Genomic DNA, 115343 nt, shown 5'->3' with positions numbered 1-115343 from the left:
ACGGTTCGGAGATTTCCTCGAGCGCGGCACCGACGGAGGCCAGGCCCGCCGCGCGCGGCTCGGTGGCGACGTCGCCCAGCGACACGATGCCGACGAGCCTCCTGTCACGGTCGAGGATGGCCAGGCGCCGCACCTGCAGCACCTTCATGCGTTCCAGCACCGCCTCGGCATCCTCGTCCTCGAAGGCATAGGCGATGTCCTCGGTCATGCAGTCGCGCACGAAGCCGTCGACCGGCACGACCCCGGCCGCGACGCCGCGCACCACGATATCCCGATCGGTGATGGCGCCGACCAATCGCCCGCCCTCGCAGACCGGCAGCGAGCCGACGCCCATGGCCTCCATCGCAGCCGCCGCCTGCTGCAGCGAGGCGGCCGGCGCAATGGTCTCGACGCCGCGCGTCATGATCTCCGAAACCCGCATGCCCAATCCAATGCGCGAGGCGGCCGGCGGTTGCACCGGGGCGGCGGCGCCTCGACGCGATCCCCTTAAAGGTCCGCGGGCAATGGCCTATTAAGAGACGATGGACACTGCCCAAGTCGAGCGGATCGCCGACTGGCTCGTGCGACGCGGCCTGGAAGGGACGCCCGAGCCCGACCTGCTGCGCGCCTTCTGCGAGAAGTGCGCCGGCCACGGCTTGCCGCTCGGCCGGGCAATCGCCCTTCTCGACACGCTGCATCCGGTCCACGAGGGCCGGGTCTTCCGGTGGCGCGACGACGGCGCATCGGAGGACGCGGCGCAGAACTACGGCCGCAGCGACGAGGGCGAACGCGCCGAGACCTGGCAGCGCAGCCCCTTCTACCGCCTGCTGCAGACCGGCGAGGAGGAATTGCGCCACCGCATCCGCGCCGGCGAGCCGGCCGGGTTCGACGCCATAGAGGAGATGCGGGCGGAGGGCTACACGGACTACCTGGCGCTCGTGCATCGCTTCGCGCCGGCGGGGACGATCGGCGAGATGGACAGCTTCTATTCGTCCTGGTCGACGCGGCACGAGGGCGGCTTCGGCGACGCCGACATCGCCGCATTGCGGCGCCTGGTGCCGGCGCTGGGGCTCGCGCTCAAGGGCGCCGCCCTGGCGCGCGTCGCCGGCACCCTGGTCGAGGTCTATCTCGGACGCGACGCCGGCCGGCGCGTGCTCGACGGCCGCATCAGGCGCGGCGTCGCCGACCGCATCGAGGCGGTGCTCTGGTTCTCCGATCTGCGCGGCTTCACCGCGATCACCGACACGGCCCCGCCCGGCGAGGTCATTCCGCTGCTGAACGACTATGCCGAGGCGGTGATCTCCGCCGTCCACGAGGCGGGCGGCGACGTGCTGAAACTGATCGGCGACGGCACGCTGGCGATCTTCCGTGCCGACGATCCGGCCGAGGCATGCCGGCACGCGCTGAAGGCCGAGGCGAGCCTGCGCCGGCGGATCGCGGCGCTGAACGAGCGGCGGCGCGCCGAGGAACGGCCGACGACATCGGTCTATCTCGGCCTGCATGTCGGCGAGGTGTTCTACGGCAACATCGGCAGCACCGAGCGCCTCGACTTCACCGTCGTCGGCCCGGCGGTCAACGAAACCAGCCGCATCGCCTCGATGTGCCGCTCGGTCGATCGGCCGGTGCTGGTGTCCTCGGCGTTCGCCGCCGCCCTGCCGTCAAGCGAGCGCGGGGGGCTGGTCTCCGTCGGGCGCTTCGCGCTGCGCGGCATCGGGCGCGCGCAGGATCTCTATACGCTCGATCCGGAGACGCTATAACGCCCTGCGCTACTGCTTCGGCCCCGACCAGCCCTCCAGAACGTCCCACTTGGCCCGCCGCTGCTCGTCGCGCGACTTCTTGAAGTCGTAGCCGAACGGCGCGAGGTCGAACGAGCCGTAGGTCGGGTTGGCGATCACCAGCCATTCCCGGCCCCAGCGCTCCTTGTCGTCGTCGAAGGCCTTGAGCCGCTCGGCTTCGCTGCCGCGATAGCGGTCGTCGAAGTCGCCGAAATTGTCGCCGATGTTCAGCAGTACGCGATAGTCCCTGGCGACGACGGCACGGCGCGTACCCTTGGCGCTGCCCCACTCCGGCTTCTCGCGCTGCATCAGGAAGGTGTCGACGTTGCCGCCGAGCGGGAAGCCGAGCTTGGCCATGTTCTCGCGCGTGTCCTTCTCGGTCGCGGCATCGCGGTTGGTGATGTAGAAGACCTTCACGCCCCTGGATTCGGCGTACTTGATGAACTCGAGCGCGCCGGGAACGGCGGTCGAGATCTGGTCGGCGCAGAACTGGTTCCAGGTCCTGGTGCTGAAGGTCTGGTCGTTCTTCATCATCCAGACCTGGTACTTCGAGTTGTCGAGCACGGTCTCGTCGAGGTCGAGGATCACGGCGGGCGGCAGGTTGGCGAAGTCGCCCTTCTGCTCGGCCGGCGCCGCCGTCCATTTCCTGTCCTCGAGCGCGCGGTCGAGCTGGATGCGCGCCAGCGTGTAAATGCCGAGCGCGTTGCCCTTGAACTCGACGGAACGCTGCGTCCACAGCGTGGCCAGCAGCGAATCGCGCTGCGGCGTCGCTTCCTGGCCTTGCGCGGCGCCCGCCGACAATGCCGTCGCGACGACGCCCAGCAGAAGAATCCTTCGCATGCTCATGGCTGCATCCCCTCCAACAGTCGCCTCCTGGTCGCCTCGTCGGCGAACGACGCCTCGATCGACGTGCGGGTGATGCGCCGCAGGGCGCCCTCGCCCAGGCCCGCCAGATCGTATTCCGCCCCCAGCGTCGTATGGAAGAACGGCGGATCGTCGGAGTTGAGCGTGACCCGCACGCCCGCCGCGATCAAGCGATGCAGAGGATGTGCATCGCGATTCGGATAGAGCCCCAGGGCGACGTTGCTGCCGGGGCACACTTCGAGCACCGTTCCCCGGCGGGCCAGTTCGTCCAGCAGGGCGGGATCCTCGGCCGAGCGCACGCCATGGCCGATCCGCGTCACCGGCAGGTGCCGGATGGCATCCCACACGCTCTGCGGACCCCTCACCTCCCCGGCATGGACCGTGCAGCCATAGCCATTGTCGTGGGCCAGCCGGAACGCCGGCGCGAAATCGACCTTGTGGAACTTCGCCTCGTCGCCGCCCATGCCGAACCCCACGACATGGGGATGCGGCTCGGCCAGCATGCCGCGCACGACGGCCAGCGCGCGATCGGGGCCGAGGTGCCTGATGCAGACGACGATGATGCGGCCGACGACGCCGAACTCACGCTCCGCCCGGTCGATGCCGTCGACCAGCGCCGCGAGCCAGGCTGAGTAGGAGATGCCGAGTGCCGCCGGCCGCTCGGGCGAGCAGAACATCTCGACATAGACCGCGCCCTGCGCAGCCGCGCCAGCGAGGTAGGAGTGGATGACGTCGCCGAAATCCCGTGCCGTGCGCAGCACGCCGCAGACGCGGTCGTAGGCGTCGAGGAAGCTGAGGAAGTCCGTCCACTCGTAGGTGCCGTCGGTCCGCATCAGCCCCGGCGGCAGGGCAATCCCGTTGCGTCGCGCCAGCTCGCGCGCCAGGGCCGGAGGAATCGAGCCTTCGAGGTGACAATGGAGTTCGGCCTTCGGGATCACGCAAAACCTCGCAATGGCAGATCGGGGCGCTGCAGCCAGTTGTCGTCGGCATAGCGCGCCGTACCGTCGACCAGGTGCAGGGCATAGGCATGGCGCGGCCGCGCCGAGCGGTTGGGCGCGCTGGCATGCGGCAGCAGGCCGTGCAGCACGACCAGCGTGCCGCGTCGCGCCTCGAGCGCCACCGGCTCGATGTCGGGCCAGGGCGTCTCGTCCCGCACGACCGTCGAAAGCGCGTCGCCGCGGCGCACGAAGCGCCGGCGCAACGGTCCAAGATGACCGCCCGGCAGCGCCATCAGGCAGCCATTGTCGCGATCGGCATCGTCGAGGGCGATCCAGAATCCGGTCACCGTCGACGGCTCGGTGAAGAGGTAGGTGGCGTCCTGATGCCAGTCGACCTCGCCGCCGATCTGCGGCTGCTTGAAGAGATACATCGACTGCAGCAGCAGCGGCTGGCGGAAGCCCAGGCTGCGCGCCAGCCCCGCGAAGCGCGATTGACGCGACACGCGGTCGAACACCGGGTCGAGATCATGCAGCGCGTGGCCGATCTTGTTCAGGGCGAGCGCGACAGGCCGGTCGGCCGCCGCCGCCCCGAAGAAGAAGCGGATGGCGCCGCCCGATTCGCGGAAATAGCGGTCGCGCGCATGGCCCTGGTCGCGCGTGGAGAAGACCGTGCGGACCGGTCCCGGATCGAAGGCGGCGACCAATTGGTCGGCGCGGGCCTTGAGCGCCGCGCAGTCGGCCTGCGGGACGAAGTCCTCGAGGACGACGAAGCCGTCCCGCCGGTAGGCCGCGAGATCGATCGCGCTCATCCGGCCACGCGCTCCAGCACGATCGGCCTGTGGCGGACGGGCTCGTCGCCGATCCGGACGGCGGCGCGCACGAGGGCGATCGCCTCGTCGGCATCGGCCTCGCTCGCGGCATGGACGATGCAAAGCGGACTGCCCGCCCGCATCGGCGTGCCGACGCCGATCATTTCGGTCAGGCCGACCGACGGATCGATCGCATCGTCGGCATGGCTGCGGCCGCCGCCCAGCGCCACGACGGCGATGCCGACCTGGCGGGCGTTGATGGCCACGACGTGGCCCAACCGCTCCGCGGTGCAGGGCTTGACGATCGAGGCACGCGGTAGATAGCGCGCCGGCCGCTCGAGGAAATCGTCGGGACCGCCCAGCGCCGCGACCATCCGCGCAAACGTCTCGGCGGCGCGGCCGTCGTCGAGAGCGGCCTCGGCGAGGTCGCGACCCGCCGCGGCATCGGCGGCAAGCCTGCCGAGCGCCAGCATCTCGCCCGCCAGGGCCATCGTCACCTCGTGCAGCCGGGGGTCGCGGCCGCCTCGTCCTGTGAGGTACTCGACCGATTCCGCGACCTCCAGCGCATTGCCGACGGTGTATCCCAGCACGCTGTCCATGTCGGTGATCAGGGCGCGCGTCGGCAGGCCGGCGCGATTGGCGACCTCGACGATGCCGCGGGCGAGGTCGCGCGCCATCTCCTCGGTGTCGCAGAAGGCGCCCGAGCCGCATTTGACGTCCATGACCAGCCCGTCGAGTCCCTCGGCGACCTTCTTGCTCAGGATCGAGCTCACCAGCAGCGGGATCGATTCGACGCTGCCGGTGACATCGCGCACGGCATAAAGCCGCCGGTCGGCCGGCGCCAGGTCGTCGGTCTGGCCGATGATGGCGCAGCCGACGTCGCGGACGATGCGCCGGAAGGTCTCGATGTCGGGTTGCACGTCGTAGCCCGAGATCGACGAGAGCTTGTCGAGCGTGCCGCCGGTGTGGCCGAGGCCGCGACCCGAGATCATCGGCACGAAGCCGCCGCAGGCCGCCACGATCGGCGCCAGCATCAGGCTCACCTTGTCGCCGACGCCGCCGCTCGAGTGCTTATCTAGCACGGGCCCGGGCAGGTCGGGGCCGTGCCAGTCGAGGGTGACTCCCGACCGGGCAAGCCCGAGCGTCAACGCGACCCGCTCCTCCGTCGTCATGCCGCGCCAGAAGACGGTCATGGCAAAGGCGGCGACCTGGCCCTCGCTCAGGCTGCCGTCGTGGATGCCGCGCACGATGAAGGCGATCTCCTGCGCAGACAATTCGTGGCCGTCCCGCTTCCTGCGGATGAGTTCCTGCGGCAGCATTGCCGCGCGATCCTAGCCGTCACGCGCGGGGTCGCACAATCGGCCGGGCCAACGACGCGCTCGCTCGCGCCGGTGCCGACGGCTAAGCTGCGGCGCGACATGGACTCGGAAACTCCCCGCCTCGTCGCCCCGTGGCGCATCGGCGTCGACGTGGGCGGAACCTTCACCGACATGGTGCTGCGCGACGCCACGGGCGCCGTCCGCATCTACAAGGCGCCGTCGGTGCCGGCCGACCCGAGCGAGGGCGTGCTCGGCGTCCTGCGGCTCGCCGCCGGCGATCTCGACCTGCCGCTCAGCGCCCTGCTGCGCGATTGCGCGCTCTTCGTGCACGGCTCGACCGTGGCGACCAATACCATCCTGGAGAAGAAGGGCGCCCGGGTCGGCATGCTGGTGAGCGAGGGTTTTCGCGATTCGCTCGAGATTCGCCGCGGCATCCGCGAGAACCAGTGGGACCATCGCAGCCCCTTCCCGCCGGTGCTGGCGCCGCGCCATCTGCGCCGGCCGGTGCGCGGCCGCATCGCCGCCGACGGCAGCGAGCTCGTCCCGCTGGTCGCCGAGGATGTCGAAAGCGCCGCGCACGCGTTCGCGGAGGACGGCGTCGAATCGGTTGCCGTGTGTCTCTTCAACAGCTTCCTCGACGGACGTCACGAACGCGCCGCCGGCCGGCACCTGGCGCGGCACTGGCACGGCCGATGGATCTCGCTGTCGAGCGAGGTCATGCCGACCATGGGCGAGTACGAGCGCGGCTCGACGGCGGTGGTCAACGCCTACATCGCCCCCAAGGTCACGAGCTACCTGAGGTCGCTCGACGAGCAGTTGCGCCAGCTCGGCCTGCCGCGCTCGCTGCTGCTGCTGCAGAGCAACGGCGGCGCCGTCTCCGTCGACCAGGTCGCGGCGCGGCCGGTGATGCTGGTGCTGTCGGGACCGGCGGCGGGGGTCGGCGCCCTCAAGGGCTGCACGGCACCCGGCGAGCCGGCCAACCTGATCTCCATGGAGATCGGTGGCACGAGCTGCGACGTCATGGTGATGGCGCGCGGCGACGTGCCGGTGGCCGACCAGTTGGTGATCGACGGCTACCATCTCACGACGCCCTCGGTGGAGATCCATACCGTTGGCGCCGGCGGCGGCACCATCGCCTGGGTCGACGATGCCGGGCTGCTGCATGTCGGGCCGCAGGGCGCCGGCGCGCGTCCCGGCCCGGCCGCCTACGGCCTGGGCGGCGAGCATCCGACCGTGACCGACGCACAACTGGTGCTGGGCCGCCTGCGCGCCGGTCCGCTGGCCGGCGGGGCCGTCCATCTCGACCGCAACCTGGCGCACGCCGCCATCGAGACGAAGCTCGCCGGACCCCTCGGCCTCTCGGTCGAACAGGCCGCCGCCGGCATGATCCGGCTGCTCGAGCAGAACCTCCTTCACGCCGTCGAGCGGCTGAGCATCGAGCGCGGCCACAACCCGGCGCTCTTCACCCTGGTGGCGGCGGGCGGTGCCGGGCCGATGCACGGCGTCGCGGTCGCGCGCGCGCTCGGTTGCCGGCGCGCCCTGCTGCCGCGCGCCGCCGGCGCGTTCTGCGCGCTCGGCATGCTGCAGTCCGACATCCGCCAGGACTATCTCCAGGTTTTCCTGGCCGATCTCGACAAGGTCGATCGCCAGGCGCTCGACCGGGCCTTTGCCGGGCTCGAGACGCGTGCCGGCGAAGCCCGGATCAGGGAGCGCGAGGTCGATCTGCGCTACGACGGCCAGCAATGGCCGGTGCGGGTCGCGATCGGCACTGCATTCGACGCCGCCGCCGCGCGCCGCGCCTTCGAGGCCGAGCATCAGCGGTTGTTCGGCCACATCCAGCCGGGCGGCCGCATCGACATCACCGCACTGCGCGTGGTGGCGCGCACGCCGCTCGACTGGACGGCGCCCGGCGCGCGCGCGCCGCAAGCCGCCCCGCCGACCCCGCGCGAGACGCGGCGGGTCTGGATCGACGCCGGGCAGGGCTGGCGCGACGTGCCGATCTTCGACGGTGCCGATCTCCGGCCGGGCTGCCGCCAGCCGGGGCCGCTGCTGGTCGAGGAACGCACGACGACGGCGTTCGTCGGTCCCGGCGACCTGCTCGAAATCGACGAACGCGACGACTTCCTCGTCCACATCGGAGGGGCCGCATGAGCGCGCTCGACCCCGTCACGCTCGCGCTGGTGCAGAACCGGCTGGATCACATTTCCCACCAGATGGGCTGGGTCATGACGCGCACCGCGCGTTCGCCCATCTTCAGCCAGAGCCACGACTTCTCCTGCTTCATCGCCGATTCGCACGGCACGCTGATCAGCCAGGCCGACGGCATCCCGATCCATACCGGCGGCGGCGGCTTCGCGGTGCGCGCGATCCTGCGCGACTTCAGGGACGCGATCGCGCCGGAGGACGTGTTCCTGCTCAACGATCCCTACACCGCGGGCGGCAACCACCTGCCCGACTGGGTGATCGCGCGGCCGGTCTTCGTCGCCGGCCGGCTGATCGCCTTCGCCTGCAACCGCGCGCACCAGGCCGATATCGGCGGCGGCGCCGCCGGCACCTACAACTCGGCGGCGACGGAGATCTTCCATGAGGGCATCCGCCTGCCGGTGCTGAAGCTCGTCGAGGGCGACCGCACGCGCGACGACCTGTGGCGGCTTCTGCTGATCAATACTCGCCTGCCCGAGGCGCTCGACGGCGATCTGCGCGCCATGATCGGCTCGACCCGCATCGGCGCCGAACGGCTCGCGCTGCTGGTCGATGAGCTCGGGGTCGATCGCGCCGACGAGTTCTTCGAAGGCGTGCTGGCGCATGCCGACCGCCGGTTCCAGGGATGCATCGCGCGCCTGGCGAGAGGCGTCTGGCGCGCCGAGGAGGCGGTCGACAACGACTGCTTCGAGCCGATCGACGGGCGGATCGCCGTCACGCTGACGGTCGAGGAACGACGGCTGGTCGTCGACTTCGCCGGGACCTCGCCCCAAGTGCGGGGCTTCAAGAACAGCTCGGTGGCGAACTCCACCTCGGCGGTGTTCATGGCGCTCGCCTCGTTCTTCGAGCCCGACCTGCCCAAGAACGAGGGCGCCTTCCGCAGCGTCGAGATCCGGCTGCCGGAGGGCACGCTGGTGAACGCCAGGGCGCCCGCGCCGATGACCATGAACACGGTGTTCGTGGCGCACGAGATCGTGCATGTGCTGTGGAAGGCGCTGGGACAGGCGCTGCCCGAGCGCGCCTCGGCCGGATGGTCCAAGGCGGTCCATGCGGTCACCGCCGGCGTCAATCCCGACGGCAGCCGCTACGTCATGTACCAGTGGGCCGGCGCGCCGGCGGGCGGCGGCGTCGAGGGACGCGACGGCTTCCATCTGATCGGCCATCTCATTACCCTGGGCGGCCTCACCCTGCCCAACCTCGAGACCTACGAGCAGCTCTATCCCGTGCGCTTCCGCCGCCAGGAGCTGCGCTGCGATTCAGCGGGACCGGGCCGGTTCCGTGGCGGCGCGGGCTGCGACTACGAGGTCGAGGTGTTCACGCCGGCCGACTACGCCTTTCGCGGCGAGGGCGCCGGCGCGCCCTCGAGTTTCGGCGTCGCCGGCGGCACCGCGGGCGAAGGCGGCGAGGTCACGCTGACCCTGGCCGACGGCCGGCGGATCAAGGCCCCCAAGTACGGCGTCCAACGGCACGGGCCCGCGGTCTATCGCGCGCTGTCGCCGGGCGGCGGCGGCTACGGCGATCCGAGGAGCCGCGATCCGGCGCTGGTGCAGCGCGACGTGCGCGACGGCATCGTCAGCGCCGCCGCCGCCGCGCGCGTCTATGCGGTCGCCGTTTCGGCCGACGGCCGCCATCTCGACGGGGAGCGCACGGCCTCGCTGCGCCGATCGGCTCAGCCGTAACTCTCGAGGAACGCGCGCAGCACGCGCCGCACCTTGCCGGAGGCCTCGGTCGCGACCTGGATGGTCTGCTCGTGCCCGAGCGCGCCCGGCACCAGGCCCGCCGCATAGTTCGTCATCAGGGACACGGCGGCCACCTTGAGGCCGAGATGGCGGGCGACGATGGTCTCCGGCGCCGTCGACATGCCGACGGCGTCGGCGCCGAGCACACGGGCGGCGCGGATCTCGGCCGGGGTCTCGAAGCTCGGCCCGCTGAACCAGATGTAAACGCCCTCGTGGCACATCACGTCGACTGTCCTCGCCGCCGCGACCAGGCGTCTCACCAGCGCGGGGTCGTAGGCGTCGACCATGTCGACGAAGCGGTTCTCGCGCACGCCGAACAGCGGATTGACGCCGGTGAAGTTGATGTGATCGGAGATCGCCATCAGCGAGCCCGGCGGCATGTCGCGCCGCAGGCTGCCGGCGGCGTTGGTCTGCAGCAGCGTCTCGCAACCGAGCGCCGCCAGCGCGCGCAGCGCGCCCGCCATTCCGTCCGACCGGCCCTCCTCGTAGTAGTGCGCCCGGCCCTGCAGCACGGCGACCGGCGTCGGGCCGACATGGCCGAGCACCAGGCGACCGGCGTGGCTGTCGACCGTGGTCCGCGGGAAGCCCGGCAGGTCGGCGTAGGCGATCGTGGCGACCGCGCGCACCTCCTCGACGAACGGCCCGAGTCCCGAGCCGAGCAGCACGGCCACGCGCGGCCTGAATCCCGGCGTCTTCGACGCGATGAGATCGGCGGCGGTCACGGCAGGTGACGCGCGCCGAAGGACATCGGCAGCAGCTCGCCCAGGGTGACGGTGCGGTGCAAGCCGGCCGGCCCGCAGAGATGGACGGGCAGATCGTCGGACGCGAACTCGCGCAGCTTCTGGCGGCAGCCGCCGCAGGGCGCGATCGGCTCCGGCCCGGGGCCGACGACCAGGCATTCGACGATGCGCTTGCCGCCGGCGCCGACCAGGGCGGCGATGGCCGAGGCCTCGGCGCACCAGCCCTGCGGGTAGGCCGCGTTCTCGACGTTGCAGCCGCCATGGAGGCCGCCCGCCTCGTCGCGCAGGGCGGCGCCGACCCGGTACCTCGAATAGGGCGCATGGGCGCGCTCCATCATGGTGCGCGCGAGGCGGAGCAGGTCGTCCATCAATGCTCCTTTTCGTAGGGGATGCCGGCGGCCCTGGGCGCGACCGCCCGGCCGATGAATCCCGCCAGCAGGAAGACCGTCAGAAGATAGGGCAAGGCCTGGATGAGTTGCACCGGGACTTCGCCGATGCCGGGCAGCCGCACGCCCTGCAGGCGAATGGCGATCGCGTCGAGCAATCCGAACATCAGGCAGGCGGCGAAGGCGGGAAAGGGCCGCCACTTGCCGAAGATGACGGCGGCAAGCGCGATGAAGCCCTGCCCTGCCGTCATGTCGCGGCTGAAGCCGGCGTTCTGGGCGATCGACAGGTAGGCGCCCGCGAGGCCGGTGAACAGGCCACACAGCAGCACGGCGCGGTAGCGTAGCCACATCACGGAGATCCCCGCGGCATCGACGGCGAGCGGCATCTCGCCCACCGCGCGCAGCCGCAGCCCGAAGCGGGTGCGTTCGATCAGCCACCACGACAGCGGCACCGAGAGCAGCGCGAGATAGACCAGCACGTTGTCGCCGGCGCCGGGAAAGGCGAGCGGCATCAGCCGGGCATCGCCCGCCAGCGGAGGTGTCTGGCCGCCGCGCGCGAACCACGCCGTGCCCAGCACGACGGTCAACCCGGCGGCGAGGATGTTCAACGCCACGCCGCTCACCACCTGGTTGCCGCGATGGGTGATGCAGGCGAAGCCGTGGATCAGCGCCAGCACCTCGGCGGCGACGATGGCGGCGGCCACGCCGAGCCAGGCCGATCCTGTCAGCGCGGCAGTCGCGGCCGCGAGGAACGCCGCCATCAGCATCTTGCCCTCGAGGCCGACATCGATGATGCCGCTCTTCTCGGAGAACAGCCCGCCCATGGCGCAGAGTATCAACGGCGTCGCCACGCGCAGCGTCGCGGCGAGCACGAGGACGACGAAGGAGAGGATCTCTTCCATGGTCAGCCGCGGCGCGCCAACAGGGCCTGCAGCCACGGCCGCGGCAAGTGCGCGAGCGCGCCGGAGAACAGGATGATCAGGCCCTGGATCACCACCACCATCTCGCGCGTGATGCCGGGGATCTCGAAGGCAAGCTCGGCGCCGCCCTGCTGCAGGGCGCCGAACAGCAGGGCGGCCAGCACGATGCCGAAGGGATGGTTGCGGCCCATCAGCGCCACGGCGATGCCGGCGAACCCGTAGCCCGCCTGGAAATCGAGCACGATGCGATGATGGACGCCGAGCAGCTCGTTGACGCCGACGAATCCCGCCATCGCGCCGGACAGGCACATGGCCAGCATGGTCATGGCGCGCAGGTCGGTGCCGGCATAGATCGCGGCCTCGCGATTGTGCCCCATGGCGCGCAGCGCGTAGCCCCACGAGGTGCGCCACAGGAAGAACCAGACGCCGACACAGCAGAGCAGCGCCAGCACGACGCTGAGGTTGAGCGGCGAGCGGGCGGTGCCCAGCAGCTCGTGCACGAAGGGGATGCCGGCGGTGTCGGCGAAGTTGCGGCTCTGCGGCGTCATCGAGCCCGGCGCGATCAGCACGTTCACCATCAGGTAGACCATCAGCGCCGCGGCGATGAAGTTGAACATGATGGTGGTGATGACGATGTGGCTGCCGCGCCAGGCCTGCAGCCAGGCCGGTACGGCGGCCCACGCCGCGCCAAACAGGGCGGCCGCGGCGACGGCGAGCGGGATCAGCGCCCAGGCCGGCAGCGACGTGTCGAGCGCCAGCACGGCGAGCCCGCAGCCCAGACCGCCGACATAGGCCTGGCCCTCGCCGCCGATGTTGAACAGGCCGGCATGGAAGGCGATCGCCACGGCAAGGCCGGTGAAGGCGAAGTTGGTGGCGTAGTAGAGCGTGTAGCCGATCGCCTCGGACGAGCCGAGCGCGCCGACCACGAGCAGCCGCAGGGCCTGCAGCGGATCGACGCCGATCGCGGCGACGATCAATCCGACGGTGACGAAGGCGAGTGCGATGTTGACCAGCGGCAGCAGCGCGATGTCGGCCCAGGCCGGCAGCGGTCGACGGGGAGCGGTCAAGGTGCGTGGGCTCCCGCCATCATCAGGCCGAGCGCGCGCTCGTCCGCCTCGCGCGCCGCCACCTCACCGACGATCCGTCCGGCGAACATCACCAGGAGCCGGTCGGCCAGTGACAGGATCTCGTCGAGTTCGACCGACACCACCAGGATGGCGCAGCCCTCGTCGCGACGCTTCAGCAGCTCGCGATGGATGAATTCGATGGCGCCGATGTCGACGCCGCGGGTCGGCTGGCCGACCAGAAGCACGCGCGGCCGTCGCGCCATCTCGCGCGCCAGCACCAGCTTCTGCTGGTTGCCGCCCGAGAAGCTCGCCGAGCGGAGCGCGGGATCGCGCGGGCGGACATCGAAGCGCTCCATCAGCTCGGCGCAGTAGGCGCCGACCGCGGGCGCGCTCAGGACGTGGTGGCGGCAGTAGGGAAGCTGCCGGTGATAGCCGAGGATCGACGATTCGGCCGCGGCGAAGTCGCCGACCAGGCCCTGCCGCAGCCGGTCTTCCGGGACGTGCGCCAGGCCGAGCGCGCGCATCTCGGCGGGATCGGCGGGATGCCCCCGGTCGATGACGCGGCCGCAGACGGTGAGCCGTCCCGCCGTCGGCGCGCGAATGCCGGCCAGCACCTGCAGAAGCTCGGTCTGGCCGTTGCCCGAGACGCCGGCGATGCCGACGATCTCGCCGGCGCGCAGCTCGAGGCCGACATCGTCGAGCAGCCTGACGCCGCGCCCGTCGACCAGGCCGAGCGCCTCCGCCTTCAGCCGGATCTCGCCCGCGCCGCCGGGTGCCTTGTCGAGCGCCAGCCGGACCTTGCGGCCGACCATCAGCTCGGCCAGCTCCTCGGGCCCGGTGTCGGCGGTGCGCCGCTCGGCGACGACGCGGCCCTGCCGCATCACGAACACGCGGTCGGTCGCGGCCATGACCTCGCGCAGCTTGTGAGTGATCAGCACGACCGTGACGCCGCGCTCGCGCAGCGTCGCCAGGATGCGGAACAGCCGGTCGGTCTCCTGAGGCGTCAGCACCGCCGACGGCTCGTCGAGGATCAGGATGCGCGCGCCGCGGAACAGCACCTTGAGGATCTCGACCCGCTGCTGCTCGCCGACCGAGAGGTCGGCGATGCGCGCGTCGGGATCGACCGCAAGGCCGTACTCCCGTCCCAGCCGGGCGAGCTCGGCGCGCGCGGCGGCGAGGCCGCCGGCGAGCAGCGGTCCGCCCTCGGCGCCGAGCACGAGGTTCTCCAGCACGGTGAAGCCGTCGACCAGCATGAAGTGCTGGTGCACCATGCCGATGCCGCGGGCGATGGCGGCGCGCGGCCCGTCGATCGGCGCCGGCTCGCCGTCGATCCGTATCTCGCCCGAATCGGCCTGGTAGAGCCCGTAGAGGATGCTCATCAGCGTCGACTTGCCGGCCCCGTTCTCGCCGACGATGCCGGTGACGGTTCCCCTGCCGATGGCGAGCGACACGTCGCGCACCGCATGAACGGCGCCGAAGCGCTTGTCGATGCCGCGGAGCTCGATCGCCGGAGCGGCCGTCACCGACACGACGTCACTTGCAGGAATTGTTGCTCATGTAGTCGTGGACGACGATCTTGCCCGAGATGATGTCGGCCCGCGCGGCATCGACCCTGGCCTTCATGTCGGCGGTGATCAGCTTCTCGTTGTACTGGTCGAGCGCCCAGCCGACCCCGCCCTCGGCGAGGCCGAGCACCTGTACGCCGCCCTTCCACTGGCCCATCTGGGCGCTCTTGAAGCTCTGGTAGGCGGCGAGATCGACGCGCTTGATCATCGAGGTCAGCATCGTGCCGGGGTGCAGGTGGTTCTGGTTGGAATCGACGCCGATGCCGTACTTGCCGCGGTCCTTGGCGGCCTGCAGGACGCCGATGCCGGTGCTGCCTGCCGCGGCATAGACGACGTCGACGCCGCGATCGAACTGGCCCTTGGCGAGCTCGGCGCCGCGGCCGGGATCGTTCCAGGCGGCCGGAGTCGTTCCGGTCATGTTGGCGATCGGCTCGGCCCTGGGATTGGCGTGCTTGACGCCCTGCTCGTAGCCGCACTGGAAGCGACGGATCAGCGGGATGTCCATGCCGCCGACGAAGCCGACCTTGCCGGACCTCGAGGCGAGCGCGGCGAGCATGCCGACCAGGAACGAGCCCTCGTGCTCCTTGAAAACGACCGACTGCACGTTGGGCAGGTTGACGACGGCGTCGATGAGGGTGAAGCGGACCGCCGGAAATTCCTTGGCCACCTTCTCCAGCGCCACCGCCTGGGAGAAGCCGACGGCGACGATCGGATCCTGCCCGCGCTGGGCGAAGCGGCGCAGCGCCTGCTCGAACTGCGTCTCGTTGGTCGGCTCGAACTCGGCGATGGCGAGCGAGGTCTCCTTGCCGAACTTCTGCGCGCCGTCGCTCACCCCCTCGTTGAAGGATTTGTCGAACTTGCCGCCGGTGCTGTAGACCACGGCGGGCTTCACGGCGGTCTGCGCCCCGGCGGCGAAAGGCAGGGCGCCGGCGGGCAGCAACAGGAAAAGAAGTGCGTACAACCGGGTCATCTCGGCCCCTTTCTTGCCTCGCGAGTTTGGACCGGCCGGTCGTTCCGGTCTAGGGAGGAAGCCATGGCGGACTACGATCTGGTCATCCGCAACACCACCATCGCCACCGCTGCGGACGTGGTGAAGGGCGACATCGGCATCGCGTCCGGGCGGGTCGTGGCGCTCGGCGAGCGACTCGACAAAGGCCGCCGGGAGATCGACGCCACCGGCCTGATCGCCGTCCCCGGCGGCATCGACGCGCATGTCCATTTCGACCAGGACACGGCCGACGGCTCGGTGTTCTGCGACGATTTCGAGAGCGGCAGCCGGGCGGCGGCGGCCGGCGGCACCACCACCATCATCCCTTTCGCCTACCAGGGCCGCGGCCAGAACCTGCGCGACGTCGTCGAGCGCTACCACAAGCGGGCCGACGGCCGCTCGCTGATCGACTACGCCTTCCACGTCATCCTGTCGGATCCCAGCGCCAGGATCATGGGGCAGGACTTCGCCGCCCTCGTCGCCGACGGCTACACCTCGTTCAAGGTCTACATGACCTACGACGATCTCAAGCTCTCCGACCGCGAGATGCTCGACGCGCTGGCCGCGGCACGGCGCGAGCAGGCCATGCTGATGATCCATGCCGAGAATGCCGACTGCATCGCCTGGCTGACCGAACGGCTCGAGCTCAAGGGCATGACGGCGGCGAAGTTCCACGCCACCTCGCGGCCTTTCGTCGTCGAGCGCGAGGCGACGCACCGCGCCATCTCGCTCGCCGAGCTGCTCGACGTGCCGATGCTGCTGGTCCACGTCTCGGCCAAGGAGGCGATGCACGAGATCCAGCGCGCGCAGGCGCGCGGCCTCAGGGTCTACGGCGAAACCTGCCCGCAATACCTGTTCCTCAGCGAGGAGGATTTCGACAGGCCGGGCGAGGAGGGCGCCAAGTGCGTCTGCTCGCCGCCGCCGCGCGGCACCGACAACCAGGAGCACATCTGGACCGGGCTGGCGGCCGGCAGCTTCCAGGTCCTGTCGTCCGACCACGCCGCGTTCCGGTACGACGATCCGCGCGGCAAGAAGCTGCCGGGCGCGCGCGAGAGGTTCGCCCGGATCCCCAACGGCGTGCCGGGCGTGGAGACCCGCCTGCCGCTGCTTTTCTCGGAGGGCGTGAACAAGGGCCGCATCACGCTCCAGCAATTCGTGGCGCTGTCGGCGACCAACGCGGCCCGGATTTACGGCCTGCATCCGCGCAAGGGCACGATCGCGATCGGCGCCGACGCCGACATCGTGCTGTGGGACCCCGCGCGGCGCGTGTCGCTCACCAACTCGATCCTCCACCACAATTGCGACTACACGCCCTACGAGGGCCGCGAGCTCACCGGCTATCCCGTGATGACCCTGTCGCGCGGCGAGGTCGTGATGGAGGAAGGCCGCATGAGCGGCTCGGCCGGCCGCGGGCTGTTCCAGCGGTGCGACCGTCCCGAGGCCGCCCGCCCCCGGGGCAAGCCGCTGATCGATCCCGCGATATTCGCCTAGGCGATCTTCAGTTGGAGCTTTCGCCGACGCTCACCTGAAGCGCGGCATCACCCTGGTCCAGAAGGCCTCGATCGATTTCATCAGCACGGGGTGCGGGACCAGGCTGTTGTAGGTGTAGCAGAACACCCAGTCGACCGGCTGGCGCTTGTGCTGCGTCTCCATGGCGCGCAGCACGGTGTCGACCGTGCCGACATAGGCATAGCCCATGGCGATCACTTCCTCGGGGGTGGCGTACTTGCCGCTCGCCGGATCCTGCATGCCGCGGCGGAAGCCGAACGGCTCGAACCAGGCGCGGCCGGAGAACTGGCCCGAGTCCCGCCACAGCGCCATCGCCTCCTCGTCGGTGTCGGCGATGATGACGTCGCGCAGCACGCCGACGCCCTGCCCCTTCTTCTTGCCCGAGACCTCGGCATAGACGCCGTAGAGCTTGTCCTCGTAGACCGGCAGCATCGGCGGCAGGATCGGCGTCACCTCTTCCCTGGCACAGAAGCGCACGGTGTTCTCCGAGCTGGCGAAGGGCTGGAACAGCGGCGGGTGCGGCTTCTGCAGCGGCTTGGGCACGACGCCGACGGACTTGAGGATGCCGTCCTCGACGCCCTTGCCCCATTTCTGCGTGGTGTCGAGCGTCCACGGCGTCGGGCCGGGCGGGATCTTCCAGAACCTGCCCTCGAACGACAGCATCTCCTCAGTCCAGCATTTCTTGACGATGCGGAAGTTCTCCTCGAAGGCGAGCCGATTGGCCTCGTCGATCTCGTCGTGCTGGTTGGGCAGCGCGCCGTGGATGCCGTGCGTCTGCTGCGCCATGACGTCGACCCAGCGGCGCTGGTAGCCGCGCGCGAAGCCGGCATTCGCCCGCCCGCCGGTCATGTGGTCGAGCATGGCGATGTCCTCGGCGACGCGGATCGGATTGGATGCCGGCAGCACGATACCGAGCTGGCCGACGCGGATGCGCCTGGTCTGCATGGCGAAGTAGAGATCGAGCAGCACCGGGTTGTTGGAGAGCTCGAAGCCCTCGATGTGGAAGTGATGCTCGGTGAAGGACACCGAATCGTAGCCGAGCTCGTCGCCCAGCCTGATCTGCTCGGTCAGCTCCTTGAGCATGCGCTGGTAGAACTGCGGGTTCATGCCCGCCATGCCCTGCTCGATCTCGGCGCGGCTGGCGATGGTCGGCAGGTAGAAGAGCGAGGCTTTCATGGGTCGGGCTCCCTGTTGCCGGCGATTGAAGCGGCGCCGCGCTGGCCCTGACAAGGCGCGCGGCGCGCGCCTTCCGGATGGCGAACACGCGCGCCACGTCGACCCAAGATGTTGTGGGCGCGGCGTGTGGAGCGAAGGGCCTTTGAGCAACCCGAGTTCGCCTGACACGACTCTGACGGCACTCTGACAGCGACCGTGACCGCGGGCCACGCTCGCACATCTGGCGCCGCTCATACACAACAAGCATCGAATCAAACATGCCGGCACCAGCCGTCGAGCATCCGATGAGGAACCTCGCCGCGGAAACACCGAAAGCCCGGCGAGCCTCGCGCCCGCCGCAACGAACGAACCTTCGTCCCGTTTTTCGCTTTCGCGATGTTTCACGATAACGGCGGATAACGGCCGTGACTCCGGCCTTACGTAAACGGAAGTCAGGCTCGGGATCGAAGACAGGTGCGAACATGGGCGCCAGTCTAGGCGCGCGGCATGTACCGTTCCAATCTGGTCAACGATTTGCGAATCTCCCTTTGATTCTCCACGGCAATTCTCGAGCTGCTTGACCACGCGGATGACACGAATCAAATGGGCTTTTGATGGCTGGCCCTTCGGGAGAGCGGCTGACGTTGCCCCCGACGATTGATCCGGACCGAACTGAAGACAGGTCAGATTTGAACTTGCCCCCATCCTTGGACTCCCCGCGCGAAACGAAATTCCGCGTCGCTTGGCTTGCGGATTTGACCCCGGGATGATCCGCTCGCCCTCCAGGAAGGGAGCGCCCCATGACCGTCACCATCACGCCGCTCACGCCCGGGTTCGCCGGCGAAGTCGGCGCGATCGACCTGCGCCGGGTCGACGATCGCGCAACGCTGGAGGCGATCCGCGCCGGCATGGACCGCCACGCCGTGCTGGTGTTCCGCGACCAGGACTTCACCGACCAGGAGCAGCTCGACTTCGCCCGGCGCTTCGACGGCACGCTGCACGCCCGCACCTCCTCCGCGGCGATCGGCGGCAACCGGTTCGGCAACGAGGCGCTGGCCGACGTCTCCAACGTCGGCGCCGACGGCAGGATCCGCGACGCCGACGACCGCAAGCGCGCCTCCGCGGTCGCCAACCGGCTGTGGCACACCGACGCCTCGTTCGTCGATCCGCCGGGCCGCTACTCGATGCTGTCGGCGCGGGTGGTGCCGCCGGTGCCGGCCGACACCGAGTTCGCCGACATGCGCGCCGCCTACGACGCGCTCGACGCGGAGACCCGCGCCACGATCGAGGGGCTGCGCGTCTTCCACTCCATCGTCCATTCGCGCCACGTGCTGGGCTTCGACTTCAGCGAGGACGAAAAGCAGAAGCTCGAGGGTGCCGTCCATCCGCTGGTGCGCACCATCCCGGGCTCCGGCCGCCGCGCGCTCTATCTCGCCTCGCACGCCGCCCATGTCGTCGACTGGCCGGTGCCGGAGGGAAGGCTGCTGCTGCGCGACCTGATCGACCACGCCACGCAGAAGCCGTTCCTCTACCGCCACGTCTGGCGGCCGCATGACTTCGTGATCTGGGACAATCGCTGCACCATGCATCGCGCCCGGCCGTTCGACGACAAGACCCATCGCCGCGAGCTGCGGCGCACGACGTCGCTCGACCTGCCGCTGCCGGCGTCGGCGCAAGCCTAGGCCTCGCCGGCCGTTTCTGCTGAAAATTCAGGCAGCCTAAAATAGCGGCAGCGACGGAACAATCGGGCGCGTCCTGCCTTAATATGAGGTGCAGGTAGCCGGGGCGAGACTTTATCACCTGTGGGTGGGGCAAGCGGGGGCAGCCGAGAGATGGCCGGTCCACCTGCGCCGCGCCGCGCGGCTCGGCTTCAGCCATGTCTGCTCGGCGCCGATCTTCCTGCCGGGCGCCACCGACACTCCCTTCCTGGCGCGCGACCTCGAAAGACCCGATCCGGCGCTCGGGCTGGGCGGCACGGCCGACGAGGCGGCCGCCGCGCTCGCCTTCCTCGCCAGGGCGGCGGGGCTCGGCCTGGTGCTCGACGTGGTGCTCGACCGGATGGCCATCGAGGCGACGGCCTGCGATCCAATCGCCAGCCTGCCGACGATGCCGCCGCCGCAGGCGATCGATCCGCGACTCGGTGCGGCCGACCGCCGGGCCCTGCGCATCCGCCTGAACGACGCGACGTCGTGCGAGCGCTTCGTCGAGGCGTGGAGCGAGCGGCTGCTGCGCCTGGCCGGCGCCGGCGTCGCCGGCTTCCGCCTGCTCGGCGCGGCGCACCTGCCGGTCGGCGCGCTGGCGAGGCTGACGGCGCGCGTGCGCGAGCGAGCCGCCTGCGGCCTGCTGGTCTGGACGCCGGGCATGGAACGCGAGCGGCAACGGGCGCTGGCGGCCTCGCGGCCCGACGCGGTCTTCGCCTCGACCGGATGGTGGGACGGCCGGGCGAGCTGGTACGTCGAGGAGCACGCCGCGCTGCGTGCCGCGGGCACGGTCATCGGCGTCGTCGCGCCGCCGATCGGCGAAAGCGGGAGCGAACGAGGGGTCACCGCCGGGACGGAGGGCGCCGGCCTCCGGCAACGGGCCGCCCGCCATCGCCGTCTTCTCGAGACCGCGGCCGCGACCTCATCAGGCCTCTTCGTGCCGATGGGCTTCGAGTATCTGTGCCGGCGCGCCGACGACCCGTTCGATGCCGATGCCGAGCCGGCGCTCGCCGCCGAGATGCGCGCCGCCAACGAACGGGTCGGCACGCTGCGCGGCCTCGACCGCGGGGCGCTGCTGAGCCTCAGCGGACCCGCGGCCGCCGCGACGGCGCTGGTGCGCCTCGACGCGGCCGATCCCCGGCGCGCGCGCAAGGCGGTCGCCCTCCTGATCAACCCCGACGGCGAGCGATCGGTGCCGGCGCCCCCGCCGACCGGGCCGGCCGCCGGCATCGCCCTCGCCGCGCCGTCCGGCGACGGCCAGGCGACGAGGCTCGCGCCGGACGAGGTGCGCCTCGTGCCGCTCGATGTCGCGCCACCGATCGTGCCGCGCCGGCGCAGCGATCCGCGCGCCGTGCGCCGGGCGGCGAGCGAGCCGCGCGTCGTCATCGACCGCGTCATGCCGAGCGTCGACGGCGGCAGGTTCGCCGCCAAGCGCATCGTCGACCGGCCGGTGACGGTCGAGGCCGACATCTTCGCCGACGGCCACGAGCTGCTGCGCGCCGAATTGCTGTGGCGCCCCGTCGACGAGACCGGGTGGCGGCGGGCACCAATGGCGCCCGTCGCGAACGACCGCTGGCGCGCCGCCTTCACACCCGACCGCATCGGCCCGTGGCAGTTCACCGTCGAGGCCTGGATCGACGGCTACGGCAGCCTGTGCCACGCCATCGAGACCAAGCACCGCGCCGGGGTCGACCTCGCGTCCGATCTCGCCGAGGCGCGCGCCCTCATCGCGCATCTCGCCGCCCGGAATGTCGACGGCACACGCGCCGCGCTGGCCAGGGTCGAGGACGCCTTCGCCGGCGGCGACACGGCGCGGACGATCGCGGCGCTGACGGCGCCGCGCACGCTCGAGGCCGTGGACGCGGCGGCCGATCGCGCCTTCCTGCACCGGCACGAGCCGCTGCCGCTCGAGGTCGAGCGCCCCCAGGCCGGCTTCGCGAGCTGGTACGAGCTTTTCCCACGCTCGATCACCGACGATCCGGCGCGGCACGGCACCTTCGCCGACGTCGCCGGCGCCCTGCCGCGCATCGCCGCGATGGGCTTCGACGTGCTCTACTTCCCGCCCATCCATCCGATCGGGGAGACCAACCGCAAGGGCCGCAACAACGCGCTCAGGGCGGCGCCGGGCGACGTCGGCAGCCCCTACGCGACCGGCAGCGCCGACGGCGGCCACACGGCGATCCATCCGGCGCTCGGCACGCTCGACGATTTCCGCCGCCTGCGCGACGCCGCCTTCGAGCACGGCCTCGAGTTGGCGCTCGACTTCGCCATCCAGTGCTCGCCCGACCATCCGTGGCTGAAGCAGCATCCCGAGTGGTTCCGCCGCCGCGCCGACGGCACGATCAAGTTCGCCGAGAACCCGCCCAAGAAATACGAGGACATCGTCAACGTCGACTTCTACGGCGACGGCGCCGTCCCGGCGCTGTGGGAGGAACTGCGCGACACGGTGCTGTTCTGGGCGGGCGAGGGCATCAGGCTGTTCCGGGTCGACAACCCGCACACCAAGCCGCTGCCGTTCTGGCGATGGATGATCGCCGAGGTGCGGGCCCGCCATCCCGACGCGGTCTTCCTGTCCGAGGCCTTCACCCGGCCGAAGATGATGTACCGGCTGGCCAAGGTCGGCTTCAGCCAGTCCTACACCTACTTCACCTGGCGCAACGGCAAGCGGGAGCTCGCGGACTACCTGACCGAACTGACGCAGACCGAGGTGGCGGAATTCTTCCGCCCGCACTTCTTCGTCAACACGCCCGACATCAATCCCTTCTACCTGCAGACCTCGGGCCGCGCCGGCTTCCTGGTGCGGGCGGCGCTGGCCGCGACGCTGTCGGGCCTGTGGGGAATGTACTCTGGCTTCGAGATCTGCGAGGCGGCACCGCTGCCCGGCCGCGAGGAATACCTCGATTCGGAGAAGTACGAGATCCGCGTGCGCGACTTCGCGGCGCCGGGCAACATCGTCGCCGAGATCGCCGCCCTCAACCGCATCCGCCGGGCCAATCCCGCCCTGCACGGCCATCTCGGCCTCACCTTCTACGACGCCGATAACGAGCAGGTGCTGGTCTACGGCAAGGCCCTGCCGAGCCACGAGGACGTCATCCTGGTGGCGGTGAATCTCGATCCCCACCGCGCGCAGGAAGCGGTGTTCGAGATCCCGCTGTGGGAATGGCGGCTGCCCGACAGCGGCACGCTGCAGGTCGAGGATCTGATGGACGGCCGTCGCTTCGCCTGGACCGGCAAGCACCAGCGGGTCCGCCTCGATCCGGCGGGGCTGCCCTTCGCGATCTGGCGTCTCACCGCGCCGGCAGGTGCCGCATGAACGCTCCTGCCATGGACCTGAGGCGCGCGGCCGCCGGCGATGCCGCCTGGTACAAGGACGCGATCATCTACCAGCTCCACGTGAAGTCGTTCTTCGACTCCAACGGCGACGGGATCGGCGACTTCCCCGGGCTGATCTCCAAGCTCGACTACATCGCCGATCTCGGCGTCAACACGCTGTGGTTGCTGCCGTTCTATCCCTCGCCGCGGCGCGATGACGGCTACGACATCGCCGACTACCGCGCCATCCATCCCGAGTACGGCACGATGGCCGACTTCCGCCGCTTCGTGGCGGCGGCGCACCGGCGCGGCCTGCGCATCGTCACCGAGCTGGTCATCAACCACACGTCGGACCAGCACCCGTGGTTCCAGCGGGCGCGCAACGCCAAGCCGGGCTCGGCGGCGCGGAACTTCTACGTCTGGTCCGACACCGACAGGAGATACCAGGACACACGCATCATCTTCCTCGACACCGAGCGGTCGAACTGGACCTGGGATGCGACGGCGCAGGCCTACTACTGGCACCGCTTCTACTCGCACCAGCCGGATCTCAACTTCGACAACCCGCACGTCGTCAAGGCGGTGCTGAGCGTGATGCGCTTCTGGCTCGACCTCGGCGTCGACGGACTGCGGCTCGACGCGGTGCCCTACCTGGTCGAGCGCGAGGGCACCAACAACGAGAACCTGCCGGAGACGCACGCCGTCCTCAAGCGCATCCGCGCCGAGATCGACGCCTCCTATCCGGACCGCATGCTGCTGGCCGAGGCCAACCAGTGGCCCGAGGACACCAAGGACTATTTCGGCGACGGCGACGAGTGCCACATGGCGTTCCACTTCCCGCTGATGCCGCGCATGTACATGGCGCTGGCGCGCGAGGACCGCTTCCCCATCACCGACATCATGCGGCAGACGCCGCAGATCCCCGACAACTGCCAGTGGGCGATCTTCCTGCGCAATCACGACGAGCTGACGCTCGAGATGGTGACCGATTCGGAGCGCGACTACCTGTGGCAGACCTACGCCACCGACCGGCGGGCGCGCATCAATCTCGGAATCCGGCGGCGGCTGGCGCCGCTGCTCGAGCGCGACCGCCGGCGCATCGAGCTGCTCAACTGCCTGCTGCTCTCCATGCCCGGCACGCCGGTCATCTACTACGGCGACGAGATCGGCATGGGCGACAACATCCGGCTGGGCGACCGCGACGGCGTGCGCACGCCCATGCAATGGTCGCCCGACCGCAACGGCGGCTTCTCGCGCGCCGACCCCGCGGCGCTCGCCCTGCCGGCGATCATGGATTCGCTCTACGGCTACGAGATCGTCAACGTCGAGGCGCAGACGCGCGACCCCCACTCGCTGCTCAACTGGATGCGGCGCATGCTGTCGGTGCGGCGCACGCACCTGGCGTTCGGGCGCGGCACCCTGCGCTTCCTCTATCCCAAGAACCGCAAGATCTTCGCCTTCCTGCGCGAGCACCAGGGGGAGACCATCCTGTGCGTCGCCAACGTCTCGCGCACCCCGCAGGCGGTCGAGCTCGACCTGTCCGAATTCACCGGCCGGGTTCCGATCGAGCTGAACGGCGGCTCGCTGTTTCCGCCGATCGGCCAGCTCACCTACCTGCTCACCCTGCCGCCCTACGGCTTCTACTGGTTCGTGCTGGCGACCGAGAGCGACGCGCCGTCCTGGCACACCCCCGCGCCGGAGCCCATGCCCGACTACGTCACCCTCGTGCTGCGCGACCGGCTCGCCGACGCGCTGCGCGCATCCGACGTCTCCCTGCTCGAGCGGGAGGCGCTGCCGGCCTATCTCGCCAAGCGTCGCTGGTTCTCCGCCAAGGGCCAGGCCCTGCGCGGCGCGCACGTCGCCTGCACGGCCCGCCTGCCCGGCGGCAGCCGCGAGATGCTGCTCGCCGAGGTCGAAACGACGGTCGATTCCGGCACCAGCCGCTGGATGCTGCCGCTGTCGATCGCGTGGGAGGACGAGGCGATGCCCGTCCTGCCGAGCCAGCTCGCCGTCGCACGAGTGCGCCGCGGCCGGCGGGTCGGCCTGCTGACCGATGCCTTCTCGCTGCCCGAGTTCGGGCCGCGGATGCTGGCGGCGCTCGCCGAGGGCACGGAGATCGACACGCCCGAGGGCAGGATCGTGTTCGAGCCGACGCCCGAGCGGCGCGACGAGCTGCGGTGTCCGGCCGACGCGTCGGTGATGTGGCTCACCGCCGAGCAGTCGAACTCCTCGCTGATCGTGGCCGAGCAGGTGATGCTCAAGATCTTCCGGCGGGTCGCGGCCGGCCATCATCCCGAAGCGGAGATGAGCCGCCACCTGACGACGCACGGCTTCGCCAACACGCCGCCGCTGCTCGGCGAGGTGGTCCGCATCGACCGCGCGGGCGAACGGCACTCGCTGGCCGTCGCCCAGACCTTCGTGCGCAACCAGGGCGATGCCTGGACGTGGACGCTCGACCAGTTCAAGCGCGCCCTCGACGGGCTGGTGACGCGCGAAGCGACGACCGAGGCGCGCGCCGACGACATCGAGGACTACAACGCCTTCGCCGCCACCATCGGACGGCAGCTCGCGACGATGCATCGCGTGCTCTGCCAGGCGACCGGCAACGAGGATTTCGCGCCGCGTCCCGCCGGCACCGACGACACGGCGCAGTGGGCCCGCCGCGCCGGCGCGCAGCTCGCCGCCGCGCTCGAGGCGATCGACGGACGCCGGAGCGAGGACGAGGCCGAGACGACCGCCATCGACACGCTGCTCTCCCGCCGCGCCGAACTGTTCGAGACCCTGGACCGGCTGGCGAAGGACGGCGAGGGCTCGATGATGTGCCGCATCCACGGCGACTTCCATCTCGGCCAGGTCCTGGTGGTGAGCGGCGACGCCTTCATCATCGACTTCGAGGGCGAACCCGGCCGGACGCTCGCGGAGCGGCGCGCCAGGAACAGCCCCCTGCTCGACGTGGCGGGCCTGCTGCGCTCGCTCGACTATGCCGTCGCCACGACGCTCGATCCGAGAAAGCTCGCCTCGGCGCCGCTGTCGGAGGCGACGCGCACCAAGTTCGTGTCGCGCCTGCGCGACGGCGCGCAGAAGATGTTCCTGCAGGCCTACCACGACGTGGCGAGCGACCTGCCCGGCCTGCGCAGCACAGCGCTGCTCGACCTGTTCCTGATCGAAAAGGCCGCCTACGAGGTGGTCTACGAGGCGTCGAACCGCCCCAACTGGCTCTCCATCCCGCTGAACGGACTTTGCCGCCTCGCCAACCGGGTCCTCGACGGCAAGCCACGCGAGACGACATGAACGACGCCCGCGCCCCCGCAAGCCTCGCGCCCGGCGAGGCCGAGGCGCTGGCCTCGGCATGCCACGCCGATCCGTTCTCCCTTCTCGGCCCCCGCGACGGGCCGGAGGGCCGGATCGTGCGCGTGTTCCTGCCCGGCGCCCGCTCGGTCGAGGTCTTGCGGCGGCAGGACAGGAGCGCGATCGGCACGCTGGTCGCCGGCGCCCCGAACGGGCTGTTCGAAGGCCGGGTATCCGACGATGCCCCCTATCTCCTGCGCATCTTCTGGCCCGGCGCGGTGCAGGAAACCGAGGATCCCTATGCCTTCGGCCCCCTGCTCGGCGACGTCGACCTTCATCTCTTCAACGAGGGGCGCCATTTCGAGCTGGCGAGCGCGCTCGGCGCCAACGAAGCGGTGCACGACGGCGTGGCGGGCGTGGGCTTCGCCGTATGGGCGCCCAACGCCCGGCGGGTCGCCGTCGTCGGCGACTTCAATTCGTGGGATGCGCGCCGCCACCCGATGCGGCTCAGGTATCCCTCCGGCGTGTGGGAACTGTTCGTACCGCGCGTCTCCGCCGGGGCGCGCTACAAGTTCGACATCGTGGGTGCCGACGGCACGCGCCTGCCGCAGAAGGCCGATCCCGTGGCGCAACAGGCCGAGCCCGCGCCGGCGACCGCATCGCTCGTCGCGGCGCCGCATCGCTGGCCGTGGCGCGACACCGAGTGGATGGAGCATCGCGCCCGCCGACAGGCGCCCGATGCGCCGGTGTCGATCTACGAGGTCCATCTCGGCTCGTGGCTGCGCCGGGACGGCGAGATGTCGTGGGACGTCGCCGCGGAGACGCTCATCCCCTACCTGCAGGACATGGGTTTCACCCATCTCGAGCTGATGCCGGTCGCCGAGTATCCGTTCGGCGGGTCGTGGGGCTATCAGCCGCTCGGCCTGTTCGCCCCGACCGGCCGCTACGGCCCGCCCGAGGCCCTGGCACGCTTCGTCGACCGCCTGCACGCGGCGGGAATCGGGCTGATCGTCGACTGGGTACCGGCGCACTTCCCGAGCGATCCGCACGGTCTGGCGCGCTTCGACGGCACCGCGCTCTACGAGCATCTCGACCCCCGCGAGGGCTTCCACAGGGACTGGAACACCTTCATCTACAATTTCGGGCGGCGCGAGGTGCAAGGCTTCCTGATCGCGAGCGCGCTGCACTGGCTCGAGCGCTTCCACGTCGACGGGCTGCGCGTCGATGCCGTGGCCTCGATGCTCTATCGCGACTACAGCCGCGCGCCCGGCGAGTGGATTCCCAACGTCCATGGCGGACGCGAGCACATCGAGGCCATCGACTTCCTGCGCCACCTCAACGCCGTCGTCGCCGAGCGCTGTCCCGGCGCGGTCACGATCGCGGAGGAATCGACGGCATGGCCCGGCGTCACCCGGCCGGTCGACGAGCGCGGCCTCGGCTTCTCCTACAAGTGGAACATGGGCTGGATGCACGACACGCTGCGCTACATGGCGCGCGACCCGGTACACCGCGCCCATCACCACCACGATCTGACGTTCGGCCTGCTCTATGCCTTCTCCGAGCGCTTCGTGCTGCCGCTCAGCCACGACGAGGTGGTGCACGGCAAGGGCTCGCTGATCGGCCGCATGCCGGGCGACCGCTGGCAGCGCTTCGCCAACCTGCGGGCCTACTTCGGCTTCATGTGGACGCATCCCGGAAGGAAGCTGCTGTTCATGGGCGGCGAGATCGCCCAGGAGCGCGAATGGAACCACGATGGCGAGATCGACTGGTTCCTGCTGGACGACCCGAGCCACGCCGGCATCCAGCGCCTGGTGCGCGACCTCAATCGTCTCTATCGCAGCGAGCCCGCCCTGCACCGGCGCGACAGCGAGCCCGAGGGCTTCCGCTGGCTGGTCGGCGACGACCATGCCAATTCCGTCTTCGCCTTCCTGCGCCAGGGAGAGCCCGGCGACCGCCCGGTCCTGGTGGTCTGCAACATGACCCCCGTTCCGCGCCATGGATATCGCGTCGGCGTGCCGGTGCCCGGCACGTGGCGCGAGATCGCCAACACCGATTCGCGCCACTATGGCGGCAGCGACCTCGGCAACGACGGCGCCGTCCATACGCGCGACGAGCCCTCGCACGGCGAGCGCCAGTCGCTCGAGCTGACGCTGCCGCCGCTCGCCACCATCATCCTGCGCGGGGAGAGCTGACGATGGCGACGGCACCCGACCGGCTGCTCGCCGGATCACCCTACCCTCATGGCGCGACGTGGGACGGTCTCGGCACCAATTTCGCGGTATTCTCCGCCCACGCCACGCGCATCGACCTTTGTCTCTTCGACCCCGCCGGCCGGCGCGAAGTGGCGCGCTACACGCTGCCGGAATGCACCAACGAGGTGTGGCACGGCTACCTGCCGGGCGGCCGCCTGGGCACGATATACGGCTATCGCGCCTACGGCCCCTACGAGCCGCAGCGTGGCCATCGCTTCAACCCCAACAAGCTGCTGCTCGATCCCTACGCGCGCCGCATCGCCGGCGAGCTGCGCACCTCCGAGGCGCTGTTCGGCTATCGCGTCAATTCCCCGCGCGCCGATCTTTCCTTCGACCGCCGCGACAGTGCGCCGGGCATGCTGAAGGGAGTGGTCACCAGCGAGCTGTTCGACTGGCGCGACGATCGTCCGCCGCGCGTGCCGTGGGAAGACACCGTCATCTACGAGGCGCATGTCCGCGGCCTGTCGATGCTGCGCCAGGACCTGCGGCCGCCCGAGCGCGGCACCTTCGCCGCGCTGTGCGATCCGTTCGTCATCGAATACCTGCAGCGGCTCGGCGTCACCGCCGTCGAACTCATGCCGGTCCACGCCTTCCTGCAGGACCGCGTGCTGCTGCAGAAGGGCCTGCGCAACTACTGGGGTTACAACACGCTCGGCTTCTTCGCCATCGAGCCACGCTATCTCGCCAACGGTTCGGCGGACGAGGTGCGGCTCGCCGTGCGGCGCCTCCATGCCGCCGGCATCGAGGTCATCCTCGACGTCGTCTACAACCACACCGCCGAGGGCAGCGAGATGGGACCGACCCTCTCCTTCCGCGGCCTCGACAATGCGAGCTACTACCGGCTCGTTGCCGACAATCCACGCCATTGCGTCAACGACACGGGGACCGGCAACACCTTCAACCTGTCTCATCCCCGCGTGCTGCAGCTGGTCATGGACTCGCTGCGCCACTGGGTGACGTCGTTCCACGTCGACGGCTTCCGCTTCGACCTCGGCACCACGCTGGGGCGCGAACCGCACGGCTTCGATCCTGGCGCCGGCTTCTTCGACGCGCTCCGCCAGGATCCCGTGCTCACCCAGGTCAAGCTGATCTCCGAGCCGTGGGACATCGGACCGGGCGGCTACCAGCTCGGCGGCCATCCGCCGGGCTTTGCCGAGTGGAACGACCGCTTCCGCGACGGCGTGCGCCGCTTCTGGCGCGGCGACGAGGGCGAGCGTTCCGACTTCGCCGCGCGCCTCGCGGGGTCGAGCGATATCTTCGACCGGCTGGGCCGGCGGCCCTACGCCTCGATCAACTACGTCGCCTCGCACGACGGCTTCACCCTGCTCGACACGGTGAGCTACGCCGAGCGGCACAACCAAGCCAACGGCGAGAACAACCGGGACGGCCACGGCGAGAACTGGTCGGCCAACTGGGGCGTCGAGGGGCCGACCGACGATCCGACGATCGTCGAGACGCGCGACCGCGTACGCCGCGCGATGCTCGCCACGCTCTTCATGTCGCAGGGCACGCCCATGCTGCTGGCCGGCGACGAGTTCGGCCGCACGCAGCAGGGCAACAACAACGCCTACTGCCAGGACAACGAGATCTCCTGGGTCGACTGGAAGCTCGCCGAGACGCCCGCCGGCAGGGAGATGACCGAGTTCACGGCCCGGCTGGTCGGATTGCGCCATCGCCATCCGATCCTGCGCTGCGCGCAGTTCCTCCACGGCAAGGACGAGCCCGCGCCCGGCATCCTCGACATCGCCTGGTTCGACGAGACGGGCCGGCCGATGTCGACCGAGGCCTGGCACCAGGCGCAGGAACGCACGCTGATCCTGCGGCGCGCTTCGCGCGATCAGGATGGCTCGGTCTCGGTGCTGACCTGCCTCTTCAACCCGACGCCCGACGACAGGACCTTCACACTGCCGCCGCCGCACGTCGCGACCCGCATCCTGATCGACAGCGCGGCACCCGCCCAGGCCGAGCGCGATCTCGACGAGACGGCGCTGACGGTCAAGGCACGCAGCGTCGTGCTGACGGCGAGTACTCTCGCCCCACGGCCGCCATGACGGGCTTCGCGCGCGCCCTGCCGTTCGGCGCAACGCCGCTCGACGGCGAGCGTGCACGCTTTCGGCTGTGGGCACCGGCGCAGCCAGGCGTCACCCTCGAGGTCGAGGGCTGCGCGCCCCGGCCCATGACGCCGGTCGGCGACGGCTGGTTCGAGACCGTGGCGGAGGCCGCACCGGGCGCTTCCTATCTCTTTCGACTCGCATCGGGACAGCGCGTGCCCGATCCGGCGGCACGCGCGCAATCCGGCGACGTGCACGGCCCCAGTCTCGTGATCGACGCGAAGGCATACGTCTGGCGGCACGCCGGCTGGCGCGGCCGGCCGTGGCGCGAGACGGTGCTCTACGAACTGCACGTCGGCAGCCTCGGCGGCTTCGCCGGCGTGGAGGCGGATCTCGGGCGACTGGCGGATCTCGGCATTACCGCCATCGAGCTGATGCCGGTGGCGGACTTCCCGGGCGCGCGCAACTGGGGATACGACGGCGTGCTGCCCTTCGCGCCGGACCGCGCCTACGGCACGCCCGACGAGCTGAAGCGCCTGATCGACTCGGCGCACGGGCTCGGCCTCATGGTCTTCCTCGACGTCGTCTACAACCACTTCGGCCCGGATGGGAACCATCTCGCGAGCTATGCCCCGCAGTTCTTTCGCAGCGACATCGCCACGCCCTGGGGACCGGCGATCGACTTCCGGCAGCCGCAGGTGCGCCGCTTCTTCGTCGAGAATGCGCTCTACTGGCTGATGGAATACCGCTTCGACGGCCTGCGCTTCGATGCAGTGCACGCGATCCACGACCAGGCCTGGATCGACGAGCTGGGCGCCGAGATCCGCCGCACCGTCGAGCCGGGCCGCCACGTCCACCTGGTGCTCGAGCACGACGAGAACGACGCCTCGCACCTGCGCCGCGGCTTCGACGCGCAATGGAACGACGACGCGCACCATGTCGTGCACGTCCTGCTGACGGGCGAGACCGACGGCTACTACGCCGACTACGCGACCGACCCCGCCATCCGGCTCGCCCGCTGCCTGGCGGAGGGCTTCGCCTACCAGGGCGAGCCGTCACGCCATCGCCAGGGGCGACCGCGCGGCGCGCCCAGCACCGGCCTGCCCCCGACCGCCTTCGTCTTCTTCCTGCAGAACCACGATCAGATCGGCAACCGGCCGTTCGGCGACCGGCTGGCCGCGCTCGCCGATCCGCAGGCGCTGAGGGCGGCGATGGCGATGCAGCTCCTCTGCCCGCACATCCCGCTGTTGTTCATGGGCGAGGAATTCGCGGTGCGCACGCCCTTCCAGTTCTTCACCGACTTCCATGGCGAACTCGCCACGGCGGTGCGCGAGGGTCGGCGCCGCGAGTTCGCGAGCTTTGCGGGCTTCGCGCACGACGCGATCCCCGATCCGAACGCGCCCGAGACCTTCGAGCGCAGCCGGCCGCCACGCTCGGGCGACGATGCGTTCTGCCGGACGCTCCTGCAGCTGCGCCGCCAGGCCATCGTGCCGCGCCTCGACGGCGCGTGCGCCGTTTCAGCCGTCGCGATCGGCCGGGCCGCCGTGCTGGCGCAATGGCGCATGGGCGACGGTGCGATGCTGTCGATCGCGACCAACCTCGACGGAGCCGCCTGTCCTTTCGCCGACCCGCCCGGCGCACCGCTCTTCCAGACGCCCGACGACGCCGTGCGAGGCGGCATGCTGGCGGCGCGCGGCACCGCGGTCTTCCTCGAGACGCGATGAGCGACGAGGCGGTCCACGCGCTCGCCCGGGACGCCGGCGTCGCGGTCGACTGGATCGATGCCGCCGGCCGGCCGCAGCGCGTTTCGATCGGATCGCTGCGCCGTATCCTGGAGGCGCTCGGCCTGGCCTGCGGCAGCGACGCGCAATGCCACGAAAGCCGGGAGCGCCTGCACGCGGATCGTCGAGACCGTCCACTGCTGACGACGACCGTCGGCGCACCGACGCCGCTCGACCTGCCGCGCCGGCCGGCGACGGCCGAGCTGCTGCTGGAGGACGGCAGCCGCCGCGCCCTGAGGCTCGCCGACGGCATCGTGCCGGCGATCGATCGGGCCGGCTATCATCGCCTGCATGTCGGCGATCGCGAGATCGGCCTGGCAGTCGCGCCATCGCGCTGCATCACGATCGCCGACATCGCCGGCGGTCGGCGTCTGTGGGGCGTCGCGGTACAGCTGCACGGCCTGCGTCGCGCCGACGACGGCGGCATCGGCGACACGCGCGCGCTCGCCGCGCTGATCGACGCCATCGCCGCCGAGGGCGCCGACGCGGTCGCGCTCAGCCCGACGCACAGCCTCTTTCCTTCCGACCCGTCGCGCTGCAGCCCCTACGCGCCGTCGAGCCGGCTGTTCCTCAATCCGCTGCTGGCCGATCCGGGCGTCGCCTTGCCCGCCGCTCCGGACGCGCTGATCGACTGGCCCGTCTCGGGACGCGCGCGCTACGAGGCGCTGCGCCGCGCCTTCGAGGCGTTCGCCCGCGTGGGCGATGCCGACCACGACCGCTTCGTGCGCGACGGCGGCGACCTGCTGCAGCGCCACGCCCGCTTCGAGGCCAGCGCCGCCGGCGTGCCGCCGGCCTTCGCCCTCTACCTGCAATGGGTCGCCGACCGCGCCTTCGCCGCGGCGCAGAAGGCCGCGCGCGACGCCGGCATGCGCATCGGCCTGATCTCCGACCTCGCCGTCGGCGTGGATCCCGGCGGCAGCCAGGCGACGACGCAGCCCGAAGATTTCCTGCGCGGCGTCACCCTCGGCGCGCCACCCGACGCCTTCAATGCGCGCGGACAGAGCTGGGGGCTGACCTCCTTTTCTCCCAGCGGCCTGGTGGCACGGGGCTTCGCGCCGTTCATCGACATGGTGCGCGCCGCGCTGCGCCATGCCGGCGGCGTGCGCATCGACCACGCCATGGGGTTGATGCGGCTCTGGCTGGTGCCGGATGGCGCTCCACCTGTCGAGGGCGCCTACCTCGCCTACCCATTCGACGACCTGCTGCGCCTGCTGGCGCTCGAATCGCACCGCCACCGGGCCGTGGTGATCGGCGAGGATCTCGGCACCGTGCCGCCCGAGTTCCGCGCCCGCTGCCGCGGGGCCGGCATCGGCGGACTGGACGTGCTGTGGTTCACGCGCGACGGCCAAGGCTTCCTGCCGCCGCACGACTGGCGGCCCGATTCGGTGGCGATGACCTCGACCCACGACCTGCCGACCGTCGCCGGCTGGTGGCGCGGTGCCGATCTCGACGAGCGCGACCGGCTCGGCCTCACGGGCGGGGCCGAACGCCCGGAGCGAACGGTCGACCGCGCGCGGCTGTGGCGGGCCTTCGTCGGGGCCGGTGTCGCCGAGGGCGAGGCGCCACCGCCCGATCGGCACGGACACGCAGTCGACGCCGCCTGCGCGTTCGTCGCGCAGGCCGTCGACCCGCTCGCTCTGCTGCCGCTCGAGGATCTGCTGGGCCTCGTCGAGCAGCCGAACCTGCCGGGCACGATCGACGAGCATCCCAACTGGCGACGCCGTCTCGCGGCGCCGGCCGAGGACCTGCTGCGCGCGCCGGAGGTGCGGACGCGCCTGCGGCTGATCCGGGAGAGGCGCGAATGATCCCGCGCGCGACCTATCGCCTGCAGTTCCACGGCGACTTCACCTTCGCCGACGGCGAGGCGCTGGTGCCCTATCTCGCCCGTCTCGGCATCAGCCACCTCTACGCCTCGCCGGTGACGACGGCGCGTCCGGGATCCCGGCACGGCTACGACGTGATCGATCCCACGCGCGTCAATCCGGAGCTCGGCGGCGAGGACGGGCTCCGGAGCCTGGCGGACGCCCTGCACGGTCATGGCATGGGCCTGATCGTCGATATCGTGCCCAACCACATGGCGGCATCGCCCGACAACGCCTGGTGGATGGACGTGCTGCAGCACGGCCGCGACAGCCGCCATGCCCGCACCTTCGACATCGACTGGGACAACGGCGATCCCGAACTGGCGGGCAAGGTGTTCCTGCCCATCCTCGATCGCCCACGCGCCGAAGCGTTGGCCGCCGGGCAGCACACGGCGCGCTACGGCGACGCCGAACTGCCACTCGACGGCGGCGCCTGCCTACCGGCCTGGTGGCGCACCGCGGGCGATCGCATCAACTGGCGGCGCTTCTTCGACATCAACGAGCTGGTCTGCCTGCGCATCGAGGAGGACGACGTCTTCGAGCGCGTGCACGAACTGATCCTGCGGCTGGTCGACGAGGGTATCGTCGACGGCCTGAGGGTCGACCATGTGGACGGGCTCACCGATCCCGCCGGCTATTGCCGCAAGCTGCGGCGGCGCATCGGGCCCGAGCGCTACCTCGTGGTCGAGAAGATCCTGCTGCGCGACGAGAGTCTCGCCGACGACTGGGGCTGCCACGGCACGACGGGCTACGACTTCATGGATGCCGTGAGCGCCCTGCAGCACGACGCGACGGGCGAACGGCCGCTCGCCGGGCTATGGCACACTATCAGCGGCCGGCCGCGCGACTTCGATGCGGAAGAGACCGCTGCCCGGCGCGAGGTGATCGCGCGCGGCTTCGGTGCGTCGCTCGAGGCTTGCGCTGCTTCGTTCCGAGGGCTTTCCGCCGGCAACGAGCTCGGCCTGCCGGCACTGCGCCGCGTCTTGGTCGAATTGCTCGCCCACTTTCCCGTCTATCGCACCTACGGCACCAACTCCGACCGCCGCTTCGTCACGCAGGCGGCGGAAGCGGCGAAGCGCACCTGTCCGCCCGGCGACCGGTGGGCGATCGACTGGCTCGTCGCGCACATCGACGAGGAACCGGCGGCGACGCGCCTGCGCCAGCTCAGCGCGCCGGTCGCGGCGAAGGCGGTCGAGGACACGGCGTTCTACCGCTACGGCCGCCTGCTCTCGCGCAACGACGTCGGCTTCGACGCGCATCGCTTCTCGTTGCCGGCCGAGGCTTTTCATGCCCGCATGCTCCGACGGCGCGCCACCTTCCCGCACGCGCTGCTGGCGACGGCAACGCACGATCACAAGCGCGGCGAGGACGTGCGCGCGCGTCTCGCCGTGCTGAGCGCCGTGCCGGTCGAATGGGCGGCCCGTCAGCGCGACTGGCTCGACAGGCTGCTGCCGCTGCGCCGCGAGTCGCTGCCCGATGCCGGCGACATCGCGATGCTGCTTCAAACCATCGTCGGCGCCTGGCCCCTCGACGGCGATCGCACCGGCTTCGCCGAACGGATCGCCGCCTGGCAGGAGAAGGCGCTGCGCGAAGCCAAGCTGCGCTCCGACTGGAGTGAACCGGACGAGCGATACGAGGCCGCCGCGCGGGCGTTGTGCGAGGAGCTGCTCGCCGATGGAGAGGTTCCCGGCCTGTTGCGCGACATCGAGACCTTCGTGCAGTCGATTGCCGCCGCGGGCGCCGTCAACGGCCTGGCGCAAACGCTGGTCAAGCTGACCGCGCCCGGCGTGCCGGATTTCTACCAGGGTTGCGAGCTCTGGGATTTCAGCCTCGTCGATCCCGACAACCGCCGGCCGGTGGATTTCGAGCGGCGGCGCCGAAGCCTCGAGAGCGCCGACCTCGTCGCTGCGCTCGCCCGCTGGCGTGACGGCACGGCGAAGCAGGCGCTGATCGCGCGGACGCTGGCCCTGCGGCGGATCGCACCCGAACTGTTCTCCGAGGGCGACTACCGGCCGGTGGTCATCCAGGGGCCCGGCGCCGGCGACCTGCTGGCCTTCGAGCGCCGGCACGACCGTGACGCGATCCTCGTGGTCGTTCCCCGCCTGCCGACGTCGTTCATGTCCGATCGAACGGCGCCGTGCCTGGATGCGGCGCAACTCGAACAACTTGCACTGTCCCTGCCGCACGATGGGCCGTGGCACGATGGACCATGGCACGACGTCCTGCGGGGCGGAACCGCCCGCGACCTGCGTCCGGCCGCGCTCTTGGAGGCCCTTCCCGTCGCCCTGCTATCCACACGCGCCGTGTGAACGGCAGTTCACCATGGTCGCGCGAGGCGTTACAAGGCGACGACTCGCGGCGGCGTGGAATGCAGACACGCAGCTAAACGCACGGGAGCCGGGGAGGGAAAAACCCAGAGCGGCAATCCGAATGCAGCGGGCCATGACCTCACGGTGCGTAGGTAGCAAGACATGGCCCAGCCGGAGTGGCGACCGGCCCGCGAGGTCTTTTCATCCGGTCGTTCCACCGGGATCGGCGACGTCTACGCCAGCCTGTACTGCCTCTGGAAGAACGCCGAGTGCAATCCGCCGTCGGGTGGCCGGGCGGCGATGTGCTGGGTGATCTGGGCGTCGTCCGAGCGGTTGCCGGCGACCATCAGCATGACCCGGTTCACGGGAATGGTCGCGAGCGTCCCGCATCTCAACAGCTCCTCGAGAATATCTTCCGGCTCGCCCTCGGGAACGGTCCTCCAGTAGCGCAGGGCCTCGAGCATGCGCCGCGTCCGCGGGTCGTGAGTCCGATAGTCGCCCGCGACATAGTGCGTGCCCAGGGCTTCGATCCGGGCGATGCAGATCGGTTCGCCCGCGGCCGCCGGATCCTCGGCGCTGTGATCGGTATGCAGGCCGTGCGGCTCGGGAACGGTGAACCGGCCATACGCATGGTGGCCCTTGCGATAGCGCGCCGAGGGAACGAGCACCCCCATCAGCGCATCGACGTCGTCGTTGTAGAGACGCGCGTGGCCCGCCATCGCATCCGACGCATCGTCGTCGGCCGAGGCGGTCCTGACATCGTCGAATCGCCGCGCCTCCCGGTGGATCGCCCGTATTGCCGGATCGCGGAAGCGTGCGATCGGTATCGGCAGGCGGGTGTGCGCCTCGCGATCGTTGAAGCCGGCATGCAGGCGTTCGACGAGAGACCAGTGGTCGGACGAGAACCGCACCGGCTCCAGTATCCTCAGCCGGGGCTGCAGGGCGGCCCATGCCTGATGAAGGGATTTCATGCGCAGGCGAACGATAGCACGACCCAGGCCCGATCGATGGCCGGGGCTTCAAGATGCTGCCGCGGACGGGGACGTGTCGGGCTTGATCCGCACCGGCACCGACTTGCTGGCCGGCGTCTTCGACTTGCGGTCGTGGAGCGACAGCGGCACCAGCGGATTCGCCTCGGGATAATAGGCGACCAGGCAACCGTCGGGCAGGTCGCAGGGAACGACCCGCAGGCCACCGACTTCCCGATGGACGCCATCGTCGGCATCGCCGACCAGCGACACGACCTGGCCGGATCGAAGCCCCGCCCGGCCGATGTCGGCCGGATTCATCATGACGACGTCTCGCGTGCCTTCGACGCCTCGCAGGCGATCGCTGTAGCCGTATATCGTCGTGTTGAACTGGTCGTTGCTGCGCAACGTGACAAGACGAAACCGGCCGGGACGGGAGGCGAACGCCACAGCCGAGAGTCCGGCGGGCAACCGGAACTCGGCCTTGCCGGTCGCGGTGTGCCAGATGCGCTCGCGCGCGGGATTGCCCCGGTAGAATCCGCCCGGTGTGTGGAGCCGGCGATTGAAATCGGCGAAGTGGTCGGGATAGGTCCGCTCGATGACGCCGCGCACGATCGAATAGTCGCCCGTCCACCTGTCCCAGTCGATCCGCGGATTGGGCGCGAGAGTCGCTTTGGCGATGCCCGCCACGATGGCGAATTCCGACAGCAGGTGCGGGCTTGCCGGCGCATGCCTGCCGACGGAGCCATGGATGCAACTGAAACTGTCCTCCACGGTGACGGTCTGGCGGCCGCTCGCCTGCACGTCTTCCTCGGAGCGGCCGAGGCACGGCAGCAGATAGGCTTCCCGCCCGTTCACCAGATGGCTGTGGTTGAGCTTGGTCGCGATCTGGACGGTGAGATCCATGCCGGCCCAGGCCTTTTCGACCGCCGCGCGCTCGGGCACGGCGCGCAGGAAATTGCCGCCCAATCCCAGGAACGCCTTCACGCGGCCGGCGATGAGCGCCTCGCAAGCGGTGACCGTATTGAGGCCCTCCTCGCGCGGCGGCTCGAAGGCGAACAGTTCGGCGATCCGGTCGAGCGGCACCAAGTCGGGCTTCTCGGCGATGCCCACCGTGCGCTGGCCCTGGACATTCGAATGCCCGCGGACCGGGAGAATGCCCGTTCCCTCCCGACCGATATTGCCCTTGAGCAGGAGCAGATTGATCAGCATGGCGACGTTGTCGAAGCCGTGGACGTGCTGGGTGAGGCCCATGCCGTAGACGCCGATCACGCGATCGGCCTCGACGTAGACCTGCGCCGCCGCCTCGATGGCCGCGCGCGAAAGGCCGGACTCCGTCTCGATGTCATCCCAGGCGGCGGCCCGCACCGCCTCCTCGAATGCCGCGAAGCCGTGAGTGTGCTGAGCGACGAAATCGCGGTCGATGACACGCCTGCCGCCGCGACGTGCGTCGTCGTCTCTGGCGAAGACATGCTTGCACATGCCGAGGATCGCGGCGATGTCTCCGCCCGCCTTGACTTGGTGATACTGCTGCGAGATCCGGGTTCGGTTTGGACTGAGCATCTCGCCGGGATGCTGGGGATTGACGAACCACTCCAGCCCGACCTCGCGAAGCGGATTGAAGGTCACGATCGCACAACCGCGCTTGGCCGCCGCCTGCAGAGGGTGGAGGAATCGCGGACTGTTCGTTCCGGTGTTCTGGCCGAAGAAGAACATGGCGTCGCATTTGGCCAGGTCGTCGAAGACGACGGTCCCCACGGCCGACCCGATCACTTCCTTCAGCGCGACCGAGGTCGTCTCGTGGCACATGTTCGAGCTGTCGGGCAGGTTGTTCGTGCCATAGAGCCGCGCGAGCAGCGCATAGGCGTAGGACGTTTCCAGGCTGGCCCGACCCGAGGCATAGAAGACGGCCGACTTCGGGTCGAGCCGTCCGAGCGTTCGGCCGATCGCGTCGAAGGCTTCCTGCCACGAGCATCGGACGTAGCGATCCGAGGCCGGATCGTAGCGCAGGGGCTCGGTGAGGCGGCCCTGCTGTTCGAGATCGTGGTCCGGCCACTCGCGCAACTGCGAGACGGTATGCGTCGCGAAGAAATCGGGTCCGCAGCGTCGGGTCGTCTGCTCCCACAACGTGGCCTTGGCGCCGTTCTCGCAGAACTCGAACGGGTGATGGTCCGAGGGTTTGGCCCAGGCGCAGGAGACGCAGGCGAATCCGCCCGGCTTGTTCTGGCGCAGGAGCGTGCCGAGCGAGGCTGGCGTGCCGCGCGCACCGAAGAATATCCGGGCGATGCTGCCCAACGATCCCCATCCGCCGGCGGATCCGTCGTACTTAACGACGTCGTCGTCGTGCTTCATGACCCCTCCCGATGCCGCTCCACCATGCAACAGGCCGACGACGTCCTTGGTTGCCATGCAATCGGGACTTGCCGGCCGAATCCTCCGGTTTCGGGAAACCCCCGAGGCTCAGCCGCGTTGCACATGATCGGAGCTTTGCGATGGAGCCGAGGGGAGCGTGTGGACGAACATCTATTGCGGCCCGGCCCCCACCCCGTCGCAGCTCGCGCAGCAGTGGAACCTGGACCCGTGGCTGCTGCTCGCGATGGTCGGGCTGTCGGCACTCCATGCGGCGGCGTTCGTGCGATCGCCGTCGAGAGGCAGGCAGGCGGCCTGCGCCGCCCTGGGATGGGCCCTTCTCTTCGTCCTCTTCGTTTCTCCACTTTGCGCCCTCGCTTCGGCTCTGTTTTCGGCTCGGATCGCCCATCACGCCTTGATGATCGCCGTCGTCGCGCCGCTGCTGGTGCTGGGCTGGCCCTGCCGACCGATCTTCAAAGGCGCGAGCCCGGGGGCGATCGCCGCGCTGGCGGTCCTCCACGCAGCCGTCCTGTGGTCCTGGCATGCGCCCTCGGCCTATGGCGCCGCCCTTTCCAACACGACGGTGTACTGGGTGATGGAACTCACCCTGCTCGGCACGGCGCTGCTCCTCTGGCAGGTACTCCTGTCCCCGTGGGCACACCTGTCGGTCGTCATGGTGGCGCTCGTCGGGACAGCGACCCAGATGGCCCTTCTCGGCGCGCTCATCACGTTCGCGCCCGCGCCGCTCTATGAACCTCACCTGCTGACGACCGAGCCCTGGGGCCTGACGGCCCTTCAGGACCAGCAGCTGGCCGGCCTGATCATGTGGATCCCGGCATCGCTTCCCTACGTCGTCGTGGGTCTTGCGCTCGTCTTCCGGCGCTTCCTGGCGCCGGCCTGGGCGCCCCGAAGTTCATGACCGTCGCGCTCAAGACCGTCCATATCGTGGCGCTGAGCGTCTGGTGCGCCGGGCTCCTGGCGTTGCCCGCGCTGCTGGCGAACCGCCGTCTGGCCGATCCCGACCGCACCGAACTGTCGAACAGGCTGGCACGGCGCCTGTTCATCGAGGTCGCGTCGCCCGCCGCGTTGCTTGCCATCGCGAGCGGCGTCGCCCTGATCTTTCAGCGCGGCGTCTACTCGGACTGGATGTACGCCAAGCTTGCCGCCGTCAGCCTGCTCGTCTTCGTCCACCTGCGGGCCGGCAAGCTGGTCTCGTCGACCTCGCATCCCTTCCGGACGTGGCGACAGCTGGCCTCGACCGTCGCGACGCTGATGACGATCTCCGCGGTGCTCTGGCTCGTGCTGGCAAAGCCGGTGCTGGAGCCACGCTTTCTCCCGGCATGGATGGAAAGACCGGGGGCCGGTCAATCCTTGCTCGAGACCATCAGGCCGATCCCGTGATCGAAGACGAGCTTGCCGCCATGCCAACCGGCAAACGAGACGTTCAGCACCCCGAGGCACGACAGGAAAAGGCCCCAGGGAAGGATCTGGCTTTCGTCGCCCCATTGCCTGGCGCCCCAGTTGGCCGCCAGCACCGCGAGCAACATCACGGCCACCACCCCATGCGTCCAGCTCGGCGTGCGGGCGCGGATGCCGGGAACGAGCAGCAGTTCCGCCAATCCGACGAGGCTGGCCAGCAGGCCCGTCCAGAACGCCGCGCCGCTGGCCCACAGGGCGGCGCGCGCCCAAAAGACATCGCCGCCGAACCAGAACAGGAGGTCGCAGCCCAAGGTCACGACGGTGAGCGCGATCGGGAAATGGACCAGCATCGCGTGGATTGGATGTCCGGCGACCGCGACCGCGGAACTGACGTCCGGCGCGGCGACCTGCTCGATCTTCGGGTTGACCATCGTCTCGTCCCCTTCTCCTTGCTGCTGCTGCTCGCCGGTTGCGAGGGCCCCGCCTCCGTGCTGGACCCCGCGGGACCGGCCGCCGCAGCCGTCGCGCGGCTCTGGTGGGTGATGCTGTGGGCGTCCCTCGCCTTGTTCGGCCTGGTGGCCGTGCTGCTGGCCGTGGCTGTGTGGCGGCGCACGCCCGCCAGCGAGTCAACGCGGCTCTGGCTCGTTGGTGGCGGCCTCGTCCTGCCGGGAGTGATCCTGCCCCTGTTGCTGGGATACGCCATCGTGGTCGGGGAGCAGCTGCTTGCCCGGGGGGACGGGGCGATTCCCGTGCAGGTCGTCGCCCGGCAATGGCAATGGACCTTCTATTACGGCGCCGCAGACGAGGCGCGGGCGTCCGATGGCGTCCTCCACATGCCCGCCGGCCGCCCGGTCGACCTCCAGGTTTCCAGCGTCGACGTCATCCACAGCTTCTGGATTCCCCGACTCGGCGGCAAGATCGATGCGATCCCCGGACGGACCAACGTGCTGCGCCTGGTGGGTTCGGAACCCGGACGATTCCTCGGCCTGTGCGCGGAATTCTGCGGCACCGGGCACACGGGCATGTCCGTGGCGGTCCAGGTCCACGAAGCGGACGACTACCGGCGCGCGATCGAGGGGCTGAGAAGAGCGACGCCGGACGAGGTCGATCGACGGCGCGGCCGGCCGACGGACGGGTCGCGATGACCCCGTCGACGCCGCGCTCGCCGATACGCCTGCACAAGGAGCTCGACGCGCTGTGGGGCACCCGTGGACGGCTGGGCTGGTTGTCCGCGGTCAACCACAACGTCGTCGGCAAGCGCTTCATCGTCACTTCCATCGCCTTCTTCGCGATCGGCGGCCTGCTCGCCATGTTGATCCGGGCACAGCTCGCCAGCCCGCGCAGCGCCTTCGTCGGGCCGGAGATCTACAACCAGATCTTCACGATGCACGGCACGATCATGATGTTCCTCTTCGCCATTCCCCTGTTCGAGGGCCTGGCGATGTACCTGCTGCCGAAGATGCTGGGAGCACGCGATCTCGCCTTCCCCCGCCTCTCCGCCTACGGCTACTGGTGCTACCTGTTCGGCGGATCGATCCTGATCTTCGGCATGCTGGCGGGGGTCGCCCCCGACAGCGGCTGGTTCATGTACACGCCGCTCAGCTCGCAGCCCTTCACGCCCGGCATCAATGCCGACATCTGGCTGATCGGCATCACCTTCGTCGAGATATCCGCTCTCTGCGGCGCGATCGAGATCATCGTGTCGGTCCTGAAGGTGCGCGCGCCCGGCATGTCGGTCGATCGCCTTCCCCTGCTGGCATGGTTTCTGTTGATCACGGCCTTCATGATGCTCGCGGGCTTTCCGCCGCTCATCCTCGGCTCGATCCTGCTCGAGCTGGAACGGGCGCTCGGCCTGCCCTTCTTCGATCCGGAACGCGGCGGCGATGCGCTGCTCTGGCAGCACCTCTTCTGGCTGTTCGGCCATCCGGAGGTCTACATCATCTTCCTGCCCGCCGCGGGCGTGGTGTCGATGATCGTGCCGGCAATGGCGGGCCGCCGGATACTCGGTTACGCCTGGATCGTCGTCGCGGCGATCGCATTGGCGTTCCTGAGCTTCGGTCTCTGGGTGCACCACATGTTCACGGTCGGCATACCGCATCTCGCGCTGGGCTTCTTCTCGGCCGCGAGCATGCTGGTCGCGGTGCCGACGGCCGTGCAGATATTCGCCTGGCTGGGCACGTTGATGGCGGGCCGACCGCAACTCCGGTTGCCGATGCTGTACGTCGTGGGTTTCTTCCTCGTGTTCGTTCCCGGCGGCCTCACCGGCGTCATGGTCGCAGCCGTGCCGTTCGATCAGCAGGCACACGACACGCACTTCGTCGTGGCGCATCTGCACTACGTCCTGGTCGGCGGCTTCGTCTTCCCCATGCTGGCCGCGGCATACTACTGGCTGCCGCTGTTCACCGGGCGATCGGTGGAGTCCGGGATCGGCATCACCGGCTTCTGGCTGATACTCGTGGGATTCAACCTGGCTTTCCTCGTCATGCATCTCACCGGGCTGCTCGGCATGCCGCGCCGCGTGTTCACGTACGAAGCCCATCTCGGCTGGGATTGGCCCAACCTCGTCTCGTCGATCGGGGCATTCATCCTGACGATGGGCTTCGCGGCGGTACTGCTGGACATCGTCCTGCAGTTCAGGACCGCCCGGCGCAGCGGCAAGAACCCGTGGGGAGGAACGACCCTCGAATGGGCGACGCCCAAGCCCGCGCCCAACTACAACTTCGCGTCTCTTCCCTCGGTAGGCGATCGCGATCCGCTGCTGGGCAACGAAAGGCTGGGCCCGCAACTGGCGGCGGGATGCGGCTACCTTGCCTTCACGCGCAATCGCTGGCTCGAGACCCTGGGCGTCGAGACGGCGACGGGCAAGCCCGAGCAGATCATCGTCCTTCCGGCACCGACGCTTCTGCCTCTGTACTCGGCGTGTTTCACGGCGGTGTTCTTCGTGGCGGCGCTCTTCAAGATGTACGAGGTCGCGTTGGCCGGAGCGGCATTCCTCGGAGTCACCTTCCTGTTCTGGGCCAGGGAGGTCGAGGCGCCTCGGGAATACGGGCTGCTGCCCGCAGGGCACGACATGCATCTGCGGACCCATCGGGAAGTCGCCAACCCGCCGGCGCGCATGGCGATGCTGCTGACGCTGGTCGCCGACGGAACGCTCTACGCCTGTCTGATCTTCGGAGTGCTCTTTCTCTGGCTGGTGGCGCCGAACTGGCCGCCCGATGCCCTGTTGCAAGACGGCTGGATCGAGGCCGGCATGGCCGGCACCGCCTGGGCATTGGCCGCCTGGGGGGCCCGCCTTGCCTCACGTCCCGCCGCGATCGGCTCCGATCGTTGTCGGAAACTCCTCCTGGCCGTCGTGGCTGCCAATGCAGTGGCGCTCGTCGGCGGTATCGCACTGATCGGGCAATTGCCGGATGCTGCAGCCCACGCTTACGCGGCCGGCAGCCTGGTGGTCGTCGTCTACACGGCCTTCCATGCCGGTGTCGCCATCGTCCTCGGCCTGCAGGCCTGGTCCGTCTGCCGACGCAAAGACGCCCCGACCCTGCGCCGGGCCCCTGTCGATCTGGCATGGATTTGGCAGATTTTCAGCACCGTGGGCGGCATCCTGGGCTTGGTCTTCGTATGCGTTCTGCCGCATCTCATCGCCGGGTGAGCGGTCGATCCGGCCGTCAGATCAGCTCCCGCACCGTGTCCTTGGCGACGGTGAGCGCGATCCTGCCGGCGGCCGGAGTGCCCTTGACGAGCGATTGGGCGAGCTTGGTCGCCTGCTCGAGCGTGGCGATCGGCGGCATGGGCGGCTCGTGCGGATCGACGACCGCCTCGACGAGGACGGGGCCCGGTCGCGACATCGCTTCGGCCAGGATCGCGGCGCAGTCGCCCGGTTCCTCGATGGTGTAGCTCGCGATGCCGAAACCACGCGCCACGGTGGCGAAGTCGATCGGCTGGAGCTCGCAACCATACTCGGGGTTGCCGAGGAACACGAGTTGCTCCCATTTGATCTGCCCGAGCGTATCGTTCTTGATCACCACGATCTTCACGTCGAGGCCGTACTTCACGCAGGTCGCCAGTTCGCCGAGCAGCATGGAAAGGCCGCCGTCTCCGACGAAGCAGACGACCTGCCGCCTCGGGTAGGCGATGGCCGCGGCGATGGCATAGGGCAGCGCGCAGGCCATGGTTGCGAGGTTGCCGGAGCAGGAGAACTTCATGCCTTCGCGGATCGTCAGGTGGCGCGCCGCCCAGGTCGTGATCGTGCCCGAATCGGTGGCGACGATCGCATCGGGAGCCAGCAGCTTGTCGAGCTCGTGGGCAACCACCTGGGGCTTCATCGGCTTGTCGCGCCGCATGCCGCGCTCGTCCATCAGCTGCCGCCATTGCTCCATGCCCAGGCGCGCCCGGTCGAGGAAGCCACGGTCTTCGCGCGCCTTCAATCGCGGCAGCAGCGCTTCGAGAACCTTGCCGGCGTCTCCGACCAGGCCCGATTTCACCGGATAGCGCAGCCCGATCCGTTGCGGATCGAGCTCGATCTGGACGGCCGCCGCCTGGCCCGGCTTCGGGTAGTACTCGATGTACGGGAAGGAGCTGCCGACGATGAGCAGCGTGTCGCACTCGGCGAGCGCTTCCTGCGAGGGTCTGGTGCCGAGCAATCCAATGCCGCCGGTCGAGTAGGGACTGTCGTCGGGCACTGCGCCCTTGCCGAGCAGCGGCTTGACGATGGGTGCGGCCAACCGCTCGGCGGCGCGCACCACGAGGTCGCCGGCGCCGATCGCCCCCTGGCCCGCCAGGATGACCGTCTTGCGTCCGTTGTTCATGATTTCGGCCGCCTCGTCGAGCGCGCTCTCGGACGGCAACTGCCAGGAGCGGGGCAGCACGTCGGAAACATGATACGGAACGTTGCGCTCGGACCGGGGCATGGTGTCGATGGGCATCGACTGGACGTCGACCGGTATCGTGACATGGGCGACGCCGCGATAGGCGAGCGCGGTTCGGCAGGCCAGCTCGACGGTGTTCTCGACGTGGCCCGGCCCCATGACCCGCGCGTTGTAGACCGACACGTCCATGAAAAGCTTGTCGAGCTCGACATCCTGCTGGGTCAGGGTGTGCACGAGGTCGTGGAACTGCAGCCCGGTGATGGCGAGCACGGGCTGGCCGTCGAGCTTGGCGTCGTACAGGCCATTGAGGAGATGAATGCCGCCCGGCCCCGACGTGGCGACGCATACGCCCAGACGCCCCGTCCACTTGGCATAGGCACAGGCCGCCAATGCCGCCGATTCCTCATGCCGGACCTGGATGAACCTGATGTCGTCGCGGCGCACGCGGAGCGCCTCCATGATGCCGTTGATGCCGTCGCCGGGCATGCCGAAGACGGTGTCGACCTTCCAGGCGACGAGGGTGTCGACGAGGATGTCGGAGGCGGTCGGCTCGGCCATGGGCGGCTCCTTCGATGAAGCGAGGGCAAGCGCGGCGGCATGTCGATGATGCCGCACCGGAGATCCAGGGACGAACGAGCCGCTTCGCCGATTCGTTGCATGCCAACGGTGGGCGCAACGCGCGCCCGAGCCGGTCGTTGATCTTCGCCGATTGAACAACTCACGAAATTCGACGTCGATCGTGAACGATAGAACACTGCATTTCGCCGGCGGCGACGGAACGGAACTTGCCGGCAGCCTGCGTCTTCCCTCGGCCGAGGGTCGGACGTTTCCCGGTGTCCTGCTCGTGGCCGGCAGCGGGCCGACGGACCGCAACGGCAACAATCCGCTTTCGGCCCGGCGGCTGGACACGTTGAAGCTGATCGCCGAGCGTCTGGCGGAGGCGCAGATCGCCAGCCTGCGCTTCGACAAGCGCGGCGTGGGCGCCTCGACCGTCGCACCGCGCGACGTGGAGGCAAAGGCGCGGTTCTTTCGCTGGGACAATGCCATCCACGATGTGGTGGCCGCGCATGGCGCATTGTCGGATCAGCCGACGGTCGACGTCCATTGCACGGGCTTGCTGGGCCACAGCGAGGGCGGTCTTCTCGCTCTGGCCGCCGCGCCACGCACGAGGGATGCTCCCCGCGGCATCGTGCTGGCCGCAACGCCGGGGCGACCGCTCGGGCACATCATTCGCCGGCAGGTGGCGCGGCGACACCCCTCGCTCCTCGCGGAGGTCGAGCATGGCCTGGCCGAGATCGGCGCCACCGGCCGCCCACCGTCCGCGACCGCGATGACCAGGCTGTTCCCTCCCTACATAGGGCCCTATCTGCAGCACGCGATGGCATTCGACCCGGTCGAGGCCCTCACGGCCGTCGACGCGAAATGTCTGCTGGTCCAGGGTGCCGCCGATCGCCAGGTGGTGCCGATGGACGATATCCAGCCGATGGTCGACGTCTTGACCGGCGGCCGACCCGACTCCGACATCCTCATCGCCCCTTCCGTGTGCCACGCCCTGCATCGGGCTTCCTCGCGCGAGGGTGACCCACGGCTTGCCCCCGTCGTGGCCGACGGGATTTCATCCTGGCTTCGGGCAAACCTGATTTAGCCGTGAGGTTTGCCGGGCCTGCGAGGTTGCCGGGGCGCGTGTGGCGGTCGTTTCTCGGAATGGTCGACCTTGGCGCGCTGGTCGGACGGATGGACGGCACGCGTCAGGTTGAAGGCCGTGTTGATCACGCTGATGTGCGATAGCGCCTGGGGAAAGTTCCCGAGCAGACGGCGGTTCTCGGTGTCGTATTCCTCGGCGAGCAATCCGAGGTCGTTGCGGGTCGCCAGCACGCGATCGAACAAGGCCAGTGCCTCGTCGCGCCGCCCGACCGCGGCATAGGCGTCGGCCAGCCAGCAGCTGCAGGCCAGGAACACGCCTTCGCCCGGCTGGAGGCCGTCGGGTACCAGCTTGGTGTCGTAGCGGCGCACGAAGCCGTCCACCAGGAGCGTCCTCTCGATTGCCTCGATCGTGCCGAGGAAGCGCGGGTCGCGGGGTTCGACGAAGCCGACCTGCGGCAGGAGGAGGAGGCTCGCGTCCAGGACGCCTTCCCCGTAGGCCGCGCGGAAGGTATTGCCCTCCCTGTCGTAACCGTACTCACAGACGTCGGCATGGATCGCGGCCCGCTCGGCACGCCATTCGTCGACCGGCCCTTCCAGGCCCGAACGCTCCACCGCCTTGATGGCGCGATCGAAGGTCACCCATGCCATCACCTTGGAATAGGTGAAATGCCGTGTCGGTCCCCGCGTCTCCCAGATGCCGTAGTCGGGCTCCCTCCAGCATCGGCCGACGTGCCTGACGAGCTCGAGCTGCAATGCCCAGCCGGCTTCCGTCGTCGCCAGGCCGCCCTCGCGCGCCTGCTCGAAGGCATCCATCAGCTCGCCGTAGACGTCGAGCTGAAACTGATGATAGGCCGCGTTGCCGATACGGACCGGCCTCGACCCGAGATAGCCCGGAAGCCAATCGACCTGCCATTCGTCCAGGCGTCGTTCGCCCAGCAGCCCGTACATGATCTGCATGTCCGCCGGCGCCCCGGCGACCGCGCGCTGCAGCCAGTCGCGCCATGCGGCGGCTTCGTCGTAGACACCGGCATCCATGAGGGCGAGCAGTGTCATGGTGGCGTCGCGGATCCAGCAGAAGCGATAGTCCCAGTTGCGCTCCCCGCCGGGGTGCTCGGGCAGCGACGTCGTCGGCGCGGCGACGATGCCTCCGCTCGGCGCATAGGTCAGCGCCTTGAGCGTGATGAGTGAGCGGCATATCGCGTCGCCATAGGGCCCGCTTGTGTCGACATTGGCGATCCAGTCGCGCCAGAAGCCGGTGCAATCGTCGACCGCGCCGATCGCGTCCGACGGCGGCGGATCGTCGAGATGCGACAGGCAATGGCTCAATTCGAAGGGAATCGTCTCGCCTTCGCGGACGCTGAAGGTCGCCACCGTGCGGAAATCCTCGCCGCGCAGCTCGACAGGACAGCGCAGCAGGACCTTGTCCGGACCGGCGATGGCACGCACCCCGCCGTCGCGAAGGCGGGTGACCCACGGCACGGTGTGCCCGTAGCCGAAGCGCAGCACGAGTTCCAGGCGCATCTCGACCGTTCCGGCATCGCAGCGCACCAGGCGCATCAGGTCGGAAGTCCCGTCGTGCGGCAGCATGAAGTCGATCAGCGTCGCGGTTCCCGACTCGGTCACGAACGTGGTCTCGAGGACCAGCGTGCCCGGCCGATAGCGGCGCGACACCTGCCGAGGCGCCGTCGCCGGCCCGATCAGCCAGCGTCCGTGGTCGGCCGATCCGAGCAAGGCCGCGAAGCACGCGTCCGAGTCGAACCGCGGCCAGCACAGCCAGTCGATCGAGCCGTCCCTGCCGACCAACGCGGCCGTCTGGCAATCCCCGATCAGGCCGTAATCCTCGATCGGCGCGCTCATCGGCCTTCCTTCATCGTCACACGATCTGCCTGGTCCATTCGCCATAAACATGCCGGATGTCGCCGCGCGGCATGCTCAAGGCGACGAGCGCCACGCCGCAAGCGATCGCGGCGCCCTGTTGCACGGCCGTCGCATCGAGGACGAAGCTCAGCACGATCAGCGCCACGCCCCACACGACGTTGAGGAAGCGTGCAACGCGCGCGACTTCGGCGCAAGCGATCGCCGTCGTCGTCAGCACGAGCGCGCCGATCAAGTGATCGCCGTCGGCCATCGCGCCCTCCGCATCGAGCGTGAGCCGCGTCAACATCAGCCAGACTCCGATCGCGGCCGAGACGGCCAGCGACCACGGCAGCGATACACCGCCGCCCACCATTTCCCGTGCCACGACGAGCGCGGGGCGGTCGAACTCGTCCTTCGCAGCCTCGGCTTCTCCCGCGTTCCGGCGATCTTCCGCATCGGTGTCGCCGAACAGCAGGACGCGCAGGACGGGCCGGCCGGCGGCACGCCGCCGGCGCAGGAACGCCACCGAGGCGACGAGCTCGTCGAGCGAATACGGGATCTGCACAAGCATCGCCGCGGCGGCGATCAGGCAGAGCGTGCACCAGGTGCCGATGACGATCGGCTGGATGACGATGAAGGTGATCGAGACGACGCCGAGCGGCACGATCAGGAGGCCGAACAGCAGAACGAGCCAGGGCATGGTTCGCCAGCGCCGCGTCGAGCCGCCGACGCCGGCCAGGATCTCGAGCGCGTAGACGAGCCCGCCGACGGCCGCATCGGGCACGGGCCAGGCCTGCGACACCGAGGACGTGATGATCTCCTCGGTGCCGTTCCGGGGATCGGGTCCACCGGCAAAGAACGGCTCCCACACCGCGTCGGTATGGCCGAGTTGATAGGCCGCCAGGTAGCGCGACACGATCAGGCCGATCACCGCGAGCGCGATGATCGGGATGCGCTGGGTCCAGGCCGACGGATTGTAGCTCCACCCCGAGGGTATCGACGGCCCGCTCGCCGAGGCGAGCGGCGACGGCCCCGGCTCGGGCGGCGTGCAGACGGCGAAGGCGAAGATCAGCCCGCCGACCAGCGTTCCATTCAGATAGGCGGCCGCCTCCGGCGTCCAGAAGACGAATGGCGCGCACATCACCCACGTCCCCACGCCGGCCGCCGCCCACCGCACCGCGACATTGCGGCGGGTCAAGGCGAGAGCGCCCAGCACCATGACGATGCAGCCGCAGGCGACATCGCTCCAGGCGAGGAGCGGCGGCGCGACGCCGATCAGCGGCGGCGAGGTCGCGAGCCATGCCCCGAGGAAGATGTTGGCGAAGCCCGCCCATCGGTAGCGCCCGTGCGCGCGTGCGCGCGCGTCGGCGTCCCGCTGCCTCAGCTCCTCCGGATCGTGGCCGGCCTTGTCGGCGGCGGCGATCCACGGCGGCGGCGTCACCTTGTTGGCCTCGTACCAGCCGAGCGGATCGCTCCTGAGGGACTCGACGAGCTTCGGCAGTTCGTCGGCCAGCCGATGCCGCGGCCGCCATCCCAGGAGGTCCCGCGCCCGCGACACGTCGAGCGCGTAGTGGTCGTCGGCCATGTCGATCATGAAGGGCCGGATGAACGGCTTCTCACCCTGATCGAGCGCGTCCGGCACGAGCGGCTCGATCGCGTGCTGTGCCCATGCTCCTGCCTTCGCAACGGGCTTCGGCACCTCGATCGTCGTCCAGTCGGGATCGCCATGCAGCATGCTCCCGACCAGGTCCTGAATCTCGGCGTAGCTCATCGCATCGGGTTCGCCGACGAGAAGCGTGGCGTCCCGGGGCAGTTCGGCGCGCCGATCGACGACGCGGCGAAACGCGTCGATCATGTCCTCGCGATGCAGCATGCTCTGGCCGGCGGCCGTGCTGCCGGCATAGAGATGGCCCTGCAGCGAGCCTTCATAGATGCGCGCGATCTGTTCGGCGAGCGTCGGCACGGTAGTGCGATCGTCGTACAGGCCGGCGAGGTGAAGCAGGACATAGGGGATACGGCCGTGCTCGGCCCGAATCGCCTCCTCGGCGTCGGCCTTGGATTGCGGATAGGCCCATGTCGGGGCGACCGGCCGGCTCTCGTCGATCCGTTCGCCGGGCCGGCATGCCTCGTGGACCAGCATGGTGCCGGAATAGACGAACTGCTCGACCGGGAACGATTGCAGGGCCCGCAGCAGGCGCCGCGTTCCCTCGACATTGACCTCGCGATAGAGCGGATTGTCCTCGCCGGTGAAGTCGAAATAAGCCGCGAGATGGATGACGCTGGCAATCCGGTCACCGTGGCGTTCCCGGATCCCGTTCAGTGCCGCCGCGACCCGCTCGTCCGAGGTCAGATCGGTGGCGACGACCGGAAACCCGAGGTCGGCGCCCTCGCGGTCGAGCCCGACGACGCGATAGTCGGCCTTCAGCGCCGCGGCGATCGACCGGCCGACGTTGCCAGACGCCCCTGTAATCAGCACGAGCGGCTTGGATGATGACATGTCGGCTGCTCCGCTGGTTCGTCGCCCGGGCCGCGATCCGAAGGGAGAACGTCAGTCGGCGAGGGTCGTTGCCTGTCTCCGGACGCTCCGCCGGCCGCCTTGCCGCGTGCCCGACCCGTGCCCTACGCTGCCCCGAGCCACCCTCCAGTCGGAGAGACTCCATGACGGCCGTGACGAGCGAGGAGATCCCCATCATCGACGTGTCGGGCGTCCTGGCCGGCGACGCCGCCGCGCTGGCGCGCTGCGGCGAGGAGTTGCGCCACGCCTACGAGGATGTCGGCTTCTGGTTCATGACCGGGCACGGCGTGCCGCAGGCGCTGGTCGATCGCGTGTTCGCCGAGGCGGCGCGCTTCCATGCCCAGCCGCTCGACGACAAGCTCCGTCTCAAGATCAACGAGCACAATATCGGCTACCTGGCGATGAAGGCGGCGACCACGCGGCACTCCGACGTCAGCACGGGCAACAAGCCCAACCTCAACGAGGCGTTCTTCGTCAAGCGCGACCTGCCGGCCGATCATCCCGACGTGATCGCCAACCGGCGCTTCCGCGGCGCCAACCAGTGGCCGGCCGCGCTGCCCGGCTTCCGCGAAGCCGTGGTTGCCTATTGCGACGCCATGGAGCGCGCGGCGCTCTCGATCCTGCCGGTCTATGCCGTGGCGCTCGACCTGCCGCCGGATCATTTCGCGCCGGCCTTCCGCGAGCCGCAATACACGCTGCGCATGTCGCACTATCCCCACACGCCTGTCTTGCAGGACGGCGAGTACGGCCTGGCGCCGCACGCCGACACCTCGTTCATGACCCTGCTGGCGCAGAACAAGGTGCCCGGCCTGTCGCTGCGCACCGCCTCGGGACGCTGGATCGACGCGCCGGCCATCGAGGGCGCCTTCCTGGTCAACAGCGGCCAGATGCTGAACCGCTGGAGCAACGGCCGCTTCCGCGCCACGCCGCACCGCGTCGTCAACCGTTCCGGCGGCGAGCGCTACGCCATCCCGTTCTTCTTCGACTGCACCATCGACCACGAGATGGTCTGCCTGCCGTCCTGCACCGACGCCGCCCACCCGCCGAAGTACGAGCCGACGACCTACAGCGACTTCATGACGTGGTACCAGAAGCAGAACTACGACCACGTGCGCACCGCCGAGGGCGTGCGGTTGCAGGCCAATTGAGCCTCACGCCTCCCTGCGCGGAAGCGCGGGGAGGTGCCCACACCTCCCCAACTTGGTTGGGGAGGAATCTACCCCGGCGGCACCGTCCCCGCCCTGGGATCGATCGGCAGCAGCTTGTGCAACCCGACCGCCTGTTCGTAGAGCGCCGCCGCCTGCAACAGTGCCGCCTCGCCGCGTGGCTTGCCGACGAGCTGCAGGCCGACCGGGCGGCCGTGCCGGTCGAAGCCGCAGGGCACGGCGACGGCCGGGCTGCCAGTGACGGTGATCGCCGAGTTTAAGGTCGAGCCCGCCATGTAGTTCTCGAGCTTCCTGCCGGCGATGGTGGCGGGCGCGCGCAGGTTGACGTCGAAGGCGCCGGTCGGCGCGCCCGGTGTCACCAGCAGGTCGTACGTCCGGAAGAACTCGGCCATGCGCCTGAAGAGCGCGGCGCGCTCGCGCTCGGCCCAGGCGAGCCGGCTGGCGGTCTGCTTCTGGCCGAGCTCGGTGTTCCAGATGATGTCGGGCTTGATCTTGTCCCGGTGCTGCTCGATCTGCAGCTCGCGGTCGACGACGAACTGCTGGCTGCGCAGGGCCATGAACACCTCGTCGACCGGCCCGAAGTCGGGCGACGCCTCCTCGACGATGCAGCCCAGCTCCTCGAAGCGCCGCACCATCCTCGAGCAGATGTCGCGGATCTCGCCGTCGAGCTCGCAGATACCGCCGAGGTCGGCCGTCCAGGCGATGCGCCTCGGCGCCGCGGGCTTCGCGACGGCGGCGCTGAACGAGACGGCCGACGCGTCGAAGGTGAGTGCATCGTGCGGGCAGAAGCCCGCCATGGCATCGAGGAAAAGCGCGAGGTCGGGCACGGTGCGCGCCATCGGCCCCTGCACCGATTGCGGCGACCAGAGATTGTTGGAGGTGCCGCGCGTCACGCGGCCGGGCGACGGACGCAGGCCGACGACCGAGCAATAGGTGCCGGGCCGGCGCAGCGAGCCGCCATGGTCCGAGCCGTGCGCCAGCCAGACCTCGCCGGTGGCCAGCGACACCGCGCCGCCGCCGGTCGAGCCGCCGCAGGTGAGCGACGTGTTCCACGGGTTGCGCGTGCGCCCGAACACCTCGTTGAAGGTCGAGCCGCCGGCGCCGAACTCCGGCGTGTTCGACTTGGCGACGACCACACCGCCCTTGCGCTCGATGCGCTCGACCAGGGGATGCGATTTCGCCGGCACGTGGTCGGCGAAGATCGGCGAGCCGTAGGTGGTGCGCACCCCCGCCACGTCGGTCAGGTCCTTGATCGAGACCGGAAGGCCGGCGAGCCAGCCCGCTTCGCCGGCGGCTTCGCAGGCTTCGCCTCCGTCCATGATGCGCCGGGCGTGGTCGCGGGCGCGGTCGAGGCAGAGAGTCGGCAGCGCGTTGACGTGCGGCTCGACCTCGGCGATGCGGTGCGCCGAGGCCTCGATCAGGTCGAGCGGCGTGATCTCCCTCTTCTTCAGGAGAGAGACGGCCTCGACGGCGGTGAGACGCCACAACTCGCTCATGCCCTTGCCTCCCGCGGATGCCTTGCCTCGTAGCGCGCGATCCAGAGGGTCGCCGCGCAGATGATGGTGCCGCCGGCCAGCGCCCAGCCGGTCGGCAGGTGGGCGAACATCAGGAAGCCGAACAGCGACGCCCAGACCATATCGAGGAAGCGCACCGACTGCACGGCCGAGACGTCGGCGATGCGGTAGGCGCGCGTCATGCAATAGTGCGCCGAGGAGCCGACCAGGCCGCAGGCGCCGAGCAGGGTCCACTGCAGCGCGGACGGCCACTGCCAGGCCACGCGCAGCGGCCATTCGAGGGCGAAGACGGCGAACGGCAGGCTGCCGACGAAGATCACCACGCCCAGCCAGAAGACGATCGCCTCGGGCCGGTCGTAGCGGGTGAGCACCTTGGAGATCAGGAACGAGGCGGCGAACAGGGGCGATGACACCAGCATCCAGACGGTCGACATCGAGGCTATGTTCGAATCGACGAGGCCCGGCCACAGCACGACCAGCACGCCGCCGAAGGCGATGAGGACGGCGGCCCAGCGCGCGGCATACATGCGCTCGCCGAGGAACAGCGAGGCACCCAGCATCATGAAGATCGGGCCGGTGAAACCGATCGCCGAGGCCTCGGCCAGGGTGACGTTGGGGATGACGCCGAACCAGATCAGCGAGCCGGTGACGTGGAACACGGCGCGCCAGGCATGCAGCGACGGCCGGCCCGGCCGGTAGCGCTGCCAGCCGCCCGCGACCACGAAGGGCAGCAGCAGGGCGGAACCGACGAGATAGCGCAGGCACACGACCTGCGGCGGATGAAGTTGATGCGTCAGCAGCTTCTGCGTCATGTTGAGGACGCCGAACAGCACGCCGCAGGCGGTCATCCAGAGCAGCGCCCGCAGGGTGGCGTTGGCCGGGATCATCGCGGATAGAGGCCGACCGCCGCGCGCCGCCGCTGGCCGAAGAACAGCAGGCCGAGCAGCATCATGTTCAGCAGGTTGAAGGCCAGCGCCACCTGGAAGGCGGGGCGATAGGACAGGGTCAGGTCGAAAATCGCGCCGCCCATCCAGCCGCCGATCGCCATGCCGGCCATGGCGAACAGCATGACCACGCCGAGCCGCCAGCCGGCGATGGTCGGGCCGTAGACCTTGCGCAGGATCAGCGCATAGCCCTGGACGATGGCGATGTAGGGAATGCCGTGGATCACCGAGAGCGTGTAGATGCCGGCGACGCTCGTCACGAACCAGAAGCCGACCAGCGCCACGACCTGGATCAGCGAGCACAGCAGGCTGACCTGGAGCGGCCCGATGAAGTCCGACAGCCGGCCGAGCACGAAGACCGCCGCGACCGCCGTCACCAGGATGAGCGCGATCGCCTCCGAGCCGCGCGCCGGCGACAGGCCGAGATCGCCGCAGAACGCCACCATGTGGACGAACGGCACGGCCATCGCCGTGCAGCAGCAAAGGCTCGCCAGCGACAGCAGCGTCATGATCGCCTTGGACGGCATCGGCAGGCCGGACAGATCCTCGGCCTGCACCGCGCGGGCGCGCGCTACCGGCGAAGGCCGCACGTAGAAGGCGCAGATGAAGAGCAGCACGCCCGCGATCACGCCGTAGATCACCAGCGTCTCGCGCCAGCCGTACTCGGGCACCAGCCAGCGGTAGATCTGCGGCCAGATGAAGCCCGAGATGGCCGGGCCGGCCGAGATGATCGAGACCGCGGTGCTGCGTCGCCTGTCGAACCAGCCCTGGATGTTGTTCATGGCCGGCGTGAAGGTGCCCGAGTTGCCGAGCAGGCCGAGCGGGATGGCGTAGCCGAGATAGAGCAGCCATTCGCCGCCGGCACTCGCCAGCCAGCCGCCGGCGAAGATCGAGACGCCGGCGATGAACAGGGGCACGCGCGGGCTGGTGCGGTCGGCCAGCCAGCCCATCAACACGCCGCCCACGCCCATGGCGAAGAAGCCGAGCATGTAGGCGAAGGACGGCACGGCGCGCTGATCGCCGAATTCGGCGGCGATCTCCTTCAGCGCGACCACGGGCAGGTAGAGCGCGCCGCCGCCCAGGCCGATGCAGAACATCGACAGGAACGCGAGCCGCCAGGCATACGGGCTGTCGACGCCGGCGCGCTGGCCGATGGCGGTCATGCGGTGGCAGTCATTTGCTGAAGGTCATTCGCGGGCGAGCGCCGCGTTGGCCGCCGTCTCCGCGTCGAGCGTCTGATCGTCGTCCATCAGCACGGTGACCTTGCGCAGCCTGCCGGTGAACTCGAACGGCGCCTCGTAGTGCGACACCGGGCTCGACCGGTCGCGGCCGATGTCGAGACCCGACCAGGAGATGAAGGCGACGAAGCCGGCCTGGGTCTCGAAGCCGCCCGCCGCCTCGCCGTCGATCAGGAGCGTGGCGATGTTCCTGCCTTCCTTGCGCCGCATGCGCACGCCGAGGCGGCGGTTGCCCTTCGGCACCGGCCGGTCGGAGACGGCGACGTGATGCTGGCCGCCCACGTTCATGTCGTAGGCAAGCCGTCCGTCCTTCATGTAGAGCGAGTAGCCGCAGGTCATGTCGCCGTGGGCGATCAGCACGCCCTCGCTGCCGGCATCGATGCGGGCATCGGCCTCGATCGTGTAGGTGCGGTTGCGCACGTCGGGCGCCACGTCGGTCGGCACATGCCCCATGCCGGCATGGAAGACGAAGCGCTTGCGTGGCCCATGGAAGCGCGTGGCGTTGTCGGCGAAGCGCGGCGCGAAGCGGTCGTCGAGCGGCAGCACCTTGCATGCCGCCGCCTGCCTCCACCATTCGTCGATCATCGCCTTCAGCCGCTCCGGCTCCTTGGCGGCGAGGTCGTCGACCTCGTTGAAATCGTTGTCGAGGTGGAACAGCTCCCACTTGTCCTGCTCGAAGGCCGCGCCGGGCGGATGGAACGACACGGCCTTCCAGCCGTCGCGCCACAGGCCGCGATGGCCGAACATCTCGAAGTATTGCGGCGCGATCCGGGCCGGCGCCCCTCGATTGCCGAGGCTGGCGGCGAAACTGGTGCCCTCGATCGGCATCTGCGCGACGCCGCCGATCGAGTCGGGCGGCCGCACGCCGACGATGTCGAGCAGGGTCGGCACCAGGTCGCTGGCATGGCAGAATTGGCCCCGCAGCTCGCCGCGCGCGGCGATGCCGGTGGGCCACGAGATCACCAGCGGGTCGCGGATGCCGCCGCCATGCGTGTTCTGCTTGTAGCGGCGCAGCGGCGTGTTGGCCGCCATCGCCCAGCCCAGCGGGAAGTTGGAATGCGTGTCGGGCCCGCCGATGTCGTCGATGCGCGCGATCTTCTCCTCGATCGGCTCGCGCTTGAGGTTGTAGGGACCCATGGCGTTGACCATGCCGAGCGGCCCGCCCTCCTGGCTGGCGCCGTTGTCGGACATCACGACGATCAGCGTGTCGTCGAGCTGGCCCGCGCGATCGAGGAAATCCACCAGCCGCGCGAGGTGCTGGTCGGCGTGATCGAGCATGGCGGCATAGGCCGCCTGCAGGCGGGTGAAGAGGCGGCGCTCGCCCTCGGGAATCTCGCTCCAGGCGCGGACGTGGTCGTTGCGCGGCGGCAGGCGCGTCTGGCCGGGCACGATGCCGAGCGTCTTCTGCCGTTCGAGCCGTCGCTCGCGCTCGACGTCCCACCCCTCGGCGAACATCGCGTCGTACTTGGCGATCAGGTTGGCCGGCGCCTGGTGCGGCGCGTGACAGGCGCCCAGGGCGAGCCAGGTCAGCCACGGCAGCTCGGGCCGGTCGCCGACATGGTCGGCGAGGTAGCGGATCGCCTGGTCGACGAGGTCGGCCGTCAGGTGATAGCCGCCGGCATGGTCGCCCGGCGGATCGACCGGCGTGTTGTCGCGCACCAGCTCGGGCGCGTACTGGTCGGTCTCGGCGTCCATGAAGCCGTAGAAGCGATCGAAGCCGCGGCCGAGCGGCCAGCCGTCGAACGGACCGGTGGCGCCCGATTCGGTGAGCGGCGTGACGTGCCACTTGCCCAGCATGTAGTTGCGATAGCCGTGCGGACGCAGCATCTCGGCAATGGTGCCGGCCTCCTTCGCGATCTTGCCGCGATAGCCGGGATAGCCCGAATCGAAGTTGGCGAGGCAGCCGACGCCGACGGAATGGTGGTTGCGTCCGGTGAGCAGCGCGGCCCGCGTGGTCGAGCACATCGCGGTGGTGTGGAAGCCGGTGTAGCGCAGTCCCTTGCCCGCCAGGGCATCGATGGTCGGCGTCGAGATCGGCGAGCCGTAGCAGCCGAAGTCGGAGAAGCCGACATCGTCGAACAGGACCACCAAGATGTTGGGCGCGCCCTTTCCGTGCAAGCCGGGTGGCCTTTCCGGCTCCTCCGGCCAATGCGGCCGGGACTCCTTCACCGTCGTCCCGATCCGTGCCGCCATTGCAATTCCTCCCTTTGCGCGGTCTTCTAGCACGCAGAATGACGCACTTCACATCCGACGGCGTGCAACTCGCCTATGACGAATTCGGCCAGCGCGACGCACGCAAGGCGATCGTGCTCGTGCACGGCTTCTCGTCCAACCGATACGAGAATTGGAAGCGCATGGGCTGGTACGACGCCATCGCGGGCAAGGGAATGCGCGGGCTGGCACTCGACTGTCGCGGTCATGGCGAAAGCGACAAGCCGCACGATCCGGCGCGGTACGACCGTGCGGCGATGGCGGGCGACGTGTTCCGGCTGATGGACCATGCCGGCATCGAGCGTGCCCACCTGCTGGGCTTCTCGATGGGCGCCCACATCGCGCTGACGGCGGCAATGACGGATGGCGGCCGCATCGACCATCTCGTCGTCGCGGGCGTCGGCGGCCGGATCTTCGAGCCACCCGCCGATCCCGACGGCATGGCCAGGGCGATGGAAGCGGCCTCGCCCGACGAGATCGCCGACCCGATGCTGCAAAGCTTCCGCCACTTCGCCGACGAACAGAAGGAAGACCGTCGCGCCCTGGCCGCCTGCTCGCGCGGTCCGCGCACGCCGATCACCCGGGACGCGCTGTTCGCCGTGCGCCGGCCCACGCTGGTCATCGCCGGCCAGCGCGATTCGCTCGCCGGCTCGCCGCAGGTCCTGGCGCAGGCCATCGCCGGGGCGAAGGCCGTCACCCTGCCCGGCTGCGACCATTTCTCGATGATCGCGCACGGCCTGTTCAAGGCCAGCGTCTTCGACTTCTTCGACGGTTGGCTGGAGTAGCCGATGGCGAGGAAGGTCCTGCCGTTCGCGCGCATCCGCGAACGCGCCGCCGAGCGCAAGGGCGGCGAGAAGGTGCTGGCGTCGCTGCTGCCGAAGAAGCGCAACAACAGGGATCTCGCCGGGCTCGGCGACGACCGCGTGCTGGCCGAGATGACCCGGCGCGTCTTCTCGGCGGGCTTCGTGTGGAGCGTGATCGACCAGAAGTGGCCGGGCTTCGAGGCGGCGTTCCTCGGCTTCAACGTCAAGCGCCTGCTGTTCCAGCCGGCCGAGTTCTGGCACGGGCTCGCCTCCGACAAGCGCATCGTGCGCAATCCGCAGAAGATCAAGTCGGTGCGCGAGAACGCCGCGTTCGTGAGCGACATCGCCGCCGAGCACGGCAGCTTCGGCAAGTTCCTCGCCGCCTGGCCGGCCGACGACCAGGTCGGGCTGCTCGACGTGCTGGCCAAACGCGGTGCGCGGCTGGGCGGCAACACGGGTCAATACCTGATCCGCTTCCTCGGCCGCGACTCCTTCATCCTGAGCAACGACCTGATGCTCTGCCTGCGCGACGCGGGCGTGCCGCTGAGCGACAAGGGCACGTCGAAGAAGGACCGCAGGCTCGCCCAGGACCAGATCAACGCCTGGGCCAGGGAAAGCGGCCTGCCGCTCACCCACGTCTCGCGCATCTGCTCGATGTCGATCGGCGAGAACCATCCGGCCGAGCGGCTGCGCGAGGTCATGCAGTCGTGACCGAGCTCCTGCTCATCAATCCGAACACCACGGCCTCGATCACGGAGCTGGTGCTGAGGACCGCGCGGGGCTTCGCGAGCACGGGCACGACGCTGCGCGCCGTTTCGGGCGCCTTCGGGCCGCGCTACATCGCCTCGCGCGTCGGCTACGCGATCGCGGGCCACGCCGCGGTCGACGCACTGGCCAACGACCGCGGCCGCAAGGATGCCGTGATCCTCGCCTGCTTCGGCGATCCCGGACTGGCCGCGCTCAAGGAAATCTCCGACGTGCCGGTGGTCGGCATGGCGGAGGCATCGATCCTGCAGGCCTGCGCCGTCGGCAAGCGCTTCTCCATCGTCACCGGCGGCGAGCGCTGGAAGGCGATGCTCGAGGAGTTCGTCGTCGCGCAGGGCCTCGGCCCGCGGCTCGCGTCGGTACGCACGGTTGCGCCGACGGGCGCCGACATCGCGCGCAATCCCCGGGCGGCGCTGTCGCTGCTCGCGAGGAGTTGCACGGCCTGCGCGCGCGAGGACGGCGCCGACGTCGTGATCCTGGGCGGTGCGGGGCTTGCCGGACTGGCGGCACGGCTGGGATCGCGGGTTGCCGTGCCGCTGCTCGACGGTGTCGCCTGCGCCGTCGCGCTCGCCGAGAGCCTGGCGCGGCAGAAGCTCGGCGGCCTCGGCGATCCGCCGCCGCCCGTCGACAGCGTCGGCCTGTCCAGGGGGCTCGCAAAGCGGATCGGTTAGCCCTAGGGTCCCGGTCCCATGCGATTGCTCAGTTTTCGCCATGCGGGCGAGGCCCGCTTCGGTGCGGTCGTCGACGACGGCATCGTCGATCTCACCGCGCGCAGCGGCTGGACGAGCCTGCGCGAGACGATCGCCGCGCAGGCGCTGGGATCGCTGGCCGCGGCGGCCAAGGGCGCGCGGGCCGATTTCAAGGCGGCCGACATCGAGCTGCTGCCGACCATCCCCGACCCGCAGAAGATCCTCTGCATCGGCCTCAACTATGCGAGCCATGTCGGCGAGGTCGGCCGCCAGATGCCGACCTCGCCCTCGGTCTTCTCGCGCTTCACCAGCACGCTGGTGCCGTCGGGCGGCGACATCGTGCGGCCGCGATCGTCGGTCGAGTTCGACTTCGAGGGCGAGCTCGCCGTCATCGTCGGCGAGCGCTGCCGCCACGTGCCGCGCGCGCGGGCACTCTCGGTCGTGGCCGGCTATTCCATCTTCCTCGACGGCAGTGTGCGCGACTTCCAGAAGCACTCGGTCACGGCCGGCAAGAACTTCCCCGCGACCGGCGCGCTCGGGCCGTGGATGACGACGACCGACATCGTCACCGACCCGCAGGCGCTCGAGCTGACGACGCGGCTGAACGGCGCCACGGTGCAGCACGACACGACCGACCACATGATCTTCGATGTCGCCACCATCATCGAATACCTCTCGACGGTGACCTGGCTGGAGCCGGGAGACGTCATCGCCACCGGCACGCCCGACGGCGTCGGCGCCGGCCGCAAGCCGCCGCTCTGGATGAAGGCCGGTGACAGGGTCGAGGTCGAGATCGGGGGGATCGGGATCCTGCAGGCCAATGTCATCGACGAGTGAGCCGCTCGACGCGTCGGCCGGCACGGAGCGCCGCGACGGCTGGGGCCGCGACGCCCGGGTGGTGGCGCTGATCGCCGCCGCGCATTTCGTCAGCCACGTCCACATCATGCTGCTGCCGCCGATCTTCAACGAGGTGAAGCAGGCCTTTGGTGTCAGCTACACCGAGATCGCCGCCGCGCTGACCGCCTTCAACGTCGCCTCGGCGCTGCTGCAGACGCCGGCCGGCTTCCTGGTCGATCGCATCGGCGCCAAGGCGATGCTGGTCGCCGGCCTGATGCTGGGCGCCGTCGCCATCGCCGCGGCGGCGCTGCTGCCGGGCTATTGGGTGTTCGTCATCGCCTACGCCTTCCTCGGCGTCGCCAACACGGTCTATCACCCCGCCGACTATTCGATCCTGTCGGCGACGATCGACGGCAAGCGCATCGGCAAGGCCTTCTCGATCCACACCTTCGCGGGCTATCTCGGTTCGGGCGTGACGCCGGCGCTGGTGATCGGCTGCGCCGCGCTGTGGGGCTGGCAGGGCGCCTTCCTCGCCGCCGCCGGCCTGTCCTTCGCCGTCGGCCTGGTGCTGATCGTGCTCGGCTCGGCGCTGCCGCGCGCGGCGCGCCGGACCACGTCGACGGGGGCGGCGACGGCGGCACCTGCCGGCAAGGTCGGGCTCGACCTGCTGCTGAGCGGTCCGATCCTGCGCAACCTCCTGTTCTTCCTCTGCATCGCCATGGCCAACGGCGGGCTGCAGAACTACACGGTGGTCAGCCTGGCGGCGATCCACGGCACGCCTGCTTCGATCGCCAACGTCGCGCTCTCGGCCTTTCTGCTGACCAGCGCGGTCGGCGTGCTGGTGGGCGGCGTCATCGCCGACCGCACGCCGCACCACGAGCGCGTCGCCGCGATCGGCTTCAGCTGCACCGCCACCATGGCGATCCTGATGGGCTGGGTCGACATGCCCGCCGCACTGCTGATCCTGGTCATGACGGTGGGCGGGCTGCTCAACGGCATCATCCAGCCGTCGCGCGACATGATGGTGCGCGCCGTCACGCCGCCGGGTTCATTCGGCAAGGTGTTCGGCTTCGTCAGCACCGGCTTCAATCTGGGCGGCATGATCGCGCCGCTGATCTACGCCTGGCTGATGGATACCGGCCGGCCGCAGATGATCTACGCCATCGTCGTCCTCTTCATCCTGCTGGCGGTGGTGACCGCCGTCACCCGCCGCAAACCGCAGGGGATTCCCGCATGGACTCGCTGACGCCCACCGCCAACGGCCAAGCCGACGACGACAGGGCCGCCGATGACAGGGCCGCCGCGCTCGCCCGCCGCTACGGCGCGGCGATGCCCAAGGCCGGGCCGTGGAACGAGACGATCGCCAGCCTGCTCGCGCATCGCTCGGTGCGCGGCTACAGATCCGATCCGCTGCCGAGCGGCACGCTCGAGACGCTGGTGGCGGCGGCGCAGTCGGCCGCCAGCAGCTCCAACCTGCAGCTCTGGTCGGTGATCGCCGTCGACGATCCGGCGAAGAAGAAGATGCTGGCCGAGATCGCCGGCAACCAGACGCACATCGAGCAGTGCCCGCTCTATCTCTGCTGGGTCGCCGACCTGTCGCGCAACGAGCGGCTCGGCCGCGAGGAGAAGGCCGAGTTCGAGACCCTGCCCTGGCTCGAGACCTTCCTGGTCGCCGGCATCGACGCGGCGCTGGCGGCGCAGAACGCGGTGGTCGCCGCCGAATCGCTCGGCCTCTCGACCGTCTATATCGGCGCCATGCGCAACGATCCGATCCGTGTCGCCGGGCTGCTGGGACTGCCCGAGCGCGCCTTCGTCGTGTTCGGCCTGTGCGTCGGCTACGCCACCGAAACGGCGCAGGGCGAGGTCAAGCCGCGCCTGCCGCAGGCCACCGTGCTGCACCGCGACCGCTACGCGGCCGCCGGCGAGCCCGCGCGGCGCGCCTCCTACGACAAGGAACTCGACGCCTTCTCGCGGCGCCACGAGATGGCCGCGACGACCTGGACCCAGCGCGTGCTCAATCGGATGGGGCCGCTGAGGTCGATGACCGGCCGCGAGACGCTGCGCCAGTCGCTCCGCAAGCTCGGCTTCGAGATCCGTTAGGCCTGCGCCCGCCTCGCCTGCTGCCGCCAGGCGGCGGGCGGCGAGCCAAAGGTACGCGAGAAGGCGCGGCTGAAGGCGGCCTCGGTCCCGTAGCCCGCCTCGTCGGCGATCGCCGCGACCGGCCGGCGGGTCGTGCCGAGCGCCACGCTCGCCAGATAGAGCCGCCATTCGCGCACGTACCGCATGGGCGAGGTGTGGAGCACCGCCTCGAACCGTTGGGCAAGCGTGCTGCGGGACAGGCCCGAGAGCCGGGCGAGCTCCCCGACCGACCAGCTGCGGCGCGGGTCGTCATGGATGTGCGCCAGGCAACGGCCCAGCGCCGGATCGGCCAGCGCCGCCAGCCAGCCGCTGCCGGCGCGCGTCGCCGCCGCGCCGATCTGGTGGCGCAGCAGCTCGATGAAGGTGATCTCGGTCAGCCGCTCCAGCATGGACAGGCCGCCGCTGCGCGGCCGGTCGACCTCCTCGACGATCTGGCCGATGGTCGCGCCGAGCCAGGCGGCCCGCGGGTCCTTTGCCGTGCGGACGTGGATCAGGTGCGGCAGCGCCGCGCGCAGCGGCCCGAAATTCAGTGCCTCGCATGTCAGGTAGCCGCACAGCAGACGCACCGTCGTCGTGCCGTCGCCGTAGCGCAGGACCGGCAACTGGCGCCATGGCCGGGGTGGCAGGTCGAGCGTGGGAATCACCACCTGCCCGCCACGCCCGGCGCCCAGCACGTGTGCCGTCGCATGTGGAAACGCCACGACATCGCCGGTCCCGAGCACGCTCTCCTCGCCGCCGATGCGGAGCCAGCACTCGCCCTCGACCAGGATGTGAAAGGGGATGGTCGGTGCCGCTTCGCTGGCGAGCGTGGCGAGTCGCGGCTTGTCGTCCGTCTGCCAGCTGCCCGACGGCATGAAGCAGAACTGCAGCGCGCCCGACAGCCGCACGGTGCGCAGCACATCGGACAGGGCGTCGTTCTCGCCCGGAGTCCCGGTCAAGCTTTTCGGTGCCGCGGCCAAAGACGCTCCCCGCCCGAGGTTGTAGACCGCGCTCCCTCAACCACGGAGGACAACTCAATGCAAGCCGCAACCGACAAGCTCGTGATCCTGGTGACCAAGGGGATCGAATCGGAACTCTCCTCGGTCGCCTTCGTCATCGCCAACGGCGGCCTCACGGCCGGACTCAAGGTCTCGATCTTCCTGACCAGCACCGGCATCGACCTGGTGCGCAAGGGCGGCCAGGCGATGACCCAGGTGGCGCCGCTCGAACCGCTCGGCGCCATGATCCAGGACTTCCTGAAGCGCGGCGGCACGATCTGGGCCTGCCCGCCCTGCGTGAAGTCACGCGGCTACGAACAGAACGACCTGCTCGACGGTGTCACCATCGTCGGCGCCAGCGCCATGCACGCCGAGATCAAGCAGGGCGCGGCGACGCTGTCGTTCTGACGATGAGGTGCTGGCGGCTCAGGCCGCCAGCGCCTTCTCGTAGAACACCGACCATTGCGACTCGGGATAGTCGAGCACCGGCCCGCAGCGCGTGAAGCCCGCGCGCTCGTAGACCGTCCAGGCGGCGGGATGGCGGTCGCCGGTCTCCAGCACCAGCCGCCGCAGGCGCTCCTGCCGCGCCAGTGCCTCGATGCGCTCGACGATCATGGCGCCGAGCTTGCGGCCGCGATGGCTGGGCCGCGTGTACATGCGCTTGATCTCGCCGATGCCGTCGGCATGGCGCTTGAGCGCCCCGCAGGCCACGGCGCTCCCGTCGTCGCGCGCGACGAAGACGGTGGTGTCGGGCGCCGCCATCTCCTCCACCGTCATGTGGAAGCAGAATTCGGGCGGGGTCAGGGCCAGCAGCGTCTCGTTGAGTTCGGCGACCAGGCTGCGGACGTCGTCCTGCAGGGGCGATTCGGCGGCGACGGCGATCATGGGATCGCAGCCTGTCAGAAGTACTTCAGGAACGCCACGATGCAGACGGCGTAGATCGCGCAGATCAGGCCCGCGCCCAGCAGGTTCGTGCGCACGACGTTCTCGCGCGGCTGCAGCCACCAGCCGAGCCAGCCGGCGACCATCGGCACCAGCACCCCCGTCATGGCCACGCTGACGATGTTGCCGAGGAACAGCGCAACGGCGAACGGCAGCTCGAGCATGCCCATGAAGAGCGGCGTGTGCACGAACACGCCGAACAGGAACACGATCGGGTAGAGCAGCAGCAGCACGATCATGTCCATCTTCCAGACCGCGGTCTGGATCGGCGCGCCCTTGTCGTCGCGGAACCATTGCTCGAAGCCGGTCCGCGCCAGGCGGGCGTGGAACTCCTCGGTGAGGGGCGCCGCCTCGTCGAGCAGGGCCTTGCGCTCGGGCGAATCGAGCCAGGCCTGGAGGTTGGCCTCGCTGTCGAAGCGCAGGATGGCGACATAGTCGTCCTGCACCCCGGGAACCGGCGGCTCGAAGCGATAGCCCTGCAGGCCCGCCGCCTTCGACTGGGCGGCGGCGATCCTGCGCTCCCAGGCGCGATACTCCGCTTCCCTGCCGGGACGGACCCGGGTGCTGATGACGGCCGACACCGGCGCGGTCCTCGCGCCGCCCTCGTCGTCGCGCACGATGTGCACGTCGTCGCGGCCGATCAGCATGCCGGCGGCGCCCTCGAGCCGGGCCTGACGCTCGGCGGAGGCGAGCCAGCCCTTGGCGTTCTCGACCGTGTCGAAGCGCTGCAGGATCACCCAATCCACCTGCAGCGGCGGATTGGGCGGCATCAGCCGCTGCTCGACGAAGCCCGCGAAGCGCGCGATCGTCGTGCTGGTCTCGCCCTGCCAGCGCGCGAACGCCTCGGATTTCTCCGGCCGAACGGTGGTCTGGGTGACGATGCTGACGGTCATCGGACCCGACCCAGGCTGGAGAACAGCCTGTCGGGCGTGAACGGCAGGTGCGCGAAGCGCACGCCCGTGGCGTTGGCCAGCGCGTTCGACACGGCCGGCGCCACCGGGTTGATCGCGCACTCGCCCTGGGACTTGGCGCCGAGCGGGCCGATCGCATCGACCGTGCGGGCGAAGAACACGTCGGTGTGCGGCGTGTCGGCGAAGGCCGGCACCCGGCAGTTGCGCAGCTGGGCGTTCACCATGTGGCCGGTATCGTCGTGCACCATGTTCTCGATCAGCGCCCAGCCGTAGCCCATCGAGACCGCGCCGTCGATCTGGCCATGGCACTGCATGGGATTGATCGGCAGGCCGATGTCGGCGGCGTGCACGCTGTGCAGGATGCGGATCTCGCCGGTGACGCGATGCACCGCCAGCCGCACGCCCTGCACGTTGAAGGCGATGGTGCGCGGCGACAGGTAGGCGCGGCGGCCCACCGTGAAGCGATGGTTCACCCTGGCGCCGGCGGCATGGAGCTCGGCGAGCGGGATGCGCTTGTTGCCGCAGATCACCGCGTCGTTGTCGAGGCGGCACTTGTCGCGCTCGGTGCCGGTGTGGCGCGCGGCGAAGTCGAGGATGTCGTCGCGCATCGCCTCGGCCGTGATGTGCACCGCCTTGCCCGCCACCACCGTGCCCGTGCTGGCGAAGGTGCCCGTGTCGTACGGCGTCCTGTCGGTGTCGGCGTTGACGATGTCGATGTCGACGGCGCGCACGCCGACGATGGCGGCGGCGATCTGCTTGTGCGCCGTCGTGATGCCGTTGCCCATCTCCGACGAGCCGCAGGCCAGGTGGTAGGTGCCGTCGGCCAGCAGCTTCATTTCCGCCCCCGAGCGATGCTCGGTCGGCGGACCGCACTCCAGCATGGCGAGCGCCAGGCCCGTGCCCTCGGCCCAGTCGTCGCCGGCCGGCCTGGCGACGCCGTTGCCCTTCTTCAGCTCGCGTTCGACGATGTCGAGGCACTCGTCGATGCCGTGGCTGCCGAAGCTCGCGTCGCCCGGCTCCTTCCAGATCGACTCGACGTTGTCGCCCGGCCGCACCACGTTCCTGCGGCGCATGGCGAGCGGATCGATGCCGAGCAGGCCGGCGAGCTCGTCGATGGCGCACTCCATCGCGAAGGTGGTCTGCGAGGCGCCGTAGCCGCGGAAGCCGCCGCCCGGGATCATGTTGGTATAGACGGCGTGGCCGATGCCCTTCTTGTTGGGGCAGCGATAGGCCGCGAGCGGGCTCGCCATCGCCGCGGCCAGCGTCTCGCTGCCGTGGTTGCCGTAGGCGCCGGTGTTCGACACGACATGGACATCGAGCGCGACGAGCGTGCCGTCCTTCTTCGCGCCGATCCTGACCTTGGTGGTCATCTGGTGCCGGGTGGTGGCGCCGATGAATTCCTCCTCGCGCGTCCACTCCCACTTCACGGGACGGCCGCCGAGCTTCATCGAGGCGAACAGCGGCAGGTCCTCCGACACCATCTCCTGCTTGCCGCCGAAGCCGCCGCCGACACGCTCGGTGAAGACGTGCAGCTGGCGGGCCGGAATGCCCATCAGGTAGGCGAGCTTCTTCTGGACCGCGAACGGGCCCTGCGAGCTGGTGCGCACGTGCCAGCGCTCGTCCTCGCCCTTCCAGGCGATCGAGCCGTGCGTCTCGAGATGGACGTGCTGCACGCGCGAGGTCGAGTAGGTCATCTCGTGGACGGCGTCGGCCTCCGCGAAGCCTTTGACGACGTCGCCGATCTCGCCCTGCAGGGTACAGAAGATGTTGCCGTTGTCGGTCACGACCTCGCTCCTGTCGTGCAGCAGCGGCGCGCCCGGCTCCATCGCGGCGACGGGATCGAACACCGCGGGCAGCACCTCGTAGTCGACCCGCAGCGCGCGGCAGCCCGCCTCGGCGATCGCCTCGCTCTCGGCGACGACGGCGGCGATGCGCTGGCCGGCGAAGCGCGCGACATTGTCGAGGATATAGGTGTCGTCGGGATCGACCAGATGGTCCTCGTGCAGCGCCGTGCTGTAGAGGCGGCGCGGCACGTCCTCCCAGGTGTAGACGGCGACCACGCCGGGAACGGCCAGCGCCCCGCTCCTGTCGATGCCCCTGACGCGGGCGTGGGCGTGCGGCGAGCGCAGCACCTTGAGATGCAGGAGCCCCTCGATGGCGATGTCCATCGTGTAGCGCGCCTTGCCGGTCAGGATCGCGTCGGTGAACGGGTTGGGCAGGCGCGCACCCAGCGCCTTGCCGGCCACGTCGTCCTCGATGTTCTTCCTGCCGTGCAGGGCGTCGACGATCGAGCGGTAGCCGGTGCAGCGGCAGATGTTGCCCTTCAGCGCGTGCGGCAGGTCGTCCTTGCGGTGCTGGTCGAAGGCCGCCGCGGCCGTGGTCATCATCATGCCGGCGGCGCAGTAGCCGCACTGGAAGGCCTGGGCGTCGTGGAATGCCTTCTGGATGGGGTGCAGCTCGCCGTTGCTCGCGAGCCCCTCGACGGTGGTGATCTTTCGGCCCTCGCCGCGAAACGCCGGCACCAGGCAGGAATGGAACGGCTTGCCGTCGAGCCACACCGTGCAGGCGCCGCAGTCGCCGGCGTCGCAGCCCTTCTTGACCCCGAATACCTCGAGGTCGCGCAGGAAGGTGCGCAGGCACTGTCCCGGCGCGGGCTCCGCCGAATAGAGGCGCCCGTTGACTTCGTACTTGCTCATGACAGCTCCGCGCGAATCTGCTCGGCCAGGTAGAAGGTGACGTGGCGCTTGTAGGGTGCCGAGCCGTGGACGTCGTGGAACCAGGCGTCGGGCGGCAGCCGCTCCTCGATCGCCTGCCGCATCTCGGCGGCGGACGGCGTCTTCGCGAAGCGGATATGGACCGGCCGCGGCGTGGCGGCCGAGACCGTGAGCAGGAAATCCTCGCCCTTGTCGCCGACGGTGCCGACGATCAGCGCGGCCGAGCGGCCGTGGCGCGTCAGCGACACCTGGCGCAGGGCGGCGCGCTTGCGCAGGGCGGAGGCCGGCAGCAGGATCGAGCGCAGCAGCTCGCCCTTCTGCAGGACGTTGGTGTGCATGCCGGTGACGAAGTCGACGACCGGGACCTGGCGCGGCTTGCCGGCGCGCGGCAGCAGGGTACACACGCCCTCGAGCGCCGCGGTCAGCGAAATCATGGCGCCGGCGGGCAGCGACATCACGATGTTGCCGCCGACCGTCGCTGCGTTCCAGATCTTGAACGACATCAGAAAACAGTCGATGCACTGGTCGAACAGCGGCGCCGCCCGCCATTCGACCGGTGCCTTGAAGTCGTGCAGCTCGACGATCCTGCAGGTCGCGGCGATCTCGAGCCCCTCGGGCGTCACCGTGAGGGCGGGCCAGCCGAGGGAGTCGAGATCGATCAGCCTGCTGGTCGCGACCTGCGGCTCCGAGAACAGCCAGGTGCCGCCGGCGAGGAAGGCGCTTCCGTCACGCCATTCGATCTCCTCGACGGCGCGCGGCCGTTTCAGCTCGGCGATCGTGTTGAGGTTCATGCCCCGGCTCCCCCTGCTCGATGGTGTCGGCCGCCCTTCCGGACGCCTACTTCAGGTCGTCCAGCGAGGTCGGCCCGGGCCCGGGCGTGATCAGCGCCGGCCACTGCCTGGAACCGAACGGCACCGCCGGCGGCAGGAAGGCCTGCTTGCCACGACGCTGCATCTCCGAGACGATCGTCTTGCGCGCGTCGCCTCCCATCAGCTCGTAGTCCATCAGCTTGTAGTTGCCGAAGAACAGCTCGCCGACCGAGCGGTCGCCGATGATGCGCGTCAGCGCCGTCAGCATGTCCTCGGGCGTCGTGGTGAACGACACGGTCTCGATCAGGATCAGCCGGTCGTTGATAGCCTCGGGCCCGAAGTACTGGGCGAGCACGCTGTAGAGCACGTTGTTCTGGCGCGCGACGTAGATCGTGTTGGAGGCCGCGAACGTCTTGTCCCAGTCCGCGCCGAGGCTTGCCTTCCACTCGTCGAGCACGCCCATCCAGTGCTTCACTTGTGTCGCCGCGGCCCAGTTGATGATCAGCTTGATGTTGGGCGCCTGCTTCTTGGCGAAGGCGACCAGCGGATCGAGCGTGACGACGCCCTTGGCCAGGCAATCGTCCATGTAGGCGAGGTTGGCGGCGAGGATCTCGCGCACCGTCGTCTTCCAGCCCGCTTCCATGGGCACCGCCTCGAGGCCGTCCAGCGCCGCCTTCATCTGCGTGCGATAGGCCTGCATCGGCGCGACCCAGCGCTTGTCCGCCGGATTGTTGAGCGAGGGGATGACGACCTGCGAGATCGCCATCGAGCTGTGCCCCGTCGACTTCAGCACTTCGTAGACGCGGGGAACCGACGGCGCCTCGAGCGGCGCCTGGCCGGGCCGATAGAGGATCATCCGACCGCCCTTGCCCGAGAACAGCGCCAGGATGACCGGGTGCTTGGCCAGGATGTTGCGGCGATAGACGCCGGCGGCATTGTCGTAGAGCGTGAACATGCCGATGTTGAGCTGCAGGACGTCGCGCGTGCCGAGCTCGGCGGCCGAGGGCGGCGTCGCGCCGGAGATACCCGACAGATATTCGGGAAGACCCGGGGCGCCTTGCGCCAGAACCGACCCACAGTTGAATGAGGCCACGATCGAGCCGATCGCGAGCCAGGACAGAGTTTTCCTCACTGAGAACCTCCCCCGATACGAAGGACGACAGGATATATCGCTCCGGAACATTGTCATTGGTACCTCCTAGAAAAGAACCGTCAGGCGCATCGTCGTGGTCAGCGCGCCGGACGCGCTGACCGAGGCACCCGGCGTCGGGATGTAGCTGACCGTCGGCTGCAGGAAGACCGCCGCGAACAGGTGCGCCTGGTAGTAGGCCTGGAACATCAGCTCGCTCGACCGTGCGAAGAGGTTGGGATTGAGCCGCGCCAGGCCGACGGTCAGGCCCATGGAGTCCTTCGCCCGGTTGCCGATCAGTGCGAAGGCCGTCACGCCGCCGCCGTAGAACTGGTTGATGGGCATGGTCCGCGACTGGTTCACGCCATATTGGGCGAAGGCGGTGATCCCCGACGAGGGCACGCGCGCATTGATGCCATGGGCGAGGCGCTGCGAACCGAAAAGGTAGACGCCGCCGGTGCCCTCCTCGGTCGCGGCGCCCGCCTGGAGCCGGCCGGTCTGCCGCCACAGCCCGATGCCGAACTGACCGGGGTGGCGATGCTCGCCCACGACCCAGTTGAAGCCCATCTCGCCGATGCCGAAATGGTAGCCATTGAACTGCGGCGCGATCAGGCCGATCTGGTTGCCGCGCGCGAGATTGCCGTCATAGACGCCGACGTTGAAGTAGAACGAACGGGTCGGCGTGAAGTAGAGCGTCGCTCCGACGGCCGGATTGTAGTAGCCGGGCAACACGCCCAGCATCGAGCCGTTCACGAACACCATGGTGTTGATCGCGCCGGTCACGGCCGGGATGTTCTCGTTGTCGTCATCGAAGATGACGGGCCGCAGCACGTTGTTGAAATCGAGGCCCGGCAGGACCCGCCCGACACGCACCTGCAGCATATCCTTGACGATCTGCTGCGCGTACCACGCCTGGTAGAGCTGGGTGCGGTTGTGCGGCAGGGGACCGGTGATGGCGTTGTAGCCCGACACGCTGCCGGCATCGGCATTGGTATCGCTCACGTTGATCTGCAGGAACTGCACGCCAAATGAGGCGCCCGTCCAGCCGATCGCCTTGTCGACATCGGCCAGGAGGCCGACGAACAGCGCGCTGTTGCCGGTGACATGGCCGGGGCGCATGCCGCCCGCGGCGGTCAGGTTGAGGTCGCCCAGCCACAGCCCGCCCAGCGTGACGCCCCATTCGTCCTTCAGGCCGAGGGTGTGCCCGAGCCAGCCGGTGCCGGGCATGTAGGTCGTCGCTCCGGGATTGCCGCTGACCGACGCGACCCGCCTTTCCTCGGTCGGAACGGAGAAGGCGGGTATTTGCGCCGCCGCGTCTTCAACCCACGCGAGGATCGGCATCGACCACGGGGCGGCCAACGCCAGACGGTAGAACATCCGTACAAGTCGCTGAAAAAGAGCAACAAACGCCATCGCCCTGCCCTGCAGCCCGCCCCGAGAACCGGATGGGACGCGGACATCTTGCGCAAGGAGGCGACCGTCCCGAAGTCAAGAAGGGATCAAGATTTTCGCGCGATCGGCGTGTTAGGACTGGCGCATGCCGGTCTACGCTTTTGGTCCCTTCGTTCTCGACCCTGCCGACCGGCGGCTGACTCGCGATGGCCGACGCGTGCCGCTTCCGGGCAAGGCTTGGCAAATCCTGCAGATGCTCGCCGAGGCCGGCGGCCGGCTGGTGCCCTACCAGACGCTTCGCGAAAAGCTCTGGCCCAGTGTCGTGGTCGAGGACCGCACGCTGATCGTCCATGCCTCGACGCTGCGCAAGGCGCTCGGCGGCGGCCCTTCCGAGGAGTACATCGAGACGGTGGCGCGCGCCGGCTATCGCCTGGCCGTGCCGGTCCGCGTGCTGTCGCAAGCGGCCGCTTCGGCGGCCAGTACCGACCGCGCAGCCGCCGCCGAGCCCCGGCCGGTCGCCGTGCGCACCTTCTCGACCGGCGCGACGAACGATGCCGAGTCCTATCTCGGGGTCGGCATCGCCGATGCCGTGACGACCATGCTCGGCGGCATACCCGGCCTCACCGTGTCGCCAACCGGGGCGGTAGCGGATCTCGGCGCGGCAAAGCGGCTCGGCTTGGGATACATGCTCGAGGGCGCCGTCCGGCGTAGCTCGGAACAGTTGGAGGTTTCCGCCCGATTGATCGACGTGGAAAGCGGCCAGGTGCGCTGGAGCGAGCACTTCGAAGGGGCTTCGACGGACGGCGCGGCACTGCAGGACTCGATCGCGCAGCGCGTGGCCGATTCCCTGCCGCACCTGTCGACCCTCGATCGAGGGCTGCAAAGCTACCGGCCGCGCGTGTCGCAGGCCTATTTCCTCCAGCTCGAGGCGCGCGCGCATCTCAAGCCCTTCACCCGGCTGCCGCTCTTCAAGGCGCTCACCCTGTTCGAGCAGGCGCTGCTGCTCGATCCCGACTACGCCCTGGCCCATGCCGGCCTGGCGTCGACATACCTGCTCATGGCCTCGACGGCGATGCTGCGTCCGCTGCCGGTCGACGAGGCGATGCCGATGGCTCGGCGTGCCGCCGAACGGGCGCTGGCCCTCGACGAGGGGCTGGCGGAAGCCTGGGCCGCGCTCGGCCGCGTGAAGATGGAGCACGACTGGGACTGGGACGGCGCGGAGGCCGATCTCGCCCATGCCGTTGCCCTCAATCCCAGCTCGGTGGAGGCGCTCGCGACCTTCGGCCAGTTCCTGAGCGCCATGGGACGTCACGACGAGGCGATCGAGGCCATGGAACGGGCGCGCCAGCTCGATCCCGGGAACGTCGAGACGCTGCAGCATCTGGGAATCGTCTACTGGATGGCGGGCGACGCCGAGCGTGCGCTCGAGGTCGTCAACGACAGCCTGCGGATCGTGCCCGACGCGCCGCGCGCCCACTATGGACGGATGATGATCCTGGACCAGATGGGCCGGCACGACGAGGCGATGGTGGAACGTCTCGCCACTCTGCGCGGACTGAGCGTCGCGCAGGGAATCGCCGAGCATGTCGAGAAGCTGGCCCGCGACAAGGGCTGGCGCGACGCAATGGATGTCTGGATTCCCCTGTTGGAACGCACCAACCGCTGGGAGGGCGCGGCCATGCAGTGGATGGCCGTCGGCGAACCGGCGCGCGCGCTCGATGCCCTCGAACACTGCGTGCGGGCGCGCACCACCTATCTGTGCTTCACGGCGCAGAACCCGTACTTCCGGCCGCTGCGCGGCGAACCGCGCTTCCGCGACATCCTGAAGACGCTCGGGCTCGAGGAGCACACGCCGCCGGCCTAGAGCTCGACGGGGCCCGGTCGAATCGCCCCGTCGTCCCGACCAAGGGCCGAAGGCCCGCGTGGAGGGCGACAAGCTGCCATTCGCGGGAACAAGGTCCCTCGTGTCTCGGAATGGGATACTGCGGGCTGGGCCGCGCGCGGCGTCGAGGCCGCTACTCGTAGACCTCGACCGTCTGCATCATGCCCATCTCCTCGTGATTCATCATGTGGCAATGGATCACGAAGAGACCGGTGTAGTCGATGAAGCGGGAACGGAAGGTGAGAGAGCCGCCCTTGCGCTCGACGACCGCGGTGTCGCGCCATTGCGGGGTAGCCAGCGGCCTGCCGTTGAGATGGGTGACCATGAACGGGTTGGTGTGGATGTGGAACACGTGGTCGTCGTGCTCGTGGGTGTTCACGACCGTCCATTCCTCGACCGACCCCAGCTTGATGCGGTAGTCGATGCGATTGGGGTCGAACTTCTTGCCGTCGATGTAGAAGCCGAACTCCTGCCAATGGCCGGCGGCATCGACCTCGGGCGCCGTCGCCGAGAACACCAGCCTGCGTCGACCCGTGATCTCGGAGTCCGCGATCGGCTCGAGCGGCGGCCTGGGAAGGGACGCCGGCAGCTTCATGCTCATGGGCTCGCCGGCCACGACCACGCGCGCCAGCGGCCCGACCGGCGACGGATGGCCCTGGTCGTAGGGCAATGCGCGCATCTCGTAGGTGCCGGGGGCGCCGGCCCGGATGAGGAAGTCGGCACGCTGGCCGGGCAGGATCAGGTGCGTCTTCATCGTCTCGACGGCGCCGAGCTGGATTCCGTCGTAGGCGATGGCATGCAACTCGTGGTTCTCCAGCTCGATCAGCAGATTGTCCTGGTAGCCCGTATGGAGGAGGCGCCAGCGTTGCACTTCGCCGGGCCGCATGGCGATGGTCGGCCGGCGCTGGCCGTTGACGGTCAGGAAGCGCGTGGCGGTCTCCGGGAACAGGGTCTCGAAGTTCTCGATCATGCCGCGCGCATCGTGGACGACCTGGGTCAGCACCAGCAGGCGCTCCTTGGCGCCGGCGATCTCGGGCACTCCGGCGAAGTCGCCCTCGACGATGATGGCGCCGAACATGCCGCTGGCCACCTGGACGTCGGCGCTGCCGTGGTGATGCGGGTGGTACCAGTAGGTGCCCATGGTGTGGTCCCGGGGCAGCTCGATCTCGATGTCGTAGGCCTCCCCCGGCACCATGGAGCGCATGACGTTGTCGGAGATGCCGCTCGGGCTGGTGTGGGAGCCGTGGAAGTGGAAGTTGGTGTTGTTGAACTGGTGCGGATGCGACATGTCCGCCGGCATCGGGTCGCGGTTGGGCGGCAGGTCGTTGGTCAGGCGGATCTTGAGCGTCTCGCCGGGCTTCATGCACAGCGTCGGGCCGGGCGAGCCGCCCTCGTAGGAGCGAAGGTAGAGCCGGGCGCCGCCGACATCGCGATAGGCGTAGGCGCAGCGCAACGAGGTCTGCAGCACGCCGTTGGCCGAGCGCCGCACCTCGGGCTCGACGAGGGGCTGGTCCATGATCGGCGGCCTCGGCCGCTGCACCATGCCCAGGGTCCGGTTCGCGGTGTCGTGGTGCTGATGGCCGCCCTGTGCCGCGACCTTCCCGCTCGCCAGCAGGGCGGCTGCCATGCCGAGGCCGCCGTCGAGTATGCGACGGCGCGACAGATGCTTGAAACTCATTGCGAAGCCCCCCCTGACCGCAGCCTTGTCCCGCGTCCGCCGCCGGCCTAGCCGTGCGGCACCAGGATCTGGCGCACCGTCGCGACGTCCTGCAGGCGATCGAAGCCGGCGTTGATCTCGTCGAAGCCGATGCGCTGGCTCACCATGCGGTCGACCGGCAGCTTGCCCTGCTGGTAGAGCGCGATGAAGCGCGGGATGTCGCGCACCGGCACGCAGCTCCCCATGTAGCTGCCCTTGATGGTCTTCTCCTCGCTGACCAGCGCGCTCTGCTTGAAGGAGAAGTCGGCGGCGATCGGCGAGAGGCCCGCCGTCACCGTGGTGCCGCCCCAGCGCGTGACGAGATAGGCGGTCTCCATCGCCTTGATGGTGCCGGCGAGGTCGAAGGCATAGTCGACGCCGCCGTTGGTGAGGTCGCGCACCTGCTTGACGTGGTCGGCGTCCCGGGCGTTCACCGTGTGGGTCGCGCCGAGCTGCCGCGCCAGGCCGAGCTTGTCGTCGGAAAGGTCGATGGCGACGATCTGGCTGGCGCCGGCCAGCACCGCGCCGAGCAGGCCCGACAGGCCGACGCCGCCCAGCCCGACGATGGCGACGGTGCTGCCGGCGCGGATCTGCGCGGTGTTGACCACGGCGCCCACGCCGGTGACGACCGCGCAGCCGAACAGGGCGGCGAGGTCGAGCGGCAGGCTCCTGTCGATCACCACCACCGAGCCGCGGTCGACCACGGCGTATTCGGCGTAGCAGGAGACGCCCGATTGATGGTTCACCGGCTTGCCGTCCAGGTGCAGGCGATGATGGCCGCTGAGGAGCTGGCCGGCGGCGCGCGGCGTCACCGAACGCTCGCAGATGTAGGGCCGCCCCTCGAGGCAGCGCCGGCAACGGCCGCAGGAGACGTTGAAGGTGAAGCAGACATGGTCGCCCGGCTTGACGTCGTGCACGCCCGTGCCGACCTCGACGATCTCGCCCGAGCCCTCGTGGCCCAGCACGACCGGCACCGGCCGCGGCCTGTCGCCGTTGACCAGCGACAGGTCGGAGTGGCAGAGGCCGGCGCCGCCCACCTTGACCAGCACCTCGCCCTCGCCCGGCGGATCGAGATCGAGCTCGACGGTCTGGATCGGCTTGCTCCTGGCGAACGGCCGCGGCGCACCGCAGACCGTCAGCACGGCGGCTTTCATCTTCATGCGATTCCTCCATCGACGCGCACGACCGATCCGGTGGTGAAGCTCGACCTCGGCGAGGCGAGATAGAGCGCCGCCGTCACGATCTCCTCCGGCGAACCGCTGCGCTTGAGCGCCGCCGTTGCGTTCTTCCTGTGCTCCTCGTCCCAGGCCTTCGACACGTCGGTCAGGAAGCGGCCGGGCTGGATGGTGTTGACCCGCACCCGGGGACCGTACTCGAAGGCGAAGGCCTCGGTGACGGCGTTGAGCGCCGCCTTGGCGCCGGCGTAGGGCGCGATCTGCGGTCGCGGGCGGATCGCGCCGGCGCTCGAGATGTTGATGATCGAGCCGCCCTCGCCCGCCGCCATGCGGCTGCCGACCAGCGACATCAGCCGGAACGGCCCCTTGAAGTTCAGCGACACGATGCGGTCGAACAGCGATTCGGGCGTCTCCAGCGACGACGGCGCGAGCGGCGAGGAGCCGGCATTGTTGACCAGGATGTCGACCTTGCCGAACGCGCCGTAGGCGGCGTCGACCAGGCCCTCGAGCTCGTTCCAGTTGGCGACGTTGCAGGCATGGGTCGCGGCGCGCCGGCCCATCGCCCGCACCTCGGCCGCGACCTTGTCGCAGGAGTCGAGCTTGCGCGAGGTGATGAAGACGTCGGCGCCGTGGGCGGCGAAGGCCTTCACCATCTGGTAGCCCAGGCCGCGGCTGCCGCCCGTCACCAGGGCGACCTTGCCGGTGAGATCGAACAGGTCTGTCATCTTGCCTTCGCGTCCTCCCGCAACCAGTCCGCCCTCATCCTTCGAGACGCCACGCGAAGCGCGGCGTCTCGAAGGATGGCAACAATCTCCGATGTGGCCCACCCTTGGAGACGCGGCTTGCAGCCGCTCCTCGGGTGAGGTCGTACCTTGGCGAGGTTGTTCCGTCATCAATGGCATGTCACTTGCTAAGTGTGCTTGAAGAGCGAAACTCGGGTCGGGCCAGGGCACCAGGATGAGCATCCACGTCGCGCTCCATCATCGGACGACCTATCGCTACGACCGGCCGGTGTCGCTGGGGCCGCAGGTCGTGCGCCTGCGGCCGGCGCCGCACGGCCGCACCGCGATCCTGTCCTATGCGCTGACGGTCGAGCCCCGCCGGCACTTCATCAACTGGCAGCAGGATCCGCAGGGCAACCACCTCGCCCGCCTCGTCTTTCCCGAGAAGACCGAAACCTTCGACGTCACGGTCGACCTCGTCGCCGACATGACGGTGGTCAACCCGTTCGACTTCTTCCTCGAGCCTCAGGCCGAGCAGTGGCCGTTCGACTACGATCCCTCGCTCGCCGAGGAGATCGCGCCGTTCCGCAAGCTCGAGGCGCCGGGGCCGCTGCTGCGGCAATGGCTGGCGAGCGTCGATCGATCGAAGCAACGCACCGTCGACTTCCTCGTCGGACTCAACGCCCGCCTGCAGAAGGAGATCGGCTACGTCATCCGCCTGGAGCCGGGCGTGCAGGGCTGCGAGCAGACGCTCGGGCTGGGCAAGGGCTCGTGCCGCGACACCGGCTGGCTGCTGGTCACCATCCTGCGCCATCTCGGCTTCGCCGCGCGCTTCGCCTCGGGCTACCTGATCCAGCTCGTGCCCGACGAGAAGCCGCTCGACGGCCCCGAGGGACCGACGCACGACTTCACCGACCTCCACGCCTGGTGCGAGGTCTACCTGCCGGGCGCCGGCTGGATCGGGCTCGACCCGACCTCGGGGCTGCTGGCCGGCGAGGGCCACATCCCGCTCGCCTGCACGCCCGAGCCGTCGAGCGCGGCACCGATCGAAGGGCTGGTCGAAAAGGCCGAGGTGGCGTTCGCCCACGACATGAAGGTGACGCGGATCCGCGAGACGCCGCGCGTGACCCGGCCCTACAGCGACGCGCAATGGCAGGCGCTGCTCGATGTCGGCGACGCGGTCGAGCGCGACATCGCCCAGGCGGACCTGCGCCTCACCATGGGCGGCGAGCCGACCTTCGTGTCGATCGACGACATGGACGGCGACGAGTGGAACACGCTCGCGCTCGGGCCGGAGAAGCGCCGCCGCGCCGGCATCCTGTTCCGACGTCTGGCCGATCGCTTCGCGCAGGGACCCCTGCTGCATTACGGCCAGGGCAAGTGGTACCCCGGCGAACAGCTGCCGCGCTGGGCGCTCGGCTGCCACTGGCGCAAGGACGGCGAGCCGATCTGGCGCGATCCGCACCTGATCGCGCTCGAGTCCAAGCCGGCCGGCGCCGACGCCGCTCTCGCGCATCGCTTCGCCGCGGCGTTCGCCGAACGCCTGCAGCTCGATCCCGGCTACCTGTTCCAGGCCTTCGAGGACACCTGGTACTATTTGTGGCGCGAGCGCCGGCTGCCGGCCAACGTCACGGTCGAGCGATCGAGGGTGAAGGACGAGCTCGAGCGCGAGCGCCTGTCGCGCATCTTCGAGCAGGGGCTGGAGAGTCCGGTCGGCAGCGTGTTGCCGATCCAGCGCGACCATAACGGCCGCGGTCGCTGGAAGAGCGGGCCGTGGTTCCTGCGTTCGGAGCGGTGCTACCTGATCCCCGGCGATTCGCCCCTGGGCTTTCGTCTGCCCCTCGATTCGCTGCCTTGGGCGGCGCCCATGGATGCGGGCTTCATCGCCGAGCCCGATCCGATGATCCCGCATCCGGCGCTGCCGCCCATCGACGCCTTCCGCCGCGCGCCGGTGCTGCGGCCGCAGCGGCCAGGCCGGCCGGCCGACATCGACGGCGACATGTCGCGCCGGGAGATCTGGAATCGCGCGCTGGCGCCGGACAATGGCGCGCGGCCCGCGGTCGGCTCGTCGCCCCACTGGATCGTGCGCACGGCGATCGCCTTCGAGCCGCGCGACGGGCATCTCTTCGTCTTCATGCCGCCGGTCGAGCGCACCGAGGACTATCTCGACCTGGTGGCGGCCGTGGAAGACACCGCCGAGGAGCTCGGCCAGCCCGTCTTCATCGAAGGCTATCCGCCGCCGGGCGGCGATGCGCGGCTGCTGCATTTCAGCGTCACGCCCGATCCCGGCGTGATCGAGGTCAACATCCATCCCTCCGCCGACTGGCGCGAGGTCGTGACGAAGACCGAGATCGTCTACGAGGAGGCGCGGCAGACCCGGCTCGGGGCGCAGAAATTCATGATCGACGGGCGCCACACCGGCACCGGCGGCGGCAACCACGTCACGCTGGGCGGGCCGTCCGCCGCCGAGTCGCCGCTGCTGCGCCGGCCCGACCTGCTGAAGAGCCTGCTCGGCTACTGGCACAACCATCCCTCGCTCTCCTACCTCTTCTCCGGCCTGTTCATCGGCCCGACCAGTCAGCATCCCAGGGTCGACGAGGCGCGCAACGACCAGCTCCACGAGCTCGAGATCGCCTTCCGCCAGATCGCGCCGGGACGCCAGGCGCCGGCCTGGCTGGTCGACCGGCTGTTCCGCAACATCCTGGTCGATTCGACCGGCAACACGCACCGCACCGAGTTCTGCATCGACAAGCTGTTCGCGCCCGACAGCGCCGCCGGACGGCGCGGCCTGCTCGAGCTGCGCGCCTTCGAGATGCCGCCGCACTGGCGCATGAGCGTGGCGCAGCAGGCGCTGCTGCGCGGACTGGTCGCCCATTTCTGGCAGCGGCCCTACGAGCGGCGGCTGAGCCGCTGGGGCACGCGCCTGCACGACGAGTTCATGCTGCCGCACTTCGTCTGGCAGGATTTCGCCGACGTGCTCGACGATCTCGCGGCCGCCGGCTACGCCTTCGACCCCGCGTGGTTCACGCCGCATTTCGAGTTCCGCTTCCCCAGGATCGGCGGGATCGCCCGGCGCGGCGTCGGACTCGAGCTGCGCCACGCGCTGGAGCCCTGGCACGTGCTGGGCGAGGAGCCGGGCGGCGGCGGCGCGGTGCGCCACGTCGATTCCTCGGTCGAGCGGCTGCAGGTCAGGGTCGAAGGCTTGAACGACGCGCGCCACGTGATCGCCTGCAACGGCTTCGCCCTGCCGCTGCGCGCGACCGGCGTGCCGGGCGAATACGTGGCGGGCGTGCGCTATCGCGCCTGGCAACCGGCCAATGCGCTGCATCCGACCATCGGCGTGCACGCGCCGCTCGTCTTCGACATCCACGACACGTGGAGCGGACGCTCGATCGGCGGCTGCACCTATCACGTCGCCCATCCCGGCGGCCGCAACTACGACCGCGTGCCGGTCAATGCCAACGAGGCCGAGGCGCGCCGCCGCGCCCGCTTCTTCCCGATCGGCCACACCGGCGGCCCGGCCGCCGAGCCGCGGCCACTCGACAACCCCGAGCATCCGCTGACGCTCGATCTGCGGCGGGCGTGACCCCCTCGAGGGGGTTACATCCAGCACGCGACATGCGACCCTAGGGCTTCATGGAATCGCTGCGCGGCCTCACGTCCTCGCCGGCAGGCGCGTACGACGAGCTGGTCACCGGCCAGAAGTCGATCCGCTACCACTGGCAGGGCATCCTCAGCGTCGTTCGCTCCCTGCCGGGCGACGGGCTGGGCGAGCGCGTGGAGAGCGCGCGCCGCCAGCTCCAGGAATCGGGCGCCACCTTCAACCTGCTGGACGACGGCCGCACGCCCAACTGGTCGTTCGATCCCCTGCCCTTCGTCATCGCGCCCGACGAATGGCACCGCATCGAGACCGGGCTGATCCAGCGCGCCACCCTGCTCGATGCCGTGCTGCGCGATCTCTACGGCCCGCAGCTCCTGCTGCGGGAGCGGCTGGTGCCGCCCATGCTGGTGCACGCCAACCGGCACTTCCTGCGCGCCTGCCGCGTCACCGACGGCATCGCGCCGCCGCGCGCGCTCGGCCAGTACGCCGTCGACCTGGTGCGCTCGAGCGACGGCGGCTGGCAGGTGCTGGCCGACCATACCGAGGTGCCGGCGGGCATCGGCTACGCGCTCGAGATGCGCCGCGTGCTGGCGCGCTCCCTGCCCGAGGCCTTCCGCTCGATCCCGGTGCGCCACGTCCGGCCGTTCGTCGACCGCTGGCAGCAGACGCTGGCCGCCATGGCGCCGCCCGACATCGCCCATCCCAACATGGCGCTGCTGACGCCGGGCTCGCTGTCGCAGACCTATTTCGAGCACGTCTATCTCGCGCGCGCGCTCGGCGTGCCGCTGGTCGAGGGCGGCGACCTGGTCGCGCGCGACGGCCAGGTCTCGATCAAGACGCTGGCCGGTCTCCGGCCCGTCCACATGCTGCTGCGCCGCCTCGACAGCTCGTTCGCCGATCCGCTGGAGCTGCGCGCCGACTCGGCGCTCGGCGTCACCGGCCTGGTCGAGGCCACCCGCACCGGCCGCATCGCGCTCGCCAACGCGCTCGGCTCGGGCCTGGTCGAGACGCCGGCGCTGATGCCCTTCCTCGACCGGCTGAGCCAGCACCTGCTCGGCGAGCCCCTGCAGCTGCCGTCGCTCGACGTGTGGTGGCTGGGCGAACCCACCGCCCATGCCTTCGCCATGGCGCAGCTCGATTCGATGATCGTGCGGCCCTGCCTCGGCCAGGATCGCGAGCCGATCGTCGTCGGCATGCTGGAGAGCGAGGAACGCGCCGCCCTCGAGGAGCGTCTGCGCAGCCAGCCCGGCCACTTCGTGGCGCAGTATCCCGTCACGCCCTCGCTCAGCCCGAAGTGGGACGGCGAGGCGCTGGCGCCGGCCGCCATGGTGATGCGCTGCTTCCTCATCGCCGATCCCGCGGCGGCGACCGGATCGGGCGGCGGCTACCGCGTGCTGCCGGGCGGCCTGGCGCGCGAGCCGACCGGCGACACCGCGCTGCGCTCGCTCGGCCGCCTGACCGGCACCCTGAAGGACGTCTGGGTGCTCGCCGAGGACGCGGCCGACGTGCAGCTTCCGCCCGGCCGGCGCTTCCACCAGCTCGGCATCGATCGCGGCGGCGCCGACCTGCAGAGCCGCGTCGCCGACAATCTCTACTGGCTCGGCCGCTACATCGAGCGGCTCGACAATGACGCGCGATTGCTGCGGATGGCCACGACGCGCGTCGCGCAGGGCGCCATGGGCGTGCGCGAGGGAGTCGAGCTGCGCCTGCTGGGCAGGCTGATCGACCGTGCCGGTCTCATACCGTCGGCAGCGGCGCTGGCCATGCCCGAGAGCGGCGCCTTCCAGGAAGGGCTCGGCCTCGCCGCCTCGGAGAGCGGCGGCCTGGTGAGCGTGCTCGACGCGATCCAGCGGCTGACGGGGTCGCTGCGCGATCGTTTCTCCGCCGACATGACGGCCGCGACCGGGCCGCTGCTGCAGCGCATGCGGCGCCGGCTGGTCAAGTCGCGCGGCCGGCTCGACCCCTTGCTGGTCGCGATCGACGAGATCATCCGCTTCGTCGCCACGCTGTCGGGACTGGCGCAGGAGAACATGACGCGCGGCACCGGCTGGCTGTTCCTCGATCTCGGCCGGCGCATCGAACGCGCGCAGTTCGTGCTGGGCGGCGCGCTCGGGCCGTTCGACCAGACTCCGATCGACTGGGACTCGGCGATGCGGCTCGCCCTCGAGCTGTGCGACAGCACGATCACCTATCGCACGCGCTATCTCGGCCAGCTCCAGCCCGCCCCGGTGCTCGACCTCGTCGTGCTGGATCACGGCAACCCGCGCGCGCTCGCCTTCCAGCTCCGCTCCATCGCCAGCCATCTGCGGCGGCTCGGCGAGGCGTCGGGCACCGTCGTGCCGGGCCTGCCCGACGGCTTCGAGGACGATCTCGCCCAGGTCGTGCGCCGCTTCACCGGCGAGGAGAAGAGCTGGCGGCACGAGGGCCTGGCGCTCGCCCAGCTGCGCGCCGTCGCCGAGGACGGCATGGAGCGGCTCGACGTCATGTCGGAGGCCATCACGCGGGCCTATTTCAGCCACGTCCCGGCAACCCGAACCGTCGGCTCGATGGGGTGACTGACCGTGCAGTACCTGCTCTCCCATCGCACCCACTACAGCTACGCCAGCAGCGTCGACTCGGCGCATCACATCGCGCACCTGCGCGCCCGCGCGTTCGCCGGCCAGAAGGTGAGCGCGATCTCCATCGCCACCCGCCCCGAGCCGGCGATGGCGATCCAGCACGTCGACCATTTCGGCAACCACATCGACATCTATCGCCTCGACGCGCCGCACAACCGCTTCGACATCGAGGTGCGCGCCGCCGTCGACGTGCGCTTCCCCGACCCGCCGCCGGCGCGGGAGACCCCGGCCTGGGAGGAGCTGCGGGCGACGCTGCGCGGCGACGGCTTCCCGCAGCCGACCGCGATCGAGGCCAGCGAGTTCGTGCACGATTCGCCGCTGCTGCCCTTCGATCCGGCGCTGCGCGACTACGGCGCCGCGTCGTTCGCGCCGGGACGTCCGGTCCTCGAGGCGGCGCGCGAGCTCACCACCCGCATCAGGCAGGATTTCGAGTATCACCCCGGCGCCACCGACATCAGCACGCCGCTGTCGCAGGTCTTCGCCGGCAAGGCGGGCGTCTGCCAGGATTTCGCCCACGTCATGATCGCCGCGCTGCGCGCGCACGGCCTCGCCGCGGGCTACGTCTCGGGCTACATCCGCACCGTCCATATCCAGGAGGAGATCGAGCTGCGCGGCAGCGACGCCAGCCACGCCTGGGTCGCGGTGTGGTGCGGCGCGCCGACCGGCTGGGTCCATCTCGATCCGACCAACGACCTGATCGTGTGCGAGGACCACGTCGCCGTCGCCTGGGGCCGCGACTTCTCCGACGTCAGCCCGCTGCGCGGCGTCATCCTCGGCGGCGGCGCCCACTCCTACGGCGTCGACGTCAACCTGGTGCCGATGGGCTGAGTCACGAAAGAAACGTCTTCGTCCAGGCCCCGTAGTCGCCCTCGCGGGTGACGCGCTTCATCAGCTCGGCGTCGGCGACGCCCGCGAGCTTGGCGGGCGGCGTGCCCTCGCGCAGCGCCTTCAAGGTGTCGTGCACCGCCTTCACGGCGGCGGCGAAGGGCTGGTGTCCCTGCAGGGCGACGCGCACGCGGCGCGACCCGAGGTAGTCGCGGTCGGAGAGCTCGGGCGTGCCGCCGCCCAGGATGAGCGGCAGGCGGGTCGCCGCCGAGATCGCGTCGAGCTCGGCCCGCGCGCGCACGCCGACCATGAACAGCGCATCGACGCCCACCTCCTGGTAGGCCCGGGCGCGGGCGATCGCATCCTCGAGTCCGGTGACCTGCACGGCGCTGGTGCGGCCGGCGATGCAGAGCGACGGATCCTGCCGGCCCGCCAGCGCCGCCTTCATCTTGCCGACGCCTTCGGCGAGGGAGACGAGACGCGGCCGGGTGGTGCCGAACGGCGTGGGCAGCTCGGTGTCCTCGATGCTGAGGCAGGCCACTCCCGCCGTCTCCAGCTCCTCGACCGTGCGCTTGACGTTCAGCGCATTGCCGTAGCCGTGGTCGGCGTCGACCAGCAGCGGCAGATTTCCGGCGCGGTTGATGCGATAGGCCTGGCCGGCGAACTCGCTCAGGGTCAGCACGATCAGATCGGGCGCGCCCAGCACCGTCATCGAGGCCACCGAGCCGGCGAACATGCCGATCTCGAAGCCGAGATCCTCGGCGATGCGCGCCGAGATCGCGTCGTACACCGAGCCGGGGTGATAGCAGCGCTCGCTCTGCAGAAGGGCGCGAAAACGCCCGCGTCGGTCGGCCCAGTTCATCTCGTTCCCCTTCTAGGATTGGCGGGACCCTAGCACGCTCGCTAGTATTTCGGCCGGGATGGAAACCAGGGACAGAGGCGTGCCGTGGACACGTTGACCGCCTCCGCGGACGAGTTCGCCGGCGACCCTATCGTGGTGTCGCGGGCCGAGGCGCTGCGGCCGGTCGTCGAAGCGGCGGCCGACGACATCGAACAGCGGCGGCGCCTGCCGCCATCCCTGCTCGACCGCCTGCACGAGGCCCGTCTCTTCCGCTTGCTCCTGCCGCGTTCGATCGGCGGCGAGGAGACCGACCCGGTGACGTTCTTCCACGTCATCGAGACGATCGCGCGCGGCGACGCCTCGACCGCCTGGTGCCTGAGCCAGGCCGGCGGCTGCGCCATGACGGCGGCCTATCTCGAGCCGGCCGTGGCGCGCGAAATCTTCGGCGAGGCGCACGCCGTGCTCGCCTGGGGCCCCGGTCCGGCCCGCGCCGTCGAATGCGAGGGCGGCCATCGGATCACCGGCACGTGGGCCTTCGCCTCGGGCGGCCGTCACGCCACATGGCTCGGCGCGCACTGCCCGGTCCACGCGGCGGACGGCACGCGCCGGCTCGGCCCGAACGGCCGGCCCGTCGAGCGCACGTTCCTGGTGCCGGCGTCCGACGTGGCCTGGACCGACATCTGGAACGTCGTCGGGCTGCGCGGCACGGCGTCGGACCAGTTCGCGCTCACCGATCATTTCGTGCCGGCCGGCCGTTCCTTCGGCCGCGACTACGCCCATCCCGACAACGAGCGCCGCGAAGCGGGCCCGCTCTACTGCATGTCGGCGCTGACCTGCTACGAGGTCGGCTTCGCCGGCGTGGCGCTCGGCATCGCCCGGGCGGCGCTCGACAATTTCGCCGAGACCGCGCGCACCAAGGTGCCGCGTGGCGGCAGGAACCCGATCCGCGACAGCGCCGTGGTGCAGACCAACTTCGCGCAGGCCGAGGTGGCGGTGCGCTCGGCGCGCGCCCTGCTGGTGCAGGAGTTGGCGGCGATCTGGAAGGAGATCCGCGGCGGCGGCACGCTCGGCGTCGACCATCGCATCACCATCCGCATGGTCTCGACCAACGCCATCCACCGCGCGCGAGAGGCCGTCGACTTCGCCTACAACGCGGCGGGCGCGACGGCGATCTTCGAGAACCATCCGCTGGAGCGGCGCTTCCGCGACATCCATACCGTGACCCAGCAACTGCAGGGTCGCCTCTCGCACTTCGAGACCGTCGGCGCCTGGATGCTGGGCGCCGAAGCCGATCTCACCTGGGTTTGAACGAGAGTTTAGGGAGCACACCATGCCGCTTGGCGTCCTGCAGCACTACACGATCGAGCCGTCCAATCTCGAGAAGACCAGGAAATTCTACTGCGAGGTGCTGGGGCTGAAGAACGGCGATCGCCCGCCGCTCGGCTTCCCCGGCTACTGGCTCTATTCCGGCGGCGTGCCGACCGTGCACCTGCTCGGCAAGCGCAAGCCGCGCGAGGGCATCGTCGTGCGCGGCACCAGGAAGAAGTTCAAGGACACCGGCCGCTTCGACCACATCGCCTTCGCCGCCACCGACATCGCCGGCGTCCGCCGCAAGCTCAAGCGCCGGAAGGTGAAGTTCCGCGAGCAGGTTATCCCGCGCACCGGCGGCCAGCAGATCTTCCTCTACGATCCCGACGGAATCGGTGTCGAGCTGAACTTCCCGCCGCCGTCGTGATCGTCGACGTCACGATCGGGCGCGTCGAGGCGCTGGCCGACGGCGCGGCCTTCGGCGCAACGGGCGCCTATGAAAAGGTGATCGGCGTGGCGCGCGGCGAGATCGACCCGCGGGCCGAGGCGAGCCGGCGCATCGCCCTGATCGACCGGGCGCCGCGCAACGCGCGCGGCAAGGTCGAGTATGCGACGGATTTCTACCTCCTGCGGCCGAGGGATGCGGCCGCGGGCAACGGCCGCATCCTCTACGAGGTCAACAATCGCGGCCGCAAGATGCTGATCGGCAATCTCTGCGACGGCCCGCAGGGCATGAACGATCCGAAGACCGTGGCCGATCTTGGCAACGGCTTCCCGCTGCGACGGGGCTATACCGTCGTCTGGTCGGGCTGGGATCCCGACGCGCCGCGCGCCAATCTCGGATTGGGCCTCGGCGCGCCGGTCGCCACCGATGACGGAAAGCCGATCGTGCGGACGATCGCGGACGAGTTCGTCTCGGGCACGCGCGCCGGCATCCTCGAGACTTTCAAGCTCAGCCACGAGATGGCGTCGGCGGACGGCGCGCGCCTCACGGTGCGCGAACGCCAGGCCGATCCGCCGCAGGACGTCGCCTGGGTGCAGGTCGACGGGCGCAGCATCAAGCCGGCCGACGGCGCGCCGCGGCCCGGCTTCCTCTACGAGTTCAGCTATTCGGCGAGCAATCCCAAGGTGCAGGGGCTGGGCTTCGCCGCGACGCGCGATTTCGTGAGCTTCCTGCGCCACGATCCGAAGGCGCTGGCCGCGACCGGCGGACCGATCCGCCACGCGCTCGCCATCGGCTTCAGCCAGGCCGGCCGTTACCTGCGCCATCACGTGTCGGAGGGCTTCAATCGCGACGAACAGGGCCGCGTCGTGTTCGACGGCATCCTGAGCCACATCGCGGGCGTCGGCCGGCTCTACTTCAACGTGCCGTTCGGCCAGCCCGCGCGCACCAACACCCAGCATGAGGATCACGACTATCCCGAGGCCTGGTTCCCCTTCTCGACCGCGACGCTCGAGGATCCGATCACGCGGCAGAAGGCATCGCTGCTCCGCGGCGACGGTTGCGACCCCAGGCTGATCGAGACCAACACCTCGACCGAATACTGGCAGAAGGGCGCCTCGCTGCTCACCACCGACCCGGCCGGCACGACGGACGTCGATCTGCCGGCGAACAGCCGGGTCTACATGATCGCCGGCACCCAGCACGGCGGACGCGCCGGCGCACCGTCCGACAACGGCCCCAACGTCAATCCGCGCAACCCGCACAATCCGATGCCGGCGGTGCGCGCCCTGCTGACGGCGCTCGACGACTGGGTCGTGTCGGGCACGGCGCCGCCGGCCAGCCGCGTGCCGCGGCTCGCCGACGGCACCCTGGTCGAGCCCGACAAGACCGGCTTTCCGGACCTGCCCGGCGCGGCCGTGGTCAGGCGGGCGAACCGGGTGGGCGAGCGCCGGATCCTGGTCTCGCGCGTCGACGAGGACGGCAACGAGGTCGCGGGCATTCGCCTGCCCGACATCGCCGTGCCGCTCGCCACCTACACCGGCTGGAACGAGTACAAGCCGCCCTATCCCCGGGGCGAGCTCGCCGACCGCGACGGCTCCTGCCTGCCCTTCCCGGTCGACAGGATCGCCGCGCGCTACCCGAACCGTGCCGACTATGTCAGCCAGGTGCAGGCCGCGGTCGATCGACTGATGAAGGAGCGCTTCCTGCTGCAGGAAGACGCCGACCGCTATCTCGAGAAGGCACGCGCCGAAACGCGCGTGAGGGAATGATGGCCAAGCTCGACCGCAATGGCGTGAAGATCCACTACGAGGTGCACGGCAGCGGACCCACACTGCTGCTGAGCCACGGCTACAGCTCGACCTGCCGCATGTGGGACGGCCAGATCGCGGCGCTGAAGGACCGCTACCAAGTGGTCGTATGGGACATGCGCGGCCACGGCGAAAGCGACTATCCGGCCGATCAGAGCCTTTACTCGGAGGATCTCACCGTCGCTGACATGAAGGCGCTGCTCGACCGGGTCGGCGCGGCGCAGGCCATCGTCGCCGGCCTGTCGCTGGGCGGCTACATGTCGCTCGCCTTCCACGCCACCCATCCCGAGCGCGTGCGGGCGCTGATGCTGTTCGACACCGGCCCCGGCTTCAAGAAAGACGAAGCGCGCGTCAAATGGAACGAAACGGCGCACAAGCGTGCGGCCGACCTGGAGGCGCGCGGCCTCGCGGCGCTCAACACCAGCGACGAGGTCAAGCTCACCCGGCATCGCGACGCCAGCGGGCTGGCGCGGGCGGCGCGCGGCATGCTGGCCCAGCAGAACGACCGGGTGATCCGGTCGCTCGAGAGCGTGAAAGTGCCGACCCTGGTATTGGTCGGCGCCGACGACACCAACTTCATCGCCGCCACCGACTACATGGCGGCCAAGATCGCGGGAGCGGCCAAGGCGGTCATTCCCGACGCGGGCCACGCAGCCAACCTGCACCAGCCCGCGCGGTTCAATCAGGCGGTCGAGGCGTTCCTCGCCAAGCTGCCTTAGGTCGGCCTCACCCTGAGGAGCGGCCATAGGCCGCGTCTCGAAGGGTGGGATACAGTCTTGTTGGTGCCCATGCTTCGAGACGGGCGCTGCGCGCCCTCCTCAGCATGAGGTGGGGAACCTTGAGGAGGAGTAGGATGGGCAAGCGGATCGCGGTGGTCGGAACGGGCGCGTTGGGCGGCTATGTCGGCGGATGGCTGGCGCATACCGGCGAGGACGTGACCCTGATCGATTTCTGGCCGGAGAACATCGAGGCCATCCGCAAGCGCGGGCTCGAGCTCGACGGCGTCACGCCGGAGGAAAAGATCACGGTCACGAAAGCCAGGACCATGCATCTGACCGAGGTCGAGTCGCTGTCGCGCCAGAAGCCGATCGACATCGCCTTCGTCTCGATGAAGTCCTACGACACCGAATGGGCGACGGCGCTGATCAAGCAGTATCTCGCTCCCGACGGCTACGTCGTGTCGCTGCAGAACTGCCTGAACGAGGAGCGCATCGCGGGCGTGGTCGGCTGGGGCAAGACGGTCGGCATGGTGGCCTCGCTGATCTCGGTCGACATGTACGAGGCCGCCCGCATCCGCCGCACCGTCGCCAGGGGCGGCGACAAGCACACCGTGTTCCGGGTCGGCGAGGTGCACGGCCGCATCACAAGGCGGGTCGAGGAGCTGCGCGAGATGGTGGCGCGCATCGACAGCGCCAAGACCACGACCAACCTGTGGGGCGAGCGCTGGTCGAAGCTCTGCCAGAACGGCATGAAGAACGGCGTGTCGGCCGCGACCGGCCTCACCGGCGCCGACTGCGACCGCAACGACGCGATCCGCCGCTTCTCGATCAAGCTCGGCGGCGAGGCGGTGCGCGTCGGCCAGGCACTCGGCTACCAGATCGAGAAGATCGGCAAGATGGATCCCGAGACGCTCGCCAAGGCGTCGGAGGGCGACAAGGCGGCGCTCGACGAGATCGAGGCGCTGATGCGGCCGGGCTCCAACGTCAACCCGCGCGCCGACATCCAGCGTCCGTCGATGGCGCAGGACATCCGCAAGGGACGCCGCACCGAGATCGAGTTCATGAACGGCTATGTCGCCGAGCGCGGTGCCCATATCGGCGTGCCCGCCCCGACCCACGCCAGGCTCACCGAGATCGTGAAGAAGGTCGAGCGCCGCGAGCTCGAGGCGGCACCGGCCCTGCTCGGCGGGTAGCCCTCAGCGGAAGTCCGGCGGCGGACACGAGAACGGCCAGCCGGGCACCGCGTGTCGACGCGCCGCCCAGTTGCAACCGTCACCTCGTCGCCAGGCTTCCTCTCGAGTTCCGCATCGACCGCGCTCATGTTGCGGCGGCTCGCCACCATCAAGCACAACCTGCCAACGCATGGCCGCGGTTCCTCAAGACGAAGGTTCGTCTCAATGAAGGCTATACAGACCACGGATCTCGGCTCTATCGACAACTATGCCGTCGTCGACCTGCCGGCGCCCCAGCCGGGCGACGGCGAAGTTCGTGTCAAGGTCGCTGCTTGCGGGGTCGGGTTCGTCGACGCTCTGGTTGCGCTCGGCCGCTACCAGGTCAAGCCATCCTTGCCTCACGTGCCCGGGGCCGAGCTCGCAGGCTTGGTGGATGCGCTGGGGCCCGGGGTCACGGGATTCGCCATAGGAGAGCGTGTCTTGGCGCAGGCACGCGGCGGCTTTGCGGAGTACGCGATCGCCTCGGAACGGACCGTCAGCCGCATGCCTGACCGGATGAGCATGAACCAGGCCGCCGGATTTCGAGTCAATTACGCCACCGCCCTGCACGGTCTTCGCGATCGCGCCGGACTCAAGGCGGGAGAGACCTTGGTGGTGATCGGCGCGGCCGGTGGAGTCGGATTGGCGGCAGTCCAGGTCGGTCGCTTGCTCGGCGCGAATGTCATCGGTGTCGCCTCGACCGAGCAGAAGCGCGCCATCGTTGCACAGGCAGGTGCAGGAGCCACACTCGACCGGGCCGTTGAAGGATGGCGGGACCGGTTGAAAGCGGCGTCCCCGGGCGGCATCGACGTCGTCTTCGATCCGGTCAGCGGACCATTGCTGCAGCCTGCGTTCCGGTCGCTTGGATGGGGCGGGCGCTACCTCATCGTAGGCTTTGCCGGCGGCGACATACCGGCCTTGCCGGTGAACTTGCCACTCCTCAAGGGAGCAGCCCTCATCGGAGTAGACTACCGTCAGTTCAGCGCGGTGTTCGAGGTCGAGGCCGCCGCCAGCGAACTCGACGAATTGCTCGCCTGGGTCGCGAAGGGCGAGCTCAACGTACCGGTCGGCAGGGTCTTCGCATTCGGCGAATACCGCGAGGCACTCGAATATGCGCTCTCCGGTCACGGAACCGGCAAGACCATTCTGTCGGTCGATCCGAGCTTGGGCTGAATCGGAGGTGAAGGCCGGCTGTCAGCCTTCGAGCGTGTCCCGCCGGGCGCACCACACTCCGACGAACGACCGATCAGGTGGCCGTGTCCCTTCTCCTTCGATGGCACGCGGGGCCGATGGCCATGATGGTTCGACACCGTGGAAGCGGGCCGCGGCGGGCAACCCTCAGCCGAAGCCCGGCGGCGGCTGTTGCTCTGGCGGCTGATGCTCCGGCGGCGGCCGACCGTCCGGCGCGGGACGTGCGGCGGCCGCCGCGGCCTCGCGCTCGCGCTGCTCCTGCTCCTGCTGCTGTTCCTTCAGCACCTCGCGTGCCGCCGCACGCACCCGCTCGGCCCGCTCCGGCGTCGCCTCGGCGAAGAAGCGATCGCCGATCTCGCCATAGCGCGTCTCGTCGTCGAGATCGGGCTTCGCCGCTTCCTCGAGCCGCTCCAGCCGCTCGGACGAGGCCATACCGTCGGCCGTGCGGTTCAGCGCATCGGCGAACGCCTCGTTCTTCTCCTGCGCCTTGCCCGCCTTCTTCACCCGCCGCTCCAGGTCGCGTGTCTCGAGGCAGCGCCGACGCATCTCGAACAGGCCGAACCACGCCAGCGCATCGACCGCCGACAGCTCGCCCGCCGCCGCCGCCGCCACGACCACCTGCTCCGCCTCGTCCACCCCCGCCACCGTGTCGGTGCGCGGCAGGTCGAGCTTCACCACCGCCCCGCGCGGCAGCCCGCTCACCATGCGGATCACGAACTTGGCCGCCGATTCGCTGCCCTTGTCCAACGCCTGGCGCAGGACCTCGCGCGCCTGCTCGTACAGGCCCTCCAGCATCGCCTCGCGCGCCAATGTGGTGTCGTTCTTGCGGCCCTCGGGCCGGCCGACACCGGCCGTGTTGCCCGCGCCAAAGCGTGTGTCCTTCTTCTCCATGGCCGCGATATGCGGTCGGCCATCGCTATTTGCCAGCGAACCGACGCATCTGACTCTCCGTTCGATGCATTTGACTCTCCGCCGACTCTCCCCGAGGGCCGGTCGAACGCGCCTTCGACGCCGATGGCATCTGCATCCGCCCGAATCCGTCGACCAGACGGTCTCGCGCGGCCGCTCGCCGCCCCGGCGGCGCCCGCCGTGCGGATAAATCGCCGTTATCTTCCGCCGCCGCGGGGGTCGAATCCGCCTTCGATGCCGATGGCATCTGCATCCGCCCGAATCCGTCGACCCTGTTAGGCTTTTGCACCCGTTCGCGGCTATGGTCGCCCCATGCCGCCGAATAAATCGCCGTTATTCACGTCAGCCTCTTCGTCGCGGACATCGCGACAAAGAGGTCGGTCGGGAAGGCTTGCCTACCGCTCGCCATCCGCGCCAAGTTCGTTCCGATGAGCACCAAATTCCCCATCAAGCGGCTCGGTTTCTTCACCCGGCTGCTCGACGAGACCGACGCCGCCGAGCGCTACCGCCTGGCGACGGCGCAGATCCAGCACGCCGAGCGCTTCGGCTACGATTCGGCCTGGATCGCCCAGCACCATTTCCACGAGGCCGAAGGCGGCCTGCCGGCACCCTTCGTGTTCCTGGCGCACGTCGCCGCCAGCACGCGGCGCATCCGGCTGGGCACCGGCATCGTCACCCTGCCGCTCGAACTGCCGATCCGCGTCGCCGAGGATGCCGCGGTGCTCGACCTGATGTGCGAGCGTCGGCTCGAGATCGGCGTCGGGCCGGGCGGCAACCTGACCGCCTTCACCGCCTTCGGGCTCGACAGCAACGACCGTCACAAGCTGATGAACGGCAATCTCGACCTGATGCGCACCGCCTGGTCGGGCGGCGAGCTGCCGGGCGGCGACCGGCTCTATCCGCAGAGCCCGGGCCTCGCCGACCGGATCTGGCAGGCGACCTTCTCGGTCGAGGGCGCGCGCCGCGCCGGCCTGGCCGGCGACGGCCTCATGCTCTCGCGCACCCAGCCGCGACCGGCCGAGACGCCGAACGCCACCCTGGCCGACATCCAGAATCCGATGATCGACGCCTATCTCGAGGCGCTGCCGAAGGGCCGCGAGCCGCGCATCCTCGCCTCGCGCACCGTGTTCGTGGCCGACGACCTCGAGGAGGCGATGCGGCTCGCCGAGATCGGTGCCGGGCGCATGCGCCATCGCCTGACCAACGCGGGCAACCGCGACGCCCGGGAACTGGTGGGCGATCTGATCGCCGCGTTCGACATCCATGTCGGCACGCCCGACGAGGTCATCGCCTCGATGCAGGCCGACGACACGCTCGGGCGCGCCACCGACCTCACCGTGCAGTCGCATTCGATCGACCCGCCGCATCCCTTCATCCTGCGCTCGATCGAGCTGGTCGCCGAGAAGGTCGCACCGGCATTGGGCTGGCAAGGCGCCGCCGCGCCCGACGTGCGGAGGGTGGCATGAGCGACGTCATCGACGCGCTGGTCGGCATCGCGCCGGGCTCGAGGCTCGACGCCGTGCGGGCGCAACGCGCCGAGGCGCGCAAGCACGCCCAGGCGAGCTACGACGCGCTGTTCGCGCCCGCGGCGCCGGGCGGCTTCACGCCCGACGAGCGTTTCGCCGTCGCCGCCTTCGTCGCCGGCCTGCACCGCGAGCCGCGGACCGGCGCGCACTACGAGTCGAAGCTGCCGGCGGGACTGCGCGGCGCCGTCGCCGCCCAGGTCGCGGCCGCGCGCGGCGAGGGACCCTACGGCCGCTTCCCCAGGGGTCCGCTCAGCGCCGAGGATGCGGCGGGCCCGATCCATCGCATCGACGACGCGGCGCGCGCCGCGCTCGGCCCGAAGCTCGCCGCCGCTTTCGAGCACGTCCACATGCTGGTGTTCCATCCGCGCGATGCCTCGGCGGCCGCGCTGCAGAAGCTGCTCGACGCGGGCTGGACGACGACCGAGATCGTGACTCTCTCCCAGCTCGTCTCCTTCCTCGCCTTCCAGATCCGCGTCGTCGCCGGGCTGAGAGTGCTCAACGCGGAGCTCGCATGACCGACAGGACCCTGACCCCGCCGGCGCATTCCGAGCCGGTCGTCTTCACCCGCGACATGCTCGACTGGCTGCCGTGGCTCGAGCCGGTCGCCGAGGCGGCGCTGACGGAGCGGCAGAAGGAGAGCCTGGTCGACGCCGCGCGCTCGAAATCCGACTATTTCCGGCTGCTGGCGCGCGATCCCGACGTGCTCGAGGCGCGCACGCGCACCGACAAGGACATCTTCTACAACACCGCCGGCGGCGCGCCGCGCGCCGACCGCGAGCTCGCCGCCGCCGCCACCTCGCGGCTGAACGGCTGCATCTACTGCGCCTCCGTCCACGCCCGCCACGCCGCGGTCTATTCCAAGCGGACGGAGGACGTCGACCGCCTGCTCGAGAAAGGCGTCGAGGCCGGGCTGGACGAGCGCTGGGACGCCATCGTCGCCGCCTCGGTGGCGCTCACGACGATCCCGATGACCTTCGGCGCCGGACACGTCGCGCGGCTGCGCCAGGCGGGCCTCGACGATGCGGCGATCGCCGACATCATCGGCGCCGCCTCGTTCTTCAACTGGGCCAACCGCCTGATGCTCTCGCTCGGCGTGCCGGCCGAGCAGAAATAGCGATCAGGCGGCGAGCTTCGCAGCGCCCGTCCTGGCGTCTTCCTTGATCAGGTCGGCGCCCTTCTCGGCGATCATGATGGTGGGGGCGTTGGTGTTGCCGGAGGTGACGGTCGGCATGATCGAGGCGTCGACGACGCGCAGGCCGGCGATGCCGTGCACGCGCAGGCGATCGTCGACCACCGCCATCGGATCGCCGCCCATCTTGCAGGTGCCGATGACATGGTAGGTGGTCTGTCCGGTGCGGCGGGCGAAGTCGAGCCACTCGTCGTAGCTCTGCACCTTGTCGCCGGGGTTGTTCTCGAAGGCGATGTACCTGGCGATCGCCGGGTGCTGCATGATCCTGCGCGCGATCTGCATGCCCGCGACGGTGCAGTCGCGGTCGGTCTGGGCGCTGAGGAAGTTGGGCTTGATCGCGGGCTCGGTGCCGGGCTCGGCCGACCTGATGTGGATCGAGCCGCGCGAATCGGGGCGGCACTGGCCGATCACCACGGTCATGCCGGGGTCGCGCTCGAGCAGGCGCTTCTGCGCCGAATCGTAGCTCGCCGGCGCCATGTGATACTGCATGTCGGGCGATTCGAGGCCGGGCCGCGTGCGGATGAAGCCGTAGACGACGCCGGCCGTCCAGGTCAGCACGCCGGCGCCCGACGTGTAGAACTTCATGATCTCGCGCAGCAGGCTCAGCCCGCGCGTCCGTTCGTTGAGCGTGATCTTCTGGTTGACCCGCCAGTTCATGCGCGGCGCGAAGTGGTCGCCGTAGTTCTCGCCGACGCCCTTCAGCTCGTGGCGGACCTCGATGCCGAGTCGGCGGAGCAGCTCCGGCTGGCCGATGCCCGAGCGCTCGAGCACGCCGGGCGACTGGACGGAGCCGCACGACACGACGACCTCGCGGCCGCAGCGCGCCTCGCGCTTCTGGCCGTTCACCGAGTAGGCGACGCCGACCGCGCGCCTTCCCTCGAGCACGACGTGGTCGACCAGGGCGTCGGTCTCGATCGCGAGGTTGGGGCGGCCGCGCGCGGGATCGAGGAAGGCGCGCGCCGTGGACCAGCGCTTGCCGTTCTTGATCGTCACCTGATAGTAGCCGAAGCCTTCCTGGTTGCCGTTGTTGTAGTCCTTGTTCTTCGGGAAGCCGGTGGCCTCGGCGGCGTCGATGAAGGCGTCGCACAGCACGTGGCGCTCGTTCATGTCGCGCACGTTCAGCAGGCCGCCCTTGCCGCGCGAGGCATCGCCCTCGCCCTCGTAGTGCTCCGACTTCTTGAAGTAGGGCAGCACGCTCTCGTAGGACCAGCCGCGATTGCCGAGCTGGCTCCAGGTGTCGTAGTCGAGCGGCTGGCCGCGGACATAGAGCATGCCGTTGATCGAGCTCGAGCCGCCCAGGGTCTTGCCGCGCGGGCACGGGATGCGACGGCCGGCCATGCCCTCCTCGGCCTCCATCTCGAAATTCCAGTTGAGCGACTTGTGGTTCAGGAGCTTGGTGAAGCCGGCCGGGATGTCGATCCACATCGACTTGTCGCGCGGGCCCGCCTCGAGCAGCAGCACCTTGACGTTGGCGTCCTCGCTCAGCCGGTTGGCCAGAACGCAGCCTGCCGAACCACCGCCGACGATGATGTAATCCCACGCAGTCATGACGCCGTTTCCTCCCCTGGGAGGGGCAGTCTAGCGCAGATGGCAGGAAACGTGATGGCCCGGCGCGATTTCGCGCAGCGGGGGCGCCTCGACCTTGCAGCGCGCCACGGCATAGGGGCAGCGCGTGTGGAAGTGGCAGCCGGGCGGCGGCTTCACCGGGCTCGGCACGTCGCCCTGCAGGACGCGCTTCTGGCGGCGGATCGCCGGATCGGGCACCGGCACGGCCGAGAGCAGCGCCTCGGTATAGGGATGCTGGGCGCGGGTGAAGATCGACCTGGTGTCGGCGTACTCGACGATGCGGCCGAGATACATCACCGCGATCTGGTGGCTGATGTGCTCGACCACCGCGAGGTTGTGCGAGATGAAGAGATAGGAGAGCTGGCGCTCGCGCTGCAGGTCCATCAGGAGGTTGATGACCTGCGCCTGGATGGAAACGTCGAGCGCCGAGACCGGCTCGTCGCCGACGATCAGCTTCGGCCCGAGCGCCAGTGCGCGGGCGATGCCGATGCGCTGGCGCTGGCCGCCCGAGAACTGGTGCGGGAAGTTCGCCATCTGCGCCGGCCGCAGGCCGACCCGCTGGAACAGGGCCTCGACCTGCGCGGCCCGTTCCTTCGTGTTGGCGACGCCATGCACCAGAAGGGGCTCGCCGACGATGTCGCCTGCGGTCATGCGCGGGTTCAGCGACGAGAACGGATCCTGGAAGATGATCTGCATCTGCCGCCGGTAGGGCCGCATCTCGGCCTTGCCGAGGCCGACGATCTCCTGGCCCTCGACCTTGATGGATCCCGACGTCGGCTCGATCAGCCGCAGAACGGTGCGGCCGGCCGTGGTCTTGCCGCAGCCGCTTTCGCCGACCAGGCCGAGCGTCTCCCCCGCCCCGATGGTGAAGCTCACGCCGTCGACGGCATAGACGTGGCCGACCGTGCTTCGCAGCAGCCCCTTGCGCACCGGGAAGTGCTTCTTGAGGTCCTTGACCTCGACGACCGGCATGTTGGCGCTAGCCATCGGCGTGCCAGCAGGCGACCCAATGGCCTGTCCTCTTCTGCTCGTAGGCCGGACGCTCGCGCCGGCAATGGTCGTCGGCCTTGCCGCAGCGCGGCGCGAAGGCGCAGCCCTGCGGCAGGTCGAACAACGGCGGCACGATGCCGGGAATCTCCTGCAGCCGGGAGCCGATGCTCTGCTCCTTGCCGCGCATCAGGTCGAGCCGAGGGATCGAGGCGAGCAGGCCGACCGTGTAGGGATGCATCGGCTTGGCGAAGAGCTCTCCGACCTCTGCCTCCTCGACCTTGCGGCCGGCATACATGACGATGACACGCCGCGCCGTCTCGGCGACCACGCCGAGGTCGTGCGTGATCAGGATGACGGCGGCGCTGAACTCGCGCTGCAGTTCGACGATCAGCTCCAGGATCTGCGCCTGGATGGTGACGTCGAGCGCCGTGGTGGGCTCGTCCGCGATCAGCACCTTGGGATTGCAGGCCAGCGCCATGGCGATCATGGCGCGCTGGCGCATGCCGCCGGAGAGCTGGTGCGGATACTCCTTGGCGCGCTGCGCCGGCTCGGGGATGCGCACGAGATCGAGCATCTCGATGGCGCGCTTGTGCGCCGCCTTCTTGTCCATGTCACGGTGCAGGATCAGCGCCTCGGCGATCTGCTTGCCGATGGTCATGACCGGGTTGAGCGACGTCATCGGCTCCTGGAAGATCATCGAGATCTCGTTGCCGCGCACGTCGCGCATCTCTTCTTCGCTGATCTTGAGCAGGTCGCGGCCCGCGAGCCGCACCGATCCCGACACGATGCGGCCCGGCGGATCGGGGATCAGGCGCATCAGGGACAGCGCGGTCATGCTCTTGCCGCAGCCCGATTCGCCGACGATCGCCAGGGTCTCGCCCGCGGCAACCTGGAAATCCACCCCATCGACGGCCTTGACGATGCCTTGTCGTGTATAGAACCACGTACCGAGGTCGTCGACCTCGAGCAGAGCGCTCATGTGCGCTCCCGCGGATCGAAGATGTCTCGCAACGCATCGCCCAGCAGATTGGTGCCGAACACGGTGAGGCTGATGGCGACGCCGGGGAAGATCACCAGCCACGGTGCGGTGCGCACGTACTCGGCGGCCGACTCCGACAGCATGCGGCCCCACGACGGATAAGGCTCCGGGATGCCGAGGCCGAGGAACGACAGCGACGCCTCGGTGAGGATCGCCGAGCCGAGCTGCGCCGTCGCCAGCACGATCAGCGGCGCCAAGGTGTTAGGCAGCACGTGGCGGATGGCGATCCGCACTTCACCCATGCCGACGGCGCGCGCCGCCTCGACGAAGGGCTGCTCGCGCAGCGACAGCGTGCTCGAGCGCACGACGCGCGCAACGTTAGGTACCAGGGCGACGGCGATGGCGATGATCGTGTTCTCGAGGGACGGGCCGAGCGAGGCCGCCATGACCAGCGCCAGGACGAGCAGCGGCAGGGCCTGCATGATGTCCATCACGCGCTGCGTGATGAGGTCGAACCACCCACCCAGGAAGCCACTGGCGAGGCCGATGGCGATGCCGATCACGAAGCCCAGCCCGGTGGCGCCGGCGGCCACGGCGAGCGAGATGCGCGCGCCGTAGACGATGCGGCTGAACATGTCCCGTCCCATGAAGTCGGCGCCGAGCCAGAAACTGGAGCTCGGGGCAGCCAGGGAGGCGCGCGAGTTGGTGCTCAGCGGATCGACCGGCGCGATGACGTTGGCGAAGGTCGCCGTCAGGACGAAGAGGATGACGATCAGCCCGCCGACGGCGCCCAACGGATAGCGACGGGCGAGAAAGGCCGCCTGGCTCCAGAAGCCGGTGACGTTGGCCCCGGCGCGGGCGAGTGCGGCGTCATGGTCGATGATGGCCATGATCCCTCAGTCGGCGTACTTGATGCGGGGGTCGAGCAGCATATACGCCATGTCCACCAGAAAGTTGACGACCACCGTAATGAAGGCGATCAGCATCACGATGTTCTGCACGATCGGGTAGTCGCGCCACAGGATCGCCTCGACCAGGAAGCGGGCGACGCCGGGGATGTTGAACACGGTCTCGGTGACGATCAGGCCGCCAATCAGGAACGCCGCCTCGATGCCGATGATGGTGACGACCGGGAGCAGGGCGTTCTGCAGGGCGTGTTCGTAGTTCACCGAGGTCTGCGAGGCGCCCTTGGAACGGGCGGTGCGGATATAGTCCTGCCGCAGCACCTCGAGCATGGACGAGCGCGTCAATCGCATGATCAGCGCCGAGCTTCGGAACCCGACGGCGGCCGCTGGCACGCTGAGCAGCAAAATCTCGTCGATCATGCTTCGAGGTTCGTTGGTGTAGATCGGGATGACGCCGAACCACTGGACCGAGGCCATGAGGATGAGCAGCGCCAGCCAGAACGACGGCAGCGACAGGCCGCTGAGACTGAACACGCGCAGGATGTAGTCGAGGCCGGTGTTCTGGCGCACCGCGCTGATGACGCCGAGCGGCACGCCGAGGATCACCGAATAGATCAGCGCCAGCAGGGCGAGCTTCGCGCTGACCGGGATGCGCGGAGCGATCTCCTCGAGCGCCGGCCGCTCGGAGACATAGGCGAAGCCGAGATCGCCCTGGAACAGCCCTCCCAGCCAGTAGAGGTACTGTTCCACCAACGGCCGGTCGAGGCCGAGCTCCTTGACGATCTTCGCTTTCTCGTCGGCATCGACGATGCCGGCCGAGTCCACCAGGATGTCGGCGATGTCGCCCGGGACGAGGCGCAGCATGACGAAGATGAGCACCGACATGCCGAGCAATGTCAGCGCCATCAGCAGCACGCGCCTCGTCAGGTAAGCTCCCATCGACGCCGTCCCAGGCCGGTGTTGCGGCTACTTCTCCAGCCAGATGTTCTCGAACCGCCAGCTGTTGTAGATGCTGTTGTGCTGCAGCACGACTCCCTTCACGAACGGCTGCCAGCACGTGTTGGAGACGTTGTGCAGGATGGTGGGCCGCGCGGCGTCCTTGGTCAGGATCTCCTCGATCTGGGCCACCAGCTTCATGCGCGCGGCCTTGTCCTCGATGCTCGACTGCTCGACGATCAGCTTGTCGATCTCGGGATTGTTGTAGCCGGTGTAGTTGCGCGACGACTTGCTGTGGAAGTTCTCGAAGAACATCACGTCCGGGTCGTCGACACCCGCGCCGGTCAGGTTGAGGCCGATCTGGTAGTTCTTCTGCTGGACGCGGGTGAACCAGACGGTGGTGTCGATCGGATCGAGCTCGCCGTCGATGTAGATCTTCTTGAGCTGGTCGATCAGGATGACGGCCGGGTCGCGATAGATGGCGATGTTGCGGGTCGCCACCTTGACCTTGAGCGGCTTGTCGGGCCCGTACCCCAGGCTCTTCATGATGTTCTGGGCGTCGGCGATGTTCTTCGCCGTGTCCGGCCCGAAGCCCGGCAGCTTGGCCAATTCCTCGGCCTTCATGCCCCAGACGCCGGCAGGTGCCGGCAGCATGGCCGCACCGATCAGGTCGTTGCCCTGGGTCAGGATGTCGCTGAACGGCTTGCGGTCGATCGCCAGCACCAGCGCCTCGCGGATCTTGGGGTTGTCGAACGGCTCCCTGTCGCGATTGACGATCAGGTTGGAGCGGACGTTGGTCGGCCGCGCCTCGCACACCGCGTGGGGCGCCTGATCCTTGACGTCCTTGAGCAGCGGGAAGGTGATATCCGAATCGAACGTCATGTCGAATTCGCCGGCGACGAACCCGAGCACGCGCGTGCTGCGGTTGGGAACGATCTTGTACTCGATGCCGTCGAGATAGGGCTGCCCCTTCTTCCAGTAGTCGGGGTTGCGCTCGAGCTTGATCGATTCGTTGCGCTTGAAGTCAACGACCTTGAACGGGCCCGTGCCGATCGGCTTGGACCGCAGGGTGCGACCGTCGACATGGCAGGCGTATACCGGAGTGTAGCCCGAGGCCAGCATCGACAGGAACGACGGCTGTGGCCGACCGAGCGTGAACGTCACCTCGGTTGGAGAGCCGACGGTTATCTCCTTGAGATTGTCGTACCAAACCTTGCGCGGATTCTTGCGGATCAGGTCCTTGACCTTCTCATCGCCTTGCCCGGTCAAAGCATCGAACGTGCACTTCACGTCGCTGGCCGAGAACGGCTTGCCGTCGTGCCACTTCACCCCCGAGCGCAGCTTGAAGGTGAGCTTCGTTTTGTCGGCGTTCCACGACCAGCTTTCGGCCAGGTCGGGCACGATCTTGTCCGGGGAGTTGAACTTCTCCTTCGGGTCGAACATCACGAGATTGTTGAAGACCGGCATGAAGGCAATGACGGTCGAGATCGTCGCCTCCTCGTGGATCGAGGCACTCGGCGGATTGTCCCGGTGCGTCACCTTGAGAATGCCGCCCTGCTTCTGGGCAAACGCGACCGGCACGCCGGTCGCGAACGCGGCAACAGTCACAGCAACGAGTGCAGCTTTCCGCATCAGACTTCCTCCCAGTTCACGCGAGTCAAATTTATCGATTGATTGCCGGCAGGCTAGCATATGGAGCGCAACGGCCAAGCCCTAATGCGCCGGCCCGTCGCGGCTCGGCCCCTTGAGCTCGATCTGGTTGCCTTCGGGATCGTGGAAGTAGACCGAGGGCCCGCTGCCTTCCGCGCCGTAGCGGTCCGCCGTTTCGCCCACCGCAATGCCGTGCACAGACAGCCGTTCGACAATGGCGGCGCGATCGAAGGGCTCTATGCGGAAGCACAAATGGTCCATGTTGGCGCCCCTGGCGGGTCGCTCACCCGGCACCAGATCCAACATCGAGGCGCCAGCCCGCATCTGGACCAGGCCGATGCGCTCGACGCGGCGCTCGACCTTGAACCCCAGCGCGCGCTCGTAAAAAGCCACCATGGCCGGCAGGTCCTGCACCCGCAGCACGACATGGTCGATCCGTTCGACACGGAATGTCATGACGACTAGCCTACCGCAAAGACGTATCGAGGGGGAAACCATGGCCCATGCCATCAACGCCGCCAAGGCGCGATTGAGGAAGAACCAGCTTGCCGTGGGCATCGGCATCCGGCTGGTGCGCAATGTCGACATCATCAAGGTGATGAAGGCGGCCGGCTTCGACTGGCTGTTCCTCGATCTCGAGCACGGGATCATGTCGATCGAGACGGCGGCGGAGATTTGTGTAGCGGCTCAGGATTCCGGTATCGCGCCGATCGTGCGCGTTCCCCACGGTGAGCTCGCCATGGCGACGCGGCTGCTCGACGGCGGCGCGCTCGGAATCGTGATCCCCCATGTCGACACCGCCGACGAGGCGCGCGAGATCGCCGACAGGCTTCGCTACCCGCCACTCGGCCACCGCTCGGTCGGCGGCGGCCAGGCGCAGTTCGACTACCAGCCGATGAAGATGGGCGAGTTCATCAAGCGGGCGAACGACAACGTCCTAATCACGGTGATGATCGAGACGCCCAAGGCGGTGCGGAACGCCGACGCCATCGCGGCGGTGCCCGGCATCGACAGTCTGCTGATCGGCTCGTCCGATCTGTCGGTCGAGCTCGGCATCCCCGGCGAAACCGGCCACGAGAAAATCCAGTCCGCGGTAGATCGCGTCGTCGCCGCCTGCCGGAAGCACGGCAAGTTCCCCGGCATGGGCGGCGCCTACAGCGAGGAACTGCTGGGGCTCTATATCGGCAAAGGCATGAAGTTCCTGCTCGCGGGGAACGACCTGCCCATGCTCACCGGCGCCGCGCGCGCTCATCATGACAAGGTACGCGCGATGGCGAAGGCAAAGCCGGCGAGGAGGAGGTAGCTACCGCTTCCCCTCGATCTCGATTTCGATCAGATGCGGCTTGCCCGATGCGAAGGCGGCCGCGACGGCGCCCTTGATGTCGTCGGCCTTGGCCACATAGGTGCCGGCGACGCCCATGCCCTTGGCCATGTCGACGAAGCCCATCGTCGGGCCGCTAAGATCCATGTGCATGTAGGGCTTGTTCGACCTCACGTCGAAGCGAGCGCGGTAGGCGTCGATATTGTGCTTGAGCACGCGATACTCGCGGTTGGCGAGGATGACGAACACGATCGGCAGACCATGATGCGCCGCCGTCCAGAGCGCCTGGATCGAGTACATGGACGAGCCGTCGCCCGACATGCAGAGGATGGGCGCATCGGGCCGTGCCACGGAGACGCCGATGGCGCCCGCCAGCCCCTGGCCGATGCCGCCGCCACGACCGGAGAAATAGTCGTCTGGCTCCGAGAAGGTGAAGGTTTTAAAGAGGTCGAGGTTCGCCGTGATGGTCTCGTCGACCATGATGGCGCCCCTGGGCGTGCCCGCCCTCACCTCCGCCATGCAGCGAGCCATCGAGGTCGGCGTGCGCGACCAGGCCTTCTCGACCCGAGCCTTCTGCGCCGCGTCGTCAACTTCCCTCTGGGCCGCCAGCGCCGCATTGCGTCCGGCCGCGCCATCGAGGGGCGGCAGCGCCGCCAGGAGCGCATCGAGCGCCGCGCCCGTTTCCGCCAGTACGCCGACATCGAGCGCAAAGTTGTAGGCCAGCGGCGCCGGCGCGGCTTCGATCTGCAGCGTCTTGCATCCTGCCGGGAACGGCGCACCGGGCGCGTACCAGACTTCCTCGAAGAATGGGCCACCCACCATCAGCACCAGATCGTTGCCGGAGAACTGCTTGGCCACGCCCGGCGCGTCGAAGGCGAGAGTGCCGCGATAGGCGGCGTGGTCGGTGGGAAATGAATTGCGCCCACGCAGGCCCTCGAACCACACGGCCGCCCCCGCCTTTTCGGCGAGCTTTACCAAGGTGCCGTTGGCGCCGGCACGCGCCACGTCATCGCCGGCGACGATGGCCGGACTCTTCGCGGCGGCCAGCAGCTTCGCCATGGCCGCGATACCCGCCGGGTCGGGGCGGCTCGCAAGGTAGGACGTGGCCGGGCGGCCGGGCGGAATCGTCGTTTCCTGCTCCATGACATTGATCGGTAGCGCGACGAACACCGGTCCGGCTGGCGCTTCGTTGGCGATCTTGAACGCGCGCTGCAGAATGGGACCGAGTTCGTCGGCGCTCTCGACCTGCACGCTCCACTTTGTGACGGGTGCGGCCATGGCCGCGAGATCGTGGCCCAGCACCGGGTCGCGCAGCCGCAGCCGCGTGTCCTGCTGGCCCGCGGTCACCACCATTGGCGAGTGGTTCTTCCAGGCGCTGTAGATAGCGCCAATCGCGTTGCCGAGGCCAGGCGCCACATGAAGGTTCACGAACGCCGTCTTGCCGCTCGCCTGGGCATAGAAGTTGGCGGCGCCGGTCGCCACGCCCTCGTGCAGGTGGATGATGTACTGGATCGACGGATGGTCGAGCAGCGAATCGAGCAGCGGGCTCTCGGTCGTGCCTGGGTTGCCGAAGATGCGGTCGACGCCGTGATTGATCAGCGTTTCAAAGAACACTTGCCGGCCGCGCATGCGTCGCTCCCTCGCTTTCGTGGTATCAGTGGCCACACGGGAGAAACGCATGCAAGCGGATTACGTTGTCGTCGGTGCGGGCTCGGCCGGATGCGTGGTGGCGTCTCGTCTGTCGGAAACCGGCGCCTCGGTGATCCTGCTCGAGGCCGGCCCGAGCGACTGGCATCCGATGATCCACGTTCCGGCCGGCATGCGCTCGCTGATCCGCAATCCGCTGGTCAACTGGAACTTCACGACGGAGCCCGAGTCCGGCACGCACGACCGGCGCATGGAGTGGCCACGCGGGCGGACGCTTGGCGGCTCGTCGTCGATCAATGGCATGCTCTATGTGCGCGGCGCGCCGGCCGACTTCGACGGCTGGGCGCAGATGGGCGCACGAGGCTGGAGCTGGGACGACGTGCTGCCCTACTTCAAGAAAAGCGAGCACTACGTTCAAGGCGGCGACCCCGAATTGCGTGGACGGGGCGGCCCGCTCAAGGTCGAAGACTACCGCACCATCCTGCCGCTCACGCATCACTTCGTCAGGGCCGCACAGGAGGCGGGCTTCCGCTTCAATCCCGATCTCAATGGCAAGCAGCGCGACGGCGTCGGCTACTCCCAGATGACGCGCCGCGGCCGTTTTCGCGGCTCGACCGCCCAGACGTTCCTGCGCGAGGCCCGACGGCGGGCGAACTTGCGCATCGAAACCGACGCACAGGGCGGGCGCCTCACCTTCGAGGGCAGACACTGCACCGGCGTGGAGTTCCAGCGCGGCGGCAACCTGACCACCGTGCGTGCCAACCGCGAGGTCATCGTCTGCGGCGGCGCCGTGAACTCGCCGCACATCCTCCAGATCTCGGGCATCGGCCCGGCGGCGCACCTGCAATCCCTCGGCATTCCCATGGTGCATGACCTGCCGGGCGTCGGCGCCAATTTGATCGACCACTACGTGATCCGGGTGATCCATCGCGTGCATGGCACGCCCACGGTCAACGAAGTGGCCCGCTTCCCGCGCGTGCTGCCCGAGATCGCACGCTTCTTCCTGACCGGGCGCGGCGCCCTCACCTTCGGCGTCACCACGGCGCAGGTCTTCTGCGACAGCCGCGAGGGACTGGCCTCGCCCGACCTGCAGCTCCTCTTCACGCCAGGCAGCGCCAGCATCACGCGACCGGGCGCACTCGACACCGAGCCGGGCATGAGTTGCGTGATCTGCGTGGTCAAGCCCGACAGCCGCGGCACCATCATGGCTGCCTCCGCCGATCCCTTCGCGCGACCGCATATCAGGCCCAACTACCTCTCGACCCGGACCGACGAACTGGCGTTGCTCTCGGGCATCCGACTGGTACGCAGGATCTTCGCCCAGCCTTCTCTCACGCGATTCAGCAGGGGCGAACTGCAGCCCGGTGCCGGCATCGAGAGCGACGCCGACCTACTCGCCTACGCCCGCAGAACCGGCAGCACGCTCTATCATCCGGTCGGCACTTGCCGGATGGGCGAGGATCCGCGTGCCGTCGTCGATTCGCGCCTGCGCGTGCACGGCGTGCAGGGCCTGCGCGTGATCGACGCCTCGGTGATGCCAACGCTCACCACCGGCAACACGAACGCGCCGACCATCATGATCGGCGAGAAGGGCGCGGCGATGATCCGCGAGGAGGCAGCGGCCTAGTCGATGGTCGCGCCAGCCGCTTTCACCACCTCGGCCCACTTGGCACGGTCGGCCTTCACGGTCGCGACGAATTGCTGCGCCGTCTCGTAGCGCGGCGTGTTGCCGAGCTCGACCAGTTTCTTGTTGACCTCCGGATCCTCGATCGCGGTCTTCAGGGCGGCATTCATCCTGGCGACGATCGCGGGATCGAGCCCCTTGGGCGCGAAGATGCCGAACCAGATGAAGCTCTCGTAGCCCGGCAGACCCTGCTCGGCGATGGTCGGCAGGTCGGGCACGACGGCGACTCTCCTGGCCGTCGTCACGCCGAGCAATCGCACGCGGCCGGCCCTGGCGTGCTGGAGCATGGCCTGCAGGAGCGGGAAGCTGCAGCAGGTCTCGCCCTTGAGCAGCGAGTTGGTCGCGTCCGGACCGCCCTTGTAGGGCACATGCACCATGTTCAGACCGGCCTGCGCGTTGAAAGCGGCAAATGCCAGGTGCGTGCCGGTGCCGTTGCCGGTCGAAGCGAAGCTGTACTTGCCGGGCTCGGCCTTCACCTTGGCGATGAAGTCCTTCACGTCCTTGGCGTCGATCACCGCCGGGTTGATCGCCAGAACGTTGGGCACGTCGACGATGTTGCCGACCGGCGTGAAGTCGGCCTCGACGTCGAACGGCAGCTTCTTGTAGAGCGCGGCATTGACGCCATGGGTCGCCGCCGTGCCGAGCAGGAAAGTGTAGCCGTCGGGCTTTGCCTTGGCGACGGTCTCGGAGGCGAGATTTCCGCCAGCGCCCGACTTGTAGTCGATGACCAGCCGTTGGCCGAGGCTCTTCTCAAGCGAGGGTTGCAGCAAGCGCGCCACGACGTCGACGCCCGACCCCGCCGGAAATCCCATGTAGAGAGTGACCGGCCGGTTGGGCCAATCCTGCGCACCCCCCTGGCCCGGCAGCAGGGCAAGGGGTGCAGCGAGTACCGCAAACAACGCACCACGACGAAACACGCTGAACATCGACGTCTCCTAACGCTAACTCTCGCCAAGCACGATGCGCGCCAGCCAGTCGTCCACGAGGGCGGCCAGCAGGTCCGGCCGTTCGATCGGCCAGCCATGATCCGCCCGGTCGAGCACGACGAAGCTCGCGCGCGGGTAGCTTTCCAGGATGTCCCAGGCGTCGCGATAGCCGACGACAGGATCCTGCCGCCCGGTGATGATAAGGGTCGGCTCCGAGAAGGTCTTTTCCATTGCCGGCAGGTCGAAGGAAAATCCATAGCGCGCCGGATCGGCGCGCATCTCGACAACCAGCGGCGAGGCTGCCTCGATGGCCGGCTCGACCAGCGTTCGCCGGCGCCGTCCGAAGGCCTCGAGATAGGACGGCGACTGGACCAGCGCGTCGGCCAGCCGCAGGCGTTCGTCCGGGTCCAGCGAGGCCATCAAGGCGGAGTTGCGGACCAGGGGTTGTTGCGGCGGCAGGGTGCGCTTGGTCGTATCGGCGATGACGGCGGGCATGCGCAGCAGCAGGCCGGCCACCCGGGCGCGCCGCTTCACCGCGACGGCGCGCGCGAGGTAGGCGCCGCCGGAGGTGCCGGCGAGCACGAACCGGCCGTCGGGCACGACATGATCGATGAAGGCGAGCACCGCCTCGAGCATGTCGTCCTGCGCGCGCAACGAGGCCTTGGCTGCCGAGCGGCCCATGCCGGGCAGGTCGAAGTAGATTCGCCGCCAGCCGTTTCGTCCCTCGAAGATCGGCTCGAGATCGGCCTGCTCGACCTTGTGATCCATGGTCCAGCCATGGATGAGGACGATCGGCCGGCCTTCACCGCGGATGTCGTAGTGGATCGTCGCGCTGTCGAAGTCGTACTGCATTCCCGGCTAGCATGCTGGGGCAACGGGAGGGGAAAGACCATGGGCTACATGACCGACGAGCGCCGCATGATCCAGGAAACGGCGCGCGCCTTCGCCCTGAAGGAGGTGTTGCCGGTCGCCAACAGGCTCGATCCGGAAAAGGGTGACATCCCGCCGGAGCTGATCCGCAAGTTGGCCGACATGGGCTATTTCGGCATCGTCATCCCCGAGCAGTACGGCGGCCTCGGGCTGGGCGTCTTCGAGTATTGCCTCATCACCGAGGAGTTGGCCCGCGCCTGGATGAGCGTCGCCTCCATCATCGCCCGCGGCAACGGATTGAGCGCCGGTCGCGGCATGACCGACGCGCAGCGCGCCGTCTATCTGCCGCGCGCCGCCCGCGGCGAATTCCTGGGCGCGGCGGCCATGTCCGAGCCCGACGTCGGCTCGGACCTCGGCAACATCGCCTGCCGCGCGCGCCGCGACGGCGATTCCTGGATTATCAACGGCAACAAGTATTGGTGCACTTTCGCCGACGGCGCCGACTACATCATGCTGGTCGCGCGTACCTCCGATCCGCCCGACCCCAGGCGAAAGCACGTCGGCCTCTCCTCCTTCCTGATCGAAAAGCAGCGCGGCACGCTGCCCGACGGCGTGCGCGGCGCGCCGATCCCCAAGATCGGCTATTTCGGCTGGAAGACTTGGGAGCTCGCCTTCGACGATTGCCGCCTGCCGGCCGAGGCGCTGATCGGCGAGGAGGGAAAGGCGTTCTACTACATCTCGGCAGGACTCGAACGGGCGCGAGCCCACACCGCCGCGCGCGCCATCGGCCTGGCACGCGGCGCGCTGGAGGACGCCACCGCCTATGCCCAGGAGCGCCGGCAGTTCGGCCAGGCGATCGGCGAATTTCAGAACACGCGCTTCAGGCTGGCCCGCATGGCGACCGAGATCGAGGCGTCGCGCCAGCTCATGTATTTCGTGTGCGACGAGATCGACGGCAGGCGCCGCTGCGACAAGGAAGCGGCGATGGTGAAGTTCCACGCCTCCGAGATGGCCGAGCGCGTCACGTCGGAGGCGCTGCAGATCTTCGGCGGTGCGGGCTACACCACTTTGCACGCCGTCGAGCGCTACTGGCGTGACGCGCGGCTCACCAAGATCTTCGAAGGCACATCGGAGATCCAGCAGCGCATCATCTCGGATCATCTCCTCGGCAAACCGAAAGCGGCGTGACATGGACGTCGAAACCATGCTGCGCGTCCTGCGCGGGGTGCTGCTGGTCGGCGGCACCGGCATCGTCCAGGTGCTGGCGCAGCTCACGCTCAGCCGCATGATGGAGATCCTGCCGCATCCCAGCCGCACCATGCGGCCGACCTTCTATATGCTGGCCCACAGCGTGGTCGCCGTTCTGGTGCTGATGGCCGGCCACATGCTGCAGGTCACCCTGTGGGCGCTGCTCTACCATTTCGAGTGGGACGAACTTGGCAGCTTCGGCGACGCGCTCTACTTTTCGCTGGCGAGTTTCACCACCGTCGGCGCCAGCGAGATCGCGCTGTCGCCGGCGCATCGCATGGTTGGCGCCCTCGAATCGGCCGCGGGCATGCTGATGTTCGGCTGGTCGACGGCGCTGCTCGTGCGGGTCGTCCAGCGCACCGACCCGAGGGGGGCGGCATGACGACGGAGATCGGCGCCCTCATCGCGACGACACCCGACCGGCGATTCGCCCCGGAGGTGCGTCGCCATCAGTTTCCCCGAAGTGCCGTGACCGCAGGGCGGTCGTCCTCGAAGCGTCCACACCCCTGAGGACCGCTCCGATGTCGATGGCATCGGCATCGGACGCGATTCGTCCTCGAATCCTCGCAGTCCCCTGCAGTCCTCGGTGTCCACTCATCCACAGGCCGATGTCTCACCGATGTCTCACCCGGTGAGACACGACAAGCCATTGATCCGGTTGGGTATTCACCCGAACGTCTCACCTGGGCTTCGAGGGGTGGTCCGCCGACGCCTGCCAAAATTGCCGGAATTGCCGCGAATCCTCCGAAACCTCCCGGCGGTTGCCCTTAGTCGCGGTAGCTCGGATCGATCCGGTCGAGCTTGCGCAGGAGCGCCGGCCAGTCGAGCACGCCGAACGGGCGGCGGATGTGCGGCTGGTAGTTCATGTAGGTCGCCTCGACGACGTCGTCCGGCACCTTGATGAGCGGCGTGTTGCACGACATCGCCGCGATCTGCGTCTTGCAGGAAAGCTCCAGTCGGTGCATGGCGTTGAAGGCCTCGGGAACGGTCGCGCCGGTCGTGAGCAGGCCGTGATTGCGCAGGATCAGGGCGTTGTTGTCGCCGAGATCCTTGACCAGCGCCTCGCGCATCGCGGTGTCGACCACCACGCCGTCATAGTCGTGATAGCCGATGTGGGCGAAGCGCATCGAGGTCTGAGTGTTCGGCAGCAGGCCGCATTCCATGGTCGAGACGGCCATGCCGGCCCAGGTGTGGGTGTGGATCACGCAAGCGACCTTGGGCTTCGCCATATGGATCGCGCTATGGATCACGAAGCCCGCGCGGTTGACTCCGTAGTCGAGGCCCGGTCCGAAGTCGGGCTTGGCGAGGATGTTGCCCTCGTGGTCGATCTTGACCAGGCTCGATGCCGTGATTTCTTCATAGAGCAACCCATAGGCATTGATCAGGAAGTGGTCCGGTTCGCCCGGCACCCGCATCGAGATGTGGTTGGCGATCAGGTCGGTCATGCCGTAGACGTCCATCAGCCGATAGCAGGCGGCAAGATCGACGCGCGCCTGCCACTCCTCCGGCGACACCTTGGAACGCAGGCTGGAGACGGTCGGCGTCTTGAGGACATGCACGCTCATGGCGGGGCTCCGGAGGTTGCGGCGGCTGGCGCTACGCTACTCCGCGCCTCCACCGGCGTCCACGCAACCCCGGTCAGCGTTTCTTCCGGGGCTCCCGAGGATTGCGGGCATCCGCCGCCAGCGGGTAGGCGGTGGTCGACTTGATGCGTTCCATGGCGAAGCGCGACGTGACGTTCTTGAGCGGCATGGTGTCGATCAGGCGTTTGTAGAAGGCGTCGTAGGCCTGCATGTTCGGGACCGCCACGCGCAGCATGTAGTCGATGTCGCCGGCCATGCGATGGAACTCCATCACCTCGGGCATTGCCGTCACCGTCTGGGCGAATTTCGACAGCCATGCCGTCGAATGATCGCCCGTTTCGATCGACACGAAGACGGTGAGGCTCATGCCGACGGCCTCAGGCGAAACCAGGGCCACCCGCCTCAGGATGATTCCCGACTTCTCGAGCCGCTGGATGCGCTTCCAGCACGGGCTTTGCGACAGGCCGACCCGATGGGCGATCTGGGCCAGCGACAGGCTGGCATCGTCCTGCAGCAGGGTCACGATTTTGCGGTCGATCGCATCCATGTCGTCGGCACCCCGGGGGTTCGGCCGGCCACTGTCGGCCGCTGCGGCGGAAATCTCAACTGGCCTCAGACGGCGAGGGATTCGATGTCGACCGGTGCCCCGAGCCGGATGGCGAGCGCCATCGACAGCGCTTCGATGTCGCCGCCGACCGGACCGACGAAGCCCGTCAGCCGCGGATCGGCGTCGGCGAACCAGGAGAGCCGCCACTGGCCGCGATCGACGGCCAGCGAACCGACGACCCGGCCGCGCACCGAGATCGCCCAAAGTGCCGGTTCCTCGCTGGCGCCGAGCAGCAGGCGGGCGGTGCGTGCAACGAAGCTGCTGGCCGGTCCGGGCATCGGCCGACTGTAGGATCACCCTCTCGGCAGCGGCAACGAAAGCGGCGGTCGAACTTGGCGGCGAGTGGAGCATAAGAGTCTGCGCGCCCGCGTCCCGGCAGGAAGTTTTTCGACCGGCCTCAGGGCCTCACGCCGGGCGCATCGAATCTCATACCGCGCGCCCGATCCATGAGATGGAGCTGCAGGGAGACATACTCGGTCGAATCGTGATCGTAAGGTTCGGCCCGCATGCCGATCAGGCAGTTGCGCAGTCGCCGCTTGAGCGAGCCCAGCGCCTGCCATTCCAGGCGGTAGATCGGATAGCCATCGGGATGACCTTGCGGAATCGTCGCGGCGGCGAGCTTCTTGCCGGCGTTGTCGTCATGGCAGTTGGCGCAGGACAGGTTCAACTGCCCCTGTCGGGTCTCGAACAGCGCCTTGCCCTCCCGCCGGAAGGGAACCAGACGCGGGTCGGCCGGTGGCGCGATCGGCAGGCCCCGCGACTGACGCGCGACATAGGCCGCGAGCGCGAGCAAGGGCTCGCTCTCGGGGGCCAGCCGCTCGGCCTGCTGTCGTTCCGTGCGACATTGGTTGATCCGGCCTTCGAGGTCGGCCGGCCGGTCGCGGCCCGGTGGAATGGCGGGATGGCGGGCTGCCACACCCACCATGCTGCCGGCGGCGTGGCAATCGGCGCAGGCCTTGTTGGCTGCGCCGACGGCTCTCGCCCAGAGCTGCTCCCCGCTGCGGACGTAGAGCATGCCGGGATTGGCAAACTCGTCGTCCTGCATTTGCTGCAGGGCCCGGCCCATGTCGTGGTAGCTCGACCTCTGGCCGTCGGGGGCCGGTTGCGCCAGCACCAGGGAGCTCACCGACACGCAGGCGGCGGCGGCGAGCGTCCAGCGCCTCATGTCACCTCGATGGCGACTGTCTCCTCGACGAGAAAGTCCCGGTCGCCGGTCCAGCGAAACCCGATCGTGCCGCTTTCGTCGGCGACGGCGCAGAAGGCGACGAAGGGATTGGCGGAGATGGCCGGCGAGAGGTCCATGCGGAAGATCTCGCGGCCGTTCCAGGTCGCGGTGAAGCGCTCGATGATGTTGCGCGGAATGATTTCCCCATTGGGACCCGGCCGGAAGCCGGTCTCCATCGGATGCTGGATCAGGGCCTTGAGTTCGATTACCTCGCCCTTCCGCGCCGCCTTGGG

Annotated in this window: 91 protein-coding genes (2 of these 91 only partly in view); 42 read left to right on the top strand and 49 right to left on the bottom strand. The window is 69.2% G+C overall.

Annotation, left to right across the window (positions count from 1 at the left end):
- Positions 1-421, bottom strand: the 5' portion of a protein-coding gene (locus tag KIT25_01035; GenBank protein ID UYN95561.1) for a CBS domain-containing protein. The gene continues 17 nt to the left of window position 1, outside the view; 421 of the gene's 438 nt are visible here — the first part of the coding sequence; the start codon lies at positions 419-421; its stop codon lies off the left edge, out of view.
- A gap of 100 nt (positions 422-521) precedes the next feature.
- Here KIT25_01035 and KIT25_01030 point away from each other — a divergent pair, with 100 nt between their 5' ends.
- Positions 522-1736, top strand: a complete 1215-nt coding sequence (locus tag KIT25_01030; protein UYN95560.1) for an adenylate/guanylate cyclase domain-containing protein — start codon at positions 522-524, stop codon at positions 1734-1736.
- Positions 1737-1745: 9 nt separating this feature from the next.
- Here the strand turns inward: KIT25_01030 and KIT25_01025 are convergent, their stop codons facing one another.
- The 4 genes from KIT25_01025 to deoA are packed head-to-tail and all read right to left on the bottom strand — an operon-like array spanning position 1746 to position 5684.
- A complete protein-coding gene (locus tag KIT25_01025) occupies positions 1746-2600 on the bottom strand; it encodes a 5-nucleotide phosphatase (protein UYN95559.1) in 855 nt (284 codons plus the stop codon).
- Positions 2597-3556, bottom strand: a complete 960-nt coding sequence (gene add / locus KIT25_01020; protein UYN95558.1) for an adenosine deaminase — start codon at positions 3554-3556, stop codon at positions 2597-2599. Before add ends, KIT25_01025 begins: the two co-directional genes overlap by 4 nt.
- Positions 3553-4365 (bottom strand): phytanoyl-CoA dioxygenase family protein, encoded by an 813-nt coding sequence (locus KIT25_01015; protein ID UYN95557.1) that lies wholly within the window; start codon positions 4363-4365, stop codon positions 3553-3555. The genes add and KIT25_01015 overlap by 4 nt, the downstream gene beginning before the upstream one ends.
- Positions 4362-5684, bottom strand: a complete 1323-nt coding sequence (gene deoA / locus KIT25_01010) for a thymidine phosphorylase (protein UYN95556.1) — start codon at positions 5682-5684, stop codon at positions 4362-4364. The genes KIT25_01015 and deoA overlap by 4 nt, the downstream gene beginning before the upstream one ends.
- Positions 5685-5783: 99 nt before the next feature.
- On the opposite strand from deoA, the gene KIT25_01005 reads away from it, so the two are divergent.
- Both KIT25_01005 and KIT25_01000 read left to right on the top strand, forming a co-directional pair.
- Positions 5784-7835, top strand: coding sequence for a hydantoinase/oxoprolinase family protein (locus KIT25_01005; protein UYN95555.1), 2052 nt, complete (start codon positions 5784-5786; stop codon positions 7833-7835).
- Positions 7832-9565, top strand: a complete 1734-nt coding sequence (locus KIT25_01000; protein ID UYN95554.1) for a hydantoinase B/oxoprolinase family protein — start codon at positions 7832-7834, stop codon at positions 9563-9565. The genes KIT25_01005 and KIT25_01000 overlap by 4 nt, the downstream gene beginning before the upstream one ends.
- Here KIT25_01000 and KIT25_00995 read toward each other — a convergent pair.
- Genes KIT25_00995 through KIT25_00970 form a run of 6 tightly spaced genes read right to left on the bottom strand, consistent with a single transcriptional unit; the run spans position 9556 to position 15273 of the window.
- Positions 9556-10347 (bottom strand): purine-nucleoside phosphorylase, encoded by a 792-nt coding sequence (locus KIT25_00995; GenBank protein UYN95553.1) that lies wholly within the window; start codon positions 10345-10347, stop codon positions 9556-9558. The two genes, KIT25_01000 and KIT25_00995, sit on opposite strands and share 10 nt — an antisense overlap.
- A complete protein-coding gene (locus tag KIT25_00990; GenBank protein UYN95552.1) occupies positions 10344-10733 on the bottom strand; it encodes a cytidine deaminase in 390 nt (129 codons plus the stop codon). The genes KIT25_00995 and KIT25_00990 overlap by 4 nt, the downstream gene beginning before the upstream one ends.
- Positions 10733-11653: an ABC transporter permease gene (locus tag KIT25_00985; GenBank protein ID UYN95551.1), complete on the bottom strand. Its 921-nt coding sequence runs from the start codon at positions 11651-11653 to the stop codon at positions 10733-10735. Before KIT25_00985 ends, KIT25_00990 begins: the two co-directional genes overlap by 1 nt.
- 2 nt (positions 11654-11655) lie before the next feature.
- Complete coding sequence (locus KIT25_00980) at positions 11656-12738, bottom strand: ABC transporter permease (protein UYN95550.1); 1083 nt, start codon at positions 12736-12738, stop codon at positions 11656-11658.
- A complete protein-coding gene (locus KIT25_00975) occupies positions 12735-14285 on the bottom strand; it encodes an ABC transporter ATP-binding protein (protein ID UYN97786.1) in 1551 nt (516 codons plus the stop codon). Before KIT25_00975 ends, KIT25_00980 begins: the two co-directional genes overlap by 4 nt.
- Complete coding sequence (locus KIT25_00970) at positions 14272-15273, bottom strand: BMP family ABC transporter substrate-binding protein (protein UYN95549.1); 1002 nt, start codon at positions 15271-15273, stop codon at positions 14272-14274. Before KIT25_00970 ends, KIT25_00975 begins: the two co-directional genes overlap by 14 nt.
- 63 nt (positions 15274-15336) lie before the next feature.
- On the opposite strand from KIT25_00970, the gene hydA reads away from it, so the two are divergent.
- Complete coding sequence (gene hydA / locus KIT25_00965) at positions 15337-16782, top strand: dihydropyrimidinase (GenBank protein UYN95548.1); 1446 nt, start codon at positions 15337-15339, stop codon at positions 16780-16782.
- Positions 16783-16812: 30 nt separating this feature from the next.
- Here hydA and KIT25_00960 read toward each other — a convergent pair whose 3' ends face one another.
- A complete protein-coding gene (locus KIT25_00960; GenBank protein ID UYN95547.1) occupies positions 16813-17976 on the bottom strand; it encodes an LLM class flavin-dependent oxidoreductase in 1164 nt (387 codons plus the stop codon).
- Positions 17977-18755: 779 nt separating this feature from the next.
- Here KIT25_00960 and KIT25_00955 point away from each other — a divergent pair.
- From KIT25_00955 to treY, 8 genes are all read left to right on the top strand, one after another.
- Positions 18756-19637 (top strand): TauD/TfdA family dioxygenase, encoded by an 882-nt coding sequence (locus KIT25_00955; protein UYN95546.1) that lies wholly within the window; start codon positions 18756-18758, stop codon positions 19635-19637.
- Positions 19638-20013: 376 nt separating this feature from the next.
- Complete coding sequence (locus KIT25_00950; protein ID UYN97785.1) at positions 20014-22968, top strand: alpha-1,4-glucan--maltose-1-phosphate maltosyltransferase; 2955 nt, start codon at positions 20014-20016, stop codon at positions 22966-22968.
- An 11-nt stretch (positions 22969-22979) separates the two neighbouring features.
- Complete coding sequence (gene treS / locus KIT25_00945) at positions 22980-26258, top strand: maltose alpha-D-glucosyltransferase (protein ID UYN97784.1); 3279 nt, start codon at positions 22980-22982, stop codon at positions 26256-26258.
- Entirely contained in the window at positions 26255-28447 is a 2193-nt protein-coding gene (glgB, locus tag KIT25_00940; GenBank protein UYN95545.1) for a 1,4-alpha-glucan branching protein GlgB, read from the top strand. The genes treS and glgB overlap by 4 nt, the downstream gene beginning before the upstream one ends.
- A gap of 2 nt (positions 28448-28449) precedes the next feature.
- Positions 28450-30558 (top strand): glycogen debranching protein GlgX, encoded by a 2109-nt coding sequence (gene glgX / locus KIT25_00935; GenBank protein ID UYN95544.1) that lies wholly within the window; start codon positions 28450-28452, stop codon positions 30556-30558.
- The gene (gene treZ / locus KIT25_00930; GenBank protein ID UYN95543.1) at positions 30555-32282 is read left to right on the top strand and encodes a malto-oligosyltrehalose trehalohydrolase; all 1728 of its coding nucleotides are present in this window, start codon (positions 30555-30557) and stop codon (positions 32280-32282) included. The genes glgX and treZ overlap by 4 nt, the downstream gene beginning before the upstream one ends.
- Complete coding sequence (malQ, locus tag KIT25_00925; protein UYN95542.1) at positions 32279-34144, top strand: 4-alpha-glucanotransferase; 1866 nt, start codon at positions 32279-32281, stop codon at positions 34142-34144. The genes treZ and malQ overlap by 4 nt, the downstream gene beginning before the upstream one ends.
- Positions 34141-36510, top strand: a complete 2370-nt coding sequence (treY, locus tag KIT25_00920) for a malto-oligosyltrehalose synthase (GenBank protein ID UYN95541.1) — start codon at positions 34141-34143, stop codon at positions 36508-36510. The genes malQ and treY overlap by 4 nt, the downstream gene beginning before the upstream one ends.
- 233 nt (positions 36511-36743) lie before the next feature.
- Here treY and KIT25_00915 read toward each other — a convergent pair whose 3' ends face one another.
- Both KIT25_00915 and KIT25_00910 read right to left on the bottom strand, forming a co-directional pair.
- Positions 36744-37481 (bottom strand): hypothetical protein, encoded by a 738-nt coding sequence (locus KIT25_00915; protein UYN95540.1) that lies wholly within the window; start codon positions 37479-37481, stop codon positions 36744-36746.
- Positions 37482-37529: 48 nt separating this feature from the next.
- Positions 37530-39830 carry an FdhF/YdeP family oxidoreductase gene (locus KIT25_00910; protein ID UYN97783.1) on the bottom strand — a complete coding sequence of 767 codons (2301 nt, stop codon included), beginning with the start codon at positions 39828-39830 and terminating at the stop codon, positions 37530-37532.
- A 244-nt stretch (positions 39831-40074) separates the two neighbouring features.
- Here KIT25_00910 and KIT25_00905 point away from each other — a divergent pair, with 244 nt between their 5' ends.
- Positions 40075-40746, top strand: coding sequence for a cytochrome c oxidase assembly protein (locus tag KIT25_00905; GenBank protein UYN97782.1), 672 nt, complete (start codon positions 40075-40077; stop codon positions 40744-40746).
- A complete protein-coding gene (locus KIT25_00900) occupies positions 40743-41228 on the top strand; it encodes a CopD family protein (GenBank protein ID UYN95539.1) in 486 nt (161 codons plus the stop codon). Before KIT25_00905 ends, KIT25_00900 begins: the two co-directional genes overlap by 4 nt.
- On the opposite strand, the gene KIT25_00895 is transcribed toward KIT25_00900, so the two are convergent.
- Positions 41192-41677, bottom strand: a complete 486-nt coding sequence (locus KIT25_00895) for a DUF2231 domain-containing protein (GenBank protein UYN95538.1) — start codon at positions 41675-41677, stop codon at positions 41192-41194. The genes KIT25_00900 and KIT25_00895 overlap by 37 nt on opposite strands.
- 18 nt (positions 41678-41695) lie before the next feature.
- On the opposite strand from KIT25_00895, the gene coxB reads away from it, so the two are divergent.
- Together coxB and ctaD are read left to right on the top strand one after the other, a co-directional pair.
- On the top strand, positions 41696-42391 hold the full coding sequence (coxB, locus tag KIT25_00890; GenBank protein ID UYN95537.1) for a cytochrome c oxidase subunit II: 696 nt from the start codon (positions 41696-41698) through the stop codon (positions 42389-42391).
- On the top strand, positions 42388-44895 hold the full coding sequence (gene ctaD / locus KIT25_00885; GenBank protein ID UYN95536.1) for a cytochrome c oxidase subunit I: 2508 nt from the start codon (positions 42388-42390) through the stop codon (positions 44893-44895). Before coxB ends, ctaD begins: the two co-directional genes overlap by 4 nt.
- Positions 44896-44911: 16 nt before the next feature.
- Here the strand turns inward: ctaD and KIT25_00880 are convergent, their stop codons facing one another.
- Positions 44912-46669, bottom strand: coding sequence for a pyruvate oxidase (locus tag KIT25_00880; GenBank protein UYN95535.1), 1758 nt, complete (start codon positions 46667-46669; stop codon positions 44912-44914).
- Positions 46670-46820: 151 nt separating this feature from the next.
- On the opposite strand from KIT25_00880, the gene KIT25_00875 reads away from it, so the two are divergent.
- On the top strand, positions 46821-47756 hold the full coding sequence (locus KIT25_00875; protein UYN95534.1) for an alpha/beta fold hydrolase: 936 nt from the start codon (positions 46821-46823) through the stop codon (positions 47754-47756).
- On the opposite strand, the gene KIT25_00870 is transcribed toward KIT25_00875, so the two are convergent.
- Positions 47753-49612: a glycoside hydrolase family 15 protein gene (locus KIT25_00870; protein UYN95533.1), complete on the bottom strand. Its 1860-nt coding sequence runs from the start codon at positions 49610-49612 to the stop codon at positions 47753-47755. The two genes, KIT25_00875 and KIT25_00870, sit on opposite strands and share 4 nt — an antisense overlap.
- Before the next feature lie 16 nt (positions 49613-49628).
- Positions 49629-52109 (bottom strand): NAD-dependent epimerase/dehydratase family protein, encoded by a 2481-nt coding sequence (locus tag KIT25_00865; GenBank protein ID UYN95532.1) that lies wholly within the window; start codon positions 52107-52109, stop codon positions 49629-49631.
- Positions 52110-52270: 161 nt separating this feature from the next.
- Between KIT25_00865 and KIT25_00860 the strand changes: the two genes are divergently transcribed.
- Positions 52271-53275 (top strand): isopenicillin N synthase family oxygenase, encoded by a 1005-nt coding sequence (locus tag KIT25_00860; GenBank protein ID UYN95531.1) that lies wholly within the window; start codon positions 52271-52273, stop codon positions 53273-53275.
- Positions 53276-53343: 68 nt separating this feature from the next.
- On the opposite strand, the gene KIT25_00855 is transcribed toward KIT25_00860, so the two are convergent.
- From KIT25_00855 to KIT25_00840, 4 genes are read right to left on the bottom strand one after another with little or no spacing between them, the layout of a single operon-like run.
- The gene (locus KIT25_00855) at positions 53344-54789 is read right to left on the bottom strand and encodes an amidase (protein ID UYN95530.1); all 1446 of its coding nucleotides are present in this window, start codon (positions 54787-54789) and stop codon (positions 53344-53346) included.
- Positions 54786-55694 carry a DMT family transporter gene (locus tag KIT25_00850; protein ID UYN95529.1) on the bottom strand — a complete coding sequence of 303 codons (909 nt, stop codon included), beginning with the start codon at positions 55692-55694 and terminating at the stop codon, positions 54786-54788. The genes KIT25_00855 and KIT25_00850 overlap by 4 nt, the downstream gene beginning before the upstream one ends.
- Positions 55691-56914, bottom strand: a complete 1224-nt coding sequence (locus KIT25_00845) for an MFS transporter (GenBank protein ID UYN95528.1) — start codon at positions 56912-56914, stop codon at positions 55691-55693. The genes KIT25_00850 and KIT25_00845 overlap by 4 nt, the downstream gene beginning before the upstream one ends.
- A gap of 24 nt (positions 56915-56938) precedes the next feature.
- Entirely contained in the window at positions 56939-59182 is a 2244-nt protein-coding gene (locus KIT25_00840) for an arylsulfatase (GenBank protein UYN95527.1), read from the bottom strand.
- 38 nt (positions 59183-59220) lie between these two features.
- Here KIT25_00840 and KIT25_00835 point away from each other — a divergent pair, with 38 nt between their 5' ends.
- From KIT25_00835 to KIT25_00810, 6 genes are read left to right on the top strand one after another with little or no spacing between them, the layout of a single operon-like run.
- Entirely contained in the window at positions 59221-59985 is a 765-nt protein-coding gene (locus KIT25_00835) for an alpha/beta hydrolase (protein UYN95526.1), read from the top strand.
- Between the two features lie 3 nt (positions 59986-59988).
- Positions 59989-60714 carry a DNA-3-methyladenine glycosylase I gene (locus KIT25_00830; GenBank protein ID UYN95525.1) on the top strand — a complete coding sequence of 242 codons (726 nt, stop codon included), beginning with the start codon at positions 59989-59991 and terminating at the stop codon, positions 60712-60714.
- Complete coding sequence (locus KIT25_00825; protein ID UYN95524.1) at positions 60711-61439, top strand: aspartate/glutamate racemase family protein; 729 nt, start codon at positions 60711-60713, stop codon at positions 61437-61439. The genes KIT25_00830 and KIT25_00825 overlap by 4 nt, the downstream gene beginning before the upstream one ends.
- Positions 61440-61457: 18 nt before the next feature.
- Complete coding sequence (locus KIT25_00820) at positions 61458-62294, top strand: fumarylacetoacetate hydrolase family protein (protein UYN95523.1); 837 nt, start codon at positions 61458-61460, stop codon at positions 62292-62294.
- Entirely contained in the window at positions 62278-63540 is a 1263-nt protein-coding gene (locus tag KIT25_00815) for an MFS transporter (protein UYN95522.1), read from the top strand. The genes KIT25_00820 and KIT25_00815 overlap by 17 nt, the downstream gene beginning before the upstream one ends.
- Positions 63528-64394, top strand: coding sequence for an NADPH-dependent oxidoreductase (locus KIT25_00810; protein UYN95521.1), 867 nt, complete (start codon positions 63528-63530; stop codon positions 64392-64394). Before KIT25_00815 ends, KIT25_00810 begins: the two co-directional genes overlap by 13 nt.
- Here the strand turns inward: KIT25_00810 and KIT25_00805 are convergent.
- Entirely contained in the window at positions 64391-65371 is a 981-nt protein-coding gene (locus KIT25_00805) for an AraC family transcriptional regulator (GenBank protein UYN95520.1), read from the bottom strand. The genes KIT25_00810 and KIT25_00805 overlap by 4 nt on opposite strands.
- 78 nt (positions 65372-65449) lie before the next feature.
- Between KIT25_00805 and KIT25_00800 the strand changes: the two genes are divergently transcribed.
- Complete coding sequence (locus tag KIT25_00800) at positions 65450-65818, top strand: DsrE family protein (protein ID UYN95519.1); 369 nt, start codon at positions 65450-65452, stop codon at positions 65816-65818.
- 18 nt (positions 65819-65836) lie between these two features.
- Here the strand turns inward: KIT25_00800 and KIT25_00795 are convergent, their stop codons facing one another.
- The 6 genes from KIT25_00795 to KIT25_00770 all read right to left on the bottom strand — a co-directional run bounded on the left by KIT25_00795 (position 65837) and on the right by KIT25_00770 (position 73292).
- Positions 65837-66295, bottom strand: coding sequence for a GNAT family N-acetyltransferase (locus KIT25_00795; GenBank protein ID UYN95518.1), 459 nt, complete (start codon positions 66293-66295; stop codon positions 65837-65839).
- Positions 66296-66309: 14 nt separating this feature from the next.
- On the bottom strand, positions 66310-67245 hold the full coding sequence (locus KIT25_00790) for an antibiotic biosynthesis monooxygenase (GenBank protein UYN95517.1): 936 nt from the start codon (positions 67243-67245) through the stop codon (positions 66310-66312).
- On the bottom strand, positions 67242-69959 hold the full coding sequence (locus KIT25_00785; GenBank protein UYN95516.1) for a molybdopterin-dependent oxidoreductase: 2718 nt from the start codon (positions 69957-69959) through the stop codon (positions 67242-67244). Before KIT25_00785 ends, KIT25_00790 begins: the two co-directional genes overlap by 4 nt.
- A complete protein-coding gene (locus KIT25_00780) occupies positions 69956-70768 on the bottom strand; it encodes an FAD binding domain-containing protein (GenBank protein UYN95515.1) in 813 nt (270 codons plus the stop codon). The genes KIT25_00785 and KIT25_00780 overlap by 4 nt, the downstream gene beginning before the upstream one ends.
- Before the next feature lie 46 nt (positions 70769-70814).
- The gene (locus KIT25_00775) at positions 70815-71918 is read right to left on the bottom strand and encodes a hypothetical protein (protein ID UYN95514.1); all 1104 of its coding nucleotides are present in this window, start codon (positions 71916-71918) and stop codon (positions 70815-70817) included.
- A gap of 66 nt (positions 71919-71984) precedes the next feature.
- Positions 71985-73292, bottom strand: a complete 1308-nt coding sequence (locus KIT25_00770) for a carbohydrate porin (protein UYN95513.1) — start codon at positions 73290-73292, stop codon at positions 71985-71987.
- 160 nt (positions 73293-73452) lie between these two features.
- Between KIT25_00770 and KIT25_00765 the strand changes: the two genes are divergently transcribed.
- Positions 73453-75171, top strand: coding sequence for a tetratricopeptide repeat protein (locus tag KIT25_00765; protein UYN95512.1), 1719 nt, complete (start codon positions 73453-73455; stop codon positions 75169-75171).
- Positions 75172-75322: 151 nt separating this feature from the next.
- Here KIT25_00765 and KIT25_00760 read toward each other — a convergent pair whose 3' ends face one another.
- The 3 genes from KIT25_00760 to KIT25_00750 are packed head-to-tail and all read right to left on the bottom strand — an operon-like array spanning position 75323 to position 78785.
- Positions 75323-76867, bottom strand: coding sequence for a multicopper oxidase family protein (locus KIT25_00760; protein ID UYN95511.1), 1545 nt, complete (start codon positions 76865-76867; stop codon positions 75323-75325).
- Between the two features lie 47 nt (positions 76868-76914).
- Complete coding sequence (locus KIT25_00755) at positions 76915-78045, bottom strand: zinc-dependent alcohol dehydrogenase family protein (protein UYN95510.1); 1131 nt, start codon at positions 78043-78045, stop codon at positions 76915-76917.
- Complete coding sequence (locus KIT25_00750; protein UYN95509.1) at positions 78042-78785, bottom strand: SDR family oxidoreductase; 744 nt, start codon at positions 78783-78785, stop codon at positions 78042-78044. The genes KIT25_00755 and KIT25_00750 overlap by 4 nt, the downstream gene beginning before the upstream one ends.
- A 232-nt stretch (positions 78786-79017) precedes the next feature.
- Between KIT25_00750 and KIT25_00745 the strand changes: the two genes are divergently transcribed.
- Genes KIT25_00745 through KIT25_00735 form a run of 3 tightly spaced genes read left to right on the top strand, consistent with a single transcriptional unit; the run spans position 79018 to position 85829 of the window.
- Positions 79018-82368 carry a transglutaminase family protein gene (locus KIT25_00745; protein ID UYN95508.1) on the top strand — a complete coding sequence of 1117 codons (3351 nt, stop codon included), beginning with the start codon at positions 79018-79020 and terminating at the stop codon, positions 82366-82368.
- Between the two features lie 50 nt (positions 82369-82418).
- Positions 82419-84938 (top strand): circularly permuted type 2 ATP-grasp protein, encoded by a 2520-nt coding sequence (locus KIT25_00740; protein UYN95507.1) that lies wholly within the window; start codon positions 82419-82421, stop codon positions 84936-84938.
- Positions 84939-84944: 6 nt separating this feature from the next.
- On the top strand, positions 84945-85829 hold the full coding sequence (locus KIT25_00735) for a transglutaminase family protein (protein ID UYN95506.1): 885 nt from the start codon (positions 84945-84947) through the stop codon (positions 85827-85829).
- 1 nt (position 85830) lies between these two features.
- Here KIT25_00735 and KIT25_00730 read toward each other — a convergent pair whose 3' ends face one another.
- Positions 85831-86688: an isocitrate lyase/PEP mutase family protein gene (locus KIT25_00730; GenBank protein UYN95505.1), complete on the bottom strand. Its 858-nt coding sequence runs from the start codon at positions 86686-86688 to the stop codon at positions 85831-85833.
- Between the two features lie 84 nt (positions 86689-86772).
- Between KIT25_00730 and KIT25_00725 the strand changes: the two genes are divergently transcribed.
- The 6 genes from KIT25_00725 (at position 86773) to KIT25_00700 (ending at position 93331) form a co-directional block, all read left to right on the top strand.
- The gene (locus tag KIT25_00725; GenBank protein UYN95504.1) at positions 86773-87975 is read left to right on the top strand and encodes an acyl-CoA dehydrogenase family protein; all 1203 of its coding nucleotides are present in this window, start codon (positions 86773-86775) and stop codon (positions 87973-87975) included.
- A gap of 22 nt (positions 87976-87997) precedes the next feature.
- Positions 87998-88402, top strand: coding sequence for a VOC family protein (locus tag KIT25_00720; GenBank protein ID UYN95503.1), 405 nt, complete (start codon positions 87998-88000; stop codon positions 88400-88402).
- Positions 88399-90189, top strand: a complete 1791-nt coding sequence (locus KIT25_00715) for a hypothetical protein (protein ID UYN95502.1) — start codon at positions 88399-88401, stop codon at positions 90187-90189. Before KIT25_00720 ends, KIT25_00715 begins: the two co-directional genes overlap by 4 nt.
- A complete protein-coding gene (locus tag KIT25_00710; protein ID UYN95501.1) occupies positions 90189-90947 on the top strand; it encodes an alpha/beta fold hydrolase in 759 nt (252 codons plus the stop codon). Before KIT25_00715 ends, KIT25_00710 begins: the two co-directional genes overlap by 1 nt.
- A gap of 134 nt (positions 90948-91081) precedes the next feature.
- On the top strand, positions 91082-92140 hold the full coding sequence (locus tag KIT25_00705; protein UYN95500.1) for a ketopantoate reductase family protein: 1059 nt from the start codon (positions 91082-91084) through the stop codon (positions 92138-92140).
- 126 nt (positions 92141-92266) lie between these two features.
- A complete protein-coding gene (locus tag KIT25_00700) occupies positions 92267-93331 on the top strand; it encodes an NADPH:quinone oxidoreductase family protein (GenBank protein UYN95499.1) in 1065 nt (354 codons plus the stop codon).
- A 165-nt stretch (positions 93332-93496) separates the two neighbouring features.
- On the opposite strand, the gene KIT25_00695 is transcribed toward KIT25_00700, so the two are convergent.
- Positions 93497-94240: a hypothetical protein gene (locus KIT25_00695; GenBank protein ID UYN95498.1), complete on the bottom strand. Its 744-nt coding sequence runs from the start codon at positions 94238-94240 to the stop codon at positions 93497-93499.
- Between the two features lie 446 nt (positions 94241-94686).
- On the opposite strand from KIT25_00695, the gene KIT25_00690 reads away from it, so the two are divergent.
- Genes KIT25_00690 through KIT25_00680 form a run of 3 tightly spaced genes read left to right on the top strand, consistent with a single transcriptional unit; the run spans position 94687 to position 96898 of the window.
- Positions 94687-95724: a putative FMN-dependent luciferase-like monooxygenase gene (locus KIT25_00690; GenBank protein UYN95497.1), complete on the top strand. Its 1038-nt coding sequence runs from the start codon at positions 94687-94689 to the stop codon at positions 95722-95724.
- Positions 95721-96299 carry a CMD domain protein gene (locus tag KIT25_00685; protein ID UYN95496.1) on the top strand — a complete coding sequence of 193 codons (579 nt, stop codon included), beginning with the start codon at positions 95721-95723 and terminating at the stop codon, positions 96297-96299. The genes KIT25_00690 and KIT25_00685 overlap by 4 nt, the downstream gene beginning before the upstream one ends.
- On the top strand, positions 96296-96898 hold the full coding sequence (locus KIT25_00680; protein UYN95495.1) for an alkylhydroperoxidase domain protein: 603 nt from the start codon (positions 96296-96298) through the stop codon (positions 96896-96898). Before KIT25_00685 ends, KIT25_00680 begins: the two co-directional genes overlap by 4 nt.
- Before the next feature lie 3 nt (positions 96899-96901).
- Here the strand turns inward: KIT25_00680 and KIT25_00675 are convergent, their stop codons facing one another.
- From KIT25_00675 to KIT25_00645, 7 genes are all read right to left on the bottom strand, one after another.
- Positions 96902-98521, bottom strand: coding sequence for a choline dehydrogenase (locus KIT25_00675; protein ID UYN95494.1), 1620 nt, complete (start codon positions 98519-98521; stop codon positions 96902-96904).
- Positions 98522-98551: 30 nt separating this feature from the next.
- Entirely contained in the window at positions 98552-99526 is a 975-nt protein-coding gene (locus KIT25_00670; GenBank protein ID UYN95493.1) for a dipeptide ABC transporter ATP-binding protein, read from the bottom strand.
- Entirely contained in the window at positions 99519-100508 is a 990-nt protein-coding gene (locus KIT25_00665; GenBank protein ID UYN95492.1) for an ABC transporter ATP-binding protein, read from the bottom strand. The genes KIT25_00670 and KIT25_00665 overlap by 8 nt, the downstream gene beginning before the upstream one ends.
- On the bottom strand, positions 100505-101398 hold the full coding sequence (locus KIT25_00660; protein ID UYN95491.1) for an ABC transporter permease: 894 nt from the start codon (positions 101396-101398) through the stop codon (positions 100505-100507). Before KIT25_00660 ends, KIT25_00665 begins: the two co-directional genes overlap by 4 nt.
- 6 nt (positions 101399-101404) lie before the next feature.
- On the bottom strand, positions 101405-102352 hold the full coding sequence (locus KIT25_00655; GenBank protein UYN95490.1) for an ABC transporter permease: 948 nt from the start codon (positions 102350-102352) through the stop codon (positions 101405-101407).
- 27 nt (positions 102353-102379) lie between these two features.
- A complete protein-coding gene (locus tag KIT25_00650; protein UYN95489.1) occupies positions 102380-103981 on the bottom strand; it encodes an ABC transporter substrate-binding protein in 1602 nt (533 codons plus the stop codon).
- Positions 103982-104062: 81 nt separating this feature from the next.
- Positions 104063-104455, bottom strand: coding sequence for a VOC family protein (locus KIT25_00645; protein ID UYN95488.1), 393 nt, complete (start codon positions 104453-104455; stop codon positions 104063-104065).
- A 40-nt stretch (positions 104456-104495) separates the two neighbouring features.
- Here KIT25_00645 and KIT25_00640 point away from each other — a divergent pair, with 40 nt between their 5' ends.
- Positions 104496-105302, top strand: a complete 807-nt coding sequence (locus KIT25_00640) for an aldolase (protein UYN95487.1) — start codon at positions 104496-104498, stop codon at positions 105300-105302.
- On the opposite strand, the gene KIT25_00635 is transcribed toward KIT25_00640, so the two are convergent.
- Positions 105303-106949 carry a hypothetical protein gene (locus KIT25_00635; GenBank protein ID UYN95486.1) on the bottom strand — a complete coding sequence of 549 codons (1647 nt, stop codon included), beginning with the start codon at positions 106947-106949 and terminating at the stop codon, positions 105303-105305.
- Positions 106950-106998: 49 nt separating this feature from the next.
- Here KIT25_00635 and KIT25_00630 point away from each other — a divergent pair, with 49 nt between their 5' ends.
- Positions 106999-108594 (top strand): GMC family oxidoreductase N-terminal domain-containing protein, encoded by a 1596-nt coding sequence (locus KIT25_00630; protein ID UYN95485.1) that lies wholly within the window; start codon positions 106999-107001, stop codon positions 108592-108594.
- Here the strand turns inward: KIT25_00630 and KIT25_00625 are convergent.
- Together KIT25_00625 and KIT25_00620 are read right to left on the bottom strand one after the other, a co-directional pair.
- On the bottom strand, positions 108591-109577 hold the full coding sequence (locus KIT25_00625) for a tripartite tricarboxylate transporter substrate binding protein (GenBank protein UYN95484.1): 987 nt from the start codon (positions 109575-109577) through the stop codon (positions 108591-108593). The two genes, KIT25_00630 and KIT25_00625, sit on opposite strands and share 4 nt — an antisense overlap.
- Positions 109578-109592: 15 nt before the next feature.
- Complete coding sequence (locus tag KIT25_00620; GenBank protein UYN95483.1) at positions 109593-110345, bottom strand: alpha/beta hydrolase; 753 nt, start codon at positions 110343-110345, stop codon at positions 109593-109595.
- A gap of 9 nt (positions 110346-110354) precedes the next feature.
- Between KIT25_00620 and KIT25_00615 the strand changes: the two genes are divergently transcribed.
- Positions 110355-111635: an acyl-CoA dehydrogenase family protein gene (locus KIT25_00615; GenBank protein UYN95482.1), complete on the top strand. Its 1281-nt coding sequence runs from the start codon at positions 110355-110357 to the stop codon at positions 111633-111635.
- Between the two features lies 1 nt (position 111636).
- Positions 111637-112077, top strand: a complete 441-nt coding sequence (locus tag KIT25_00610) for a two pore domain potassium channel family protein (protein ID UYN95481.1) — start codon at positions 111637-111639, stop codon at positions 112075-112077.
- A 385-nt stretch (positions 112078-112462) separates the two neighbouring features.
- Here the strand turns inward: KIT25_00610 and KIT25_00605 are convergent, their stop codons facing one another.
- From KIT25_00605 to soxZ, 5 genes are all read right to left on the bottom strand, one after another.
- Positions 112463-113260, bottom strand: coding sequence for a class II aldolase/adducin family protein (locus KIT25_00605; protein UYN95480.1), 798 nt, complete (start codon positions 113258-113260; stop codon positions 112463-112465).
- Positions 113261-113333: 73 nt separating this feature from the next.
- Complete coding sequence (locus tag KIT25_00600) at positions 113334-113825, bottom strand: Lrp/AsnC family transcriptional regulator (GenBank protein UYN95479.1); 492 nt, start codon at positions 113823-113825, stop codon at positions 113334-113336.
- A 65-nt stretch (positions 113826-113890) separates the two neighbouring features.
- Entirely contained in the window at positions 113891-114163 is a 273-nt protein-coding gene (locus tag KIT25_00595; GenBank protein ID UYN95478.1) for a hypothetical protein, read from the bottom strand.
- Between the two features lie 119 nt (positions 114164-114282).
- A complete protein-coding gene (soxA, locus tag KIT25_00590) occupies positions 114283-114930 on the bottom strand; it encodes a sulfur oxidation c-type cytochrome SoxA (protein ID UYN97781.1) in 648 nt (215 codons plus the stop codon).
- A 116-nt stretch (positions 114931-115046) separates the two neighbouring features.
- A protein-coding gene (gene soxZ / locus KIT25_00585; GenBank protein ID UYN95477.1) for a thiosulfate oxidation carrier complex protein SoxZ crosses the window boundary here: on the bottom strand, positions 115047-115343 show its 3' portion. 24 nt of this gene lie beyond the right edge of the window; only the last 297 of its 321 coding nucleotides appear in the window; its start codon lies off the right edge, out of view — the gene reads right to left on this strand; it ends in the stop codon at positions 115047-115049.

The sequence above is a fragment of the Enhydrobacter sp. genome (assembly GCA_025808875.1).
Classification (GTDB): Bacteria; Pseudomonadota; Alphaproteobacteria; order Reyranellales; family Reyranellaceae; genus Reyranella.
The sequence above is the reverse complement of the archived record's forward strand: the minus strand, read 5'-3'. Positions and strand labels throughout refer to the sequence as shown.

Excerpts from the sequence above, each read along its gene's own strand:
- soxA (UYN97781.1), bottom strand. The coding sequence starts at position 114,930 with ATGCAGGACGACGAGTTTGCCAATCCCGGCATGCTCTACGTCCGCAGC.
- ctaD (UYN95536.1), top strand. The coding sequence starts at position 42,388 with ATGACCCCGTCGACGCCGCGCTCGCCGATACGCCTGCACAAGGAGCTC.
- treZ (UYN95543.1), top strand. The coding sequence starts at position 30,555 with ATGACGGGCTTCGCGCGCGCCCTGCCGTTCGGCGCAACGCCGCTCGAC.
- glgX (UYN95544.1), top strand. The coding sequence starts at position 28,450 with ATGGCGACGGCACCCGACCGGCTGCTCGCCGGATCACCCTACCCTCAT.
- KIT25_00800 (UYN95519.1), top strand. The coding sequence starts at position 65,450 with ATGCAAGCCGCAACCGACAAGCTCGTGATCCTGGTGACCAAGGGGATC.
- KIT25_00850 (UYN95529.1), bottom strand. The coding sequence starts at position 55,694 with ATGATCCCGGCCAACGCCACCCTGCGGGCGCTGCTCTGGATGACCGCC.
- KIT25_00640 (UYN95487.1), top strand. The coding sequence starts at position 104,496 with ATGGCCCATGCCATCAACGCCGCCAAGGCGCGATTGAGGAAGAACCAG.
- KIT25_00615 (UYN95482.1), top strand. The coding sequence starts at position 110,355 with ATGGATGAGGACGATCGGCCGGCCTTCACCGCGGATGTCGTAGTGGAT.
- KIT25_00840 (UYN95527.1), bottom strand. The coding sequence starts at position 59,182 with ATGGCGGCACGGATCGGGACGACGGTGAAGGAGTCCCGGCCGCATTGG.
- KIT25_00720 (UYN95503.1), top strand. The coding sequence starts at position 87,998 with ATGCCGCTTGGCGTCCTGCAGCACTACACGATCGAGCCGTCCAATCTC.
- KIT25_00955 (UYN95546.1), top strand. The coding sequence starts at position 18,756 with ATGACCGTCACCATCACGCCGCTCACGCCCGGGTTCGCCGGCGAAGTC.
- KIT25_01000 (UYN95554.1), top strand. The coding sequence starts at position 7,832 with ATGAGCGCGCTCGACCCCGTCACGCTCGCGCTGGTGCAGAACCGGCTG.
- treY (UYN95541.1), top strand. The coding sequence starts at position 34,141 with ATGATCCCGCGCGCGACCTATCGCCTGCAGTTCCACGGCGACTTCACC.
- KIT25_00900 (UYN95539.1), top strand. The coding sequence starts at position 40,743 with ATGACCGTCGCGCTCAAGACCGTCCATATCGTGGCGCTGAGCGTCTGG.
- KIT25_00765 (UYN95512.1), top strand. The coding sequence starts at position 73,453 with ATGCCGGTCTACGCTTTTGGTCCCTTCGTTCTCGACCCTGCCGACCGG.
- KIT25_00730 (UYN95505.1), bottom strand. The coding sequence starts at position 86,688 with ATGAACTGGGCCGACCGACGCGGGCGTTTTCGCGCCCTTCTGCAGAGC.
- KIT25_00635 (UYN95486.1), bottom strand. The coding sequence starts at position 106,949 with ATGCGCGGCCGGCAAGTGTTCTTTGAAACGCTGATCAATCACGGCGTC.
- KIT25_00780 (UYN95515.1), bottom strand. The coding sequence starts at position 70,768 with ATGAACCTCAACACGATCGCCGAGCTGAAACGGCCGCGCGCCGTCGAG.
- KIT25_00985 (UYN95551.1), bottom strand. The coding sequence starts at position 11,653 with ATGGAAGAGATCCTCTCCTTCGTCGTCCTCGTGCTCGCCGCGACGCTG.
- KIT25_00600 (UYN95479.1), bottom strand. The coding sequence starts at position 113,825 with ATGGATGCGATCGACCGCAAAATCGTGACCCTGCTGCAGGACGATGCC.
- KIT25_01015 (UYN95557.1), bottom strand. The coding sequence starts at position 4,365 with ATGAGCGCGATCGATCTCGCGGCCTACCGGCGGGACGGCTTCGTCGTC.
- KIT25_00785 (UYN95516.1), bottom strand. The coding sequence starts at position 69,959 with ATGAGCAAGTACGAAGTCAACGGGCGCCTCTATTCGGCGGAGCCCGCG.
- KIT25_00695 (UYN95498.1), bottom strand. The coding sequence starts at position 94,240 with ATGGAGAAGAAGGACACACGCTTTGGCGCGGGCAACACGGCCGGTGTC.
- KIT25_00865 (UYN95532.1), bottom strand. The coding sequence starts at position 52,109 with ATGTCATCATCCAAGCCGCTCGTGCTGATTACAGGGGCGTCTGGCAAC.
- KIT25_00990 (UYN95552.1), bottom strand. The coding sequence starts at position 10,733 with ATGGACGACCTGCTCCGCCTCGCGCGCACCATGATGGAGCGCGCCCAT.
- KIT25_00605 (UYN95480.1), bottom strand. The coding sequence starts at position 113,260 with ATGAGCGTGCATGTCCTCAAGACGCCGACCGTCTCCAGCCTGCGTTCC.
- KIT25_00595 (UYN95478.1), bottom strand. The coding sequence starts at position 114,163 with ATGCCCGGACCGGCCAGCAGCTTCGTTGCACGCACCGCCCGCCTGCTG.
- KIT25_00870 (UYN95533.1), bottom strand. The coding sequence starts at position 49,612 with ATGAGCGCGCCGATCGAGGATTACGGCCTGATCGGGGATTGCCAGACG.
- KIT25_00970 (UYN95549.1), bottom strand. The coding sequence starts at position 15,273 with ATGACCCGGTTGTACGCACTTCTTTTCCTGTTGCTGCCCGCCGGCGCC.
- malQ (UYN95542.1), top strand. The coding sequence starts at position 32,279 with ATGAGCGACGAGGCGGTCCACGCGCTCGCCCGGGACGCCGGCGTCGCG.
- KIT25_01030 (UYN95560.1), top strand. The coding sequence starts at position 522 with ATGGACACTGCCCAAGTCGAGCGGATCGCCGACTGGCTCGTGCGACGC.
- KIT25_00810 (UYN95521.1), top strand. The coding sequence starts at position 63,528 with ATGGACTCGCTGACGCCCACCGCCAACGGCCAAGCCGACGACGACAGG.
- KIT25_00650 (UYN95489.1), bottom strand. The coding sequence starts at position 103,981 with ATGCGGAAAGCTGCACTCGTTGCTGTGACTGTTGCCGCGTTCGCGACC.
- KIT25_00645 (UYN95488.1), bottom strand. The coding sequence starts at position 104,455 with ATGACATTCCGTGTCGAACGGATCGACCATGTCGTGCTGCGGGTGCAG.
- KIT25_00915 (UYN95540.1), bottom strand. The coding sequence starts at position 37,481 with ATGAAATCCCTTCATCAGGCATGGGCCGCCCTGCAGCCCCGGCTGAGG.
- KIT25_00700 (UYN95499.1), top strand. The coding sequence starts at position 92,267 with ATGTTGCGGCGGCTCGCCACCATCAAGCACAACCTGCCAACGCATGGC.
- KIT25_00705 (UYN95500.1), top strand. The coding sequence starts at position 91,082 with ATGGGCAAGCGGATCGCGGTGGTCGGAACGGGCGCGTTGGGCGGCTAT.
- KIT25_00680 (UYN95495.1), top strand. The coding sequence starts at position 96,296 with ATGACCGACAGGACCCTGACCCCGCCGGCGCATTCCGAGCCGGTCGTC.
- KIT25_00845 (UYN95528.1), bottom strand. The coding sequence starts at position 56,914 with ATGACCGCCATCGGCCAGCGCGCCGGCGTCGACAGCCCGTATGCCTGG.
- KIT25_00690 (UYN95497.1), top strand. The coding sequence starts at position 94,687 with ATGAGCACCAAATTCCCCATCAAGCGGCTCGGTTTCTTCACCCGGCTG.
- KIT25_00750 (UYN95509.1), bottom strand. The coding sequence starts at position 78,785 with ATGACAGACCTGTTCGATCTCACCGGCAAGGTCGCCCTGGTGACGGGC.
- KIT25_00760 (UYN95511.1), bottom strand. The coding sequence starts at position 76,867 with ATGAGTTTCAAGCATCTGTCGCGCCGTCGCATACTCGACGGCGGCCTC.
- KIT25_00740 (UYN95507.1), top strand. The coding sequence starts at position 82,419 with ATGGAATCGCTGCGCGGCCTCACGTCCTCGCCGGCAGGCGCGTACGAC.
- KIT25_00835 (UYN95526.1), top strand. The coding sequence starts at position 59,221 with ATGACGCACTTCACATCCGACGGCGTGCAACTCGCCTATGACGAATTC.
- KIT25_00905 (UYN97782.1), top strand. The coding sequence starts at position 40,075 with ATGGTCGGGCTGTCGGCACTCCATGCGGCGGCGTTCGTGCGATCGCCG.
- KIT25_00625 (UYN95484.1), bottom strand. The coding sequence starts at position 109,577 with ATGTTCAGCGTGTTTCGTCGTGGTGCGTTGTTTGCGGTACTCGCTGCA.
- KIT25_00755 (UYN95510.1), bottom strand. The coding sequence starts at position 78,045 with ATGAAGATGAAAGCCGCCGTGCTGACGGTCTGCGGTGCGCCGCGGCCG.
- KIT25_00795 (UYN95518.1), bottom strand. The coding sequence starts at position 66,295 with ATGATCGCCGTCGCCGCCGAATCGCCCCTGCAGGACGACGTCCGCAGC.
- KIT25_00665 (UYN95492.1), bottom strand. The coding sequence starts at position 100,508 with ATGAGCGCTCTGCTCGAGGTCGACGACCTCGGTACGTGGTTCTATACA.
- KIT25_00960 (UYN95547.1), bottom strand. The coding sequence starts at position 17,976 with ATGAAAGCCTCGCTCTTCTACCTGCCGACCATCGCCAGCCGCGCCGAG.
- KIT25_00950 (UYN97785.1), top strand. The coding sequence starts at position 20,014 with ATGGCCATCGAGGCGACGGCCTGCGATCCAATCGCCAGCCTGCCGACG.
- KIT25_00895 (UYN95538.1), bottom strand. The coding sequence starts at position 41,677 with ATGGTCAACCCGAAGATCGAGCAGGTCGCCGCGCCGGACGTCAGTTCC.
- KIT25_00770 (UYN95513.1), bottom strand. The coding sequence starts at position 73,292 with ATGTTCTACCGTCTGGCGTTGGCCGCCCCGTGGTCGATGCCGATCCTC.
- KIT25_00820 (UYN95523.1), top strand. The coding sequence starts at position 61,458 with ATGCGATTGCTCAGTTTTCGCCATGCGGGCGAGGCCCGCTTCGGTGCG.
- KIT25_00855 (UYN95530.1), bottom strand. The coding sequence starts at position 54,789 with ATGAGCGAGTTGTGGCGTCTCACCGCCGTCGAGGCCGTCTCTCTCCTG.
- KIT25_00860 (UYN95531.1), top strand. The coding sequence starts at position 52,271 with ATGACGGCCGTGACGAGCGAGGAGATCCCCATCATCGACGTGTCGGGC.
- KIT25_00790 (UYN95517.1), bottom strand. The coding sequence starts at position 67,245 with ATGACCGTCAGCATCGTCACCCAGACCACCGTTCGGCCGGAGAAATCC.
- KIT25_00660 (UYN95491.1), bottom strand. The coding sequence starts at position 101,398 with ATGGCCATCATCGACCATGACGCCGCACTCGCCCGCGCCGGGGCCAAC.
- KIT25_00910 (UYN97783.1), bottom strand. The coding sequence starts at position 39,830 with ATGAAGCACGACGACGACGTCGTTAAGTACGACGGATCCGCCGGCGGA.
- KIT25_00670 (UYN95493.1), bottom strand. The coding sequence starts at position 99,526 with ATGGCTAGCGCCAACATGCCGGTCGTCGAGGTCAAGGACCTCAAGAAG.
- KIT25_00610 (UYN95481.1), top strand. The coding sequence starts at position 111,637 with ATGGACGTCGAAACCATGCTGCGCGTCCTGCGCGGGGTGCTGCTGGTC.
- KIT25_00685 (UYN95496.1), top strand. The coding sequence starts at position 95,721 with ATGAGCGACGTCATCGACGCGCTGGTCGGCATCGCGCCGGGCTCGAGG.
- deoA (UYN95556.1), bottom strand. The coding sequence starts at position 5,684 with ATGCTGCCGCAGGAACTCATCCGCAGGAAGCGGGACGGCCACGAATTG.
- hydA (UYN95548.1), top strand. The coding sequence starts at position 15,337 with ATGGCGGACTACGATCTGGTCATCCGCAACACCACCATCGCCACCGCT.
- treS (UYN97784.1), top strand. The coding sequence starts at position 22,980 with ATGGACCTGAGGCGCGCGGCCGCCGGCGATGCCGCCTGGTACAAGGAC.
- glgB (UYN95545.1), top strand. The coding sequence starts at position 26,255 with ATGAACGACGCCCGCGCCCCCGCAAGCCTCGCGCCCGGCGAGGCCGAG.
- KIT25_00745 (UYN95508.1), top strand. The coding sequence starts at position 79,018 with ATGAGCATCCACGTCGCGCTCCATCATCGGACGACCTATCGCTACGAC.
- KIT25_00710 (UYN95501.1), top strand. The coding sequence starts at position 90,189 with ATGGCCAAGCTCGACCGCAATGGCGTGAAGATCCACTACGAGGTGCAC.
- KIT25_00815 (UYN95522.1), top strand. The coding sequence starts at position 62,278 with ATGTCATCGACGAGTGAGCCGCTCGACGCGTCGGCCGGCACGGAGCGC.
- KIT25_01025 (UYN95559.1), bottom strand. The coding sequence starts at position 2,600 with ATGAGCATGCGAAGGATTCTTCTGCTGGGCGTCGTCGCGACGGCATTG.
- KIT25_00830 (UYN95525.1), top strand. The coding sequence starts at position 59,989 with ATGGCGAGGAAGGTCCTGCCGTTCGCGCGCATCCGCGAACGCGCCGCC.
- KIT25_00630 (UYN95485.1), top strand. The coding sequence starts at position 106,999 with ATGCAAGCGGATTACGTTGTCGTCGGTGCGGGCTCGGCCGGATGCGTG.
- KIT25_00620 (UYN95483.1), bottom strand. The coding sequence starts at position 110,345 with ATGGATCACAAGGTCGAGCAGGCCGATCTCGAGCCGATCTTCGAGGGA.
- KIT25_01005 (UYN95555.1), top strand. The coding sequence starts at position 5,784 with ATGGACTCGGAAACTCCCCGCCTCGTCGCCCCGTGGCGCATCGGCGTC.
- KIT25_00880 (UYN95535.1), bottom strand. The coding sequence starts at position 46,669 with ATGGCCGAGCCGACCGCCTCCGACATCCTCGTCGACACCCTCGTCGCC.
- KIT25_00675 (UYN95494.1), bottom strand. The coding sequence starts at position 98,521 with ATGACTGCGTGGGATTACATCATCGTCGGCGGTGGTTCGGCAGGCTGC.
- KIT25_00655 (UYN95490.1), bottom strand. The coding sequence starts at position 102,352 with ATGGGAGCTTACCTGACGAGGCGCGTGCTGCTGATGGCGCTGACATTG.